This window comes from Pseudonocardia yuanmonensis (assembly GCF_039542425.1).
In the GTDB taxonomy this organism is placed as follows: Bacteria; Actinomycetota; Actinomycetes; order Mycobacteriales; family Pseudonocardiaceae; genus Pseudonocardia; species Pseudonocardia yuanmonensis.
Genome location: NZ_BAABIC010000021.1, coordinates 1 through 110,718 on the forward strand (window position 1 = coordinate 1; position 110,718 = coordinate 110,718).

111 protein-coding genes, 2 tRNA genes and 1 riboswitch (1 of these 114 only partly in view) are annotated in these 110,718 nt (G+C 74.2%); of the genes, 60 read left to right on the forward strand and 53 right to left on the reverse strand.

What is annotated here, in order from left to right; translation table 11 throughout:
• Positions 1 to 159 precede the first annotated feature (159 nt).
• Together pth and ABD990_RS25655 are read right to left on the reverse strand one after the other, a co-directional pair.
• A complete protein-coding gene (gene pth / locus ABD990_RS25650) occupies positions 160 to 756 on the reverse strand; it encodes an aminoacyl-tRNA hydrolase (protein ID WP_345383309.1) in 597 nt (198 codons plus the stop codon).
• A 3-nt stretch (positions 757 to 759) separates the two neighbouring features.
• Positions 760 to 1,440, reverse strand: coding sequence for a 50S ribosomal protein L25/general stress protein Ctc (locus ABD990_RS25655; protein WP_345383310.1), 681 nt, complete (start codon positions 1,438 to 1,440; stop codon positions 760 to 762).
• A gap of 288 nt (positions 1,441 to 1,728) precedes the next feature.
• Between ABD990_RS25655 and ABD990_RS25660 the strand changes: the two genes are divergently transcribed.
• A complete protein-coding gene (locus tag ABD990_RS25660) occupies positions 1,729 to 2,391 on the forward strand; it encodes an Rv1352/Rv1906c domain-containing protein (RefSeq protein ID WP_345383311.1) in 663 nt (220 codons plus the stop codon).
• Positions 2,392 to 2,447: 56 nt separating this feature from the next.
• Here ABD990_RS25660 and ABD990_RS25665 read toward each other — a convergent pair whose 3' ends face one another.
• Positions 2,448 to 3,419, reverse strand: coding sequence for a ribose-phosphate diphosphokinase (locus ABD990_RS25665; RefSeq protein WP_345383430.1), 972 nt, complete (start codon positions 3,417 to 3,419; stop codon positions 2,448 to 2,450).
• A gap of 5 nt (positions 3,420 to 3,424) precedes the next feature.
• Positions 3,425 to 4,921 (reverse strand): bifunctional UDP-N-acetylglucosamine diphosphorylase/glucosamine-1-phosphate N-acetyltransferase GlmU, encoded by a 1,497-nt coding sequence (gene glmU, locus ABD990_RS25670; RefSeq protein ID WP_345383312.1) that lies wholly within the window; start codon positions 4,919 to 4,921, stop codon positions 3,425 to 3,427.
• A gap of 180 nt (positions 4,922 to 5,101) precedes the next feature.
• Here glmU and ABD990_RS25675 point away from each other — a divergent pair, with 180 nt between their 5' ends.
• Both ABD990_RS25675 and ABD990_RS25680 read left to right on the forward strand, forming a co-directional pair.
• A complete protein-coding gene (locus ABD990_RS25675; RefSeq protein WP_345383313.1) occupies positions 5,102 to 5,542 on the forward strand; it encodes a L,D-transpeptidase in 441 nt (146 codons plus the stop codon).
• Between the two features lie 115 nt (positions 5,543 to 5,657).
• The gene (locus ABD990_RS25680; protein WP_345383314.1) at positions 5,658 to 6,095 is read left to right on the forward strand and encodes an OsmC family peroxiredoxin; all 438 of its coding nucleotides are present in this window, start codon (positions 5,658 to 5,660) and stop codon (positions 6,093 to 6,095) included.
• A gap of 229 nt (positions 6,096 to 6,324) precedes the next feature.
• Here the strand turns inward: ABD990_RS25680 and ABD990_RS25685 are convergent.
• Positions 6,325 to 6,395: transfer RNA gene (locus ABD990_RS25685), tRNA-Gln, on the reverse strand.
• 166 nt (positions 6,396 to 6,561) lie between these two features.
• On the opposite strand from ABD990_RS25685, the gene ABD990_RS25690 reads away from it, so the two are divergent.
• The 9 genes from ABD990_RS25690 (at position 6,562) to ABD990_RS25730 (ending at position 20,168) form a co-directional block, all read left to right on the forward strand.
• Positions 6,562 to 7,791: a methyltransferase domain-containing protein gene (locus tag ABD990_RS25690; RefSeq protein WP_345383315.1), complete on the forward strand. Its 1,230-nt coding sequence runs from the start codon at positions 6,562 to 6,564 to the stop codon at positions 7,789 to 7,791.
• Positions 7,792 to 7,918: 127 nt separating this feature from the next.
• Positions 7,919 to 8,590 carry a PIG-L deacetylase family protein gene (locus tag ABD990_RS25695; RefSeq protein ID WP_345383316.1) on the forward strand — a complete coding sequence of 224 codons (672 nt, stop codon included), beginning with the start codon at positions 7,919 to 7,921 and terminating at the stop codon, positions 8,588 to 8,590.
• 60 nt (positions 8,591 to 8,650) lie between these two features.
• Complete coding sequence (locus tag ABD990_RS25700) at positions 8,651 to 9,682, forward strand: NAD-dependent epimerase/dehydratase family protein (RefSeq protein ID WP_345383317.1); 1,032 nt, start codon at positions 8,651 to 8,653, stop codon at positions 9,680 to 9,682.
• Positions 9,683 to 9,727: 45 nt separating this feature from the next.
• The gene (locus ABD990_RS25705) at positions 9,728 to 9,997 is read left to right on the forward strand and encodes a DUF2277 domain-containing protein (RefSeq protein WP_345383318.1); all 270 of its coding nucleotides are present in this window, start codon (positions 9,728 to 9,730) and stop codon (positions 9,995 to 9,997) included.
• 114 nt (positions 9,998 to 10,111) lie between these two features.
• Complete coding sequence (locus tag ABD990_RS25710; protein ID WP_345383319.1) at positions 10,112 to 13,483, forward strand: S41 family peptidase; 3,372 nt, start codon at positions 10,112 to 10,114, stop codon at positions 13,481 to 13,483.
• A 177-nt stretch (positions 13,484 to 13,660) separates the two neighbouring features.
• The gene (gene mfd, locus ABD990_RS25715) at positions 13,661 to 17,257 is read left to right on the forward strand and encodes a transcription-repair coupling factor (RefSeq protein WP_345383320.1); all 3,597 of its coding nucleotides are present in this window, start codon (positions 13,661 to 13,663) and stop codon (positions 17,255 to 17,257) included.
• Positions 17,258 to 17,335: 78 nt separating this feature from the next.
• A complete protein-coding gene (locus ABD990_RS25720) occupies positions 17,336 to 18,445 on the forward strand; it encodes a sensor histidine kinase (RefSeq protein ID WP_345383321.1) in 1,110 nt (369 codons plus the stop codon).
• On the forward strand, positions 18,433 to 19,548 hold the full coding sequence (locus ABD990_RS25725) for a hypothetical protein (protein ID WP_345383322.1): 1,116 nt from the start codon (positions 18,433 to 18,435) through the stop codon (positions 19,546 to 19,548). The genes ABD990_RS25720 and ABD990_RS25725 overlap by 13 nt, the downstream gene beginning before the upstream one ends.
• Positions 19,530 to 20,168, forward strand: a complete 639-nt coding sequence (locus ABD990_RS25730; protein WP_345383323.1) for a response regulator — start codon at positions 19,530 to 19,532, stop codon at positions 20,166 to 20,168. The genes ABD990_RS25725 and ABD990_RS25730 overlap by 19 nt, the downstream gene beginning before the upstream one ends.
• A gap of 25 nt (positions 20,169 to 20,193) precedes the next feature.
• Here the strand turns inward: ABD990_RS25730 and ABD990_RS25735 are convergent, their stop codons facing one another.
• Entirely contained in the window at positions 20,194 to 20,934 is a 741-nt protein-coding gene (locus ABD990_RS25735) for a VOC family protein (RefSeq protein ID WP_345383324.1), read from the reverse strand.
• Positions 20,935 to 21,221: 287 nt separating this feature from the next.
• Between ABD990_RS25735 and ABD990_RS25740 the strand changes: the two genes are divergently transcribed.
• The 4 genes from ABD990_RS25740 (at position 21,222) to ABD990_RS25755 (ending at position 24,678) form a co-directional block, all read left to right on the forward strand.
• Positions 21,222 to 21,836: an RDD family protein gene (locus ABD990_RS25740; protein WP_345383325.1), complete on the forward strand. Its 615-nt coding sequence runs from the start codon at positions 21,222 to 21,224 to the stop codon at positions 21,834 to 21,836.
• 50 nt (positions 21,837 to 21,886) lie between these two features.
• Entirely contained in the window at positions 21,887 to 22,798 is a 912-nt protein-coding gene (locus tag ABD990_RS25745; RefSeq protein WP_345383326.1) for a SurA N-terminal domain-containing protein, read from the forward strand.
• A 34-nt stretch (positions 22,799 to 22,832) separates the two neighbouring features.
• Positions 22,833 to 23,744 (forward strand): nucleoside triphosphate pyrophosphohydrolase, encoded by a 912-nt coding sequence (locus ABD990_RS25750; RefSeq protein ID WP_345383327.1) that lies wholly within the window; start codon positions 22,833 to 22,835, stop codon positions 23,742 to 23,744.
• Between the two features lie 244 nt (positions 23,745 to 23,988).
• Positions 23,989 to 24,678 (forward strand): lysozyme family protein, encoded by a 690-nt coding sequence (locus ABD990_RS25755; RefSeq protein ID WP_345383328.1) that lies wholly within the window; start codon positions 23,989 to 23,991, stop codon positions 24,676 to 24,678.
• Between the two features lie 207 nt (positions 24,679 to 24,885).
• Here the strand turns inward: ABD990_RS25755 and efeB are convergent, their stop codons facing one another.
• The 4 genes from efeB to ABD990_RS25775 all read right to left on the reverse strand — a co-directional run bounded on the left by efeB (position 24,886) and on the right by ABD990_RS25775 (position 28,805).
• Positions 24,886 to 26,112 carry an iron uptake transporter deferrochelatase/peroxidase subunit gene (efeB, locus tag ABD990_RS25760; protein ID WP_345383431.1) on the reverse strand — a complete coding sequence of 409 codons (1,227 nt, stop codon included), beginning with the start codon at positions 26,110 to 26,112 and terminating at the stop codon, positions 24,886 to 24,888.
• 92 nt (positions 26,113 to 26,204) lie between these two features.
• On the reverse strand, positions 26,205 to 27,350 hold the full coding sequence (gene efeO, locus ABD990_RS25765) for an iron uptake system protein EfeO (protein WP_345383329.1): 1,146 nt from the start codon (positions 27,348 to 27,350) through the stop codon (positions 26,205 to 26,207).
• A gap of 20 nt (positions 27,351 to 27,370) precedes the next feature.
• Complete coding sequence (gene efeU / locus ABD990_RS25770; protein WP_345383330.1) at positions 27,371 to 28,195, reverse strand: iron uptake transporter permease EfeU; 825 nt, start codon at positions 28,193 to 28,195, stop codon at positions 27,371 to 27,373.
• Between the two features lie 199 nt (positions 28,196 to 28,394).
• Complete coding sequence (locus tag ABD990_RS25775) at positions 28,395 to 28,805, reverse strand: tetratricopeptide repeat protein (RefSeq protein ID WP_345383331.1); 411 nt, start codon at positions 28,803 to 28,805, stop codon at positions 28,395 to 28,397.
• A gap of 176 nt (positions 28,806 to 28,981) precedes the next feature.
• On the opposite strand from ABD990_RS25775, the gene eno reads away from it, so the two are divergent.
• The 4 genes from eno to ABD990_RS25795 are packed head-to-tail and all read left to right on the forward strand — an operon-like array spanning position 28,982 to position 32,384.
• Entirely contained in the window at positions 28,982 to 30,271 is a 1,290-nt protein-coding gene (gene eno / locus ABD990_RS25780; protein WP_345383332.1) for a phosphopyruvate hydratase, read from the forward strand.
• 4 nt (positions 30,272 to 30,275) lie between these two features.
• Complete coding sequence (locus tag ABD990_RS25785) at positions 30,276 to 30,803, forward strand: FtsB family cell division protein (RefSeq protein WP_345383333.1); 528 nt, start codon at positions 30,276 to 30,278, stop codon at positions 30,801 to 30,803.
• The gene (locus ABD990_RS25790) at positions 30,800 to 31,282 is read left to right on the forward strand and encodes a DUF501 domain-containing protein (protein WP_345383334.1); all 483 of its coding nucleotides are present in this window, start codon (positions 30,800 to 30,802) and stop codon (positions 31,280 to 31,282) included. The genes ABD990_RS25785 and ABD990_RS25790 overlap by 4 nt, the downstream gene beginning before the upstream one ends.
• Positions 31,283 to 31,301: 19 nt before the next feature.
• Positions 31,302 to 32,384 (forward strand): winged helix DNA-binding domain-containing protein, encoded by a 1,083-nt coding sequence (locus tag ABD990_RS25795; protein ID WP_345383335.1) that lies wholly within the window; start codon positions 31,302 to 31,304, stop codon positions 32,382 to 32,384.
• Positions 32,385 to 32,400: 16 nt separating this feature from the next.
• On the opposite strand, the gene ABD990_RS25800 is transcribed toward ABD990_RS25795, so the two are convergent.
• Positions 32,401 to 34,008 (reverse strand): acyl-CoA dehydrogenase family protein, encoded by a 1,608-nt coding sequence (locus tag ABD990_RS25800; protein ID WP_345383336.1) that lies wholly within the window; start codon positions 34,006 to 34,008, stop codon positions 32,401 to 32,403.
• 108 nt (positions 34,009 to 34,116) lie between these two features.
• Here ABD990_RS25800 and ABD990_RS25805 point away from each other — a divergent pair, with 108 nt between their 5' ends.
• The 4 genes from ABD990_RS25805 (at position 34,117) to ABD990_RS25820 (ending at position 37,432) form a co-directional block, all read left to right on the forward strand.
• Complete coding sequence (locus ABD990_RS25805; RefSeq protein WP_345383337.1) at positions 34,117 to 35,061, forward strand: Ppx/GppA phosphatase family protein; 945 nt, start codon at positions 34,117 to 34,119, stop codon at positions 35,059 to 35,061.
• A gap of 89 nt (positions 35,062 to 35,150) precedes the next feature.
• Positions 35,151 to 35,819 carry a uracil-DNA glycosylase gene (locus ABD990_RS25810; RefSeq protein ID WP_345383338.1) on the forward strand — a complete coding sequence of 223 codons (669 nt, stop codon included), beginning with the start codon at positions 35,151 to 35,153 and terminating at the stop codon, positions 35,817 to 35,819.
• Positions 35,820 to 35,898: 79 nt separating this feature from the next.
• Positions 35,899 to 37,260 (forward strand): NAD(P)/FAD-dependent oxidoreductase, encoded by a 1,362-nt coding sequence (locus tag ABD990_RS25815; protein ID WP_345383339.1) that lies wholly within the window; start codon positions 35,899 to 35,901, stop codon positions 37,258 to 37,260.
• A gap of 99 nt (positions 37,261 to 37,359) precedes the next feature.
• Positions 37,360 to 37,432, forward strand: a tRNA-Leu gene (locus ABD990_RS25820).
• Positions 37,433 to 37,512: 80 nt separating this feature from the next.
• On the opposite strand, the gene ABD990_RS25825 is transcribed toward ABD990_RS25820, so the two are convergent.
• A complete protein-coding gene (locus ABD990_RS25825) occupies positions 37,513 to 38,052 on the reverse strand; it encodes a dihydrofolate reductase family protein (protein ID WP_345383340.1) in 540 nt (179 codons plus the stop codon).
• 162 nt (positions 38,053 to 38,214) lie between these two features.
• Here ABD990_RS25825 and ABD990_RS25830 point away from each other — a divergent pair, with 162 nt between their 5' ends.
• Positions 38,215 to 38,793 carry a dihydrofolate reductase family protein gene (locus ABD990_RS25830; protein ID WP_345383341.1) on the forward strand — a complete coding sequence of 193 codons (579 nt, stop codon included), beginning with the start codon at positions 38,215 to 38,217 and terminating at the stop codon, positions 38,791 to 38,793.
• A gap of 250 nt (positions 38,794 to 39,043) precedes the next feature.
• Positions 39,044 to 39,403 (forward strand): MmcQ/YjbR family DNA-binding protein, encoded by a 360-nt coding sequence (locus ABD990_RS25835; protein ID WP_345383342.1) that lies wholly within the window; start codon positions 39,044 to 39,046, stop codon positions 39,401 to 39,403.
• Between the two features lie 68 nt (positions 39,404 to 39,471).
• On the opposite strand, the gene ABD990_RS25840 is transcribed toward ABD990_RS25835, so the two are convergent.
• The 5 genes from ABD990_RS25840 to ABD990_RS25860 form a co-directional block, all read right to left on the reverse strand.
• On the reverse strand, positions 39,472 to 40,179 hold the full coding sequence (locus ABD990_RS25840) for a cation efflux transmembrane domain-containing protein (protein WP_345383343.1): 708 nt from the start codon (positions 40,177 to 40,179) through the stop codon (positions 39,472 to 39,474).
• Complete coding sequence (locus ABD990_RS25845) at positions 40,176 to 40,523, reverse strand: ArsR/SmtB family transcription factor (protein WP_345383432.1); 348 nt, start codon at positions 40,521 to 40,523, stop codon at positions 40,176 to 40,178. Before ABD990_RS25845 ends, ABD990_RS25840 begins: the two co-directional genes overlap by 4 nt.
• A gap of 46 nt (positions 40,524 to 40,569) precedes the next feature.
• Entirely contained in the window at positions 40,570 to 40,995 is a 426-nt protein-coding gene (locus ABD990_RS25850) for an ester cyclase (protein WP_345383344.1), read from the reverse strand.
• A 77-nt stretch (positions 40,996 to 41,072) separates the two neighbouring features.
• On the reverse strand, positions 41,073 to 41,387 hold the full coding sequence (locus ABD990_RS25855; RefSeq protein WP_345383345.1) for a DMT family transporter: 315 nt from the start codon (positions 41,385 to 41,387) through the stop codon (positions 41,073 to 41,075).
• A 12-nt stretch (positions 41,388 to 41,399) separates the two neighbouring features.
• Positions 41,400 to 41,459, reverse strand: a riboswitch (guanidine-III (ykkC-III) riboswitch).
• A gap of 94 nt (positions 41,460 to 41,553) precedes the next feature.
• Positions 41,554 to 41,907 carry a VOC family protein gene (locus ABD990_RS25860; RefSeq protein ID WP_345383346.1) on the reverse strand — a complete coding sequence of 118 codons (354 nt, stop codon included), beginning with the start codon at positions 41,905 to 41,907 and terminating at the stop codon, positions 41,554 to 41,556.
• A 129-nt stretch (positions 41,908 to 42,036) separates the two neighbouring features.
• Between ABD990_RS25860 and ABD990_RS25865 the strand changes: the two genes are divergently transcribed.
• Together ABD990_RS25865 and ABD990_RS25870 are read left to right on the forward strand one after the other, a co-directional pair.
• Positions 42,037 to 42,756 (forward strand): TIGR00266 family protein, encoded by a 720-nt coding sequence (locus ABD990_RS25865; RefSeq protein WP_345383347.1) that lies wholly within the window; start codon positions 42,037 to 42,039, stop codon positions 42,754 to 42,756.
• A 124-nt stretch (positions 42,757 to 42,880) separates the two neighbouring features.
• On the forward strand, positions 42,881 to 43,717 hold the full coding sequence (locus tag ABD990_RS25870) for an alpha/beta fold hydrolase (RefSeq protein WP_345383348.1): 837 nt from the start codon (positions 42,881 to 42,883) through the stop codon (positions 43,715 to 43,717).
• Positions 43,718 to 43,887: 170 nt separating this feature from the next.
• Here ABD990_RS25870 and ABD990_RS25875 read toward each other — a convergent pair whose 3' ends face one another.
• Positions 43,888 to 44,382 carry a hypothetical protein gene (locus ABD990_RS25875; protein ID WP_345383349.1) on the reverse strand — a complete coding sequence of 165 codons (495 nt, stop codon included), beginning with the start codon at positions 44,380 to 44,382 and terminating at the stop codon, positions 43,888 to 43,890.
• Between the two features lie 85 nt (positions 44,383 to 44,467).
• Here ABD990_RS25875 and ABD990_RS25880 point away from each other — a divergent pair, with 85 nt between their 5' ends.
• Positions 44,468 to 45,247 (forward strand): TSUP family transporter, encoded by a 780-nt coding sequence (locus ABD990_RS25880; protein ID WP_345383350.1) that lies wholly within the window; start codon positions 44,468 to 44,470, stop codon positions 45,245 to 45,247.
• Between the two features lie 49 nt (positions 45,248 to 45,296).
• Here ABD990_RS25880 and ABD990_RS25885 read toward each other — a convergent pair whose 3' ends face one another.
• Both ABD990_RS25885 and ABD990_RS25890 read right to left on the reverse strand, forming a co-directional pair.
• Positions 45,297 to 46,346: a helix-turn-helix domain-containing protein gene (locus ABD990_RS25885; RefSeq protein ID WP_345383351.1), complete on the reverse strand. Its 1,050-nt coding sequence runs from the start codon at positions 46,344 to 46,346 to the stop codon at positions 45,297 to 45,299.
• A gap of 127 nt (positions 46,347 to 46,473) precedes the next feature.
• Positions 46,474 to 47,646 (reverse strand): serine hydrolase domain-containing protein, encoded by a 1,173-nt coding sequence (locus tag ABD990_RS25890; protein ID WP_345383352.1) that lies wholly within the window; start codon positions 47,644 to 47,646, stop codon positions 46,474 to 46,476.
• A gap of 176 nt (positions 47,647 to 47,822) precedes the next feature.
• Here ABD990_RS25890 and ABD990_RS25895 point away from each other — a divergent pair, with 176 nt between their 5' ends.
• The gene (locus tag ABD990_RS25895) at positions 47,823 to 48,347 is read left to right on the forward strand and encodes a GNAT family N-acetyltransferase (protein ID WP_345383353.1); all 525 of its coding nucleotides are present in this window, start codon (positions 47,823 to 47,825) and stop codon (positions 48,345 to 48,347) included.
• Between the two features lie 7 nt (positions 48,348 to 48,354).
• Here ABD990_RS25895 and ABD990_RS25900 read toward each other — a convergent pair whose 3' ends face one another.
• Positions 48,355 to 48,963 (reverse strand): GNAT family N-acetyltransferase, encoded by a 609-nt coding sequence (locus ABD990_RS25900; protein ID WP_345383354.1) that lies wholly within the window; start codon positions 48,961 to 48,963, stop codon positions 48,355 to 48,357.
• 135 nt (positions 48,964 to 49,098) lie between these two features.
• On the opposite strand from ABD990_RS25900, the gene ABD990_RS25905 reads away from it, so the two are divergent.
• Positions 49,099 to 49,524: an ATP-binding protein gene (locus tag ABD990_RS25905; protein WP_345383355.1), complete on the forward strand. Its 426-nt coding sequence runs from the start codon at positions 49,099 to 49,101 to the stop codon at positions 49,522 to 49,524.
• A gap of 244 nt (positions 49,525 to 49,768) precedes the next feature.
• Here ABD990_RS25905 and ABD990_RS25910 read toward each other — a convergent pair whose 3' ends face one another.
• On the reverse strand, positions 49,769 to 51,436 hold the full coding sequence (locus tag ABD990_RS25910) for an FAD-binding dehydrogenase (RefSeq protein ID WP_345383356.1): 1,668 nt from the start codon (positions 51,434 to 51,436) through the stop codon (positions 49,769 to 49,771).
• Positions 51,437 to 51,551: 115 nt separating this feature from the next.
• Between ABD990_RS25910 and ABD990_RS25915 the strand changes: the two genes are divergently transcribed.
• Entirely contained in the window at positions 51,552 to 52,298 is a 747-nt protein-coding gene (locus ABD990_RS25915; RefSeq protein WP_345383357.1) for a DUF899 domain-containing protein, read from the forward strand.
• Between the two features lie 205 nt (positions 52,299 to 52,503).
• Here ABD990_RS25915 and ABD990_RS25920 read toward each other — a convergent pair whose 3' ends face one another.
• A complete protein-coding gene (locus ABD990_RS25920) occupies positions 52,504 to 52,725 on the reverse strand; it encodes a hypothetical protein (protein ID WP_345383358.1) in 222 nt (73 codons plus the stop codon).
• Positions 52,726 to 53,019: 294 nt separating this feature from the next.
• Between ABD990_RS25920 and tatA the strand changes: the two genes are divergently transcribed.
• Positions 53,020 to 53,286 carry a Sec-independent protein translocase subunit TatA gene (gene tatA, locus ABD990_RS25925; protein ID WP_345383433.1) on the forward strand — a complete coding sequence of 89 codons (267 nt, stop codon included), beginning with the start codon at positions 53,020 to 53,022 and terminating at the stop codon, positions 53,284 to 53,286.
• Positions 53,287 to 53,291: 5 nt separating this feature from the next.
• Here the strand turns inward: tatA and ABD990_RS25930 are convergent, their stop codons facing one another.
• The gene (locus ABD990_RS25930) at positions 53,292 to 53,780 is read right to left on the reverse strand and encodes an NUDIX hydrolase (protein WP_345383359.1); all 489 of its coding nucleotides are present in this window, start codon (positions 53,778 to 53,780) and stop codon (positions 53,292 to 53,294) included.
• An 87-nt stretch (positions 53,781 to 53,867) separates the two neighbouring features.
• Between ABD990_RS25930 and ABD990_RS25935 the strand changes: the two genes are divergently transcribed.
• From ABD990_RS25935 to ABD990_RS25945, 3 genes are all read left to right on the forward strand, one after another.
• A complete protein-coding gene (locus ABD990_RS25935; protein WP_345383360.1) occupies positions 53,868 to 54,305 on the forward strand; it encodes a hypothetical protein in 438 nt (145 codons plus the stop codon).
• Positions 54,306 to 54,418: 113 nt separating this feature from the next.
• Positions 54,419 to 55,240 (forward strand): Bax inhibitor-1/YccA family protein, encoded by an 822-nt coding sequence (locus ABD990_RS25940; RefSeq protein ID WP_345383361.1) that lies wholly within the window; start codon positions 54,419 to 54,421, stop codon positions 55,238 to 55,240.
• 163 nt (positions 55,241 to 55,403) lie between these two features.
• Positions 55,404 to 55,859, forward strand: coding sequence for a pyridoxamine 5'-phosphate oxidase family protein (locus ABD990_RS25945; RefSeq protein WP_345383362.1), 456 nt, complete (start codon positions 55,404 to 55,406; stop codon positions 55,857 to 55,859).
• Between the two features lie 67 nt (positions 55,860 to 55,926).
• Here the strand turns inward: ABD990_RS25945 and shbA are convergent, their stop codons facing one another.
• Positions 55,927 to 56,481, reverse strand: a complete 555-nt coding sequence (gene shbA, locus ABD990_RS25950; RefSeq protein ID WP_425569663.1) for an RNA polymerase sigma factor ShbA — start codon at positions 56,479 to 56,481, stop codon at positions 55,927 to 55,929.
• Between the two features lie 469 nt (positions 56,482 to 56,950).
• Between shbA and ABD990_RS25955 the strand changes: the two genes are divergently transcribed.
• The 6 genes from ABD990_RS25955 (at position 56,951) to ABD990_RS25980 (ending at position 63,994) form a co-directional block, all read left to right on the forward strand.
• A complete protein-coding gene (locus ABD990_RS25955) occupies positions 56,951 to 58,612 on the forward strand; it encodes an nSTAND1 domain-containing NTPase (RefSeq protein WP_345383364.1) in 1,662 nt (553 codons plus the stop codon).
• A gap of 21 nt (positions 58,613 to 58,633) precedes the next feature.
• Positions 58,634 to 59,995 (forward strand): cystathionine beta-synthase, encoded by a 1,362-nt coding sequence (locus ABD990_RS25960; protein WP_345383365.1) that lies wholly within the window; start codon positions 58,634 to 58,636, stop codon positions 59,993 to 59,995.
• Between the two features lie 81 nt (positions 59,996 to 60,076).
• The gene (locus tag ABD990_RS25965; RefSeq protein ID WP_345383366.1) at positions 60,077 to 61,024 is read left to right on the forward strand and encodes an endonuclease/exonuclease/phosphatase family protein; all 948 of its coding nucleotides are present in this window, start codon (positions 60,077 to 60,079) and stop codon (positions 61,022 to 61,024) included.
• Positions 61,025 to 61,034: 10 nt separating this feature from the next.
• Positions 61,035 to 62,183: a cystathionine gamma-synthase gene (locus ABD990_RS25970; protein WP_345383367.1), complete on the forward strand. Its 1,149-nt coding sequence runs from the start codon at positions 61,035 to 61,037 to the stop codon at positions 62,181 to 62,183.
• A gap of 150 nt (positions 62,184 to 62,333) precedes the next feature.
• Positions 62,334 to 63,119, forward strand: a complete 786-nt coding sequence (locus tag ABD990_RS25975; protein ID WP_345383369.1) for an acetoacetate decarboxylase family protein — start codon at positions 62,334 to 62,336, stop codon at positions 63,117 to 63,119.
• A complete protein-coding gene (locus ABD990_RS25980; RefSeq protein WP_345383370.1) occupies positions 63,116 to 63,994 on the forward strand; it encodes an alpha/beta fold hydrolase in 879 nt (292 codons plus the stop codon). Before ABD990_RS25975 ends, ABD990_RS25980 begins: the two co-directional genes overlap by 4 nt.
• Positions 63,995 to 64,053: 59 nt before the next feature.
• Here ABD990_RS25980 and ABD990_RS25985 read toward each other — a convergent pair whose 3' ends face one another.
• Positions 64,054 to 64,320, reverse strand: coding sequence for a hypothetical protein (locus tag ABD990_RS25985; RefSeq protein WP_345383371.1), 267 nt, complete (start codon positions 64,318 to 64,320; stop codon positions 64,054 to 64,056).
• A 128-nt stretch (positions 64,321 to 64,448) separates the two neighbouring features.
• Between ABD990_RS25985 and ilvA the strand changes: the two genes are divergently transcribed.
• A complete protein-coding gene (gene ilvA, locus ABD990_RS25990; RefSeq protein ID WP_345383434.1) occupies positions 64,449 to 65,681 on the forward strand; it encodes a threonine ammonia-lyase in 1,233 nt (410 codons plus the stop codon).
• Positions 65,682 to 65,702: 21 nt separating this feature from the next.
• On the opposite strand, the gene greA is transcribed toward ilvA, so the two are convergent.
• The gene (greA, locus tag ABD990_RS25995) at positions 65,703 to 66,191 is read right to left on the reverse strand and encodes a transcription elongation factor GreA (protein WP_345383372.1); all 489 of its coding nucleotides are present in this window, start codon (positions 66,189 to 66,191) and stop codon (positions 65,703 to 65,705) included.
• Between the two features lie 394 nt (positions 66,192 to 66,585).
• On the opposite strand from greA, the gene mca reads away from it, so the two are divergent.
• From mca to ABD990_RS26015, 4 genes are all read left to right on the forward strand, one after another.
• Entirely contained in the window at positions 66,586 to 67,479 is an 894-nt protein-coding gene (mca, locus tag ABD990_RS26000) for a mycothiol conjugate amidase Mca (protein ID WP_345383373.1), read from the forward strand.
• Between the two features lie 88 nt (positions 67,480 to 67,567).
• Positions 67,568 to 67,864 (forward strand): hypothetical protein, encoded by a 297-nt coding sequence (locus ABD990_RS26005; RefSeq protein ID WP_345383374.1) that lies wholly within the window; start codon positions 67,568 to 67,570, stop codon positions 67,862 to 67,864.
• A gap of 88 nt (positions 67,865 to 67,952) precedes the next feature.
• A complete protein-coding gene (locus tag ABD990_RS26010) occupies positions 67,953 to 69,962 on the forward strand; it encodes a thioredoxin domain-containing protein (RefSeq protein WP_345383375.1) in 2,010 nt (669 codons plus the stop codon).
• A gap of 95 nt (positions 69,963 to 70,057) precedes the next feature.
• Complete coding sequence (locus tag ABD990_RS26015; RefSeq protein WP_425569661.1) at positions 70,058 to 70,660, forward strand: hypothetical protein; 603 nt, start codon at positions 70,058 to 70,060, stop codon at positions 70,658 to 70,660.
• 79 nt (positions 70,661 to 70,739) lie between these two features.
• Here the strand turns inward: ABD990_RS26015 and trhA are convergent, their stop codons facing one another.
• Positions 70,740 to 71,369, reverse strand: coding sequence for a PAQR family membrane homeostasis protein TrhA (gene trhA / locus ABD990_RS26020; protein WP_345383436.1), 630 nt, complete (start codon positions 71,367 to 71,369; stop codon positions 70,740 to 70,742).
• Between the two features lie 178 nt (positions 71,370 to 71,547).
• Here trhA and ABD990_RS26025 point away from each other — a divergent pair, with 178 nt between their 5' ends.
• On the forward strand, positions 71,548 to 72,315 hold the full coding sequence (locus tag ABD990_RS26025; RefSeq protein WP_345383376.1) for an isoprenyl transferase: 768 nt from the start codon (positions 71,548 to 71,550) through the stop codon (positions 72,313 to 72,315).
• Between the two features lie 100 nt (positions 72,316 to 72,415).
• Here ABD990_RS26025 and ABD990_RS26030 read toward each other — a convergent pair whose 3' ends face one another.
• From ABD990_RS26030 to ABD990_RS26040, 3 genes are all read right to left on the reverse strand, one after another.
• Positions 72,416 to 72,763: a hypothetical protein gene (locus ABD990_RS26030; protein WP_345383377.1), complete on the reverse strand. Its 348-nt coding sequence runs from the start codon at positions 72,761 to 72,763 to the stop codon at positions 72,416 to 72,418.
• A 267-nt stretch (positions 72,764 to 73,030) separates the two neighbouring features.
• Positions 73,031 to 73,378 (reverse strand): hypothetical protein, encoded by a 348-nt coding sequence (locus ABD990_RS26035; protein WP_345383378.1) that lies wholly within the window; start codon positions 73,376 to 73,378, stop codon positions 73,031 to 73,033.
• Positions 73,379 to 73,650: 272 nt separating this feature from the next.
• Positions 73,651 to 74,040: a hypothetical protein gene (locus tag ABD990_RS26040; RefSeq protein WP_345383379.1), complete on the reverse strand. Its 390-nt coding sequence runs from the start codon at positions 74,038 to 74,040 to the stop codon at positions 73,651 to 73,653.
• A 327-nt stretch (positions 74,041 to 74,367) separates the two neighbouring features.
• On the opposite strand from ABD990_RS26040, the gene ABD990_RS26045 reads away from it, so the two are divergent.
• The 3 genes from ABD990_RS26045 to ABD990_RS26055 all read left to right on the forward strand — a co-directional run bounded on the left by ABD990_RS26045 (position 74,368) and on the right by ABD990_RS26055 (position 78,356).
• Positions 74,368 to 75,627: a DUF885 domain-containing protein gene (locus ABD990_RS26045; protein WP_345383380.1), complete on the forward strand. Its 1,260-nt coding sequence runs from the start codon at positions 74,368 to 74,370 to the stop codon at positions 75,625 to 75,627.
• Between the two features lie 263 nt (positions 75,628 to 75,890).
• Positions 75,891 to 77,249, forward strand: a complete 1,359-nt coding sequence (phoH2, locus tag ABD990_RS26050) for an RNA 5'-3' helicase PhoH2 (protein WP_425569662.1) — start codon at positions 75,891 to 75,893, stop codon at positions 77,247 to 77,249.
• A gap of 144 nt (positions 77,250 to 77,393) precedes the next feature.
• The gene (locus ABD990_RS26055; RefSeq protein WP_345383381.1) at positions 77,394 to 78,356 is read left to right on the forward strand and encodes a hypothetical protein; all 963 of its coding nucleotides are present in this window, start codon (positions 77,394 to 77,396) and stop codon (positions 78,354 to 78,356) included.
• A 192-nt stretch (positions 78,357 to 78,548) separates the two neighbouring features.
• Here ABD990_RS26055 and ABD990_RS26060 read toward each other — a convergent pair whose 3' ends face one another.
• The 9 genes from ABD990_RS26060 to ABD990_RS26100 all read right to left on the reverse strand — a co-directional run bounded on the left by ABD990_RS26060 (position 78,549) and on the right by ABD990_RS26100 (position 88,890).
• Positions 78,549 to 79,988, reverse strand: coding sequence for a GuaB1 family IMP dehydrogenase-related protein (locus ABD990_RS26060; protein WP_345383382.1), 1,440 nt, complete (start codon positions 79,986 to 79,988; stop codon positions 78,549 to 78,551).
• Between the two features lie 112 nt (positions 79,989 to 80,100).
• Positions 80,101 to 81,630, reverse strand: coding sequence for an ATP-dependent DNA ligase (locus ABD990_RS26065; RefSeq protein WP_345383383.1), 1,530 nt, complete (start codon positions 81,628 to 81,630; stop codon positions 80,101 to 80,103).
• An 86-nt stretch (positions 81,631 to 81,716) separates the two neighbouring features.
• A complete protein-coding gene (locus ABD990_RS26070) occupies positions 81,717 to 82,259 on the reverse strand; it encodes a DinB family protein (protein WP_345383384.1) in 543 nt (180 codons plus the stop codon).
• Between the two features lie 123 nt (positions 82,260 to 82,382).
• On the reverse strand, positions 82,383 to 83,894 hold the full coding sequence (locus ABD990_RS26075) for a solute symporter family protein (RefSeq protein WP_345383385.1): 1,512 nt from the start codon (positions 83,892 to 83,894) through the stop codon (positions 82,383 to 82,385).
• A complete protein-coding gene (locus ABD990_RS26080; protein ID WP_345383386.1) occupies positions 83,891 to 84,271 on the reverse strand; it encodes a DUF485 domain-containing protein in 381 nt (126 codons plus the stop codon). Before ABD990_RS26080 ends, ABD990_RS26075 begins: the two co-directional genes overlap by 4 nt.
• A 137-nt stretch (positions 84,272 to 84,408) precedes the next feature.
• Positions 84,409 to 85,926 carry a class I adenylate-forming enzyme family protein gene (locus ABD990_RS26085; protein ID WP_345383387.1) on the reverse strand — a complete coding sequence of 506 codons (1,518 nt, stop codon included), beginning with the start codon at positions 85,924 to 85,926 and terminating at the stop codon, positions 84,409 to 84,411.
• 2 nt (positions 85,927 to 85,928) lie between these two features.
• Complete coding sequence (locus tag ABD990_RS26090) at positions 85,929 to 86,849, reverse strand: amidohydrolase family protein (RefSeq protein ID WP_345383388.1); 921 nt, start codon at positions 86,847 to 86,849, stop codon at positions 85,929 to 85,931.
• Positions 86,846 to 87,658 (reverse strand): enoyl-CoA hydratase/isomerase family protein, encoded by an 813-nt coding sequence (locus ABD990_RS26095; protein ID WP_345383389.1) that lies wholly within the window; start codon positions 87,656 to 87,658, stop codon positions 86,846 to 86,848. The genes ABD990_RS26090 and ABD990_RS26095 overlap by 4 nt, the downstream gene beginning before the upstream one ends.
• Positions 87,655 to 88,890: a CaiB/BaiF CoA transferase family protein gene (locus ABD990_RS26100; protein ID WP_345383390.1), complete on the reverse strand. Its 1,236-nt coding sequence runs from the start codon at positions 88,888 to 88,890 to the stop codon at positions 87,655 to 87,657. Before ABD990_RS26100 ends, ABD990_RS26095 begins: the two co-directional genes overlap by 4 nt.
• Before the next feature lie 128 nt (positions 88,891 to 89,018).
• Between ABD990_RS26100 and ABD990_RS26105 the strand changes: the two genes are divergently transcribed.
• The 4 genes from ABD990_RS26105 to ABD990_RS26120 are packed head-to-tail and all read left to right on the forward strand — an operon-like array spanning position 89,019 to position 93,098.
• The gene (locus ABD990_RS26105) at positions 89,019 to 89,687 is read left to right on the forward strand and encodes a TetR-type transcription factor C-terminal domain-containing protein (protein WP_345383391.1); all 669 of its coding nucleotides are present in this window, start codon (positions 89,019 to 89,021) and stop codon (positions 89,685 to 89,687) included.
• Positions 89,684 to 91,036, forward strand: a complete 1,353-nt coding sequence (locus ABD990_RS26110) for a phosphotransferase family protein (protein WP_345383392.1) — start codon at positions 89,684 to 89,686, stop codon at positions 91,034 to 91,036. Before ABD990_RS26105 ends, ABD990_RS26110 begins: the two co-directional genes overlap by 4 nt.
• A gap of 36 nt (positions 91,037 to 91,072) precedes the next feature.
• A complete protein-coding gene (locus ABD990_RS26115) occupies positions 91,073 to 92,038 on the forward strand; it encodes an NADPH:quinone oxidoreductase family protein (protein WP_345383393.1) in 966 nt (321 codons plus the stop codon).
• Positions 92,039 to 92,096: 58 nt separating this feature from the next.
• Positions 92,097 to 93,098 (forward strand): helix-turn-helix transcriptional regulator, encoded by a 1,002-nt coding sequence (locus ABD990_RS26120; RefSeq protein ID WP_345383394.1) that lies wholly within the window; start codon positions 92,097 to 92,099, stop codon positions 93,096 to 93,098.
• Between the two features lie 31 nt (positions 93,099 to 93,129).
• Here ABD990_RS26120 and ABD990_RS26125 read toward each other — a convergent pair whose 3' ends face one another.
• Genes ABD990_RS26125 through ABD990_RS26140 form a run of 4 tightly spaced genes read right to left on the reverse strand, consistent with a single transcriptional unit; the run spans position 93,130 to position 97,076 of the window.
• On the reverse strand, positions 93,130 to 94,221 hold the full coding sequence (locus ABD990_RS26125) for an ABC transporter ATP-binding protein (RefSeq protein ID WP_345383395.1): 1,092 nt from the start codon (positions 94,219 to 94,221) through the stop codon (positions 93,130 to 93,132).
• Positions 94,218 to 95,000 carry an ABC transporter permease gene (locus tag ABD990_RS26130; RefSeq protein WP_345383396.1) on the reverse strand — a complete coding sequence of 261 codons (783 nt, stop codon included), beginning with the start codon at positions 94,998 to 95,000 and terminating at the stop codon, positions 94,218 to 94,220. Before ABD990_RS26130 ends, ABD990_RS26125 begins: the two co-directional genes overlap by 4 nt.
• Positions 94,997 to 95,905: an ABC transporter permease gene (locus ABD990_RS26135; protein WP_345383397.1), complete on the reverse strand. Its 909-nt coding sequence runs from the start codon at positions 95,903 to 95,905 to the stop codon at positions 94,997 to 94,999. The genes ABD990_RS26130 and ABD990_RS26135 overlap by 4 nt, the downstream gene beginning before the upstream one ends.
• A 16-nt stretch (positions 95,906 to 95,921) precedes the next feature.
• Positions 95,922 to 97,076, reverse strand: coding sequence for an ABC transporter substrate-binding protein (locus ABD990_RS26140; protein ID WP_345383398.1), 1,155 nt, complete (start codon positions 97,074 to 97,076; stop codon positions 95,922 to 95,924).
• Between the two features lie 323 nt (positions 97,077 to 97,399).
• Between ABD990_RS26140 and ABD990_RS26145 the strand changes: the two genes are divergently transcribed.
• Positions 97,400 to 98,152, forward strand: coding sequence for a helix-turn-helix transcriptional regulator (locus ABD990_RS26145; RefSeq protein WP_345383399.1), 753 nt, complete (start codon positions 97,400 to 97,402; stop codon positions 98,150 to 98,152).
• Positions 98,153 to 98,159: 7 nt separating this feature from the next.
• Here the strand turns inward: ABD990_RS26145 and ABD990_RS26150 are convergent, their stop codons facing one another.
• Positions 98,160 to 99,578: a class II fumarate hydratase gene (locus ABD990_RS26150; protein ID WP_345383400.1), complete on the reverse strand. Its 1,419-nt coding sequence runs from the start codon at positions 99,576 to 99,578 to the stop codon at positions 98,160 to 98,162.
• A 206-nt stretch (positions 99,579 to 99,784) separates the two neighbouring features.
• On the opposite strand from ABD990_RS26150, the gene ABD990_RS26155 reads away from it, so the two are divergent.
• Positions 99,785 to 100,555, forward strand: a complete 771-nt coding sequence (locus ABD990_RS26155; protein WP_345383401.1) for a helix-turn-helix transcriptional regulator — start codon at positions 99,785 to 99,787, stop codon at positions 100,553 to 100,555.
• A 234-nt stretch (positions 100,556 to 100,789) separates the two neighbouring features.
• Here ABD990_RS26155 and glpX read toward each other — a convergent pair whose 3' ends face one another.
• Complete coding sequence (glpX, locus tag ABD990_RS26160) at positions 100,790 to 101,839, reverse strand: class II fructose-bisphosphatase (RefSeq protein ID WP_345383402.1); 1,050 nt, start codon at positions 101,837 to 101,839, stop codon at positions 100,790 to 100,792.
• 195 nt (positions 101,840 to 102,034) lie between these two features.
• Here glpX and ABD990_RS26165 point away from each other — a divergent pair, with 195 nt between their 5' ends.
• Positions 102,035 to 102,682, forward strand: a complete 648-nt coding sequence (locus tag ABD990_RS26165) for a DUF4245 domain-containing protein (protein ID WP_345383403.1) — start codon at positions 102,035 to 102,037, stop codon at positions 102,680 to 102,682.
• Positions 102,683 to 102,739: 57 nt separating this feature from the next.
• On the opposite strand, the gene ABD990_RS26170 is transcribed toward ABD990_RS26165, so the two are convergent.
• The 3 genes from ABD990_RS26170 to ABD990_RS26180 are packed head-to-tail and all read right to left on the reverse strand — an operon-like array spanning position 102,740 to position 104,869.
• Positions 102,740 to 102,958 carry an exodeoxyribonuclease VII small subunit gene (locus ABD990_RS26170; RefSeq protein ID WP_345383404.1) on the reverse strand — a complete coding sequence of 73 codons (219 nt, stop codon included), beginning with the start codon at positions 102,956 to 102,958 and terminating at the stop codon, positions 102,740 to 102,742.
• On the reverse strand, positions 102,951 to 104,186 hold the full coding sequence (gene xseA / locus ABD990_RS26175) for an exodeoxyribonuclease VII large subunit (protein ID WP_345383405.1): 1,236 nt from the start codon (positions 104,184 to 104,186) through the stop codon (positions 102,951 to 102,953). Before xseA ends, ABD990_RS26170 begins: the two co-directional genes overlap by 8 nt.
• Positions 104,183 to 104,869, reverse strand: a complete 687-nt coding sequence (locus ABD990_RS26180) for a lipid droplet-associated protein (RefSeq protein WP_345383406.1) — start codon at positions 104,867 to 104,869, stop codon at positions 104,183 to 104,185. Before ABD990_RS26180 ends, xseA begins: the two co-directional genes overlap by 4 nt.
• Positions 104,870 to 104,971: 102 nt before the next feature.
• Here ABD990_RS26180 and ABD990_RS26185 point away from each other — a divergent pair, with 102 nt between their 5' ends.
• Positions 104,972 to 105,940 carry a 4-hydroxy-3-methylbut-2-enyl diphosphate reductase gene (locus tag ABD990_RS26185; RefSeq protein ID WP_345383407.1) on the forward strand — a complete coding sequence of 323 codons (969 nt, stop codon included), beginning with the start codon at positions 104,972 to 104,974 and terminating at the stop codon, positions 105,938 to 105,940.
• Here the strand turns inward: ABD990_RS26185 and ABD990_RS26190 are convergent.
• The 4 genes from ABD990_RS26190 to ABD990_RS26205 all read right to left on the reverse strand — a co-directional run bounded on the left by ABD990_RS26190 (position 105,870) and on the right by ABD990_RS26205 (position 110,281).
• Positions 105,870 to 106,469 carry a DUF6542 domain-containing protein gene (locus ABD990_RS26190; RefSeq protein ID WP_345383408.1) on the reverse strand — a complete coding sequence of 200 codons (600 nt, stop codon included), beginning with the start codon at positions 106,467 to 106,469 and terminating at the stop codon, positions 105,870 to 105,872. The two genes, ABD990_RS26185 and ABD990_RS26190, sit on opposite strands and share 71 nt — an antisense overlap.
• A complete protein-coding gene (locus tag ABD990_RS26195) occupies positions 106,466 to 108,061 on the reverse strand; it encodes a DNA recombination protein RmuC (RefSeq protein ID WP_345383409.1) in 1,596 nt (531 codons plus the stop codon). Before ABD990_RS26195 ends, ABD990_RS26190 begins: the two co-directional genes overlap by 4 nt.
• A 250-nt stretch (positions 108,062 to 108,311) precedes the next feature.
• Positions 108,312 to 108,803 (reverse strand): methylated-DNA--[protein]-cysteine S-methyltransferase, encoded by a 492-nt coding sequence (locus ABD990_RS26200; protein WP_345383410.1) that lies wholly within the window; start codon positions 108,801 to 108,803, stop codon positions 108,312 to 108,314.
• Complete coding sequence (locus ABD990_RS26205; protein ID WP_345383411.1) at positions 108,800 to 110,281, reverse strand: AlkA N-terminal domain-containing protein; 1,482 nt, start codon at positions 110,279 to 110,281, stop codon at positions 108,800 to 108,802. The genes ABD990_RS26200 and ABD990_RS26205 overlap by 4 nt, the downstream gene beginning before the upstream one ends.
• 116 nt (positions 110,282 to 110,397) lie before the next feature.
• On the opposite strand from ABD990_RS26205, the gene ABD990_RS26210 reads away from it, so the two are divergent.
• A protein-coding gene (locus ABD990_RS26210; protein ID WP_345383412.1) for a hypothetical protein crosses the window boundary here: on the forward strand, positions 110,398 to 110,718 show its 5' portion. 3 nt of this gene lie beyond the right edge of the window; 321 of the gene's 324 nt are visible here — the first part of the coding sequence; it begins with the start codon at positions 110,398 to 110,400; its stop codon lies beyond the right edge, outside the window.

Genomic DNA, 110,718 nt, shown 5'->3' on the forward strand with positions numbered 1-110,718 from the left:
CCAGGTCAGCCTCTGCCCCTGGCGCCTGGGCGCGATCACCGCCGCAGCCCTCGTCCTGCTCCACCACGACCACGACCGCAGCACCTAACCCGGCAGCAATCCGAAGATCGCTACCGGGAAAGGCTCAGTGAGCGAGAGCGCCGTTCGTGCGGGACGGGGTCAGCCGGAGAGGGCGTGGAAGCGGTTCTGCGCCGGTTCGAGGCCCTGCTCCAGCAGCGCCTCGGCGGCGTCGGCGGCCAGGTCGACCGCGAACTCCAGCTCCTTGCGCTCGGACGCCGAGAACCGCTTGAGCACGAAGTCCGCCGCGTCCTGGCGGCCGGGCGGGCGGCCGATGCCGAACCGCACCCGCAGGTAGTCCTTGGTGCCGAGCGAGCGGCTGATCGAGCGCAGGCCGTTGTGCCCGCCCTCGCCACCACCCCGCTTCAGCCGGATGACGCCGAAGCCGAGATCGAGGTCGTCGTGCGCCACGACGAGCTCCTCGGGCGGGACCGAGAAGTACCGGACCAGCCCGGCGACGGGGCCACCGGACTCGTTCATGTACGTCCGCGGCTTGGCCAGCACGACCTTGCGGCCCGCGAGCCGGCCCTCGGCGATCTCGGAGTTCGACCGCTTGTGCAGCGAGAACCGCGCGCCGGCGCGCTCGGCCAGCAGCTCGACGACGCCGAACCCCACGTTGTGCCGGGTGTCGGCGTAGCCGGGACCGGGGTTCCCGAGCCCGACCACCAGAGCCGTGCCGGCGGACGGTGCCGGCGACATGCCTCAGCTCTCGGAGGAGCCGGACCCGCCCTCGGCGGACCCGCCCTCGGCCGGGGCCTCGGCCTCGTCGCTCGGGGTCTCCGGGGCCTCCTCGACGACGCCGGCGCCCTCGGTGTCCTGGGTGGCCTCGAGGTCCTCGGCCGTCGGCGCCGCGACCACGTTGACGACCAGGGCCTCGGCGTCCGTGCGCAGCTCCGAGCCCCGCGGCAGGGTGACCTGGCCCGCGGCGAACTGGGTGCCGACCTCGGCGCCCTCGACCGAGACCTCGACGTGGTCGGGGATGTTGAGGGCGTCGGCCTCGACCTCGATGGTGTTCAGCTCCTGGGTGACCAGGCTGTCGGGGCCGGCCTCGCCGGTGACGACCACCGGGATCTCGACGACGACCTTCTCGCCCCGCTTCACGACCAGCAGGTCGACGTGCTCGATGTACGGGCGAATCGGGTGGAAGGTGACGGTCTTGGTCAGCGCCAGCTGGCTGCTGCCGGAGATGTCGAGCTCGAGCACGGCGTTGCGGCCCTGCTCGCGGACGACGGCGGCGAACTCCAGCGACGGCAGCGCGAGGTGCTGCGGGTCGGTGCCGTGCCCGTACAGGACGGCCGGGATCTTCCCCGCCTTGCGGGTGCGCCGCGCGGCGCCCTTGCCGAACTCGGTCCGGGTCTCGGCGGCGATCTTGGACTGGGCCACGGTGGGTCTCTCTCCTCGTACAGCTGGTCTCGAGCGCGCGGCGAGGAGGCGGCGGACATGCCGACCCACGTCGATGACGGCGGGCTCGTCGAACGACCCGCCCTCGCCGCGGAACCGTCGACAAGGGTACGCCCGTACCCGAGGGGACTCGTCGCAGGGTCCGCCAACACCGATACGCCGGGTCCGCTCGTCAGAATCGATGAAACCCGGCGCAGACGGCTAAGAGCCCTCCGGCCTGCGGCGATGAGCCGGACGTCCGTACCCGCTCAGCGCATTCGGGGGAACGCCATGACCATCACGCCGGAGCAGCAGGCGCGCCACGACCGCACCGACCCGACCGCCGACCGCGTCACGGACGTGATCCCGGTGGTCCCCGCACCCCGGGCGCCGGGCGCCGCCCCGTGGCCGTCGGCGCTCCGCACCCGCGAGCAGGGCGGTGCGCACCGCGGTGCCGTGGCGGAGCGGCCGCGGCGTCGCTGGCCGTGGGCGACGGCCGGGCTGGCGGTCGGGCTGCTGATGGGCGTGGGGATCGGCGGGGCCGCGCTGGGGAACGCCGCGACCGCCGCCGCGCCGGCCCCGGCGCCGCGGACGGTCACGGTCACCGCGCCCGCCCCGGCACCCGAGACGGTGACGGTCACGGCCGCCGCGCCTGCGCCGGTGACGGTGACGCGGGAGGTACCGGTGCCCGCCGCGGGGTCGGGGTCGTCGGGGTCGTCGGACGGGTTGAAGGACGGCGTGTACCAGGCCGGTGCCGACATCGAGGCGGGCCGCTACAAGACGTCGGGCGGCGGGACGTACGGCATGTGCCTCTGGGCGACCTACCGCGACGCGGCGCAGAGCTACGACGCCTTCGTGGACGGCGGCTCGAGCAGCGGGCAGATGTACGCGTCGGTCGCGAAGGGGCAGTACCTGGAGCTGACGGGCGGCTGCACCTGGACCACGGTGAGCTGACCCCGAGAACGCCGAGGGGCGGGAGGCCGTGCCTCCCGCCCCTCCGCACGTCCTGCTCAGGCGTTGCCGTCGAACAGGCTCGTGACCGAGCCGTCGTCGAAGACCTGGTGGATCGCCTCGGCGAGCAGCGGGGCGATCGAGAGCACGGTCATGGTGGGGAACCGCTTCTCGTCCGGGATCGGCAGGGTGTCGGTGAAGATCACCTCGCGGGCCCCGCAGGAGGACAGCCGCTCCACGGCCGGCCCGGAGAGCACGCCGTGGGTGGCTGCGACGACGACGTCCCGCGCGCCCTCCTTGAGCAGCACCTCGACCGTCTTCGCCACCGTGCCACCGGTGTCGATCATGTCGTCGATGACCACACAGGTCCGGCCGTGGATCTCACCGACCACGCGGTTCGCGACGGCCTCGTTGGGCTTGAGCGGGTCGCGGGTCTTGTGGATGAACGCCAGCGGGGTGCCGCCGAGCGAGTCCGCCCACCGCTCGGCCAGTCGCACGCGGCCGGAGTCCGGCGACACGACGGCGAGATCGGCGCCCGAGTAGTGCTGCTTGATGTGCTCGGCGAGCACCGGCAGCGCGAACAGGTGGTCGACCGGGCCGTCGAAGAAGCCCTGGATCTGGGCGGTGTGCAGGTCGACCGTCATGATCCGGTCCGCGCCCGCGGTCTTGAACATGTCCGCGACCAGGCGGGCCGAGATCGGCTCGCGGCCGCGGTGCTTCTTGTCCTGCCGGGCGTAGCCCCAGAACGGCATGACCACGGTGATCCGCTTGGCCGAGGCGCGCTTGAGCGCGTCGACCATGATCAGCTGCTCCATGATCGCGTCGTTGATCGGCGCGCTGTGCGCCTGCAGGACGAACGCGTCGCACCCGCGGACGGACTCCTCGAACCGCACGAAGATCTCGCCGTTCGCGAAGGAGTACGCCGACTGCGGCGTGACGGTGACGTCGAGCTCCTTGGCGACCTGCTCGGCAAGCTCCGGGTGCGCCCTTCCCGAGAAGAACATCAGGTTCTTCTTGGGCTGACCCGACATCGCACTCACTGCGCTGTGCCTCCTCGGCCGCTCTCGGCCGCGTCCCGGGCGGCCGTGTCGCTGGCCCGCGCGGCGGCCTCCGCCGCCGGCGAACCGGGTCGCTTCCGTACGACCCATCCGTCGATGGTGCGCTGTGGCCCGGACGACACCGCGAGCGCCCCCGGGGGAACGTCCTCCCGGACGACCGTGCCGGCGCCCGTGTAGGCGCCGTCGCCGATGGTCACCGGCGCGATGAACATCGTGTCGGAGCCGGTCCGGACGTGTGACCCGATGGTGGTCCGGTGCTTGGCGACGCCGTCGTAGTTGACGAAGACGGACGACGCGCCGATGTTGCTCTGCTCGCCGATCGTGGCGTCGCCCACGTAGGTGAGGTGCGGCACCTTGGAGCCGCGGCCGATCTCGGCGTTCTTCACCTCGACGAAGGTGCCGATCTTGCCGTCGGCACCGAGCCGGGCGCCCGGCCGCAGGTAGGCGAAGGGGCCCACGGAGGCGCCGGGACCGATCCAGGACGACGAGCCGTGCGTGCGCACCACCGAGGCGCCCTCGCCGATCTCGACGTCCGTGAGCGTGGTGTCCGGGCCGACCACCGCCGCGTCGCCCACGGTGGTGTGTCCGCGCAGCTGCGTCCCCGGCTCGACGAGCACGTCCCGGCCGAGCCGGACCTGCACGTCGACCCAGGTCGTGGTCGGGTCGACGACCGTGACGCCGGCCAGCATCCAGCGCTCGAGGACCCGCCGGTTGAGCTCCGCGCGGACCGCGGCGAGCTGCACGCGGTCGTTGACCCCCGCGACCAGCCACGGGTCGTCCACGCGCACCGCCTCGACGCGCAGGCCGTCCGCGACCGCGAGCGCGACCAGGTCGGTGAGGTAGAGCTCGCCCTGGGCGTTCCCGGTGTCGAGCCGGCCGAGCCCGGCGGTGAGGAACGCGGCGTCGAAGGCGTACACCCCGGAGTTGATCTCCGTGAGCGCCCGCTGCTCCTCGGTCGCGTCCTTCTGCTCGACGATCCGCAGCACCGACCCCGTGGGGTCGCGGACGATCCGGCCGTACCCGGTGGGGTCGTCGAGGTCGGTGGTGAGCAGGGTGACGGCGGCGCCCGCGGTCTCGTGCATGCGCAGGACCTCGGCGAACGTGGTGGCGTCGAGCAACGGCACGTCCCCGTAGGTCACCAGGACGGTGCCGGTCAGCCCGCCGGGCAGGGCCGCGAGGCCGCAGCGCACCGCGTCCCCCGTGCCGTTCTGCTGCTCCTGAACGGCGGGCAGGACCCGGCGCGCCACCTCGTCGCCGATGCGCTCCAAGGCGGTGCCGACCTGCTCGCGGGCGTGCCCCACGACGACGGCGAGGTGCTCGGGCTCCAGCTCGGCGACGGCGTGCACGGCGTGCCCGAGCAGGCTGCGGCCGCCGATCTCGTGCAGCACCTTGGGGGTCGCGGACCGCATCCGGGTCCCCTCACCCGCGGCCAGCACCACGGCGGCGGCGGGGCGGGCGGAAGGGCGGTCGGGCATGGGCGCTCCTCGCGATGGTCGGGTCCCCGATGCGGGGCGAATCCTACGCGGGCCTGTCGGGCCGGAAGTTTCCCTCGTTACCTCCGTCCGTTCCGGTCGTTGTGCTGCTGGCCGGGTCGAACGGGATGAAAGGTGCCGAGCGGACACATGGGAAGGCACAGCAGGGCTCGTTCGCCGCGGGTGCGCAGCGCCGTCGCCGCCGGGCTGGTCGGGGTGGGGACGCTGGCCGCCGGTCAGGGGCAGGCCGCCGCCGGGCCCGGCCCCGTCGAGGGGACGCCGTGCACGGCCGAGGCGCGCGCGTGCGTGGACCTCGCCGGCAAGAAGGCCTGGCTGATCGACGACGGGCGCGTGGTCCGCGGCCCCGTCGCCACGAGCCCCGGCGGTCCCGGCCACGAGACGCCGCGGGGCGACTTCCGGGTGGAGTGGAAGAACGACAAGCACCGCAGCAAGGAGTTCAACGACGCGCCGATGCCGTTCGCGGTGTTCTTCGCCGAGGGCGGGATCGCGTTCCACGAGGGCAACCTGCAGACGCCGTCGGCCGGCTGCGTGCGCCTCGCGCCCGAGGACGCCCGCGCCTTCTACGACTTCCTGCAGGTCGGCGACGCCGTCCAGGTGCGCTGAACCCACCGCTCGTCGTGCCGACCCGACCGGTCGGCGACCCCGGGGCCGAGGTCCGTGTATCCGGCGCGGCTCCGTGGGTTCCTCCGGACGGACGAACGTCGACGGGGAGGTCCGGATGCCCACTCGCACCGCACGGACGGCCTGGAACGGAACCCTCGAGCAGGGTTCCGGCCAGGTCGAGCTGACCAGCTCGAAGGTCGGCACGTACGACGTCAGCTTCCCGAAGCGCGCGGCCGACGAGGCCGGGGGCACCACCAGCCCGGAGGAGCTCATCGCGGCGGCGCACTCGGCCTGCTACGCGATGCAGCTCTCGGCGCTGATCGGCCAGGAGGGCGCCACCCCCGAGTCGCTCGACGTGCGGGCCGACGTCTCGCTCGGTCCGGACCAGGGCGGCGGGTTCCGGATCACCGGCATCACGTTGACCGTCCGCGGCGAGGTCCCCGGCATGGACGCCGCCGCCTTCGAGAAGGCGGCGCAGGCCGCCAAGGACGGCTGCCCGGTCAGCAAGGCGCTGACGGGCACCACGATCACGCTCGACGCCGCGCTGGACTGAGCGCGTCCGGCGAGCGGGAGGGACGAGGCATGCGCACGACCACGAGCCCGGGGTGCACGGGGAACGGACGGCCCCAGCCGTCGCCCACGCCGAAGCCCGCCGGCGGCCGTTAGGGAGCTCCCTGGGCCGCGACCGACGCGAAGGGCGGTCCACCGCGATCCGGTGGACCGCCCTTCCGCGGGTCCGGGCCGTTCGCGGTGGACCGGTCACGGAGCGCACCGGGTGCCTGCTCCGCCGCCAGGATTCGAACCTGGACCATCGGAACCAAAATCCGAGGTGCTGCCGTTACACCACGGCGGACAGGCCTCCATCCTGTCACGGGGGTGTGGGCGGGTTGCGACGGCGCGTCCGACCGGGCCGCCGCCCCCGGATCGGCCGATCGGCGCACGCACCACGGGGTAACGGTCGTGCCGGGGCGGGCGACCACGGTCCTGTCGTGCAGCCGTCGCCCTGGGGGCATCAGAACATGACCGATCTCCGTTGCCGACTGTGCGGGTCGACGAACCTGCGCAGCTTCCTCGACCTCGGGGCGACGCCCCCGTGCGAGCTCTTCCTCACCGCCGAGGCCCTCGAGCTGCCGGAACCGACCTACCCGTTGCACGTCCGGGTCTGCGAGGACTGTCTGCTCGCCCAGCTCCCCCCGCTGATCACACCGGAGGAGACCTTCACCGAGTACGCCTACTTCTCGTCGTACTCCTCGTCCTGGGTGCAGCACGCGAAGCGGTACGTCGACGCGTCGGCCGAGCGGCTCGGGCTCGGACCGGACTCGTTCGTCGTCGAGGTGGCCAGCAACGACGGCTACCTGCTGCAGCACGTCGTCGATCGCGGGATCCGCTGCCTGGGAATCGAGCCGTCGCGCAACGTGGGCGAGGCCGCGCGGGAGCGGGGCGTGCCCACCCTGACCGCCTTCCTCACCCCCGACACCGGGGTGCAGGTGCGCGCCGAGCACGGGCCCGCCGATCTCGTCGCGCTGAACAACGTCTACGCGCACATCCCCGACGTCGTCGGGTTCACCGAGGGCCTGCGCGCCCTCGTCGCCGACGACGGCTGGGTGTCGATCGAGGTCCAGCACCTGCTCACGCTCGTGGAGCGGACCCAGTTCGACACCGTCTACCACGAGCACTTCCAGTACTACACGCTGCTCACCGCGCAGCGGGCCCTCGCCTCCGGCGGGCTGTCGGTGGTCGACGTCGAGCTCCTGGACACCCACGGCGGGTCGATCCGCGTGTGGGCCCGGCCGGCCGCGGTCGCGGGCGAGCCCTCGGAGCGGGTCCGCGAGGTGCTGGCCGCCGAGGAGAAGGCCGGCCTGCACACCGCCGACGGCCACGACGGCTTCGCCGAGGCCGTCTCGCGGGTGCGCGACGACCTGGTGGCCTTCCTGATCGAGGCCCGGCGCGCGGGCAGGACCGTCGTCGGCTACGGGGCACCGGGCAAGGGCAACACCCTGCTCAACTACTGCGGGATCCGGCCCGACCTGCTCCCGTACACCGTCGACCGCAACCCGTACAAGCACGGCCGGTTCACCCCGGGCACGAGGATCCCGGTCCTGCCCCCGGAGCGGATCGAGGCGGACCGGCCCGACTACGTGCTGGTCCTTCCCTGGAACCTGCGGGACGAGCTCGTCGAGCAGCTCGCGCCGGTCCGGGAGTGGGGCGGGCGGCTGGTCTTCCCCATCCCGTCCCTCGAGGTCGTCTGAGGCCGGAGGGAGTGATCGTTCGGCCCTGTCGGCGCCGGGCCCGGCGCGGGATGCTGGTGTGCGCCACCGTCCGCCTCACGGCGCCCGCCCGGTGCCGTCCCGTCCGCGAGGAGCGCTGAACCCGACGATGCTGAGCCTGTTGCCCGAGCGCCTGGACCGGATGGTCCTGCTCGGAGCCCACTGCGACGACATCGCGATCGGGGCGGGCGGAGCGTTGCTCGAGCTCTGCCGGGCCCATCCGGGCGTCTCCGTCACCGCGCTGGTGCTGACCGGAGGGGGGTCGCTGCGCGAGGAGGAGGAGCGGGAGGCCCTCACCGCCTTCTGCCCCGGGGCCAAGCTCGAGGTCATCGTCCACGACATGCCGGACGGCCGCGTCCCGGTGCGCTGGGAGCGGGCGAAGCAGGCGGTGGAGGAGGTCAGGGGGATGGGCGAGCCGGACCTGATCCTCGGGCCGGCGTCCCACGACGCGCACCAGGACCACCGGACCCTGTCCAAGATCATCCCCACGGTCTTCCGCGACCACCTCGCCCTCGGGTACGAGATCCTCAAGTGGGAGAGCGACCTCGCGCAGCCGTCGGTCTACCTGCCCCTCGCCGAGCCCGTCCTCCGGGAGAAGATCACCAAGCTCCTGGAGCACTACGGGAGCCAGCGGGACCGGACGTGGTTCGACGGCGAGACCTTCGCCGGGCTCGCGCGGGTCCGCGGGGTGCAGTGCCACGCGCGCTACGCCGAGGCCTTCCACGCCCAGAAGCTGGTCCTGGGCGTCGCACCGCTGACGGGTATCGACCCGGTCGACTAATGCTCGGCGCGCCGCGGACGAGTCATCCCGTGCACCGCGGAACGGCGACGAGGAGACACAGTGCGCGTACTGCTGACCGGCCACCAGGGCTACCTCGGCACGGTGATGGCCCCGATCCTCACGACTGCGGGCCACGACGTCACCGGGCTGGACAGCGGCCTGTTCGCCGACTGCGTCCTGGGCTCGCTCGACACCCCGGACGTGCCCGGCCTCGCGGTCGACCTCCGGGACGTCACCGCAGCCCGGCTCGCCGGGTTCGACGCCGTGGTGCACATGGCGGCGCTGTCCAACGATCCGCTCGGCTCGCTCGCGCCGGAGATCACCTACGACATCAACCACCACGCGTCGACGCGCCTCGCGCGGCTGGCCAAGGAGGCCGGCGTCGGCCGGTTCGTCTACGCGTCCACCTGCTCCGTCTACGGCGCCCAGTCCGGCGACGACCTCGTCGACGAGGACGCGCCGCTGAAGCCGGTGACCCCCTACGCCGAGTCGAAGGTGCGGGTGGAGGACGACCTCCTCGAGCTGGCCGACGCCGACTTCGTCCCCGTCTCGATGCGCAACGCGACCGCCTTCGGCTTCTCGCCCCGGTTGCGGGCCGACATCGTGCTGAACAACCTGACCGGGCACGCCGTCCTCACCGGTGTGGTCAAGGTCCTCTCGGACGGGACCCCGTGGCGGCCGCTCGCCCACGCCGAGGACATCGCCGGCGCCGTCGTCGCGGCCCTGGCGGCGCCCGCCGACGTCGTCCGGGGGCGCGCCTACAACGTCGGCACCGAGCAGAACAACCGGACGGTCGCCGAGATCGCCCAGGCCGTGGTCGAGGCGGTGCCCGGCGCGGAGCTCGCGATCACCGGCGAGGCGGGCAACGACCCGCGCTCGTACCGCGTCGACTTCACCCGCGCACGCAAGGAACTCGGCTTCGAGGCGTCCTGGACCATCCCCGCCGGGGCGCAGCAGCTGGCGACCGAGTACCGGGCACGGGGGCTGACCCAGGAGGCCTTCGACACCAGGTTCACCCGGCTCGCGGTGCTCAAGGCGCGCCAGGCCGAGGGCACGCTGGACGCCGGTATGCGCGTGATCCGCGGCCGCTGAGCTGCTACAACGGCGGGTGCCGACGTCGAGCCCGGGAGAGCGCGCATGTGCCGCAACATCCGCACCCTGCACAACTTCGAGCCGCCCGCCACCTCCGCGGAGGTGGAGGCGGCGGCGTTGCAGTACGTCCGCAAGATCAGCGGGTCGGCGAAGCCGTCGCAGGCGAACCAGGAGGCGTTCGACCGGGCCGTCGCGGAGATCGCGCACGTCACGCAGCACCTGCTCGACGACCTCGTGACCACGGCCCCGCCGAAGGACCGCGAGGTGGAGGCGGCGAAGGCCCGCGCGCGGGCGCAGGAGCGCTACGCGCGCTGAGGCGCGGCCACCCCGGACCCCGGTCCGCAAGCGCCGCACGCCACAGCTGACCTGCGCCTCCCGCTCCCACCGGCGTCGGACGGTCCTGTCGGACCCGGCGGATACGGTGGCGCCGTGTCCCGCAGTTACCTCCGCTTCCCCCATCTCGCCGGCGACGCGGTCGTGTTCGTCGCCGAGGACGACGTCTGGACCGCCCCGCTCGCCGGGGGCCGCGCCACCCGCCTGACCGCCGACGACGTCCCGGCCGCCCGGCCGCGGTTCTCGCCGGACGGCGCGCTGGTGGCCTGGACGTCGTGGAAGGACGGGGCGCCGGAGGTCCGGGTCGCCGACGCGGAGGGCGGCGCCGCCCGCCGGATCACCTTCTGGGGCGACATGCGGACCCGGCTGGCGGGCTGGACCGCCGACGGGCAGGTGCTCGCGGTGTCCGCGATCGGGGAGCACACCGGGGCGAACACGTGGGCGTACGCGGTCCCGGCGAAGGGCGGGCGGCCGCGGCGGCTGGACTACGGGCCGGTGTCGGCGGTCGCGCAGGGCGACCCGGGGGTGCTCGTCGGCCGCACGATGGCCCGGGACATGGCCTGGTGGAAGCGCTACCGCGGCGGCACCGCGGGCACGCTCTGGTGGGACCCCGAGGGCGGCGGCGAGTTCCGGCGCATCCTCGCCGAGCTCGACGGGCAGCTCGACGCCCCGATGCTGATCGGGGACCGCATCGCCTTCCTCTCCGACCACGAGGGGTGGGGCAACCTGTACTCGGTCGATCGCGGGACGCTCGCCGACCTGCGCCGGCACACCGACCACGGCGGCGAGGGCGCCCCGGCCTTCTACGCCCGGCACGCGGCCACGGACGGCACCCGCGTGGTCTACGAGTCCGCCGGCGAGCTGTTCCTGCTCGAGTCGCTGGAGAGCGAGCCGCAGCGCATCCCCGTCCGCCTCGGCGGCCCGCGGACCAACCGGGAACCGCACCGCATCACCACCGCCCGCTGGGTCGGCGGCGCGTACCCGGACCGGACGGGGCGGGCGAGCGTCGTCGGCGTCCGGGGCACGGTGCACCGCCTCACGCACCGGGACGGCCCGGCGCGCACGCTGCTCGCCGAGCCGGGCGTCCGTGCGCGGCTGGCCCAGCCGCTCGGCGAGGACCGCGCGATCTGGGTCGACGACTCCAGCGGCGAGGACGCGGTCGCGATCTCCCCGCTGGACCCGCACGCCGACGGTGCCGCGGAGCTCGTCCGGTACGGCTCCGGCGAGCTCGGCCGGGTGCTGGAGCTGGCGCCCTCGCCGGACGGCTCGCTGGCCGGGCTCGCCACGCACGACGGCCGGCTCCTCCTGCTCGACACCGCCACCGGTGCCCTGCGCGAACCGGCCCGGGGCGCGGCGGGGGAGATCGCCGGGCTGGCCTTCTCCCCGGACAGCCGGTGGCTGGCCTACGAGGACCCGGTGGAGCCCGAGCTGAGCCGGATCATGATGGTGCAGCTCGCGCACGAGGGTCACCCGGACACGCTGGTCGCCGTCACCGAGCCCCGGTTCGTCGACACCGACCCGGTCTTCACCGGCGACGGCAAGTACCTGGCCTTCCTCTCGCGCCGCAGCTTCGACCCGATCTACGACGAGCACTCCTTCGACCTCACCTTCCCGGCCTCCTGGCGCCCCTTCCTGGTGCCGCTGGCCGCGCGCACGCCGTCGCCCTTCGGGGCCGGGCCGGACGGCCGGCCGGTCTCGGCGGCCGACGAGGAGCCGGAGGACCTCCCGGCGCCCGAGAGCAGCGACGAGGCCGAGGCCGCCGAGAAGGCCGCCGAGAAGGCCGCCGAGAAGGCGGCGGAGAAGGTCGCGGAGAAGGTCGGGCAGGACGGGTCCACCGACGAGAAGGACGGCCCGCCGGAGACGGTGGTCGACGTCGAGGGCCTGACCGCGCGCGTCGTGCCGATCCCGGTCCCCGAGGGCCGCTACCGCGCGCTCGGGGCCGCCAAGGATTGCCTGCTCTGGCTGTGGGTGCCGGTCACCGGCGTGCTCGGCGAGGGGCGGCACGGCGGCGACGAGCCGCGCCCGGTCCTGGAGCGTTACGACCTGAAGCGGCGCAAGGTGGACACCATCGCCGACCCCGCCGACGGCTACGCGGTCAGCGGGGACGGCAACCGCCTCGTCGTCCGGGACGGCCGCACGCTGCGGGTGCTGCGCCCGGACCGGTCGGGGTCGTCGGCGCCGTCGGAGGGGGACGCGGACGAGTTCGAGATCGACGTCCGGCGCATCGCGGTGACGATCGACCCGGCCGCCGAGTGGCGCCAGATGTTCGACGAGGCCGGCCGGCTGATGCGGGACCACTTCTGGATCGAGGACATGGCCGGCGTCGACTGGGCGGCCGAGCTGGAGCGGTACCGGCCGCTGGTCGACGCGGTCGGCAGCGCGGACGACCTGGTCGACCTGCTCTACGAGGTGCAGGGCGAGCTGGGCTCGTCGCACGCCTACGTCGTCGGGCGCGGCGCGGGCGGGGACTGGACGGGCCGGCCCGGCCTGCTCGGCGCGGACCTGGAGCCGGACGGCGACGGCGGCTGGCGGGTCGCGCGCGTGCTCCCGCCCGAGACCTCGGCACCGAGCGCGCGCAGCCCGCTGTCCGACCCGGGCGTCGACGTCCGGGCCGGGGACGTGCTGCTGGAGGTGGGCGGCCGGCCGGTCGACCCGGAGCTCGGCCCGGCGCCGCTGCTCGTGGGCACCGCGGGCACGCTGACCGAGCTGACCGTCCGCACCGCCGCCGGCGAGCTCCGCCGGGTGGTCGTGACGCCGCTGAGCAGCGAGCTCGACCTCCGCTACCACGACTGGGTCGCCGGGCGCCGGGCCTTCGTGGCGGACCGCTCCGAGGGCCGGCTCGGCTATCTGCACGTGCCGGACATGGTCGCGTCGGGCTGGGCGCAGCTGCACCGGGACTTCGCCCGGGAGGCCCGCCGGGACGGGCTGGTGCTCGACGTCCGCGGCAACTCCGGCGGCCACACCTCGCAGCTGGTGATCGAGAAGCTGGCGCGCAAGGTGATCGGCTGGGACGTCGTGCGGCACGGCGCGCCCGTCACCTATCCCGAGGGTGCGCCCCGGGGGCCGATCGTGGCGGTCGTCGACGAGCACGCGGGCTCGGACGGCGACATCGTGACGGCCGCGTTCAAGCGGATGGGGCTGGGCCCGGTCGTGGGCGTCCGGACCTGGGGCGGCGTGATCGGCATCGACAGCCGGTACTCGCTGGTCGACGGCACCCGCGTCACGCAGCCGCGGTACTCGTTCTGGTTCGACGACCTGCACTGGTCCGTGGAGAACCACGGCGTGGACCCGGACGTCGAGGTGGTCGTGACGCCGCAGGACTGGGTGGCGGGCCGGGACCCGCAGCTGGACACGGCGGTCCGGATCGCCCTGGAGGCGTTGGAGGCCAGGCCGCCGGTGGGCCCGCCGGACCCGTCGACCCGCCCGAGCCGGGCCAAGCCGGCCCTGCCGCCGCGCCCCCGGACGTGAACGAGCGGCGCTCTCGCTCACTAGATATGAGCGAGAGCGCCGTTCGCTCCTTCGGGCGGGGGCGGGTCGCCGGGTCGGCGGGAAGAAATCGGGCGGGCGTATCGTCGGAACCCAACGACCCCCGACGGGCATCCGACCCGGGTAGGGGTCTGTCCGCATGCCTTCGTGAGGAGTCCCGTGGCCGCACCCCTGTCCGGTCTGCTCACCGCCGCCCTCTCCGATCCCGGTCTGCGCGCGGCGCTCGACGCCGCCCGCGTGGTCGACGCCCGCACGGCCGACACCCCCGCCGTGCGCGCGGAGGGGCCGGCCGCGCTGCGCCCGTTCCTGGCCGCCGGGCTGGCCGAGGAGGGCACGGTCCTGGCCGTGACCGCCACGGACCGCGAGGCCGAGGAGCTGGCCGCGGCCGCGACGGAGCTGATCGACCCGGCATCGGTGGCGGTGCTGCCGAGCTGGGAGACCCTGCCGCACGAGCGGCTCTCGCCGCGGCCGGACACCGTCGGCCGCCGGCTCACCCTGTTCCGTGCGCTGGGCTCCGGAGCCCCGCCGCGGCTCGTCGCCACCGCCGCGCGCAGCCTGATCCAGCCGGTCGCGCCCGGGCTGGGCACGCTCGACCCGATCACGCTGCGCGTCGGCACCGAGTACGAGTTCGAGCAGCTGCTGGAGCGGCTGGTCGAGCTGGCCTACACCCGCGTCGAGATGGTCACCGCGCGCGGCGAGTTCGCCGTCCGCGGCGGCATCCTCGACCTCTTCGTACCGACCGCCGACCACCCCGTCCGCATCGAGTTCTGGGGCGACGAGGTCTCGGAGCTGCGCGCCTTCTCGGTCGCCGACCAGCGCTCGATGGAGGAGCCGCAGGTCACCGAGGTCGTCGCGCCGGCCTGCCGCGAGCTGCTGCTCACCGCGCCGGTCCGCGAGAAGGCGGCCGCGCTGGCCCGCGAGCACGAGAACAACCCGCAGCTGCGCGAGCTCCTGGAGCACCTCGCCCAGGGCATCCCGGCCGAGGGCATGGAGTCGCTCATCCCCGCGCTGGTCGGAGGCGGAGCTCGGGGAGCCGACCCTCAGCAGGGCGGGGAGCTGCAGCTGCTCACCGACCTGCTGCCCGCCGGCTCGCGCGTGCTGCTCGCGGACCCCGAGCGGATCCGCACCCGCAGCCGCGACCTCGTCCGGACCGGCCAGGAGTTCCTCGAGGCCAGCTGGCTCGCCGCGGGCACCGGCGGCACCGCGCCGATCGACGTCGGCGCCTCGGCCTACCGGGACCTCACCGAGGTCCTCGAGCACGCCACGGCCACCGGCCGGCCCGTCGTCAGCCTGTCCCCGCTGCTGTCCGGGGCCGACGACGCCGTGGTCCCGGGCATGCACGAGATCGAGTCCTACCGGGGCGACACCGACCGCGCGCTCGTCGACCTGCGCGCGCACACCGCCGCCGGTGGCGCCGCGGTGCTCGTCGTGGCCGGACAGGGCACGGCGCAGCGCTCGCTGGAGCAGCTCGGCGAGGCCGAGGTCCCCGCGACGCTGCTCGAGGACCTGACGGACGCGCCGGAGAAGGGGCTGGTCACGGTCACCTGCGGGCGGATCTCGGACGGCTTCACGGCCCTCGAGATCGGCCTGGTGCTGCTGTCCGAGGCGGACCTGACCGGCACCCGGGCAGGCCTGGACACGACCACGCGGAAGATGCCCGCCCGTCGTCGCAACGCCGTGGACCTGGCCGCGCTGCAGCCCGGCGACCACGTGGTGCACAACCAGCACGGCATCGGGCGGTTCGTCGAGATGCGCGAACGCACCGTGCAGGGCGCCACCCGCGAGTACCTGGTGCTGGAGTACGCCTCCAGCAAGCGCGGCCAGCCCGCGGACCGGCTGTTCGTGCCGACGGACGCGCTCGACGAGATCAGCCGCTACGTCGGCGGCGAGCAGCCCTCGCTGAACAAGCTCGGCGGCGCGGACTGGGCCAAGACCAAGGGCCGCGCGCGCAAGGCCGTCCGGGACATCGCCGCCGGCCTCGTGCAGCTCTACGCCGCGCGGCAGTCGTCGCCGGGGCACGCGTTCGGGGCGGACACGCCGTGGCAGCGCGAGCTCGAGGACGCCTTCCCGTACACCGAGACGCCGGACCAGCTCGCGGCGATCGACGAGGTCAAGCGGGACATGGAGCGCCCGGTGCCGATGGACCGGGTGATCTCCGGGGACGTCGGGTTCGGCAAGACCGAGATCGCCGTCCGCGCGGCCTTCAAGGCGGTGCAGGACGGCAAGCAGGTCGCCGTGCTGGTGCCGACCACGCTTCTGGCGACCCAGCACCTGCAGACCTTCTCCGACCGCATGCGCGCCTTCCCGGTCACGGTGAAGGGCCTGTCCCGGTTCACCGACGCGGGTGAGGCCAAGGAGACGATCGAGGGGCTGGCCGCGGGGACCGTCGACGTCGTGGTCGGGACGCACCGGCTGCTGCAGACCGGGGTCCGCTGGAAGGACCTGGGGCTCGTGATCGTCGACGAGGAGCAGCGCTTCGGTGTGGAGCACAAGGAGCACATCACCGCCCTGCGCACCCACGTCGACGTGCTCACCCTGTCCGCGACGCCGATCCCGCGGACGCTGGAGATGAGCCTCGCCGGCATCCGCGAGATGTCCACGATCACCACTCCGCCGGAGGACCGGCACCCCACGCTGACCTACGTCGGCGCCTACGACGACAAGCAGGTCGCCGCCGCGATCCGGCGCGAGCTGCTGCGCGACGGCCAGGTCTTCTACGTGCACAACCGGGTCACCTCGATCGACCGGGCGGCCAAGCGGATCCAGGAGCTCGTGCCCGAGGCGCGGATCGGCGTCGCGCACGGGCAGATGAACGAGGACGTGCTGGAGCGGACCGTCAACGCGTTCTGGCACCGGGAGTTCGACGTCCTGGTCTGCACGACGATCGTCGAGAACGGCCTGGACATCTCCAACGCCAACACGCTGGTCGTCGAGCGGTCGGACACGCTGGGCCTCTCCCAGCTGCACCAGCTGCGCGGACGCGTCGGGCGCGGCCGCGAGCGCGGGTACGCGTACTTCCTGTTCCCGCCGGAGCACCCGCTGACCGAGACCGCGCACGACCGGCTGGCCACGATCGCGCAGCACTCCGAGCTGGGCTCGGGCGCGGCCGTCGCGATGAAGGACCTGGAGATCCGCGGCGCGGGCAACATCCTGGGCGCGGAGCAGTCCGGGCACATCGCCGGCGTCGGCTTCGACCTGTACATCCGCCTGGTCGGCGAGGCCGTCGCCGCCTTCCGCCAGCAGGCGGGCGGCGGGCCCGGCGGGGAGGAGCCGGAGCCGCTGGCCGAGGTGCGGGTGGACCTGCCGGTCGACGCGCACGTCCCGCACGACTACGTCGACGGCGAGCGGCTGCGCCTCGAGGCCTACCGCAAGATCGCCGAGGCGGCGGACGAGGCGGCCCTCGAGGCCATCGTCGAGGAGCTGCGGGACCGGTACGGCGAGCCGCCGACCCCGGTGCTCAACCTGCTCGCGGTCGCGCGGTTCCGGCAGCTGTGCCGCGCGCTGGGCATCGCCGAGGTCGCGGTGGCGGGCACGCAGATCCGGATCGGCCCTGTCGAGCTGCCCGAGTCGCGGCAGATGCGGTTCAAGCGGCTGCACCCCAAGGGCCAGTACAAGCCGGCGGCGCGGCTCGTCGCGGTGCCGAAGCCGGCCGCGGGCAACAGGATCGGCGGGGCGCCGCTGCGGGACACCGAGCTGCTCGACTGGCTGACGGCGCTGGTGACGGAACTGGCGGCCCCGGCCACGGTGAACGCCTGAGGGGACGCTGGACAGTCGTTCAGTCCCTGAGCAGCAGGTTGTAACGGGGTGGTCGCGCCGCGCGACCAGCCAGCCGACATGCCGACAGCGTCCCTCCTCGACCGGTTCGCCCTGCGCTTCGCCGCGGGCGCCCGGGCGCTCGTGGGGATGCTGATGGCCGTGGCCGCGCCGTTCACCGACCCGCCGGCCGGGCCGGTGGTCACCGGGGCGGTCGCCGCCGCGCTGTTCGGGTGGAGCCTCGCCTACCTGTACCTGATGCGCACCCGGCCGCGGACCGGCGTGTGGGTCGCCGACGTCGGCCTGATGTGCGCGCTGTGCCTGGCCCAGCCGCTGCTCGTGGACCCGGTGCTGCTCCTGCACATGCTGGGGTGGGTCTCGCCGGTCGCCTCCGTGGCGGTCGTCGCCCTGCAGTGGCACGTGCGGCCGCTGCCCGGCGCCGTCGCCGCGGCGGCGGTGTGCGTGGCGTTCGTCGTCGGGGCCGCGCTCGCGCCGGAGGTCACGGTGGCCCAGGGGCTGGCCGTCGGCGGCATCTGGACCGCCGTCGAGGCCGCGCTGTCCCGGCTGGTGTGGCGGCTCGTTCACCGCGGCGGCGACCTCGCCGACGAGCGGATGGCACGCCGGTTCGCCGCCGACCGGGAGGCCGAGCTGGCCCGGGCGCGGCGGGCGGAGCAGCGCGCACACTGGGCGACGGTGCACGACACCGCCGCGAGCACGCTGCTCATGGTCGGCCTGGGCGGCGTCGACGGCCGGGAGCCGTGGCTGCGCGAGCAGGTGGCCCGGGACGTCGCGGCGCTGACCGGCGCCCCCGCCCCCGGCGGCTGCCTGCAGGACGTGGTCCGCCGGGTCGTCGGGGCCGCGCGGATCCCCGCGGACCTCGAGGCCGACGGCGACCTGTGGCTGCCGGCGGAGGCCGCCGGCGCGCTCGGCGGGGCGCTGGCCGAGGGACTGGAGAACGTCGCGCGGCACGCCGGGACCGGACGTGCGCAGGTCGCCGCGGTCGTCGACGCGGGCAGGGCGAAAGTGACCGTCCGGGACGACGGGTGCGGGTTCGACCCGGAGCGGGTGCCCGCGGGTCGCTTCGGGCTGGCCCTGTCGGTGACGGAGCGGATGGCCGGGGCCCGTGGCCGGGCCGTCGTGACGTCCGCGCCGGGCAAGGGCACCGAGGTGCGGCTGGAGTGGCCCCGGTGAGCGGCGAGCTCGACGGCGAGCTGTCCGCCCGGCTGCTCCGCGGCCTGCGCATCGCCCAGACCGTGATCACGCTGGTGATCCTCTTCGGGCTCACCCTGCCGAACCTGCTCGCCGCCGTCGCCGCGTACCACCCGGCCTGGGCGGCGCCCGTCGGCTGGGCCCTGCTCGTGGCCGTCGCGGCTGTCGACGCCCTGCTGGTGGCCCGGCACTGCTTCTGGGGCCGCGCCCGAGCGCCGGTGGCGCTTGGCGTGCTCGCGCTCGCGGTCACCATGCCACTGGCCCTCGATCCCGCGGAGCTCGGCGGTCCGGCGCAGGGGACGCTCGGCGTCGTCGGATGGATCTGGGTGCTGCTGTTCGCCGGGGCCCCGCTGCGCGGCCTCGTCGCGCTGATCCTCGGGCACCTGCTGATCGTGCTCGGTCTGCTGGTCGCGACGGGTCGGACCGACCGCGTCACGCTCGTCGCGTTCGGCATCACGGCAGTGGCCGTCACCTCCTTCCAGCTGGCCGTCGCCCTCGCCGGGTCCGCGCTGCGGGCGGTCGCCCGGCAGGCCGTCGAGGCCGCGGAGTCGGAGGCACGGGCCCGCACGGCCGAGGAGGTCGCCCGCACGGTCCACGCGGACCGGGAGGCCCGGTACGCGGAGCTGCGGGCGGTGGCGCTGCCGCTGCTGCAGGGGATCGGCGAGGGCACGCTCGACCCGTCGGACGCCCAGGTCCAGCAGGCGGCGGCGCGGGCCGCCGCACGGCTGCGCCGGATGTTCGCCGAGGAGGGCGACGCCGACGACGCCCTGGCCGCCGAGCTGGCCGCGCTGATCGACATCGCGGAACGGCGCGGCGTGGTGGTGCGGTACTCCGAGCGCGGCCCGCGGCCCGTCCCGCCCCCCGACGCGGCCGGGGCGCTGCTCGCCTCGGCCGAGGCGGCCCTGCACGCCGCCCGGGCGGCGGCGCGGGTCACCCTCGCCGGCGTCGGCGGGGCGGTGGTGGTCGGGGTGGTGACGGACGGCGCTGCGCGGGTACCGCTGCCGGACGTCGCGGACGTGGGTACGAGCACCGTCGAGGCCGGGGGTGCGACATGGGTGGAGGCGAGATGGGCCCCTCGATCGTGATCGTCGACGATCATCCGGCGATCGTCGACGGCGTGCGGGCCTGGTGTGCCCGCGCCCGTCCGGAGATCCGGGTGCTGGCCGCGGGGCCGCGGGTGGAGGTGGCGCTCGAGGAACCCGACGCCGAGGCCGTCGTGTTCGACCTGCAGCTCGCCCCCGGCACGCCCGCGTTCGGGGACCTGACCCGGCTCGTCGACGCCGGCCGGCGCGTCGTCGTCTACTCGCAGCACGCCGACAGCGACACCGCCCTGCGCTGCCTGGAGCTCGGCGCGGCGACCTACCTGACCAAGGCCGAGGGGCCGGAGCACCTGATCCCGGCGCTGTACGCCGTGGTCCAGGACCGGCCGTACACGCCGCCGGTGCTGGGCGGGGCGATGGCCGCGGACCGCCGGCCGGACCGGCCGGTGCTGTCCGAGCGCGAGCGCGAGGTCCTGCTGGCCTGGTTCGAGAGCGACTCGAAGCAGCTGGTGGCCCAGCGCTTCCACCTGTCGGTCAAGACCGTGGACACCTACATCGGCCGGGTCCGGATCAAGTACGCCGACGCCGGCCGCCCGGCCACCACCAAGGCCGCGCTGGTCGCCCGCGCCCTGCAGGACGGGCTGATCGACCTCGCCGGGCTGTAGGAGACCCGCTGGGTGCCGGGGCGCCTCAGCGGTCTCCCGGGCCCGTCACCCCCGGGCGGAGCACGCAGAACTCCCCGCCCCAGGGATCGGCCAGGACGACCCAGGAGGCCTCCGGGCCCTGCCCGATGTCGGCCCGGACGGCACCGCGCCGCTCCAGCTCGGCGACCGCGGCCGCCTGGTCCCCGACGGGGTCGACGTCGAGATGCAGCCGGTCCTTGCCGGCCTTCGGCGCCGCCGCCGGCAGGAACTCCAGCCACGGCAGGCCGGGCGGCGGGCGCAGACCGGCCACGCCGCCGTCGTCGCGACCGACGGGCAGGCCCGCCGCCGTGGACCAGAACGCCGCGGCCGCCGAGGGCTCCGGCACGTCGACCACGACCGCGGCCACCGCGCCCGTCTCCGCGTACTCCGGGCGGGGCTCGAGCACGCAGAACTCGTTGCCCTCGGGATCGGCCAGCACCACCCAGGGCACGGCGTGCTGGCCGACGTCCGCGGGCCGGGCGCCCAGCCGCACCGCCCGTTCGACGAGCTCCAGCTGGTGCCCGGGCGACGAGCTCGCGAGGTCGAGGTGGATCCGGTTCTTCCCGTTCCGCGGCTCCGTCACCGGCACGAAGACCAGGTCGAAGGTCCAGGGCGCGTGCGGGGAGCGGACGTCCACCTCGTCCGCCGCCTCGTGCGCGACCGGCCAGCCCAGCAGCTCGGCCCAGAACCGCGCCAGGCGCCGCGGGTCCGCGCTGTCGACCACGACGTTGGCCAGCCGGTGCGTCATCGCCGCAGCGTACGGGGCGGATCGACGGATCGCAGGGATCTCGCGGGGCCCGGCACCTGCGGGGCGGTGGACCGCAGGCACCGGGCAGCCACGACGGTAGGCGAGGGGCGGGCGGGCAGGGGTCCGGCGATCGCCCGACACCCGTCCAGGTGCTGCTCACACCGCGCGCTAACGGGGGCGGGATGCCGGTCGAGTGCGCACCGACCAGCCGATGTCGGTGCCCCCGTGCCGACATCGAGCTCGTGCCGAGCCGATCGCCGCGCCGACCCCGCCCACCGGAGGACCCCGTGACCGTCACCCCGCCGCCCCACACGCCGCACCCGGGGCAGCCGTACCCGCCGCAGAACTCGCCGCAGTACCCGCAGCAGGCCGGAGGGCCGTACGGGCCGCAGTACGGGTCCCCGTACGGCGCCCGGTACGCCCCGCAGTACCCCGCGCCCTACGCCCCGCAGTACCCGGCGCCCTACCTGCCGCAGCCCGCCCTGCCCCGGCCGGACTACGCGTCGTGGGGCAGCAGGGTGGGGTCCGCGCTCGTCGACGGGCTGATCCCGGGCGTCGTCGCCTCGCTCGGGCTGGTCGGTCTCGCGTTCTCGAGCGACGCCGGCGTCGTCCTCGGGATCGCCGTCGTCTTCTACCTGGCCGCGTTCGTCCTCGCGCTGTGGAACAGCTGCTACCGGCAGGGCCGGACCGGGCAGAGCCTCGGCAAGCAGCTCATGGGCACCCGGCTCGTCCGCGCCCGCGACGGCGGCACGCTCGGTTTCTGGGCGACGCTGGCCCGCCAGCTCGCGCACGTCCTCGACTCGGCGCCGCTGTACCTCGGCTACCTCTGGCCGCTGTGGGACGAGCGGCGTCAGACGTTCGCGGACAAGGTTTGCGACACGGTGGTGGTCCGGGTGGGCTGAACCCGGGGAGGGTGATCTGCCGCACGTCCCGGCGTGAGAAGGTGACGGCCGTGCGGAGCATCGGGAGCCCGGGCCGGATCGGCCGAGTGATCGTCGCCGCGTGCGCGGTCGCCGCCGTCGCCGCCGGCTGCGGCAGCGGCCCCAGCCAGGTCGGGTCGGCGGTGATCGTCGACGACCGGTCGGTGGGCCTCGCCGAGGTCCAGAGCCGGATCGACACGGCGCTGGCGCACAAGGCGGAGCTCACGGCGCAGAGCACCGGCGAGATCGCCGACGCGGACGTCGCGCGGTACGTCGTGAGCGCGCAGGTCAGCCACGAGCTGCTCACCGCGGCGGCGGCGCGCGAGGGCATCGCGGTCGGCGAGGACCGGGTCGACGCCCTGCTCGCCGATCCGTCGGCCCTGCAGCTGGACCGCACCCTGTTCGAGGGTGCCGCCCTGCGCGAGCGGGCCCGGGACCGGCTGCTCGCGATCGCCCTGGCCGAGAAGTACGTCGACGGGCTCGCCGTGACCGCCGATCTCGTCGCCGCGACGTCACAGGCCGAGGCCGAGGAGAAGGCCCGCGCCCTCGCCGCCGGCGGCGAGCGGGCCCGCGAGGTGCTGGCCGACCCGCGTAACGCGCAGAGCGGGCAGACCTACCGCGCCGCGACCGACCCCGACAGCGCGACCACCGTGCTGTTCGGCACCCCCGCCGGGCAGACCGTCGCCTTCCAGCCGTCGCCGGGTCAGGGTGTCTGGCTGGTGCTGCACGTGACGGACCGCGTGACGAACGCGCCGGCCGAGGGCCCGCCGGCGGCGACCTCGATCGACCAGGACACGCTGGCGTCGATCGGGGAACGGCTGACCCAGCCCGACGCCGGCGAGGTCCAGGTCAACCCGCGGTTCGGCGTGTGGGACCCGGTGCGGATGCGGGTGGTCGCCGAGGGGCAGCAGGCCGGCAGCATCATCGGGCCGGCCGGGGGCTGAGCCCGGCCGGTCGGCACCGGGGGAGACTGGGGGCGTGGCTCCCACGGTGATCGTCCTGTCCCGGCGGCTCGGCGCCGTCCTGCCGGCCGCCGCGCTGCCCGCGTTGCGCGCCGCGTCCGCCGTGTACGCGGACCCCTCGGTGCCCGAGGAGCTCGTGCGGGCGGCAGGGGCGGAGCCCGCCGGCGACGAGCTGCCGGACGACGCCGTGCTGCTGACCTGCGAGCCGCGGGAGGGCGCCGTGCCGGTGCCCGAGCCCGACGGTGCCGCGCTGCTCGACGCCGTCGCCGTCATGGACCGGCTGCGCTCGCCGGGGGGCTGCCCGTGGGACGCCGAGCAGACCCACGGGTCGCTGCTGCAGTACCTCGTCGAGGAGTGCTACGAGCTGTACCAGGCGATCGAGGACGGCGACCGCGCCGACATGCGCGAGGAGCTTGGCGACGTCCTGCTCCAGGTGCTGTTCCACGCCCGGGTGGCGCAGGAGGCGGCCGAGGGCGCCTTCGACATCGACGCGGTCGCCGAGGGATTGGTGGCCAAGCTCGTCGGGCGGCACCCGCACGTGTTCGCCGGGTCCGAGCGCATCGAGACGGCGACCGCGCAGGAGGGGCGGTGGGAGGAGCTCAAGCGCGCCGAGAAGCAGCGCAGCTCGTCCGTCGACGGGGTGCCGCTGGGCCAGCCGGCGGTCGCCCTCGCCGCCAAGCTGGTCTCGCGCACCGCTAGGGCCGGACTCCCCGCGGACCTGCTGCCCGCCGGCGACGGCGTGGGTGAGGAGCTGTTCCGGCAGGTCGCGCAGGCGAAGCTGACCGGCGCCGACCCCGAGGCCGAACTGCGCACCGCCGCCCGCGCCTTCGCCGACCGGGTCCGCGCGGCGGAGTCGGCCGCCGCCGCGGAGGGGGAGGACCCGCACTCCCTCGACCCGGAGTCCTGGCGCCGAGCCTGGCCCGCCTGACCCGCCTCGGGCGGCCGCACCAGGCACCGTGAGCCGCGCTGAACTCACGCGAGTCGGGCTGTGAGCTTCCGCGAGTCGCGTTGTGAGCTTCCGCGAGTCGGGCTGTGAGCTTCCGCAAGTCGCGTCGTGAGCTTCCGTGAGTGGGTGTTCCCGTAGCGCGAGTCGGCAGTTTCGGGTGTCCGAGTCGCGTTCCCCAGCGCCCGGCCTCAGACCGCTCTCAGTTCCCGTCCGTAGCGTCGGAGTCGTGCGGCCCTTCGCGATCCTTCTCGGTGTTCTCGGCGTCGTGGGGCTGCTCGTGCTCGGCGTTGCGACCCTCGGGCAGTCCGGCCGGGAATCGGACGGGCCGGGCGTCGTCGCACGCGGAACTCCCGTGACGCCCGCACCGGCCGTGCCCTCCGACGCGGACCCGGCGGCGTGGGCCGCCGAACGCGCGCGGGCCACGGGTATCCCGGCCCGCGTGCTGCAGGCCTACGCCGCGGCGGAGCAGATCCAGCGCGTGCGGACTCCCGGCTGCGGCCTGACCTGGAACACGCTCGCGGGCATCGGGCGGATCGAGTCGAACCACGGACGGATCAACGGCTCGAGGATGGTCGACGGCATCGCCACGCCACCCATCGTCGGGATCCGGCTCGACGGGTCGAACGGCACCCGCGCCGTGCCGGACACGGACGGCGGCCGGCTGGACGGCGACGCCGTGCACGACCGGGCCGTCGGGCCGATGCAGTTCCTGCCCGGGACCTGGGCCCGCTTCGGCGAGGGCGACCCGCAGGACGTCGACGCCGCCGCGCGCGCCGCCGCCGCCTACCTGTGCTCCGCGAACCGGGACACGACCGACGGCGACGGCTGGTGGGACGGCGTGCTCGCCTACAACCGGTCCGTCGGCTACGCGCGGGACGTCTGGGCCGCGGCGGACCGGTATGCCACGGCGGGCTGAGGCCCCACGCCGAACATGTGCAACTCGGGCACCCGAGACGGCCGACTCGCGGGAGTTCACAGCGCGACTCGCGGGAGCCCACAACGCCCACAACGCGACTGGCGGAAGCTCACAGCGCGACTCGCGAGAGCTCACAGCGCGACTCGCGGAAGCTCGGAGCGCGACTCGCGGGAGCCCAGGGCGCGACTCGCGGAGCACTGGGGCCGGTCAGGCGAAGAGGCCTTGGCCCCAGTACTGCCCGTCCTTCACGCCGGGTGGGATCGCGAAGAGCGCGGAGCCGTTGTGCTCCAGGTACTCCATCATCCTGTCCTTGTTCGCGAGCGCCCGCTGGACCGGCACGAACTGCGTGTGCGGGTCGCGGACGAACGCGAGGAAGAATAGCCCGGCGTCGAGGTGACCGGAGCCGTCCGAGCCGTCGACGAAGTTGTAGCCGCGGCGCAGCATCTTCGCGCCGTTCTGCGTCTCCGCAGCGGCCAGCCGGATGTGCGCGTCGACCGGGATGGCGGGCTCGCCGTCGGCGCCCTTCGCCGAGAGGTCGGCGAGGTCGAACTCCTTCTGCCCGCTCAGCGGGTTGCCCTCGCCCTTGCTGCGCCCGACGATCTGTTCCTGCTCGTCGAGCGAGGTGCGGTCCCAGGTCTCGATGTGCATCCGGATCCGGCGGGCGACGAGGTACGACCCGCCGACCATCCAGTCCGGCCCGTCGCCCTGCTGGACCCACACGTGGGTGTCGAGCTCGGCGGGTTCCTCGGCCTTGAGGTTGTTGGTGCCGTCCTTGAAGCCGAACAGGTTGCGCGGGGTGTCCTGCGCCGTCGAGGTCGACGACGTGCGGCCGAACCCGAGCTGCGACCACCTGACCGACGCCGTGCCGAAGCCCATCCGCACGAGGTTTCGGATCGCGTGCACGGCGACCTGCGGGTCGTCGGCGCAGGCCTGCAGGCAGACGTCGCCGCCGGACCGCGCCGGGTCGAGGTCGTCGCCGGTGAAGGAGGGCAGCGGGGCCAGCGCGGCGGGCATCCGGTCCTGCAGGCCCAGCTTCTCGAAGAAGGACGCGCCGAACCCGATCGTCAGGGTCAGCGACGCGGCGGGCAGCCCGAGCGCCTCGCCGGTGTCCGTCGGCGGGGCGTACTTGTTGAGCCCGACGGCGCCGTTCTCGGTGACCTCCTGCCCGGCCGTCATCCGCTCGGCCGCGGTGGTCCACTTCTGCAGCACGCGCTGGACCTCGGCCCGGTCGGTGGTGGTCAGGTCGAGCGCGACGAAGTGCAGCCGGTCCTGCGCCGGCGTGACGATCCCGGCCTGGTGCACGTCCCGGAACGGGACGACGCCCGGGCGCTCCGGCCCGCCGCCGGAGGCCCCGGCGGCGTAGCCGATCGCGGCCCCGGCGCCGGCCAGGGCCACACCGGCCCCCGCGTAGCCGAAGAGCCTGCGTCGGGACAGCCCGCCCCCGCCGTCCCCGCCGGCGGGCGGGACGGTCGGCGGCGGCTCGACGGGCGGGCTGCTCGGGTCCGTGGACGGGGGCCGGCTCGCACTCACGACGTGACGACCCCCGCGACCTGCGAGATCGGCTCGGCCAGGGCGTCGACCGCGTCGCTCATCTTCTTGGTGTCCTCGGGCGTGAGCTGCGTATAGAGCACGAACCCGCCGTCCGGCGTGCGGTAGCCCTCGAGCAGCTGCTCGACGGCGGCGAAGCGCTGGTCCAGCGTCGGGCCCAGGTTCGGGTCCTTCTCGTCGATCACCGGGCGCAGCGCGGCGACGGAGGCCTGGCTGCCCTCGACGTTGGCCTTGAAGTCCCAGAGGTCCGTGTGCGAGTAGCGGTCCTCCTCACCGGTGATCTTGCCGGTGGCGACCTCGTCGAGCAGCTCCTTGGCGCCGTTGGCGAGCTGGACCGGCGTGAACTCGACGGTCTTCACGCGGTTCTGCAGGTCGAGGATGTCCGCGTCGAGCTGGTCGGCGATCTGCGCGGAGTCGGGCTGCAGGCCGTCGACCCACAGGTCCTTCTCCAGGCGGTGGTAGCCGGTGAACCCGACGCCCGGCTCGCGCTCGTCGTCCTCGCGGCCGTCCATCTTCGGGTCGAGGTCGCCGAAGGACTCGGCGACCGGCTCGATCCGCTCCCAGTAGGTCCGCGCGACCGGGAACAGGGCCTTGGCCTGGTCCACGTTCCCGGCCTTGACGGCGGCGGTGAACTCCTTGTTCTTGGCGACCAGCGCCTCGATCTGCGAGGTGACGTAGCGGGTGTAGCCGGCCGTGGCCTCGGCGAGCTTGGCGTCGGTGTCCGTGGAGCGCTGGGCCGTGCCGGTCACGGTGAAGGGGGCGCGGATGCCGTCGCCGACCATGCCGGGCTTGCAGGCCGTGGTGTAGCTGCCGCCATCGGGCACCTCGACGATCAGGTTCCGGGACAGGCCCGGGCCGATGTTCTCGACCTCGCCCATGATCCGGTCGCCCGTGTCGTAGAGGTAGAACTCGGTCACCTTCGTGCCCGTGTTCTTCACGGTGAAGGAGATGTTGCCGGCGGGGGCCTCGCGGGCGGAGACGTCGCAGGCGGTGTCGCTCGCGGTCACCGAGATCGGCCCGCCGCCTCCCTGGGCGGCCGGGGGTCGGGCCGTGCTGGTGCAGCCGGCGAGCAGCAGGGCGGTGCCGGCCGCGACCACGGCGACGGCAGAGGTCCTGCGGGACATGGGCGTTCTCCTCGGTGATGTCACGCGGTGGCTGCGGTGGTGGACCGCGTGCGCTGGGGCAACAGGAACAGCGTCAGGACGACGGCGACGTAGAGGCACCAGACGACCGCCTCGAGCACGGTGGTCTGCGGGGAGAAGTTGAGGACGCCCTTGAGCAGGGTGCCGTACCACGAGTCCGGCGGGATCGCGGCGCTCACGTCGAAGGCCAGGGTGGTGAGGCCGGGCAGGATCCCGGCCTCCTGCAGGTCGTGCACGCCGTAGGCGAGGATCCCGGCGGCGACGAAGATCAGGAAGAACCCGGTGACGGTGAAGAACTTCGCCAGGTTGATCCGCATGGCGCCGCGGTAGATGGCGTAGGCGATCAGGACGGCGAGCGCGATGCCGATCAGGAAGCCGATCAGCGGCCGGACGGTCTCGCCGGCGGCCTGCGCCGCGGCGAAGAAGAACACGGCCGTCTCGAGGCCCTCGCGGCCCACGGCCAGGGTGGCCATGACGACGACGGCGATCGGACCCATCCTGATGGCCGCCTCGAGCCTGCCCTCGAGGTCGGCCTTCATCGCCCGCGCGTTCGAGCGCATCCAGAAGATCATCCAGGTGACGAAGCCGACGGCGACGATGGAGAGCGCCCCGCCGAGCGCCTCGGAGGCCTCGAAGGTGAGTGCCTGCTCGGCGAGCGTGAGCCCGAGCGTGACGCCGACGCTGACCAGGACCGCGAACGCGACGCCCGCCCAGACCTTCGGCAGCTCGCGCCGGCGGTCGGTGCGGATCAGGAAGGCCACGAGGATGCTGACGACCAGTGAGGCCTCGAGTCCCTCGCGGAGCCCGATCAGGGCGTTGCCCAGCACCGTCCTGCTCTCCTCTGCTTCGGCGTGCCTCCCGTGAGGTGAGGCTCAGTGGACCGAGGTGAGGCTAGCTTCCCGAACGGGGGACGGGTAGGGCTTCGAGAGCCCTCTGACCAGGACTTATGTCCGATTTGCGATCGTTGTCCGGCCGCGAGGCGCAACCGTGATGGACGGAGCGCGCAGCCGGTGACGGGCCCCGGGCTTACTCGGTGATGCGGGCGATCCGCGCGCGCACCTCGCCCAGCGCCTCCTGGTACTCCGGGCGCGGGTCCATCACCGTGGCCATCTGCAGCTGCCCCTTCGCCTCGCCGAGGCGGCCCTGCCGCTGCAGCGCCTTGCCGAGCGCGAAGCGCGCGTAGTGGTCCGCCGGGTCGAGCTCGAGGACCCGGCAGAAGGCCTCCTCGGCCTTGGCGAGCTGGGCGGAGTCGAGGTAGGCGCGGCCCGCGAGCAGGTGGACCGAGGCGTCGTTGGGCTGGCTCTCGAGGGCGGGGAGCAGGGCCTGCAGCGCGTCGAGCGGGCGCCGGTCGGCCAGGAGCAGTTCCGCCCGGCGGAACCCCTCGAAGACGCGGTTGCGGGCGCGCGGACCGGGTCCCGGTGCAGGCTGACTCGTCATGGTCATTCCTACGGTAGGCCGCGCGCGGGCGATCCGCGAGGTCTTGACACGCGGCGACGGGCGCGCACCGGGGCGTGACGTGCGGGGCTCGGCGGCGGTTCGGCGCCCTGATCACGGGCCCGGTGGTTACCCTGACCCGCGAGTTCCGGCGAGCCGGGAAGAACAGGAGCTATTGGGTGGCTGTCATCGAGCAGGTCGGCGCGCGCGAGATCCTCGACTCGCGGGGCAACCCGACGGTCGAGGTCGAGGTCGCGCTGGACGACGGGACGCTGGAGCGTGCCGCGGTCCCCTCCGGGGCGTCGACGGGCGAGCACGAGGCCGTCGAGCTCCGCGACGGGGACCCGAAGCGGTACGGCGGCAAGGGCGTCGAGAAGGCCGTCACCGCGGTGCTGGACGAGATCGGCCCGGAGCTGACCGGCATGGACGCGGTGGACCAGCGCCTGGTCGACCAGCGCCTCGTCGACCTGGACGGCACCCCGGACAAGTCGCGCCTGGGCGCCAACGCGCTGCTCGGCGTGTCGCTGGCGGTGGCCAAGGCGGCGGCCGAGTCCGCCGGGCTGGAGCTGTACCGCTACGTCGGCGGGCCGAACGCGCACGTGCTCCCGGTGCCGATGATGAACATCCTCAACGGCGGCGCGCACGCGGACACCTCGGTCGACGTGCAGGAGTTCATGGTCGCGCCGATCGGCGCGGAGTCCTTCCGCGAGTCCCTGCGCTGGGGTGCCGAGGTCTACCACGCGCTCAAGTCGGTGCTGAAGCAGAAGGGCCTGTCCACCGGGCTCGGCGACGAGGGCGGCTTCGCGCCGGACGTCGCGGGCGGCACGAAGGGCGCGCTGGAGCTCATCTCCACCGCGATCGGCAAGGCCGGTTTCACCCTCGGCACGGACGTCGTGCTGGCGCTCGACGTCGCCGCCACCGAGTTCTTCTCCGACGGCGTGTACCGCTACGAGGGCAAGGAGCTGTCCTCGGCGGACCTGGCCGAGGTGTGGGCCGAGCTCGTCGGGACCTTCCCGCTGGTCTCGATCGAGGACCCGCTGGCCGAGGACGACTGGGACGGCTGGGTCTCGCTGACCGAGTCGCTCGGCGACAAGGTCCAGCTCGTGGGCGACGACCTGTTCGTCACCAACCCGGAGCGGCTCGAGGACGGCATCGACCGCGGCGCCGCCAACGCGCTGCTGGTCAAGGTCAACCAGATCGGCACGCTGTCCGAGACGCTCGACGCGGTCACGCTGGCGCACAACAACGGCTACCGCTGCATGATGAGCCACCGCTCCGGCGAGACCGAGGACGTGACCATCGCCGACCTCGCCGTCGCCACCGGCTGCGGCCAGATCAAGACGGGCGCGCCCGCCCGGTCCGAGCGGGTCGCCAAGTACAACCAGCTGCTCCGCATCGAGGAGGGCCTGGGCGACGCCGCGCGCTACGCCGGCGAGCTGGCCTTCCCGCGGTACACCCCGAGCGCCTGACCGCGTGGCGGGTGAGACGCGGGCCCGCGAACGGGCCGCCACCCGGGCGGACCGGGGCGGTGCCGGGCAGGCCCGTCCCGCGCCCGGCGGGCGGCGCGTGCGCGAGCCCCGGCTCACCCGCACCCGCAGCCGGGCGGGGACGGTCGTCGCCCGCACGAGCGGGCTGCTCGGGCTGTCCTCGACCCGGCGGGCGGCGATCCTCGCGATCGTCGTCTGCGTGCTGGCGCTGACCGTGGCCGTGCCGCTGCGCAACTACGTCGCGCAGCGGCAGGACCTGGCCGCGGTGCAGGAGCAGCAGCGGGCGCTGGCGGCCGAGGTCGCGCAGCTCGAGGAGCAGAAGGCGCGGCTGTCGAACCCGGACGAGGTCGCGGCCGAGGCGCGCTCGCGGCTGGGGTACGTCCGGCCCGGTGAGGTGCCCTACGTGGTGCAGCTGCCGGACACGCCGTCGGCGGCCGAGGCCGAGGCCGCGCGCAAGGGCACGCCCTGGTACCGGACCCTGTGGAGCGACGTGACCGAAGGAGCACCCCGATGAGCGACACGATCTCCGAGCAGGACCGGGAGACCGTCGCCGCCCAGCTGGGCAGGCCCCCGCGCGGGATGCGGGCGGTCGCCGCCCGCTGCCCGTCGGGCCACCCCAACGTCGTGCAGACCTCGCCGCGGCTGCCGGACGGCACCCCGTTCCCGACGCTCTACTACCTCACGTGCCCGCGGTTGGCCTCGCGCATCGGCACCCTCGAGGCCTCCGGGCTGATGAAGGAGATGACCGCACGGCTGGAGGAGGACCCGGAGCTGGCGGAGCGCTACCGTCGGGCGCACGAGTCCTACCTGGCCGAACGGGACGCGATCGAGCCGCTCGGCACGGAGGTCAGCGCCGGCGGGATGCCCGGCCGCGTGAAGTGCCTGCACGTCCACGTCGCGCACGCGCTGGCCAAGGGGCCGGGCGTGAACCCGTTCGGCGACGAGGCGCTCGAGCTGCTCGGCGACTGGTGGACCGGCACCGACTGCGCCTGACGTCGGCGACGGGACCGGCGTGAGCGTCAGACGGCTGGACCGGCGGACCCTGAACCGCGCGACCCTGCACCGGCAGTGGCTGGCCGTGCGGCGGGACGCGCCGGTGGCCGCGGCCCTGACCCATCTCGTCGGGCTGCAGGCCCAGGAGCCGCACGAGCCGTACACCGGGCTGTGGTCGCGGCTCGCCGGGTTCGCTCCGGCGGAGCTGGTCACGCAGCTCGAGGAGCGCCGGGCGGTCCGCGCGCTGATGATGCGCCGGACCCTGCACCTGCTCACCGCCGCCGACTGCGCCGGGATGCGGCCGCTGTTCCAGACGATGCTCGTGCAGAAGGTCCGGGGGACCCTGGGCCGGCGGCTCGTCGGTGTCGACCTCGACGAGCTGGCGGCGGCCGGGCGCCCCCTGTTCCACGAGGGGCCGCGCACGCCCGTGGACGTGGCCCGGGAGCTCGCGGGGCGCTGGCCCGGGGCGCCCGTGCGCGACCTGGGAGATGCGCTCAGCACCGTCGTCCCGCTCGTGCAGGTGCCGCCGCGCGGGCTGTGGGGCCGGACCGGGCCGGGCGCCACGACCACGCTCGAGGCCTGGCTGGGCGCCGCGTCCGCGCCGGAGCTCGACGTCGCCGAGGTGGTCCGCCGCTACCTGCGCGCCTACGGGCCTGCCGCCCGGGCCGACGTCCGGGTGTGGTCCGGCCTCACCGGCCTGCCCGCCGTCGTCGAACGGCTCCGGCCCGAGCTGGTCACCTACCGGGACGAGCGCGGCCGGGAGCTGCTGGACCTGGCCGGGGAGGAGATGCCGGACCCGGACCTGCCCGTGCCGCCGCGCTTCCTGCCCGCCTTCGACAACGCCGTCCTCGGCTACGACGACCGCTCACGGATCATCGACGACGAGCACCGCTTGCTGAGCGTGGCGGGCGCGCGGTACGTGCTGATCGACGGCCGGGTGGCGGCCACCTGGACGTCGTCCGCGGGTGACGGCGAGGTGACCGTCGCCGTCGCCCCGCTGCGGCCCTTCTCCCGCGCCGAGCGGGACGAGGTCGCAGCCGAGGGCGAGCGCCTCGCCGCCTTCCTCGGCGACGGCACGCCCGGCCGGGTCTCGTTCTCCTGAGCGCCGAGGGCACCGCTCACACGGTGGGGGTGACGCGCTCCAGCAGCGGCTTCGCGGGGACGCCCTCGGGCAGGGTGCCGGCGGTGCGCCAGGGGCCGTCGGGCTGCAGGCGGCCGGCGAGGAAGGCGTCGGACACCTCGGCCGGGGCGGTGCGCAGCAGCAGCGAGCCCTGCAGACACAGCGCGAGCAGCTCGGCCAGCCGCCGGGCCCGCCGCGGCTGCGGGTCCCGGAACTCCGCCCGCAGCTGCGTGACGGCCCGGTCGAGCCGCGCGTCCGCGCCCCGGGCGAGCGCGATCTCGTCCAGCACGGCGTCGACCGAACCCGGCTCCCGCGCGATCGCCCGGAGCACGTCGAGCGCGGTGACGTTGCCCGAGCCCTCCCAGATCGAGTTCAGCGGGCTCTCCCGGTAGAGCCGCGGCATCGGCGACTCCTCGACGTACCCGTTCCCGCCGAGGCACTCCAGCGCCTCCGCGACGACCGCCGGGGTGCGCTTGCAGACCAGGTACTTCGCGGCCGGCAGGGCCAGCCGCAGGAACGCCGTCTCGCCCCGCTCGACGGCACCGGCCAGCCGGATCGCGAGCGTGGTCGCGGCCTCGGACTCGACGGCCAGCTCGCCGACCACGGCCTGCATCAGCGGCTGGTCCGCGAGCAGCGCGCCGAAGGCCGAGCGGTGCGCCACGTGGTGCGCGGCCTCGGACAGGGCCGCCCGGACGGTGCCGGCGGCGCCGAGCACGCAGTCCAGCCGGGTCATCGAGACCATCTCGATGATGGTCGCGACCCCCCGGCCCTCCTCGCCCACCCGCCAGCCGACGGCGTTCTGGTACTCCAGCTCGGCCGAGGCGTTGGAGCGGTTGCCGAGCTTGTCCTTGAGCCGCTGGATGCGCAGCCCGTTGCGGGTGCCGTCGGGCAGTACGCGGGGGAGGACGAAGCAGGTCAGGCCGTCCGGCGCCTGCGCGAGCGTGAGGAACAGGTCGTTCATCGGCGCCGACGTGAACCACTTGTGCCCGACGAGCGAGTAGGTGCCGTGCACGTCGGGGGTCGCGCGGGTGGTGCCGGTGCGGACGTCCGAGCCGCCCTGCTTCTCGGTCATCGACATGCCGGCGAGCAGCCCGCGCTTGGTGTGCGGGGTCTCCAGGCCGGGCGAGTACACCCGCGCGGTGAGCCGCTCCTCGAACCGCAGCTCGCCGTGCCGCAGCGCCGGCACCGCGGCGTAGGTCATCGAGATCGGGCAGCAGTGCCCCTGCTCCAGGGCGCTGACCAGGTAGAACCCGGCGGCGCGGGCGAGGTGCGAGCCGTCGGCCCAGGGGGTCGCGTGCAGGCCGTTCTCCACCGAGAGCCGCATGAGGGCGTGCCAGGACGGGTGGAACTCCACCTCGTCGACCCGGTGGCCGTACCGGTCGTGGGTGCGCAGCACCGGCTCGTACTCGTTGGCCAGCCGCGCGTGCTCCCGGTACTCCGCCGATCCGACGGCCAGGGCGAGGGCCTTCAGGTCCGGGGCCGCCCCCTCGCGGCGCAGCGCGTCGCCCAGGGCGGGATCGCACTCGAGCGGGTCGAACCCCTCGAGCGGCGGGACCTGGTTCACGACGGTGTGAGTGCCCAGCTCGGTGCCCGGTGCCACGGTCATTACCGGAGGGTAACCCGGCGGCCGCGCCATCGGGGCCGTCGCGGCGCCCGGACCGCCCCGGCTGCCGATACGGTGACGGGGACCGACCCCGACCCCACAGGAGCGCGCATGTCCCGGGTGGCCGCCATCGACTGCGGGACCAACTCGATCCGCCTGCTGATCGCCGACGTCCACGAGACCTTCGACGGCTCCAAGGACCTGCGCGACCTGCACCGGGAGATGCGGATCGTGCGGCTCGGCAAGGGCGTCGACGCGACCCGCCGACTCGACCCGGAGGCCCTCGAGCGCACCCGCGCCGCGCTCGGCGACTACGCGGCCGCGATCCGCCGCAAGGGCGCCGAGCGCGTCCGCATGGTCGCCACCTCCGCCACCCGGGACGCCACGAACCGTGAGGACTTCTTCGGCATGGTCCGCGAGGTGCTCGGCGTCGACGCCGAGGTGATCAGCGGGGACGAGGAGGCCCGGCTGTCCTTCCAGGGCGCGGTCGGCGACCTCGACCCGGACGACGGCCCGTTCGTGGTCGCGGACGTGGGCGGCGGCTCCACCGAGCTCGTGGTCGGCACGCTCGCCGACGGCGTCGTCGCGGCCCGGTCCGTGAACGTCGGCAGCGTCCGGCTCACCGAGCGCTGCCTGCCCGGCGACCCGCCCGCCGAGGCGGACGTGGCCAACGCCCGCAAGGTCGCCCGGGAGATCCTCGACGAGGCCTTCGAGGCCGTGTCGGTCGAGGGGGTCAGGACCTGGGTGGGTGTCGCCGGCACCATCACCACGCTCTCCGGGATCGCCCAGGAGCTCCCGGAGTACGACCCGGAAGCCGTCCACCTGTCCACCCTGACCCGGGACGACGTGCACCGGGTCGCCCAGATGCTCGTCACCTCGCCGAAGGAGGAGCGCGCCAAGCTCGGCGCGCTGCACCCCGGCCGGATCGACGTCATCGGTGCGGGCGCCCTCGTCGTCGAGGCGCTGGCGGACGAGCTGCACGCGCGTGCCGGGATCGAGAAGCTCGTCGTCTCCGAGCACGACATCCTCGACGGGATCGCGCGATCGATCGCCTGAGCGAGCCGGCGGGCGGGCCGCCGGGGCCGGGCTGGCCCCGGCTCGCGGCGCCGGCCGCGCCGACCACGGCCGATCTCGACGCCCGGGTGATGGAGTGCCGGGCCTGCCCGCGGCTGGTCGAGTGGCGGGAGAAGGTGGCGCGGGAGAAGCGCGCGGCCTTCCGGGACTGGGAGTACTGGGGCCGGCCCGTGCCGGGGCTCGGCCCCGCCGACGCGCGGCTGCTGATCGTCGGGCTGGCCCCGGCGGCCCACGGCGGGAACCGGACCGGGCGGATCTTCACCGGGGACCGCTCCGGCGACGTCCTCTACGCGGCGATGCACGCCGTCGGCCTGACCAACCAGCCGACGGCCGTGCACCGGGACGACGGGCTGCGGCTGATCGGCACCCGGATCACGGCGCCGGTGAAGTGCGCCCCGCCGGAGAACAAGCCGACGCCGGCCGAGCGCGACGAGTGCCGGCCCTGGCTCGACGCCGAGATCGAGCTGCTCCGCCCGAGCCTGCGCGCCGTCGTCGTCCTCGGCGGGTTCGGCTGGCAGGCGCTGCTGCCGGTGCTCGCGGACCACGGCTGGACGATCCCGCGGCCGCGCCCGCGGTTCGGTCACGGCGCGCACGTCGAGCTGGCGTCGGTCCGGCCCGCGGGCTCGCTGCACCTGTTCGGCAGCTACCACGTGAGCCAGCAGAACACCTTCACCGGCAAGCTCACCCCGGCGATGCTGGAGGAGGTCCTCGCCGCCGCGGCGCGCGCCGCCGGCCTGTAGGTGAACTCACACCGGTTCGGACCCAGATCACGGCTCGCCCGTCGTATCAGGCTTACGTCTCCGGGGTACGAATATAGGTATGGCGCACGCTCAACGAATCGTCGTGGTCGGTGGCGGCTACGTCGGCATGTACACCGCTCTGCGGCTGCAGAAGAAGCTGCGCCGCGGCGAGGCCGACATCACGGTCATCGACCCCCAGTCCCACATGACCTACCAGCCGTTCCTCCCCGAGGCGTCGGCCGGCTCGATCGAGCCGCGGCACGTCGTGGTCCCGCTGCACAAGGTGCTGCGCGGCTGCCGCGTGCTGACCGGCCGCGTCACCGCGATCTCCGACGCGCGGAAGCAGGTCACGGTGCAGACCGCGGCCGGGCACACCACACAGCTGGAGTACGACGTCCTCGTCGTCGCCCCCGGCTCGGTCGCCCGGACCCTGCCGGTCCCCGGCCTGCCCGAGCAGGGCATCGCCTTCAAGACCGTCGGCGAGGCCATCTACCTGCGCAACCACGTGCTCTCGCGGCTCGACGCGGCGTCCACCACCGCCGACCCGGAGCTGCGCAGCCGGCTCCTGACCTTCGTCGTGGTCGGCGGCGGGTACGCGGGCGTCGAGGCGCTCGCCGAGCTCGCCGACATGGCCCGCTACGCGACCCGCTACTACGAGGGCATCGAGCCCGGCGACCTGCGCTGGGTCCTCGTCGAGGCGATGGACCGGATCATGCCCGAGGTCGGCCCGAAGATGGGTGCGTACACCGTGCGCCGCCTGCTCGACGCCGGCATCGAGGTGCTGCTCGAGACCCGCGTCGAGTCGATGGTCGACGGGCACGTCGTGCTGTCGGACGGCCAGGAGTTCGACGCCGACACCATCGTCTGGACCGCCGGCGTCAAGCCGAACCCGATGCTGGAGCAGACCGACCTGCCGCGCGGCCCCCGCGGGCACGTCGAGTGCGCGGCCGACCTCACGGTGAACGGCCTCAAGGGCGTGTTCAGCGCGGGCGACTGCGCGTCCATCCCCGACCTGACGAAGGACGACCCCGAGGCGCGTACCAGCCCGTCGGCGCAGCACGCCGTCCGGCAGGCGAAGGTCCTGGCGGACAACATCGTCGCGTACCTGCGCGGGTACGAGACGACGCAGTACAAGCACAGCTACGCCGGCTCGGTCGCGAGCCTCGGCCTGTACAAGGGCGTCGCCCAGGTCTACGGGATCAAGCTCAAGGGCTTCCCGGCGTGGTTCATGCACCGCACCTACCACGTGAGCCGCATGCCCACGTGGAACCGCCGCTTCCGGATCGTCATGGACTGGACCACCGCGCTGCTCATGGGCCGCGAGGTCGTGGCGCTGGGCCAGATCCACGAGCCGAAGGCGGAGTTCAGCCGGATCGCCGGCGGCACGGTGACCCCGCTGCCGCCGACGGTCGCGCAGGAGGCCGACGCCAAGGCCAGCTGACGCGGCTCCGGCCCGACAGGCGCTCGACGGCGCCCGCCCTTCACCGGGGGCGGGCGCCGTCGGCGTTCTCGCCGCGATCCGTCGTTAGGCTGCGGGCGGGCCCCCGTAGCCCAACGGCAGAGGCAGGCCCCTTAAAAGGGTCACAGTGTGGGTTCGAGTCCCACCGGGGGCACGGCTGAGGTCGCGCAGCCCCGCGGGCCCGCGCCGCGCAAAGATCACCACCCTGCCTGTGCGCGACCGCTGCGCACGGACCTACTTCCGCACACGGAAGCGGAGCATCGTCACGGGACCCGACTGCCTGTTGTCGAACGGTTCGAGGTCGATCCTGCCGAGCCCCGAGGTCGAGAAACGCACGCCGTCCCCGAGGAGCACGGGCAGGACGTACACCAGAACCTCGTCGACGAGACCGTGCCGCAGGCACTGACTGGCCAGGTCGGCTCCGAGGATCTCCAGGTTCTTCCCACCCGCTGCGGCCCGCGCCGTGGCGACGGCCTTCCCGAGATCGCAGGTGAGAAAGGTGACCCCTCGCTCCGGCTCGTCCGGCGGCCGGTGCGTCAGGACGAACACCGGCCCCCCGTCGTAGTCGATGTCCTCGACGGGCATCCGCTTGCTGACCTCGTGGGTGCCCCGACCGACCAGCATCGCGCCGGTGGCCGGCATGACCTCGGGGAACGCGTCGTTGTCCAGATACTCGAAGATCCAGTCCATCGCGTCGTCGGGGCCGGCGATGAAGCCGTCCAGCGACATCGCCCTGTTCACGACGACCTTGCCCAGGCCATCCGTATCGCTCATGCCCGTGATGACCCGGAGCAGGCCACGAACTCATCGGCGTCGGCGGATGGAATCCGTCCCACGGCGACGAGGGGCACGCTCCTCGATCCGCTGCGGCCCCAGCAACCGGCCTGGTCGAGAGCGATCGTGGTGCCCGTCCGGGCCGGCTGACGATGAGTTGGGGTGAGCCGGACGGTCTACTTCCCCATGGGCACTCTCAGCTACTCGATGAGCATCTCCCTCGACGGCTACATCGAGGACCCGACCGGCACCATCGCCTTCTCCGAGCCGGACGAGGAGGTGCACCGCTTCGCCAACCAGCAGACCCGTGAGACGGCGGCGTTCCTGTTCGGCCGCGGCCTCTACGAGGTCATGGAGGAGTTCTGGACGGCGCCGGAGCGGGCCGACGGGCACGAGGTGGAGGCGGAGTTCGCCCGCGAGTACGCCGCGACGCCGCGGATCGTGTTCTCCGACTCGCTGGAGTCGGTCGCGCCGGGCTGCCGGCTGGTGCGCCGCGCCGACGCGGTCGAGGAGGTGGTCCGGCTCAAGAAGGAGACCGACGGCGACCTGGCCGTCGGCGGCGCCGGTCTGGCTGCATCACTGCTGGACCTGATCGACGAGTTCCGCCCGAGGGTGGTGCCGGCCTTCCTCGGCGGCGGCAAGCCGTACTTCCCGCTCGGCGCCGACCTGCGGCTGCGGCTGGTCGAGCAGCGCGCCTTCCGCGGCGGCACCGTGTACCTGCGCTACGAGAGGATCGGCTGATCGACGGTGTCGGGGATGCCGCTCGTCGAGGACGGGTCCCGGCCCTCCTCGACGGCGGTGCCGGCTCCGCGGACCTGCGGGACCACGTGGCTCGCCGACGAACTCGACGACCGATGACTTCGGCCCGCCGTCGCGGTCCTGTGGACGCGAGGCGGATCCCGGTGGACGGGACCGAGCAGGTCGGTCGGGGGGACGAGACGGTGCGCGGAGAGGCGGATCCGCCCCGCGCCGGAACCGATGGGGGCCGAGCATGGTGGTGATCGAGGACGTTCGCCCACTGGGCGCCGAGCTGGAGCGCTCGTACCAGGTGTACGTACGCGGCAGGCTGAAGTTCCGCGTCAGACAGATCGTCTACGTGGCGTTCTCCCTCGACGAGCGCGTGATGGGCTTCGCGTTCCCCAAGGAGGAGCGGGCGGCGCTCGTCGGGGGCGAGCCGCACAAGTTCCACCTGCCGTCGGCGTCGGACATGCGCTTCAACTGGGTCCACGCCGACCTCGCGGCACTGGACCCGATCGAGGCCCGGGAGCTCGTCGTCGACGCCTGGCGCATGGTCGTACCCGCGAAGGTCTCCCGTGCCTACGACCTCGCCCATCCCACCGGCCCGGGCTGAAGCCCGGCCCCTGACACCTCCCGCACCGGCGACGACCTCGAGATCAGCAACATGCTCCGGTTCGGTGATCACCGACGAGGAGCGCGCTCGGTCGCCGCACAGCACGGAGCCGTGCAGCCGGGGTCGCAGCCGCAGCCGTCGGACGCGTCGTCGAGGCGGACCGGGGTGCAGCAGGTGTCGCCGTGGAGGGCGTTGCGGCCCTCCCGCACCGCGAGTACGGCGAGGGCCAGGGCCGCGGCCGGGTCGGCCCACCACCAGCCGAGGGCGGCGTTCAGGACCAGGCCGACGAGCACCGCGGCGGAGAGGTAGGTGCACAGCAGTGTCTGCCGCGAGTCGGCGACCGCGCTCGCCGAGCCCAGCTCGCGGCCGGCCCGGCGCTGGGCCAGGGACAGGAACGGCATCACGACGACGCTGAGCGCGACCAGCGCGATCCCGATCGTCGACCGCTCCGCCTCCCCGGCGCCCAGCAGCGCGCGCAGGGCCTCGACGGTCACGTACGCGGCCAGCGCGAAGAAGGACCCGGCGATGACCCGCAGCGCGGTCCGTTCCCGGCGTTGCGGGTCCGGACCGGCGAACTGCCACGCGACGGCGGCCGCGGAGCTGACCTCGATCACCGAGTCCAGGCCGAACCCGATCAGCGCGATCGAGCCCGCCAGCGTGCCGGAGGTGATCGCGACGACCGCCTCGACGACGTTGTACGAGATCGTCGCGGCCACGAGCAGCCTGATGCGCCGGCGCAGCACGGCCCGGCGCTCCGGGGACGCGGTGAGGCTCATGCCGGCTCCGCCTGCGCGGGCTCGCCGTGGACCGGGCACAGCGCGACCGCGTCGCCCGTCCCGGCCAGCAACCGTTCCGCGCTGCGCAGGAGGTCGATCAGCTCGGACCGGCTCAGCGAGTACCAGGACTGCCGCCCCTCGGTCCGCGAGTCGACGAGCCGGCAGTCCCGCAGGCAGGCCAGGTGCTTCGAGACGGTCGACTGCGCAAGGCCGAGGAGCCGGGTCAGGTCGACGACCCGGGCCTCGCCCTCGGCCAGCCGGGACACGATCGCGAGCCGGGCGGGGTCGCCGAGCGACCGGAACAGGGCGACGGCGGGCGTCACGTCGGGCGGGCAGCAATTCATCGCCACGCGGCGATGATAGTCGGGCGGGGCGATGAACGGGAGAGGCTCAGGACGGCGGCGGGACGGCTCCGAGCTGCACGAGGAGCCCGAGCATGTCGGTGCAGACCCAGCGCTCGACGCACCGGGCGTCGCGGAAGTGCAGGACGGTGATGCCCGGCAGCGCGATGTCGCGGCCCGTCGCGGGGATGCCCATGTAGTCGCCGTCGTGCCGGCCCGTCAGCGTGAAGCGGCTGACGAGCCGGTCGCCGTCGCCGAAGGTCTCGTGCAGCTCCAGGTGGTTCTCGGGGAAGGCCGCGAAGAGGCCCTCGTAGGCCGCGCGCACACCGACCTTGTCCAACGGCTCCGGCGACATGCCGTGCAGCCGGACGTCGTCGGCGTAGATCTCCAGGTAGCCGGCGAGGTCGCCGGCGTTCCAACGGTCGATGGCCCGGGCGAGCGCGGTCTCGTTGCGCGAACTCGTCGTCGTGGTCATCGAGGCCTCCTCGAGGGGAGCGACCGGTGGACGGGGCGCACACCGTACTGCGGCCGGACCGCCCCAGGCGAGGACGGTCAGTGCGCGAGCTTCAGCCCGACGACCCCGGCCACGATCGCGACCAGGCACAGCAGCCGGGCCACGCCGGCCGACTCGCCGAGCGCGAGGATGCCGTACAGGGCGGTCCCCACCGCCCCGATTCCGACCCAGATCGCGTAACCCGTGCCGACCGGGATCTCGCGGAGCGCGTACGCCAGCCCCGCCATGCTCGCCACCAGTGCCACGCCGAAGAGGACCGACGGGCCGATCCGGGTGAAGCCCCGCGACTGGGACAGGGCGGACGCCCACACGGTCTCCAGCACGCCCGACACGACCAGGACGATCCACGCCATCACACACCTCCGCGCGCGTCGTCTTGTCGTTCCGGGTACGACGCACTCGTCCGGGGGTGCCGCGGCAGCGGTTCCGTCCACGACGGTACCGGCGGTGCACGGGGCGAGGCAGCTCGTGGTGACGGACCTGACCGGAGGGCCCGCGCAGGCGTGACTCCGCGGCGCCCTACCCGTCGAGCTCCGAGTACATGCTCAGGACGTTCCCGTCCGGGTCGGTGAAGTCGAAGTAGTCCACCGCTCCGGGCACGTGTTCGAGCGGGCCGACGGCGACCCCGAGCTCCACCAGGCGCTCCCGCTCCCGCCGCGCGTCGTCCACGCCGAACCGCGTGACGACCTCGGCGCCGGATCGGGCGGTGGAGTCCGCGCCGAGCTGCAGCCACGCCGGACCGACCTTGAACTCCACGACGCCCTCCGCCGGCTCCAGATCCGGCTCGGCCAGCTGGAGGACGCGCCGGTACCAGGAGACGGCGCGGTCCAGGTCGCTGACGGGCAGCCCGACGGTCACGCTCGACACGTTCATTCCGGGCATTCTTCCCCGGCCGCGGAGGAGGGCGACAGGTCCTCACCGCCCCCACCTGCGACGACTGTTTAGGGAAGCCGGGGCCGCGTACCCTTCCGCTGCCCTGCGCCCGCTGTCTAGGTTCGTCCGATGCAGACCCGGATCATGGGCACGACGATGCCCGTCCTGGAGATCGCGATGGGTCCCGGCGAGCAGGTGATCGCCGAGGGCGGAGACGTGGCCTGGCTGTCCCCGGGGTTCGGCCTCGACACGTCGACCCGGTTCGGTTCGGGCGGCCGCGGCGGGTTCATGAGCGGCCTGAAACGGGCCCTCGGCGGCGGGCAGCTGTTCCTCACCGAGTACACCGCCCCGCGGGAAGGCGGGTTCGTCGCCTTCGCGACGGACCTGCCCGGCACGATCCGGGAACTCGAGGTGGACGCCGCCGACGAGTTCATGGTGCAGTCCGGCGCCTACATGGCCAGCACCCCGCAGGTCGAGGTGTCGGTCGGGCTGCAGAAGAAGCTCGGCGCCGGGATCTTCGGGGGCGCCGGCGTGGTGTTCCAGAAGCTGTCCGGCGCCGGTACCGCCTGGGTCCAGCTGGCGGGCGAGATCACCGAGTACGACCTCCCCGCCGGGCGGTCGATGCTGATCCACCCCGGCCACCTCGCCCTCTACCGGGCCGGCATGGAGCTCCAGTTCACCTCGGTGCGCGGGGTCAAGAACAAGCTGTTCGGGGACTCGCTGCTGCTGGCGGAGATCCACGGGCCCGGGCACGTCTGGCTCCAGTCGATGACCGCGGAGAAGCTCGCCTCGGCGATCGAGCCCTACCTGCCCGAGCGGCCCTCCTCGTCGTCCTCGGGCAACGGCTGATCCCCGGCCGGCTCGGACGGCCCACGTCCCGGGCCGTCCGGCACTGGCCTGCCCCGGCTGGCGCTCCGACCCTCGGACGTCGGTGCGCCGACGGGTGGCGCGCCCGTCGGCCAGGGAGGACGAGATGGGATCGATCGAGGTCAACGGCACGACGCTGTACTACGAGCTGCGCGGGGAGGGTCCCACGGTCCTGTTCATCTCGGGGGCGACCGGCGACGCCGGGCACTGGACCGAGGTGGCGGACGCGCTGGCCGACGAGTTCACCGTGCTGACCTATGACCGACGGGCCAACTCCCGGAGCCCGCGTCCGAAGGGCTGGACCGCGGCGCCGATGGACGAGCAGGGAGACGACGCCGCCGAGTTGCTCACGGCCCTCGACCTGGCTCCGGCCGTCGCGTACGGCAACAGCTCGGGAGCCATGATCCTCACCAGTCTCGCGCTGCGGCACCCCGAGGTTCTCCGCGGCGCCGTCCTCCACGAGCCGCCCTTCGCGGCCGTCGCGCCCGGTGGTCGGGCCGCGGGCGCGGAACTGCAGGTGCTCGTCGAGCAGGGAATGGCCGAGGGCGGCCCGCCTGCGGCGATGGAGAGGTTCCTCCGCTGGGTCCTCGGTGACGAGGCGTTCGAGTCGCTCGACGACGAACTCCGCGCCCGGATGCTGGGCAACGCCGAGGTCTTCTTCGGCCTCGAGCTCCCGGACGTGATGAGCTACCTGCCCACCGAGGAGGAGCTCGCCGAGGTGCGCGTGCCCTGCGTCGTCGCCGCAGGAAAGGACAACTCCGACCCGGCGGCGAAGCACCACTGGTTCAGCGAGGCCGGTCGTTGGTTGGCCGACCGGCTCGACGCCCCGTTCCTCGAGACGCCCGGTGCCCACGTTCCCCAGGTGACCCACCCCCGGGCTCTCGCGGAGGTGCTCCGACCCATCCTCCGCAAGCCGCCGGAGTCCACCCGCGCCGAGGCATAGCCATTCCACCTCGCGAGACGCGCGGAGCAGTCGTCCGACGTCGGTCAGCCCCGAGAGCCTCGGCGCCGAGGACGGGCGGACCGTCACGGGGCGCCGGGAACCGTCGCACGACGGCGGCGCGGCCTGGCACCTGATCCACCGCAGGATCGACCGATCGACCGCACACGTCGCTACCCGAGCTCCGAGGGCACCCGGTCCGTCGACGGCGGCGAGTCGAGGAGGGCGGCGCAGCGGGCGATCCCCTGCCTGATCATCCGGCCGTATCCGTCCACAGCCAGGGCGCCCACGGCCCGTTCGGCCCGCTCGAGGTGGCGGCGCGCCTGCTCGACGTCCCCGAGTCGGCGGTGGACGTCGGCCAGGTTGAGGTGCAGGGAGGGGTAGAAGCCGGCCACGGCGAGCGAGCGGTGGTGTTCCTGCGCCCGCTCGTCCGTGAGTTCGTCCACGGCCGCGAGCGCGCGGAGGTCCCAGCGCAGCTCCTCGGCGAGGTCCTCCTGCACGTCCGCCGCGTAGTGGGCGAGCGCGCAGCGGTGGAGTGGGTCGCCGGAGGGGCCGAGTCGCTCCCAGAGCTGCGCGAACCGCTCCCGCGCCTCCGCGAGCGCGCCGGCGTGCCCGCGCTCGACCACCTGCGCGATCTCCGCCATCACCGGGTCCGGCCGGTCCGTCATCCGGTCCTCCTCGTCCGCCTGCCCGGACCCTACGGAGGGGGCCCGACAGTTCCGGCGGATCGCGGCATCGGCGAGGATCATCGTCGTGACCCCGCTCCAGGCGCTGCTCGCCTTCGGTGCCGGGCTGGTCGTCGCCGTGGTCACCACCCCGGTCGGGGTGTCCGGGGCGGTGTTCCTGCTCCCCGTGCAGCTCGACCTGCTCCGCGTGCCGAGTCCGGCGGTCACCCCGACGAACCTGCTGTACAACGTCGTCGCGACCCCCGGCGCCCTGCTGCGTCACCACCGCACCGGTGCCCTCGGCGGCCCGCTCACCCGCCGGCTCGTCGCGGGCACGCTGCCCGGGGTCGTCGCCGGGACCCTGCTGCGGGTGTTCCTCGCCCCCGGTGACCGGGTGTTCCGCGTGCTCGCGGCCGCGCTGTTGCTCGCCGTGGGCATCTGGCTGTGCCTGCGCGGACGCGCCCGCCCGGCCCCTGCCCGCGAGCTGCGCGGGTGGGTCCTGACCGGGCTCGGGGCCGTCGTCGGGATCGTCGGCGGCGTCTACGGCATCGGAGGAGGGTCGCTCCTCGGGCCGATCCTCGTGGGCGCGGGCATGTCCGTGGCGGCCGTCGCCCCTGCGGCCCTGTCCGCCACGTTCGTCACCTCGGTGGCGGGCGTCACCACCTACGGCCTGGTCTCGCTGGTCGTCGAGGGTCCGGTGAGCCCCGACTGGGTCATCGGACTGTGCTGTGGCGCCGGCGGCCTGCTCGGCGGCTATCTCGGCGCCCGCCTCCAGCCCCACGTCCCGGAGGCGGCGCTGCGCGCACTGCTCGGCGTGCTCGCGATCGGGCTCGCGGTCACCTACCTCGTCCAGGCCGCCCGGGGCTGACCGGAAGCCGGCGCGGCGCCACGTCCCCGAGCGGCGGGGACAGGACGCGTCAGCCCGCGGTGGTGGCCGGGTATGTCGCCGGGAGGTCCAGGACCCGCGAGGTGCGGAGCCGCCAGATCAGGTAGGCGACGCCGAGCCGGGTGCGGCCGATGCCGTCGAACGGGTCGAACCCGACGACCTCCGTGAGCACGTCGAGCCGGGTCCGCAGCGTGCTGTGGTGCACCCCGGTCAGCCGGGCGGCCTGCCGGACCGATCCGGCGCGGACCAGCGCGTCGAGGGTGGCGGGACCCCAGGCGTGCCGCATGACCGCGTCGAGGGCGTCGACGTCCGGGAGGTCGAGATCGAGCGGGGCGTCGGCGAGCAGCTCGATCACCGCGCCGTACCGGTCGGCCGGCACACGGGGCACCTCCGGCGGCGTGCACAGCCGCAGCGCGACCACGGCGGTGCGGAACGAGCGGTGCAGCTGCTCCACCGTGCCGGGGACCCCGATGCCGGACGGGCTGGGGCCGCCCGACACCCGGTCCTCGGGCAGGACGAGCGCGTGGACCGGGCCGTACGGCGTGGCGACGACGTCCTCGGCGCCGGCCGGGTGCTCCTCCCACACCGCGAACAGCGGCGCGGCGAGCACGCGGTACCGGACGCCGGGGGACAGGTGCAGGCGCGCCGCCGCCGTCCGGCGCTCCTCGACGGGAAGGGAGCGGTCGAGCAGCAGGCCCAGCTCGCCGCGGTCCGCCTCCCGGCGGTCGCGTCCGTGCCGGACCCGCAGGGCGAAGGCCAGCCGCTCGAGGACGATCCCGTCGTTCGCCCCGGCCGGCCCCTCGCGCTCGAGCCACACCGTGAGCCCGTCGCCACGGACCGACGAGTCCGCCCGTGGGAGGGCACGGCCCTCGGCGATCTCGCCCGAGGGCGTGACCCGCACGCAGCGCGGCGGGAGGTCCTGGCAGAACCCGGCCGTGCAGCCCGCGAGCGAGGCGGCGGCGCCGAGCAGGCCGCGGGTGTCGACGTTGCCGACCACGAGCTCGTCGAAGCACGCGATCACCCGCAGGTCGACGCCGGCCGCGGGATCGAGGGTGGGGACGCGGCCCGGTAATCCCTGCACGACCACCTCTCCCCGTCGCTCCGACGGGACGAAGTGTAGTGGTGCGGATCACTCAGGAGGACCTGGTCGGTCGGCCGGGATCGCTCCGCCCGCCGCGGCCGGCGCACCGGCCGCGGCGGCGCCGGGGTCAGAGGGAGGCGTAGAGCGCGGTCTCGAAGTCGCCGTAGAGCTTCCAGGCCTCGTTCTCGGTGATGAACGGCAGCGAGTTGGTGTAGATCGAGGCACAGATCCCGGTGCTGCGGTCGACCCAGAAGTGCGTGTTGAACAACCCGGCCCAGGCGCCCGAGCCCGCCCGGCGGCGCCCCGGGACGTCCTCCGTGTTGAGCAGGAGCCCCAGGCCCCACTTCCAGCCCGGCCCCACGCGCAGGCTGTCGGTGATCGGCGGGTCGACGGTCGGGATCTCCGCGGGGAAGTCGAGGTCGCCGATCTGGTTGGTGAAGGCGGCGTCGACGGTCTGCTCGGTGAGGATGCGCGCGCCGTCGAGCTCGCCGCCGCGCAGCAGGGCGCGCTCGAAGCGGATGTAGTCGCGCGGGGTGGAGTAGAGGCCGTGGCCGCCGGCCCACCAGTCCGGCTCCTGCGGCAGCAGCTCACCGGCCGATGTCCAGTTCCCGTCCTCGCCCCGGACGTGCACCGTCACGCAGTTCTCGCGACGGTCGTCGTCGAGCAGGAACATCGTGTCGTCCATGCCCAGCGGGCCGGTGATGTTCTCCTTGATCACCACGTCCAGGCCCTGGCCGGCGACGGACTCCACGACCCTGCCCAGCCAGTCCGTGTTGATCCCGTAGACGTACTGCGTGCCCGGGTCGGCGACCAGCGGGGCCTTGAAGGCCTCGGCGCCGCCGAGGACGTTGGGCAGGCCGGTGACCTTCTGGTAGGTGTCCAGCGCCTCGTTCCAGAACCAGTACCCCAGCCCCGACGTGTGCGTGATCAGCTGCTTCACGGTGGCCCGGCTGCCGGCCGGGCGCAGCTTCGGGGTGTCGCCGTCGAAGCCCTCGAGGACCTGGATCTCGGCGAACTCGGGACGGTAGGTGTCCACGGGCGCGTCGAGCTCCAGCTCGCCCCGCTCGACCTGCTGCAACGCCGCGACCGTGGCGACCATCTTGGTCATCGACATGATCCGGAACTGGGTGGAGGTGCCCACCTCGTCGCCGCTCTCGCCGACGATCCGCGGCCCGGCCCCGCCCTCGTACAGGATCCCGTCGCGGTCCGCCGCGATCGCCGCGACGTGCGGCACCGCGCCGGCCTCGACCGCCTCCCGCAGGACCCGGTCGATGGCGCTTCCGTCGATGGCACTGAGCATGCTGACCTCCGGTGGTCGGCGGGGAGGGACCGCGCCCGTCGGGCGCGCGGTGTCTGCGGTGTCGATCGTGCCGAGCCGCCGGGGGACGCGGTACCGACGATCCTGCGCAGCTTCGGGTGCGACGCCCGCCATTCGGCGGGGTGTCGTGCCCGGCCCCGGAGCGGGACCATCGGGCTGTGGTCGAGGTCCGCGCCGCCGCGCCTGCAGACGCGGGTGCCATCGCGCGGGTGGTGGTCGACTCGTGGCGGCGGGCCTACGCGGGACTCCTGCCCGACGAGCTGCTCGCCGGGCTCTCGGTCGAGGACCGGCGGCGGATGTGGCGGGCGGTCCTGGACGCCGCTGCGCCCGGGGTCGCGGTCCTGGTGGCGGAGGACCGGGCCGGTCCGCTCGTCGTCGGGTTCGTGGCGGCCCGCTCCGACCCGGACGATCCGCGCCACGGGCAGCTCATGGCCCTCTACGTCGCGCCCGGGGCCTGGCGGCGCGGGATCGGCACGATGCTCCACGACGCGGCGCTGGACCACCTCGCCCGCCGTGGCGTCGAGCGGGCGACGCTGTGGGTGCTCGACGGCAACGAGCGCGCCGACGCCTTCTACCGCGCCCGCGGGTGGGTCCCGGACGGGCGGCGGCAGGTGGAGGAGTGGCTGGGCGGCGTCCTCCCCGAGCACGCGATGAGCATCGCGCTCCCGGACGGGCGAACCTGACGCCCGCTCAGACCGTCGCGCCGTTCCAGTGGATCTCCCCGTCCGGCCAGTCCTTCCGCCGGACGGGGAGGACGAGCGTGGTCGTGGAGATCTCGTCGACGAAGGGGTGGGGCTCGGTGGTGTCGTCGGGCGAGTGGACGGAGCGGCGCGGCGAGAGCCGGCACCAGCCGCCGCGCTCGTAGAAGGGGACGTGGTGCTCGGCGCACATCAGGATGCCGAAGGGCACGGCGAGGTCGTCGAGGAACTCCTGCACCCGCTCGAGCAGGGCCAGCCCGACGCCCTGCCGCTGCAGTCCCGGCCGCACCGCCACCAGGCCGACCACCGCGGCCAGCTGGTCCGCGCCGCCCACCTGCAGGAACCGGCGCAGGACGCCGGCGTGCGCGGCCGGGCCCTCGACGTCCCGCCCGACGACGCGCGCCTCGGGCCGGACGTAGGACCAGGTCCGCGACCCGGCGAAGAACTGCGGCAGGTGCGCGTAGGCCGCCCGGAGCAGGACCGCGAGCTCCGCGTGCTCGGGCATGCTGATCCGGCCCTCGCGACACGCACTCCACCGCACGCCCCGACCCTCGCAGACATCGCCGCCGGCGGCCGGATGGAGCGGACGTCGGCCGGTCACGAGCCGTGCTGATCACGGCGCGCGTTCGGGACCGGGCGGCCGCGGGGGACCACGCGGAGGCGCCTCCGTCTGCCGGATCGAGGGGTGTGCTCCACCGGACGCGTGAAGGACGGCCGAACGGGGTACAGCCGGATCATGACCATGGTCGAGGCGAACGAGAGGACGGACGTGGTCGGACGTCGCGCGGACGGCTCGCGGCCCGCCTCGCTCGTCGCCGCGTTCCGGGACGCCACCTGCCTGCCCGGTCTGCGCACGTGGCTGCGCGAGCAGCTCGCGCCGGCGGACGCCCTGCTCGACGCCGAGCTGGTCTGCACCGAGCTGGTGACCAACGCCGTCGAGCACGCGGGCGGGCCCCGGCGGGTGCGCGTGACCGTGCTCGACCGGGTCCGGATGCGCATCGAGGTCGACGACGCCGGGGCCGGTGCCCCGCTGACGGTCGGCGAGTCGAGGCTCGGCGCCCACCGCGGCCGCGGCCTGACGATCGTCAACGCGGTCGCCCACTGGGGCGTCCGCCGCACCCGGACCGGCAAGACCGTCTGGGCCACGCTCGAGCTGGCCTGACGACCGCGGGCCCGGTTCCGGACGATCTCGCCGATTTCCGGCACACCGTTTCCGTTCCGGCGCGGCGGGGTAGCCGAAACGTGATCGGGGTGGGCGAGACTCGGTGCCGGCACCGTGTAGCCGGGGGTCCGGTGCCCGCCACGACAGGGAGCTGCCTCGCGCGCGCAACTGGGGAGCTACGCGCGCACCCCCGGAGGTATCGCGGCCCGGCCGGCTCGACGGCGGCCGGGCCGCACCCCCGGGTTCAGGCGGTGTCCCGGGCGGCCGTGCGTCCCGCCCCGCGTCCGCTGAACAGGCAGCCGCCGAGGAAGGTGCCCTCCAGCGAGCGGTAGCCGTGCACGCCGCCCCCGCCGAAGCCCGCGACCTCGCCGGCGGCGAAGAGCCCCGGTACCGGTGTGCCCGCGGCGTCGAGCACCCGGCCGGACAGGTCCGTCTGCAGGCCCCCGAGCGTCTTGCGGGTCAGCACGTGCAGCTTGACGCCGATCAGCGGGCCCGCCTTCGGGTCCAGGATCCGGTGCGGGGTCGCCGTGCGACCGAGCCGGTCGCCCCGGTAGCGCCGCGCGTTGTGAATGGCGCTGACCTGCAGGTCCTTGGTGAACGGGTTGGACAGCTCGCGGTCGCGGGCCACGATCTGCCGCTCGATCTCGGCCGCGTCGAGCAGCGGCTCGGTCGTCAGCTTGTTCATCCCGTCGACGAGCTCGGCGAGCGTGCCGGCAACCACGAAGTCCTCGCCGCGCTCCTTGAACGCCTCGACGGGCGCGGGTGCGCCGGGGCGGATCCGGCCGAGCGTCGCCCGGACGTCCTTCTCGGTCAGATCGGGGTTCTGCTCGGAGCCCGAGAGCGCGAACTCCTTCTCGATGATCTTCTGCGTGAGCACGAACCACGAGTGGTCGTGACCGGTGGCGCGCAGGGTCTTCAGCGTGCCGAGCGTGTCGAAGCCGGGGAAGTTCGGGGCGGGCAGGCGCCGCCCGGTCGCGTCGAGCCAGATCGACGACGGGCCGGGCAGGATCCGGATGCCGTGCCCGGCCCAGACCGGGGTGTGGTTGCGGACGCCCTCCGTGTAGTGCCACATCCGGTCCCGGTTGACGATCCGCCCGCCCGCCGCCTCGGTGATCGCCAGCATCCGGCCGTCGACGTGCGCGGGCACGCCGGTGACCATGTGCTCCGGCGGTGTGCCGAGCCGGGCCGGCCAGTTCGCGCGGATCAGGTCGTGGTTCGCGCCGATCCCGCCGGAGGTCACGATCACCGCCTGGGCCCGCAGCTCGAACGTCCCGGTCTCCGTGCGCGTGCTCGCCACCCCGCGTGCCGCCGGGCTGGGCTCGAGCACGACGCCCGACACGCCGTCGACCACCCCGCCGGTGGTGGTCAGGGCGTCGACGCGGTGCCGGAACCGCAGCTCGACGAGGCCGGCGCGCTCGGCGTCCCGCACCGCCGTCGCGAACGGCTCGACCAGGCCCGGCCCGGTGCCCCAGGTGACGTGGAAGCGCGGGACGGAGTTGCCGTGCCCGTCGGCGAGGTAGCCGCCGCGCTCGGCCCAGCCGACCAGCGGGAACCAGCGCACGCCGAGCCCGTGCAGCCAGGCGCGCTTCTCCCCGGAGGCGAAGTCGACGTAGGCGGTGGCCCACTGCCGGGCCCAGAAGTCCTCGCCGGCGGGGTCGTCGACCGCGCGGTCGAAACCCGCGCTGCCCAGCCAGTCCTGCAGCGCCAGCTCGGCGGAGTCGCGGATCCCCATCCGGCGCTGCTCGGGGGAGTCGACGAGGAACAGCCCGCCGAAGGACCAGAACGCCTGACCGCCCAGGTTCGTCTCGGGTTCCTGGTCGACGAGGACGACCCGGCGGCCCGCGGCCGCGAGCTCCGCGGTCGCGACGAGACCCGCCAGCCCGGCCCCCACGACGATCACGTCGGCGTTCATGCGCTCACCCTGGCCCTGCGCGGGCCCGGCGGCAATACGGACAATCCGTACCCGCCGATGAGTTCGGCGCCCCGCCGGGGTCGGCCCTCGTGACACCGATCCGAGGAGGAGACCCATGACCCTGCCGGAGATCGTGACCCGCGAGGAGTGGCGGGCCGCCCGGGTGGCGCTGCTGGAGCGGGAGAAGGAGCTGACCCGGGCGCGGGACGCGCTCAGCGCCGACCGCCGGCGGCTGCCGATGGTGGAGGTCGAGAAGGACTACGTGTTCACGGGGCCGTCGGGCGAGGTGGGCCTGCCCGACCTGTTCGAGGGCCGCCTGCAGCTGCTCGTTGGGCACTTCATGTTCGCGCCCGAGTGGGAGGAGGGCTGCCCCAGCTGCACCGCGGGCGCCGACGAGGTCAACGACGGGCTGCGCGCCCACCTCGCCGCCCGGGACACCACGCTGGCCTACGTCTCGCGTGCGCCGATCGCGAAGATCCAGCGGTACAAGGAGAGCCGCGGCTGGAGCTTCCCCTGGTACTCGTCGTACGGCAGCGACTTCAACTACGACTTCCACGTCACGCTCGACCCGGCCGTCGCGCCCGTCGAGTACAACTTCCGCACACCGGAGGAGCACGCGGCGGCCGGCACGGGCTACTACGTCGAGGGCGAGTACCCGATCGAGGGGCCCGGCCTGTCCTGCTTCCTGCACGACGGCGGCCGCGTCTTCCACACCTATTCGCAGTACGCCCGGGGTGCCGAGTGGACCGGCGGCTCCTACGCCTACCTGGATCTCACCGCGCTGGGCCGGCAGGAGGAGTGGGAGGAGCCGAAGGGCCGGTCGGCCGCGGCCCGCCGGACGGGACCGAGCTTCGCGAGCTGAGCCGGCGCGGCGCACGGTCGTCGTTTCGACGTACGTCCGTCCGGGACGAGTAACGCCGATCCCTCACCACACGAGGTATGGGCACACCGCGTGTTGCTGGGGAGCGAACACGCGCTGCCGGGCGCCGCGATCCGAACCCTCGGGAGGATCGCGGCGCCCCCCTTCCGTGCCCGGGATTCCCCGGTGCGGAGTACCTCCCGCGTACCTACCGCGCCGGGCGGTCCTTCTCGGTGGTCCGCGCCGCGAGCGGGCCCTTCGAGCGGCGCTGCAGCCAGCCACCGGCCTGCCGCAGCGTGCGGCTCACGGTGTTGGGCCCGCGCCGGTTCTCGATCACGGTCGCGAGCTTGCCCGCCAGCCAGCCGCCGAGCGGTACGGCGATCGCGAGGATCAGCCACATCCGCAGCCGGCGGGAGAAGAAGGCCCACATCGGTCCGGTCGCTCCTGGAGGTCGTGCCCGCGCGTTCCGCGGGCGGGACCGTGAGGGTAGGGCGCCGGGGGACCGGCCGCGACCGCGGAGATCCACCCCGCGGTCCCGGCGCGGAGGCAGCGCGCGCCGTGGTCGAGGCCGGGCTGCGACGTCCCGCGACCGAGGGGTGACCGAGCGGCGTCCGGGTCGTTGCACGGGGAAGGAGAGCGGCCCGTGACGGCCGCGGTCGACGGCGACCGCGACCGGGCCGCACGGCGCGGGTCGGCCGGCCCGCGCGAACGGAAGGACCACGTCGTGCCGAACCTCGGTGGCTGGGAGATCGTCATCCTCGTCGGTGTGCTGCTGCTCCTCTTCGGGGCGAAGCGGCTGCCGACCATGGCCCGCTCCGTCGGGCAGAGCGCCCGCATCTTCAAGGGCGAGATGCGCGGTCTGCGCGAGGAGGGGCCCGCGCCCACGGTGGACGCCCAGCCGCCGGCCCCGACGGCCGCCCTGCCCGTCGTCGCGGGGGAGGCCGGCACGACGGCCGGTGCGGCGGCCCCGGCCAAGGACCAGGTCGCCTGACGGGGTCAGGAGCCGAGCACCGCGCTGCGGGCCGGGTCCTCCGAGCGCCAGGCCGCCAGCCCGGTCTCGACGAGGGGGACCCGGACCAGCCCCGCCACCTCGTCCAGCGGGACCCACGCCGCCATGTCGGTGGTGCCGCCGACCTCGTGGCGCAGCTCACCGCCGACCACGTGGGCGGCGTAGACCACCCGGATCCCGAACAGGTCCAGCGGCTCGCCCGAGAGGCTCACCGCCTCGGGGAAGTGCACCGAGTCGACGGTGAGCAGCCGGTCGAGCGCGACCGTGAAGCCGGTCTCCTCCTCGACCTCCCGCACCGCCCCGGCGCGCGGGTCCTCGCCGTGGTGCAGCCCGCCGCCGGGCAGCGTCCACTCGGGGCCCCGCGGCCCGGTCCAGCGCGCCAGCAGCACCTGCCCGTCCTCGACGCAGACCGCGTAGGCGGCGGGCCGGACGAGCCGGCGGGGCGCGGGATCGCGGGCGGGTTCGGGGTGCGGCACAGGCCGAACCTAGCGCGCGGCACCGGGTGACCTTCCCGACGCCTTCAAGATCCCTCTGACCTGCGGATCCTCGGTACCGTGTACCGGGTGTCGGCAGACCGTCCGATCGTCCTCGGCGTGCTGATGTACGTCGTGGTCGCCGCCGCGCCGACGCTCCTCATCTGGGCCGTGGCGCGCGGCCTCCCCGTGCTGCTCGGCCTGCCCGGCCTGCTGCGCAGGCTGTGCCGCCGCGACGGCCCGCCCGTGGCCACCGGGCAGTCCTTCGAGTCGCTGGTCGCCGACCTGCACCGGCTGCGCCGCGAGGTGCGCGGCCGGGAGCCGACGACCCGGGTCCGTCGGGTCGCCCTGCTGGCCGCCTACGACGACGTCCTCCACGACCTCTGCCGGGCCGTCGGCGTCGCGCGCCCGCCGCTGTCCGAGGTCCCGGAGCGCGAGCGGCCCTTCGCCCGCCTGCAGACCGAGGCGGCGATCGAGGAGGCCGGCGTGGTGCTCGACCCGCCGGATCGGGGTACCGCGGCCGCGTGACCGCCGCCCCGTCGGGCGAGCTGGGTAAAGTCGTCTTTACCGAGCGGGAACCGATCGGGGCCCGCCGGCGTTGGACCATGTAGCGCGGCGAGACACGCGACGAGGAGGAACCGGTGCGCACCACCAGCAACCCGGCGTTCCGCAACCTGCCATCGGGGCAGGGCGGCGGCTACGCCACCTTCGACCGCCAGGGCGGCGGCATGTTGGGCGGCGGGGCCGCCTACGCCGACTCCCAGGCCGCGCGCGCCGGATACGGTCGGGCGGGCGCGGGCGAGCGGCCGCTGACCGTCGACGACGTGGTGATCAAGACCGCGATCAGCGGCGGTGTCGCCCTGGTCGCGGGCATCCTGACGGCGTGGTCCGGCCTCTTCGGCCTGGCCCTTCCCGCGATCATCGTCGGCTTCGTCGTGTCGCTGATCGTGATCTTCAAGCAGAGCACCAACCCGTTCCTGGTGCTGCTGTACTCGGCGTCCATGGGTGTCGCGCTCGGCGCGATCACCGGGGCGCTCGAGTTCTCCGGCACGAACTTCCAGGGGATCGGCTTCCAGGCGGTCGTCGGCACCGCCGGCGTGTTCGTCGGCATGCTGATCGTCTACAAGACCGGCGCGGTGAAGGTCACCCCGAAGTTCACCAAGTGGCTGACCGGCGCCCTGTTCGGCGTCGTGATCCTCATGCTGGCGAACCTGGTGGTGAGCTTCTTCACCACCGGCGGGCTGGGCCTGCGGGACGGGTCGCCGTTGGCCTACCTGTTCAGCATCGTCTGCATCGGCGTGGCCGCGTTCAGCCTGATGCTGGACTTCGACATGGCCGACCGGGCCGTGAAGGAGGGCGCGCCGGCGAAGTTCGCCTGGTACATCGCCTTCGGCCTGATGACCACCCTGGTCTGGCTGTACATCGAGATCCTGCGGCTGCTGAGCTACCTGCGGCAGGAATGAGTCGGGCGATCCGGGGCACACCCGGATGACGGCCGGGGTCCCCCTCCTCCCGGTCGGGTGGGCGCCGCGGGCCTTCGGGCCGGCCCGCGGCGCTCCGTCGTTCTCAGCACCGCCGCGGTCTTCCTGACGGCTGCTGTCAGGGATCCGCGGGACCCTTGCGGCCATGGCCTCCTGGAAGGACGTCGAGGAGCAGGCTCCCGAGCTGGCCGCACGGGCCCGCCGGCTCTTCGACGCACACGTGCACAAGACCATCGCCACGCTGCGGGCGGACGGCGCGCCGCGGATCTCCGGCATCGAGGCGCAGTTCGAGGCGGGCGAGCTGGTCTTCGGCTCGATGCCGGACTCGCGCAAGGGCGCGGACCTGCGCCGCGACCCGCGGTTCGCCCTGCACAGCACCTCCGTGGACCCGCCGGAGGGCGCGCCGGCGGCGTGGGAGGGCGACGCGAAGATCGCGGGCCGGGCGGTGCCGACCGGACCGTTGTCCGGCGAGGCCTCCGGCGACGCCTTCCGCGCCGACGTCACCGAGGTCGTGGTGACGAGGCTGAACGAGGCCGCGGACCGGCTCGTCGTCGAGTTCTGGCGGGAGGGCGCGGGGGTGCGGCGCGTAGAGCGCGAGTGAGGCCCCGGGATCCGGGCCGGTCATCCGAGCGCGGTGCCGTGCGGCCGGCTGCCGCACGGCACCGCGCTCACCCCTCGTTCAGCCAGGTCCTGAGCTTGGCGAGCGCGCGGTGCTGCGCCACCCGCACCGCGCCGGGTGTCGAGCGGACGGCGGCGGCCGTCTCCTCCGCGGACAGCTCCCCGAGCACGCGGAGCACCACGATCTCCCGCTGCTGGGCGGGCAGTCGGTCGATCAGCGCCATCAGCTCCGTCATCTGGGAGGAGCCCACCGCGGTGGCCTCGGGCCCGGCCCGCACGTCCGGGGCCTCCGGCAGGTCGTCCGACGGGGCGGAGCGGTCCCGGGCCGCCGAGCGGTAGGCGTCGGCCACCTTGTTGCGCGCGATCCCGTACGCGAAGGCCATGAACGGCGTGTCCAGGTCCCGGTAGCGCGGCAGGGCCGTGCAGAGCGCCACCACCACCTCCTGGGCGACGTCCTCGGGGGTCGCGAGTCCCGGCGCGCGGTGGCCGAGCCGGCCGCGGCAGTAGCGCACGAGCAGCGGGTTCGCGGTGCGGAGCAGGGCGTCCAGCGCGCGTCGGTCCCCGTCGGCGGCGAACCGGGCGAGCTCGGTGAGGTGGGCGTCCAGGTCGGCCGGGGACTCGGCGACGCGGCGCCCGCGGTGCCGGCCCGCGGTCCACGGCCCCTCCTCCCCTCGGGACCCGTCCGCCTCGCCCGCGTGCACGCGCCGTCCGCCTCCTCGCCTGCGCTGCGGGGGCACGGGACGGGGCGGGGCCCGCGGCGCCCGGCGGTGGTGGGCGCCGCGGGTGCTCGTGACCGGGCCCTCGGGCCCGGACGGGGAGCGCGCGACCGGCGGGCGACGACGGCGTGCCCCTCCGGCCGCCGCCCGTGTCGGAACCCCGGAATCTAGTCCGATCGGGCGGCCTGCGTGCTCCGGAAAGGGGTCCTGCCGGGTACTCGTACAACTTCGTACACCTGAGCGGAGCCCCGGTCAGGTCATCCCGCACGGATGCCGGACGACGCACGGGACCGCGGCGCCGCCCTAAGCTCCCGGCACCCGGGGACGGCCCCCGGGCGCACGTCGGGGGGAGCCGGGGATGCCGCTGCCGTCCGGTGACCCGGACGCCGTCGTCGACCGGGCCGGGCTCGCCGAGCAGCTGGGCCGGATGAAGGACGCCAGCGAGCTGAGCTTCCGGGCGCTGGCGAAGCGGACCCAGGAGTCGGGTGTGCCGCTGCTGCCCTTCACCACCGTCCGCGACTACGTCCAGGGCCGCTCGCTGCCCTCCGCGGTGCGCCTCGACGCCCTTCTCACCGCGTTCGGCGTGCCGTCCGGTGATCCCGTGCGCGAGCGCTGGCGGGCCGCCCTGCGGCGGGCGGCCGCGGCGCCGGTGAAGCCGCCGCCCGGGCTCCGCCCGTATCCCGGGACCGGGCCGGTCGACGGGGTGCTGCCCGGCCGGGCGGACCTGGTGGAGGAGGTCGTCGCGCGGGTCCACGCGGTGCGGCCGACGGGCGAGGTCGTCGTCGTGACCGGGCCGTCCGGGGCGGGGACGAGCTCGCTGCTGCGGGCAGGGGTGCGGCCGGCGCTGGAGGGCGTCGTCGCGACGCCGGAACCCGGCCCCGACCGCGTCGGGCGGCTCCGCGCCCTGCTCGGCGACGCGACGACCCTGCTGGTCGACGACGTGCACCGCGAGGCCGAGGCCGCCGCACTACGGGACCTGCTCGCGGCGGTGCCGCCCGGTCGCCTCGTGCTGCTCGGCGTCCGGGAGGAGGCCCTCGCCGCCCTGGGCGATCTCGCGCTGGATCCCGTGCGGGTGTGCGGGATGTCCGCGGCGCGGCTGCGCGAGGTCGTCACCGCACCCGCCCGCGCCGCCGGTTTCCCGGCCGCCGACGGGCTGGCCGAGCTCGTGCTCGGTGAGCTCGAGCTCGCGCCGGACGCCCCGTCGTCGCCCTCCGGGGCCCTGCCCCTGCTCGGCGTGGCCCTGGCCGCGGCGTGGGAGCGCACCGCCACGGCGGGTGGCCCGGAGATCACGATCGCGCACTACCGCGCGGCCGGCGGCGTGTACGGCGCGGTGGCCCGCACGGCGGAGGCGGCGTACGAGGCGCTCCCGCCGGAGCGGCGCACGCTGGTCCGCCCGCTGCTGCTGCGGCTGGTGCGGGTGCCGGGGACGGCCGGCGTCGCCGACGCGGTACGGCGGCGCATCCGCCGGTTCGGACTCACCCACGGGCTCGACGCCGGGGCGGCCGCGGAGATCGACGCGACCGTCGAGGCGCTGGTCGCCGCGCGGATCCTGGTGGCGGGGGAGGGCACGTTGGAGCTCGCCCACGACGTCGTGCTGCGGGCCTGGCCGCGACTGGCCGGCTGGGTGCGCGAGGACCGCGAGCGGCCCGCGCGCGGCATCGTGACGGACGGGGCGCGGATCTGGCACGACAGCGGCCGGGACGAGGGGACGCTCCTCGGTGGGCGTGTGCTGGCGGAGGCGGAGGCGTTCGCCGCGGCGGAGCCCGGCGGGCTCTATCCGCTCGAGCGGGAGTACCTGGCCGCGAGCCGGGCGCGGGAGACCGCCCGCACGGGTCCGACCCGGCGGTTGCGGGTGGCCGTCGCGGTGCTCGCCGTGCTGCTCGTGGTCGCGGTGGCGGCCACGGTCTACGCGCTCACCCGCGCTCCCGCCGACCGGACCGGGCACGGCGGCCCGTCGTCGCGCGGGGCCGGGACGGTGGCCGCCGCGGCCGGGCCGGAACCGCGCGTCCCGTCGCCCTGAGCGATCGGGCACGATGGCGGCATGCGCTATGCCGAGCACATCTCCGACCTGGTCGGCAACACCCCGCTGGTGAAGCTGGGCGGGATCGCGGAGGGGCTGTCGCCGCTGGTGCTGGCGAAGGTCGAGTACATGAACCCCGGCGGCAGCGTGAAGGACCGCATCGCGCTGAAGATGGTCGACGCGGCCGAGGCCTCCGGGGAGCTGCGGCCCGGCGGCACGATCGTGGAGCCCACCTCCGGCAACACCGGCATCGGCCTGGCCATGATCGCCCAGCGGCGCGGCTACAGGTGCGTGTTCGTGTGCCCGGACAAGGTCGGCGAGGACAAGCGCAACGTGCTCAAGGCGTACGGCGCCGAGGTCGTCGTGTGCCCTACCGCGGTCGACCCCGACCACCCCGACTCGTACTACCGGACGTCGGACCGGCTGGTCCGGGAGATCGAGGGCGCCTGGAAGCCGAACCAGTACGCCAACCGGAACAACCCGGCGTCGCACTACGAGGCCACCGGCCCGGAGATCTGGGAGCAGACCGAGGGGCGGATCACGCACTTCGTGGCCGGCATCGGCACCGGCGGCACGATCTCCGGCACCGGGCGGTACCTCAAGGAGGTCTCCGGCGGGCGTGTGCGGGTGATCGGCGCCGACCCGGAGGGCTCGGTGTACTCGGGCGGCACGGGCCGGCCGTACCTGGTCGAGGGCGTCGGCGAGGACTTCTGGCCGACGACCTACGACAAGGAGGTGTGCGACGAGATCATCGCGGTCTCCGACGCCGACTCCTTCCACATGACCCGCCGGCTCGCCCGTGAGGAGGCGCTGCTGGTCGGCGGCTCGTGCGGGATGGCCGTGGTCGCGGCGCTGCGGGTGGCCGGGAACGCGCCCCCGGATTCGGTGATCGTCGTCCTGCTGCCGGACGGCGGCCGCGGTTATCTCGGCAAGGTCTTCAACGACGTGTGGATGGCGAGCTACGGCTTCCTCCCGCCCAGCGCGGGCGCCACGGTCGGCGACGTGCTGCGCCGCAAGGACGGCACGCTGCCCGACCTCGTCCACGCGCACCCGAACGAGACCGTCGCCGACGCCGTGCACTACCTGCGGGAGTTCCACGTCTCGCAGATGCCGGTGGTCCGCGCGGAGCCGCCGGTGATGGCGGCCGAGGTCGTCGGGTCGGTGGTCGAGCGGGACATCCTCGACCTGCTGTTCACCCACCGCGCCAAGCTCTCCGACCGCCTCGACCAGCACATGTCCCCGCCGCTGCCGACCATCGGCGCGGGCGAGCCGCTGGAGACGGCGATGGGGGCCTTCGCCGCCGCCGACGCCGCCCTGGTGCTGGTCGACGGCAAGCCCGCGGGCGTCGTGACCCGCTCGGACGTCCTGGCCTTCCTCGGCTGACGTCTCGTGGGTGCGCTGGGCGCGATGGCGTCCAGCCGCACTCACAGGGGTCCCTCAGCCGGCGCCGCTACCGTCGGGCCCATGCGGAGATCCCTGCTCGCGACCGTGCTCGGCGCGGGCGCCGCCGCCGTCGTCCTGCCCGACCGGCTCGGGCTCGACCGGCGGTTCCCCTTCACCCCCCTCGGTGCGCTGCGCCCGCACGGCACGGCCGCGGCGGCCCTCGCCGCCGGTCTGCTCGCGGTGGCCCGGCCCACCCGGCCCGCGGCGCTCGCCGTCGGGGCGGTCGCGTCCACGGGTGTGGCGGGCCTGGTCGGCCGGGTCGTGCCGCGCTGCCGGCCCGCCGGGACCGCGGACCTGACCGTCCTGGCCGCCAACGTCTGGGACGGGAAGGCCGACGCGGGAGCGCTCGCCGCCCTGATCGCCCGCGAGCAGCCCGACCTGGTGTCGCTGCCGGAGTCCGGGCGCGAGTACCGCGACAAGCTCATGCCGCTGCTCGACGGCCTCGGGTACCGCTCGTGGGTCTCCACCGAGCCCGGCAAGCCGGACGGCTGGTCCGTCACCCTGCTCGTCGCCGACCGGATGGGCGACGTCGAGGTCGGCTCCGGGCCGGAGCTGCGCCGCCAGCACCTCTGGGCCCGCGGCGGCCTGCTCGGCGCCCGCCGGTTCCACGCCGTCCACCCGCAGGCGCCCATGCGGCGTTGGCAGACGCGGGTGTGGTCCCGGGACATGGACAGCCTCGCCCGGTGGTGTGCCGCGCTGCCCGCCCCGATCGTCGCCGGGGACTTCAACGCCACCCTCGACCACGCCCCGCTGCGCAGCGCGCTGACCGGGGTGCGGGACGCCGCGGAGGGCACCGGCCGGGGCCTCACCGGCACGTGGCCCACGGGCCTGCCGCGGTGGGCCGGCATCCGGATCGACCACGTCCTCGTGCCGCGCGGGGCCCGCACCACCCGCTACGAGGTGGTCGATCTCCCCGGCTCGGACCATCGCGCGGTCCTGGTCGCCCTGCAGTTGCCGGGGGCCGCGTAGCCTCGCCGCCATGCGCGGCTTCTCCACCCGGGCCATCCACGCCGGCCAGGAACCCGACCCGACCACGGGCGCGGTCATCGTGCCGATCCACGCCAGCTCGACCTTCGCCCAGGACGGCGTCGGCGGGCTGCGGGACGGCTACGAGTACTCGCGCTCCGCGAACCCCACCCGCACGGCGCTGCAGGAGTGTCTGGCCGCGCTGGAGGGCGGGCGCCACGGCTTCGCGTTCGGCTCCGGCATGGGGGCCTCGGACGTGCTGCTGCGGGTCCTCGTGAAGCCGGGTGACCACCTCGTCATCCCGCACGACGCCTACGGCGGCACGTTCCGGCTGGTCGACAAGGTCCTCGCACAGTGGGGCGTCGAGTACTCCACGGTCGACCTCTCGGACGTCGACGCGCTGCGCGCCGCCCTGCGCCCGACCACCAGGGTCGTCTGGTGCGAGACCCCGACGAACCCGCTGCTCGGGATCGCCGACATCGCGGCGCTGGCCGAGGTCACCCGCGGGACCGGGATCCGGCTGGTCGTCGACAACACCTTCGCCTCGCCCTACCTGCAGCAACCGCTCGCCCTCGGGGCGGACGTGGTGCTGCACTCCACGACCAAGTACGTCGGCGGGCACTCGGACGTCGTCGGCGGGGCGCTGGTCCTCGACGACGACGAGCTCGCCGAGCAGCTCCGGTTCACCCAGAACTCCGTCGGCTCCGTCCCCGGCCCCTTCGACGCCTGGCTGACCCTGCGCGGCGCCAAGACGCTGGCGGTGCGGATGGAGCGGCACAGCGACAACGCCGAGCGGATCGCGGACGCCCTGGCCGCGCACCCCGCCGTGGCGCAGGTGCTCTACCCGGGCCTGCCCGGGCACCCCGGCCACGAGACCGCCGCGAAGCAGATGCGCCGCTTCGGGGGGATGGTGTCCTTCCTGGTGGCGGGCGGGAAGGAGGCGGCGCTGAAGGTCTGCGCCTCCACCGAGCTGTTCACCCTCGCGGAGTCCCTCGGCGGCGTCGAGTCGCTGATCGAGCACCCGCACCAGATGACGCACGCCTCGGTGGCCGGCTCGGCGCTGGAGGTGCCGGACTCGCTGGTCCGCCTGTCGGTCGGCATCGAGGACGCCGAGGACCTGATCGAGGACCTGCGCACGGCGCTGGACGCGGCCGCGTCCTGATCCGGCCTCCCCACAGCCGGGAGTGGTACCGCCCGGTGGCGATCGCCCGTCGATCGACAGGGCGCGGGTACTGGACTCCGAGGGCCCGACCCCGCTCTCATGGGACGGGTCCGCCGTAGCCCGGCGGCGCGTGCTCGACGAGGAGGACGAGTGACGACGACGGATCCGATCGCCTACCGCGGGATGCCGGCCGGACTGTGGGCCCCACCGACACCGCAGCTCATCCGCGACGCGCGGATGCTGATCGTCGGCTACGAGGCGGACCGGGCAGCCCTGGAGGCGGCGCTGCCACCAGGGCTGACGCCGCACGAGAACAACCTGGTCCAGATGAACATGTACGAGGTGGAGGCGAGCCAGACCAGCGGGTTCGGCGCGTTCTCGCTGACCTACCTCACGATCGAGCTGGACGGCCACGACAGCCTCGCCGCCGACGGCACGCTCCCCATCCCGGGAAGGTTCTTCGCCTACTACTGGAACTCGTCGCCGCGAGTGATCTCGTACGCACGGGAGGCTGCGGGCATCCCCGCCCTGCACGGCGTCCGGCGCGGCACGGTCGAGGAGGGCACGCTGACCTCGGTCCTCGCCGTCGACGGGCGGGACGTCATCACGGCGCGAGCCGCGGTCACCGACACCCCCGCAGGCACCCTGGGCGGTCACCTCAACTACTACGCCCACCGCCAGATCCCCCGTGTGGAGGGCGGGAGGTCGGCGCTCAGCGAGCTGGTCGAGCTGCCGCTCCCCTTCGTCGTCGACCTCTACGAGGCCTCCGTCACCGACATCACCTTCGACTTCCCCGAGGGGCACCCGGCCGCCGCCCTCGCCCCCGTCACACCGCTGGCGACGCCCTCGGTCCTCTACGGCGACGTCACCTTCACCTACTCGGCCGGACGCCTCGTCCACGACTACCTCGCCGCCCCTGGGAAGGACTTGCCATGAGCACCGCGACCGTCTCGCACCTCGGCGGCTCGACCATCGGCTACTCGTTCGCCCGGCCCTACGACCCGGCCCTCCCGACGCTGGTCCTGGTCAACTCGTTCACCACCTCCGCAGAGCTGTACCGCCCCCAGTTCGCCGATCCCGCCCTGACCTCGACGGCGAACCTGCTCGCGATCGAGCTGTACGGACACGGTCGGACCCGATCCACGTACGCGCACTTCACCTACTGGGACAGTGCGATCGCGAACCTCCAGGTCCTCGAGCAGCTCGGGATCCGCGAGGCCTTCGTCCTGGGCACGTCGCAGGGCGGGTGGGTCGCCGTCCGCATGGCGCTGCTCGCCCCCGACGTCGTGCGGGGCGTCGTCCCGCTCGGCACCTCGATGGACTACGAGAGCGCACGCAGCCGCGACCTGGGCTGCTGGGACGGGATCGCGTTCTGCACGCCCTCCGTCGACGGCCTCGCCGAGCCCGTCGGCGACGACTGGGTCGTCCCGGACGAGTTCGTCGACGGCGTCCTCGAGGCGGGGCTGGGCACGAACGTGTCCGCCGACGAGCGTGACTTCTGGCTGAACGAGTACCGCCGCAACTACCGCGGCGACGACGGGCGGCACCGGCTGCGGGTCAGCACGATCAACCTGCGGGACCGGGACGGGCTGCACGGCAGGCTCGACGAGGTCCGCTGCCCTGTCCTCTGGCTGCACGGCACCGCTGACGAGGTGTACTCCGTCCCCAACGCCGAGGAGGAGATCCGGATGTTCGTCCGCTCCCGGGACGCACGGCTGCAGGTCGTCGACGGCGGCCAGCACTTCCTGAGCGCCTCCGACGCCCCGGCCGTCAACACCGCGACGGCCGACTTCATCAAGCGCTGGACCTGAGCGGCTCACCCCGTGCGGCCGTCGGGGCCCTCTGCCTCCTCCCGGTCCACCGGGCGTCCCTAGGAACGTGGGGGCACCGGGGCCGCGGGAAGGACCGACGCCGGGGCCGCGGGCGCGGCGGGGATGACGAGGTCGTCGGGGGAGAGGCAGCCGCCGACGAGCTCGTACCCGCCGGGGACCGGGACGTAGTGCCCCGGATCGGTGCAGCCCGCCTGCTCCACGGTCACGATCGCGAGGGTGCCGAGCACCGCGGCGGCGAGCAGCGGGACGGCGGCGCGGGCGCCCCTCGGCCCGCCACCGGTCCGGTGACCCACCCCGCCCCGCATCGTGCCTCCCCCGAGAAACCGCCCGTTCGCGAGGTTACCGGGCCCGGTGGCACGATGCGGGGGTGAACGCCGACTCCGGGACGGCCGGCCTGCGAACGGTCGACCCAGGTCCCTCGACGGCGCCGCCGGTGGGGATCGCGGAGATCGAAGCGGCCCGGGAGCTGCTCGCCGGCGTCACCCGGGCCACGCCCGTCGCGCGGTCCCGCGCGCTCGGCGAGGCGGCGGGCGGGCCGGTCTGGTTCAAGTGCGAGAACCTGCAGCGGACCGGGTCGTTCAAGATCCGCGGCGCGTTCACCCGGCTGGCCCGGCTGTCCGACGCGGAGCGGGCACGCGGCGTCGTCGCCGCCAGCGCGGGCAACCACGCGCAGGGGGTCGCCCTCGCCGCGCAGCTGCTCGGGATCGACGCGACCGTGTTCATGCCGGCGGGCGCCGCGCTGCCCAAGGTCGAGGCCACGCGCGGCTACGGCGCGCACGTCCGGCTCGGCGGCGGCTCGGTCGACGAGGCCCTGGTCGGCGCGCTCGAGCACGCCGAGCGCACCGGGGCCGTGCTCATCCACCCGTTCGACCACCCGGACGTCATCGCGGGGCAGGGCACCGTCGGGCTGGAGATCCTCGAGCAGGTGCCGGACGTCGCCACCGTCCTGGTCGCGACCGGCGGGGGCGGTCTGCTCGGCGGCGTCGCCGGGGCCGTCAAGGCGTACCGACCCGAGGTGCGGGTCGTCGGGGTGCAGGCCGCGGGCGCGGCGGCCTGGCCCGGTTCGCTCGCCGCGGGCGAGCCGATCGCGCTGGGCGGCATGCGGACCATCGCCGACGGCATCGCGGTCGGCCGGCCCGGGGACGTCACCTACCGGCAGGTCGAGGCCCTCGTCGACGAGTTCACCGTGGTCGGCGAGGACGCCCTGTCCCGCGCCCTGCTGTTCAGCCTGGAGCGGGCGAAGATGCTGGTCGAGCCCGCGGGAGCGGCGCCCGTCGCGGCCCTGCTCGACGCCCCCGCCCGCTTCCGACCGCCCGTGGTCGCGGTGCTGTCCGGCGGCAACGTGGACCCGCTCGTCCTGCTGCACGTGATCCAGAACGGCATGGCCGCCACCGCGCGGTACCTGTCCCTGGTCGTGCGGATCGGGGACCGTCCGGGAGCGTTGGCCGCGCTGCTGACCCGGGTGGGCGAGCTCGGCGCCAACGTGATCGACGTCGAGCACACCCGGGTCAGCGCGACCGTCCCGATGGGGGAGGTCGACGTGGCCGTGAGCCTGGAGATGCGCGGCCCGGAGCACTGCCGGGAGCTGGTCACCGCACTGCGGGGCGCCGGGCACCGCGTGACGGTGACCGGCGTGCCGGAGGGGGATCCGCGGCTCGGGGCGTGACCCCGCGGCGCGGGACGCGACTCAGCCGGTGAACGGCTGGATGTCGACGAGCGTGACCCGCATGCTGCCGCCGTCCGGCAGCGCGTACACGCGGTCCTCGCCCTTCTTCGCGCCGAGCAGCGCGGCGCCGAGCGGGGAGTTCGGCGAGATGACCTGCAGGTCGCCGTGGCTGCCCTCCTCGCGGGAGCCGAGCAGCACCTTCTCGGTGTCGTCGTCGTCCTCGTACTTGATGGTGAGGACGGTGCCGGGCGCGGCCTCCTCGGCGCTGGTCGGCGAGGTGCCGACCTGGGCGGTCCGCAGCAGCTCCTGGAGCTGGCGGATGCGGGCCTCCTGCTGGCCCTGCTCCTCGCGCGCGGCGTGGTAGCCGCCGTTCTCCTTGAGGTCGCCCTCCTCGCGGCGGGCGTTGATCTCGGCGGCGATGACGGGACGGTTCGCGATCAGCTCGTCGAGCTCCGTCTTGAGCCGGTCGAAGGCATCCTGGGTGAGCCAGGTCACCTGAGTCTCCGTCACGGTCATCACTCCTCCAGCGAACCGGGCACCGCACCGCGCGGGCCGGGCGCCCGGCAGGTCGCACGGGCACGATCGGGGCCGTCCGTCTACAGGCCCCGAGTAAGGAAAAACACGACCCGCCTGCGGGCCGTGTGGGAGTCACCCTAGCACGGGACCGACCGCTCGGCGCGGTCCTTCGACGAACGGTCGGGTGTCCGAGGAAGTTCCCGGAGCACCTGTTTTCGCTGGTCGGCGAGTTCCGGGAAGAGGCGCGGGGGGTTCCGCGTTGACCTCCGGCGGAGAGAACGTCGGTGGCGCGTGCCAGGATCGGCCTCGATCGGCCGAGGCGGTGCCCCGGCCCTGCGAGAGCCGCCCGTCACCGCGGGCGCGAGGACACGGAAGGACCCGGTCACCCATGACGTCCGAACGCGAGCCGTTGCGGCTGATGACCGTCCACGCCCACCCGGACGACGAGTCGAGCAAGGGTGCGGCGACCACCGCCCGGTACGTCGACGAGGGCCATGAGGTCATGGTGGTCACGTGCACCGGCGGCGAGGCGGGCAGCATCCTCAACCCCGCGATGGACCGGCCGGACGTGTTGGAGAACATGACCGCCATCCGGAAGCAGGAGATGGCCCGGGCGGCGGAGATCCTCGGCGTGCACCACCACTGGCTCGGCTTCGTCGACTCCGGCCTGCCCGAGGGCGATCCCAAGCCGCCGTTGCCGGAGGGCTGCTTCGCGCTCGTCCCGCTCGAGGAGTCCACCGAGGCGCTCGTACGGGTGATCCGCGAGTTCCGCCCGCACGTGCTCGTCACCTACGACGAGAACGGTGGCTACCCGCACCCGGACCACATCCGCACCCACGAGGTGTCGATGGCGGCGTTCGAGGCGGCCGCGGACCCGGACCGCTTCCCCGGGGCCGGCGCGCCCTGGCAGGTGCTCAAGCTCTACTACTCGCACGGGTTCTCCAAGAAGCGCCTGGTGGCCTTCGACGAGGCGCTCAAGGCCCGCGGCCTGGAGTCCCCGTACGGCGAGTGGCTCGCCAACTGGAAGGACCGGCGCGACCCGGGCGAGCGCGTCACCACCCGGGTGGAGTGCGCCGACTGGTTCGACCGCCGCGACGACGCACTGCGCGCCCACGCCACCCAGATCGACCCGACCAGCCGCTGGTTCTTCACCCCGCTCGAGGTGCAGAAGGAGATCTGGCCCTGGGAGGAGTACGAGCTGGTCCGCTCGCTGGTGCCCAGCCCGACCCCGGAGGACGACCTGTTCGCCGGCCTCCGGGAGCCCGCGCTGCGCGCCGGCTGAGGTTCGTCCCACCTGCGCCGTACGGGGTTCGGCGGCCCCGCGTAGCCTGGACGTCCGAGGACGTGACCCGCGACAGGAGTGACGAGACGTGCTGGTCGAGCTGGGCGCCGTGCCCGCTGTGTCGGCAGCGGAGACGGTCGCGACCGTCCTGGCGCAGAACCCGGAGCCGCCGGCCGACAGGGGCGAGGAGTTCGGGAAGGCCTCGCCGGTCGCGCTCGTGGTCATCCTCTGCCTGGCCGTGGCCACGATCGCGCTGATCGTGTCGATGAGCCGGCGGATCCGGCGGCTGCCGCAGACGTTCGACAAGGACACCGACGGGGAGTCCGACGAGGCGACCCGCGAGGAGAGCGGCGCGCCCGCCGGGGAGCGCCCCGAGCAGCGCTGACCCGGGCACCGCCGGCCACGCGGTGATCCACGCGGCCGCGCCGTCCGCCCACGCGGCGGGTCGCGGCCCCCGGTGACAGGGTGGGCGCATGCCCAACCGGCTCGCCGAGGCCACCAGCCCGTACCTGCTCCAGCACGCGGACAACCCCATCGACTGGTGGGAGTGGTCCGACGAGGCGTTCGCGGAGGCGCAGCGCCGGGACGTCCCGGTGCTGCTCTCCGTCGGCTACGCCGCCTGCCACTGGTGCCACGTCATGGCACACGAGTCCTTCTCCGACCCGGAGACCGCCGCGCAGGTCAACCGGGACTTCGTGGCGATCAAGGTCGACCGCGAGGAGCGCCCCGACATCGACGCGGTCTACATGGCCGCGACCCAGGCGATGACCGGCCAGGGCGGCTGGCCGATGACCTGCTTCCTCACCCCGGTCGGCGAGCCGTTCCACTGCGGCACCTACTACCCGCCCACGCCCCGGCACGGCATGCCGGCCTTCCGGCAGCTGCTCGACGCCGTCACCACGGCCTGGGCCGAGGACGGCGCGCGGATCCGCGGCGCCGCCGGGGAGATCGCCGCCCGGTTGGCCGACGCCGCCCACGCCGCACCGCCGCCGGTGGCGGTGAACCCGGACGTGCTCGACGCCGCGGTGGCCGGCCTCGCCGCGGACTTCGACGCCGAGCGCGGCGGGTTCGGCGGCGCGCCGAAGTTCCCGCCGTCGATGACGCTGGAGTTCCTGCTGCGCCACCACGAGCGCACCGGCTCGGCCGACGCCCTGCGGATGGTGGAGCGGACCTGCGACGCCATGGCTCGCGGCGGCATGTACGACCAGCTCGCCGGCGGGTTCGCCCGGTACAGCGTCGACGCCGGCTGGGTGGTGCCGCACTTCGAGAAGATGCTGTACGACAACGCCCTGCTGCTGCGCGTCTACGCGCACTGGGCCCGTCGCGCCGGCTCACCCCTGGCCACCCGGATCGCCACCGAGACCGCCGGGTTCCTGCTGCGCGACCTGCGCACGCCGGAGGGCGGGTTCGCCTCGGCGCTCGACGCCGACACGGACGGCGTCGAGGGGCTGACCTACTCGTGGACGCCCGGCCAGCTCGCCGAGGTGCTCCCGCCCGAGGACGCGACCTGGGCGGCGCAGCTGTTCGAGGTCACCGAGGCGGGCACGTTCGAGCACGGGGCGTCGACCCTGCAGCTCCTGCGCGACCCGGACGACCCGGAGCGCTGGGAGCGCGTGCGCACCGTGCTGTTCGCCGCCCGGTCCACCCGCCCGCAGCCCGCCCGGGACGACAAGGTCGTCACGGCGTGGAACGGCATGGCCGTGCAGGCGCTCGCCGAGGCCGGCGCGGCGCTCGGGCGGCTGGACTGGGTCGCCGCCGCGGGCGAGGCGGCCGATCTGCTGCTTCGTCTGCACGTCGTGGACGGCCGGGTCCGCCGGTCGTCGCGCGACGGCGTCGTGGGCTCGGCCACGGGCGTCCTCGACGACCACGCCTACCTCGTCGACGGGCTGCTCGCCCTGCACCAGGCCACCGGCGACCCGGCCCGGCTCGCGGCGGCCGTCGAGCTCCTGGACCTGGCCGTCGCCCACTTCCGTGGCGAGGGCCCGGGCACCTGGTACGACACCGCCGACGACGCCGAGGAGCTCTTGCACCGCCCGCGCGAGCTCACCGACAACGCCACCCCGTCCGGGGGCTCCGCGCTGGCGAACGCGCTGCTCACCGCGTCGGTGCTGGTCGACGAGGAGCGCTCCGGCCGGTACCGCGAGCTGGCCGAGGAGTCCGTGCACGCCGTCGGCGGGTTGTTCGCCCGGCACGCCCGCTTCGCCGGGCACTGGCTCACCGCCGCCGAGGCGCTGACCTCCGGTCCGCCGCAGGTCGCGCTGGTCGGGCCCGTCGGCGATCCGGACCGCGAGGCGCTGCTCGCCCGGGCCCGGGCGCTGGTGCCCGGCGGTGGCGTCGTCGTCCCGGGGGACCCGGACGCGCCGGGTGTTCCGCTGCTGGCGGCCCGTCCGCTCGTCGCGGACCGGCCCGCCGCGTACGTGTGCCGCGGGTTCGTGTGCGACCGGCCGGTGACCACGCCGGAGGAGCTGGCCGCCCTGCTCTGAGCCCCGACTTACGTCCTCCGTCCGCCGTCGGAGAACGCTCCGCCGCGCCTTGTGTATCGGTGTAATCTCGTAAGCATCGCAGCGGGAGGTGCGGGATGACGGGACGGATGCACAAGGGCTGGCACGGCGGCGGACGGGCACAGGGCCGCGGGCCGCGGGGCGGGTGGCAGCAGGCGGACCTGCCGGACACCGGCGACGCCGCGGCGTGGCTGCGGGGTCGGCTGCCCGACGGCTGGTTCGTCGGCGCGCCGGACGTGACGATCGACCGGGAGGAGATCGTGATCGTCGGCGAGCTGCCGCCGGTCGAGGGCGACTTCCCCGACACGGACGCCGGGCGGGCCGAGAAGGCGGCCGCGGCGGCGGGGCGCATCTCGCGCTTCCGCGAGGAGACGCGCGACGAGCGGATCGACATCGCCCGCCAGGCCGAGCACCGCTACCAGCGCAAGGTGGCGTGGGGCGCCCGGATCGGCGAGGTCGAGGAGCTGTTCACCACCGCGTCCGTCCCGGTCATGACGCGGCTGCGCCAGCCGGAGCGGATGGTGCTGGACACCCTGGTCGACTCCGGGGTGGCGCGCTCCCGGTCGGACGCGCTGGCCTGGGCCGTGCGCCTGGTGGGCCGCAACGCCGACACCTGGCTCGCCGACCTGCGCGAGGCGATGGCCAAGGTCGACGAGCTGCGGACCCGCGGCCCCGAGTGACCCGCTCCCATGAGCGAACGGCGCTCTCGCTCATACCTTGTGAGCGAGAGCGCCGTTCGTTCAGGCCGGGGTCAGCGGATCAGGAGGGGAAGAGCGCGAACCAGATCGCGATCTGGTGGCAGATCGCGGCCAGCACCGTGGCCGCGTGGAAGAACTCGTGGTAGCCGAAGGTCTTCGGCCACGGGTTGGGCCAGTGCACGGCGTAGAAGACCGCTCCGGCGGTGTAGAGCGCGCCGCCGACCAGCAGCAGGACCAGGGCGGCCACCCCGGCGTTGTGCAGCAGGTCCGGTAGCACGAACACCGCGACCCAGCCCAGTGCGAGGTAGATCGGCACGGCGAGCCACTTCGGCGCGTGCGGCCAGCAGGTCTTGAGGATCACCCCCGCCAGCGCCCCGCCCCACACCACGGCCAGCACGATGCGGCCGGTGCTGGGGGCCATCGCCAGCATCGCGACGGGTGTGTAGGTGCCCGCGATGAAGACGAAGATCATCGAGTGGTCGAGCCGGCGCATGATCAGCCGGCTGCGCGATGTCGACCACGTCCGGCGGTGGTAGAGCGCGCTCACCCCGAACAGGCCGAGGATCGTCAGGCTGTAGACCGAGGTCGCCAGCGCGGCGGCCCCGCCGACGAGCGTCGCGGCGACGGTGATGAGAGTGGCGCACGCCGCGACCGAGCTGACGAACGACCAGAAGTGCAGCCAGCCGCGCATCCGCGGCTTGACGAAGGGGAGATCCGACGGCGGCTGGAGGGTCCCGGCGGTCACTCGCCCGAGGGTACGGGATCTCCGTCCGCGATCGGGTTTCCGGCCGGTGGCCGCCCGGTGAAGCACGCGCGGGCACGGGCCTTCGGACACGGGTGTCCCGGGCGCGCGGCGTAGGCTCCGCCCCGTGGGTGTCCGTGACCTCCTCTATTCGACCTACGAGGCGAGGCTCGCCCGGCAGCTGGTCGGTGCGGAGCGCCCCCGGCACGTCGCGCTGATCCTCGACGGCAACCGGCGCTGGGCGCGCGACGCCGGGCTCGAGGACGTCAACGACGGCCACCGGGTCGGCGCGGCGAAGATCTCCGACCTGCTGGGCTGGTGCGGCGACGCCGGGGTCGAGGTCGTGACGCTGTTCCTGCTGTCCACGGACAACCTGTCCCGGCCGGCCGACGAGCTCGAGCCGTTGCTGGAGATCATCGCCGACGTCGTCGACGAGCTGAGCGGCCCGTCCGCCCCGTGGCGGCTCCGGGTCGTCGGGGCGCTGGAGCTGCTGCCGCAGGCGATCGCGCAGCGGCTCGCCGCGGCCGCCGCCCGCACCACGGACCGCCCCGGGCTGCAGCTCAACGTCGCGGTCGGGTACGGGGGCCGCCAGGAGATCGCCGACGCCGTGCGCAAGCTGCTGCTGCAGCACGCCGAGTCCGGCTCGTCGATCGAGGAACTGGCCGAGGTGCTCGACGTCGACCACATCGCCGCGCACCTCTACACGTCCGGCCAGCCCGATCCGGACCTCGTGATCCGCACGTCGGGGGAGCAGCGGCTCTCCGGTTTCCTGCTCTGGCAGAGCGCGCACTCGGAATTTCATTTCTGCGAGGCCTACTGGCCCGAGTTCCGTCGCGTCGATTTCCTCCGGGCGTTGCGCGACTACGCCGCCCGGCACCGCCGCTTCGGTTCCTGAACACGCTGGACCGAGCCGGCGCCGGCTCGCCGGAACAACCCGAGAACGCGAAAGCGGCGCCGGTCCCGAAGGACCGACGCCGCCTGCGTCAGGACGGGTCTCAGTCCTCGACCGAGTCGCCCGCGCTGGACTCGAGGCCGCAGACGCGGTCGTTGTCGGTCTTGACCTTGCTGTCGGCGTCGGCCTTGCCCAGGATGCCGAGGGCGCCGGTGGCGACACCGGTGATGTCCTTCAGGTTGGCCTGGCCGGCGATGAGGCCGACGTTCACCGGGACGTCGTTGTTGCAGGCCTGGATCGGCACGTTGGCGTTGTTGCCGGAGACGTTGATCAGGCCCTTGCCCGACTTGTCGATGCCGGTCTCGTGCGACTCGTGGGCGAACGCGAGCGGGCTGACGGCGACGACGGACGCGGCCGAGGCGGCGGCGACCAGGGCGACCTTCTTCAGCATTCTTCTCTCCTGTGTGTGTTCGGGCCCGGGGAGGGCCCGGACTGGCGAGTCGGTGTCCGACCGGGGAGCCCGCACCGACTGCGGACGAAGTTATCGGACCGATCCAGGAATTGCGCAATCCGTTCCACGATCGTGTCGGTTCGCGTTTCTCGGCGAAGTTACTCCCACGATCGGATGACTTTTCCGGATGCCGTCACCGGTCCCGGAAAATGCAGGACGCCGGCCCGGAGGAAACGGGCCGGCGTCCTGTGGAGCACGGTGCGGAGGTCAGCTGACCGAGTCGCCCGCGGCCGCCTCGAGGCCGCACACGCGGTCGTTGTCGGTCTTCACCGTGCTGTCGGCGTCGGCCTTGCCGAACAGGCCGAGGGCGCCGGTGGCGGAACCGACGATGTCCTTGGCGTTGCCCTGCACGCCGGCCAGCAGGCCGACGTTCACCGGGACGTCGTTGTTGCAGGCCTGGATCGGCACGTTGACGTTGTTGCCCGACACGTTCAGCAGGCCCTTGCCGGACTTGTCGATGCCGGTCTCGTGGGAGTCGCTGGCGAACGCGAGCGGGCTGACGGCGACGACGGACGCGGCCGAGGCGGCGGCCACGAGGGCGACCTTCTTCAGCATTGTTCTTCTCCTGTGTTCGTTCGGGCCCGGGGAAGGCCCGGACTGACAAGTCGGTGACCGACCGGGGAGCCCGCACCGACTGCGCAGAACGTTATCCGGATGACGCTCGGATAACGAATTCCGTACCACGATCGTGTCGATTCTCGATTCCTGAGGAAGTTACTCGCACGATCGGATGAGTTGCGGAACACGTGACCGACCCGGGGCCGGCCACACGGCAGGACGCCGGCCCGGGAACCGGGCCGGCGTCCTGCCGAGACGCTGACGGGAGGTCAGCTCACCGAGTCGCCGGAGGCGGCCTTGAGGCCGCACACGTCGTCGTTGTCGGTCTTCACCTTCGTGTCGGCGTCGGCCTTGCCGAACAGGCCGAGGGCGCCGGTCAGCGCGCCGGTGATGTCCTTGGCGTTGCCCTGCAGGGCGAGCGCACCGACGTTCACCGGGACGTCGTTGTTGCAGGCCTGGATCGGGACGTTGACGTTGTTGCCCGAGACGTTCAGCAGGCCCTTGCCCGACTTGTCGATGCCGGTGACCGACGAGCCGTGGTGGCCCTTGTCGCCCTTGTCGTGGTGGTCGTGGCCCTTGTCGCCGGCGAAGGCGAGCGGGCTGACCGCGACGAGGGAGGCGGCGACGCCGGTCGCGACGATTCCAGCCTTCTTCAGCACAGTTTCTCTCCTGTAAGTCCGCGGAACCGGCGAGCCGGCACCTTTCGAGTCAGCGTCCGACCGGGGAGCCCGCGCCGACTGCCCCGAAAGCTATCCGCCGTCGCGCGAATACAACAAATCTCGTTCCACCATCGTGTGAAGTGCGGACGCTGCGTTTGGTTACTCCCCGGATAGGAGGAATTCGGAGTCGTCGCGGGCGCGCTTTCCGTCCGTTTCCGGGAACGGTCGGTGACCGATCCACCCGATCGGAACCCGGCCCGTCACGATCGTGGACGGGGCGCCGGACGGGCGTCCGGCGGGTAGCGTCCCGGTGATGCGGGGATCTCCGTGAAGGCGAGCGCGATCGCGCGTGACGTGGCGCTGCTCGCGCTGGGGCTGGACCGCCTCGCCCCCGGCACCGTGGAGGCCTTCGACGGCGATCCGGCGCTCCGCCGGCACGTCCGCTCGGGGCGGCCCCCGGCACCGTCCGACCTGGTGCGCGAGGCCGCGCGGCTGCGGCGGGCGGTCCCGTACCTGGGTCTCCCGCCGGTGCGGGAGGCCTTCCTCGACGGCGAGCTGCGGGCCCTCGAGCGGACCGCCCGGACCTCCGCGGGCGAGCGGGTGCCGCTGCGGACCGAGATCCGCGAGACGTACGGCGTCGACGTCGCCCCCGGCGACCCGGACCGCTACCGGGAGGCACACCGGGTGCTCGACGCCCTCCTGTCCGGGCCCGGCCCGCTGGGCGAGCGGCTGGCCGCGCACCGCACGCGGGACGAGCTGCCCGCCGGACGGCGACCCGCCGCGATCCGGGCGCTCGTCGCGGCGCTGCGGGCGCGGACCACCGGGGTGCTCGGGCTGCCGCCGGGCGAGCAGGTCGAGATCGAGCTCGTCGAGGGGCGGCCGTGGAGCGGGTTCACCCGCCATCTCGGCGGGAGCCGCTCGCTCGCCCGGTTCAGCGCGGACGCCCCGCAGCGCGCGGGGCAGCTCGCCCGGCTCGTCGCGCACGAGACCTACCCGGGCCACCACGTCGAGCACCTGCGGCGGGCGGCCGCGGCCCGGAGCGCACCCGAGCGGGCACTGAGCCTGACCCGCAGCCCGCGCGCGCTCGTCGTCGAGGGAGTGGCGGACCTCGGGCTGGACGCCGTCGTCGGGCCCGGGTGGGGCGGTTGGGCGGCCGGGGTGCTCGCCGAGGTCGGCGTGGTCACGGACGGTGAGCTGGCGGAGGCGCTGGACGAGGCGATGCTGCCGCTGCAGCAGGTCCGGCTCGACGCCGCGCTCCTCCTCGACCGGGCGGGGGAGACGGCGGCCCGTGACCACCTGCGACGGTGGCTGCTGCTCGACGGGGCCCGCGCCGACCGGGTCCTGCGCTTCCTCACGGACCCGCACTGGCGTGCGTACACGGCCACCTACGTCGTCGGATATCCGTTGCTGCGCACCTGGTGGGCGGGCGACGCCGCGCGCTTCCGCCGCGCCCTCGACGAGCCCGTCACGCCCGCCGTGGTGATCTCACCGGCCGCCGGGCGCTGGACCGGACGGCGGGCGGCCGGCCGGGGAACGGTCGCGACGGACGGTGTCGATCATGCGATGAGCGGTCGGCCGTTCTGTTAATTCTCGGGATCGGTGGCGCTCGCGACGCGATGTCACCCTTGACCGCATCAGGGTGACCGCTAGTAGCGTCAGCGGTGGCGGTGCGTCCCGATCGCACCGCTCGGGGAGGCCCTGGACGTGGTGTTGCAAAGCACCCGAGAGGGCCGGCACCCGGCCCTTGCGGGCGTGCGGGCGGCGTCGCAGACGTGGTTCGTGCAACCGCACCGGGGTCGGCCGGCCCACCGGAACTGTGGGCGTGGTGCCGCGCCCGCGAGGGAGCACCCGTGACCGAACGTCGTACGGCCCCGGTTCAGGAGAGCGGCTCCGACGTCCCCGCGGACGTCACGCCCCGCTGCTACGTGCTCGACACCTCGGTCCTCCTCTCCGACCCGTGGTCGCTGACCCGGTTTGACGAGCACCAGGTCGTCCTCCCGCTCGTGGTCATCTCCGAACTCGAGGGCAAGCGGCACCACCCGGAACTCGGGTGGTTCGCGCGGGCCGCCTTGCGGCAGCTCGACGACATGCGGATCAAGCACGGCCGGCTCGACGCGCCCGTCCCGATCGGGGACGCCGGCGGCACCCTCCACGTCGAGCTCAACCACAGCGACCAGTCGGTGCTGCCGAGCGGCTTCCGCACGGACAGCAACGACAGCCGGATCCTCGCCTGCGCGCTCAACCTGCAGGCGGAGTACGGACCCCGGCGGCGGGTCGTGCTGGTCACGAAGGACATGCCGCTGCGGGTCAAGGCCGCGGCCGTCGGGCTTCCCGCCGACGAGTACCACGGGCAGGACGTCGTCCCCTCCGGCTGGACCGGGATGGCGGACATCGAGGTCGCCCCGGACGAGGTCGACACGCTCTTCCGCGAGGGCCTGCTGGACCACCCCGAGGCGGCCGAACTGCCGTGCCACACGGGCATCCGGCTGCTCGGCGGCACGTCGTCGGCGCTGGGCCGGGTCACTCCGGACAAGCAGATCAAGCTGGTCCGTGGTGACCGCGAGGCCTTCGGGCTGCACGGGCGCTCCGCGGAGCAGCGGGTCGCGCTCGATCTCCTGCTCGACCCCGAGGTCGGGATCGTCTCCCTCGGCGGCCGCGCCGGCACGGGCAAGTCGGCGCTGGCGCTGCTCGCCGGCCTCGAGGCCGTCATGGAGCGCCAGCAGCACCGCAAGATCGTGGTGTTCCGGCCGCTCTACGCCGTCGGCGGGCAGGAGCTCGGGTACCTGCCCGGCAGCGAGGCGGAGAAGATGGGCCCCTGGGCCCAGGCCGTCTTCGACACCCTCGGTGCGCTGGTCAGCCAGAACGTGCTCGACGAGGTGATCGCCCGCGGGATGCTGGAGGTCCTGCCGCTCACCCACATCCGCGGCCGGTCCCTGCACGACACCTTCGTGATCGTCGACGAGGCGCAGTCGCTGGAGCGCAACGTGCTCCTCACCGTGCTCTCCCGGCTCGGCACCGCCTCACGCGTGGTCCTCACGCACGACGTCGCCCAGCGCGACAACCTCCGGGTCGGCCGGCACGACGGCATCGCGGCGGTGATCGAGAAGCTGAAGGGTCACCCCCTCTTCGCCCACGTCACCCTCACCCGCTCCGAGCGCAGCCCCATCGCCGCCCTCGTGACGGAGATGCTGGAGGGCCCGGGCAACTGACCACAGTGAGCGAACGGCGCTCTCGTTCATACCTAGTGAGTGAGAGCGCCGTTCGCTCATGGGCGATGCTGCAGTTGTCCACAGCAGACGGCACCTGTGGACGGACGTGTGCACGACGTCTGCGTTCTGGCCAGCATGGACGGCGTGCCCCTCCGCGTCTGCCCGTTGACCCTCGACGAGATCGCGTTCCGCGTCGACTCGTACGTCGTCCATGTCCGGGAGCTCGAGGCCCTCGGGGTGCCGCGCCGGACGATCCACCAGCGCTGTCGTCCGGGTGGACCCTGGCGTGCCCTGCTGCCCGGTGTCGTCTCCCTCAGGAACGGCCCGCCGACGCGCGAGGACCTACGCCGGGCCGCCCTCGCCTACGCGGGCCCTGAAGCCGTGCTCACCGGGCTCGATGCGCTCGAGATCGCCGGGCTGCGGCGGGCGCCGGACCCGTCCGGTCCCGTGCACGTGCTGGTGCCGTCAGATCGGCGCCGCCTCGGGGCCGGGACGGTTCTGGCCGAGCGCACCGAGCGGGTACCGCTGCCGGTCCCCGGGCCCTGGCGGGCCGCGCCCGTCGTGCGCTCGGCCCTCGACTTCAGCCGCCGCTGCCGGGAGCGGGACCAGGTCCGGGCGGTCCTCGCCGAGGTCGTGCAGACCGGGCGGGCGACGGTCGCCGAACTCGCCGCGGAGCTCCGCGCAGGCACCAGCCGTGGATCGGCCCTGCCCCGTGCCGTGCTGCAGGAACTGGCCGACGGCGTGCGGTCGGTCGCCGAGGCGAAGGCCCGTGAGCTGGTCGCGCGAACCCGGCTGCCAGCACCGCTCTGGAACCCGCGGATCCTCGACGCCGCCGGCCGCGAGATCGCCAGACCCGACGCCTGGTTCGACGACGTCGGCCTCGCCTGGGAGATCGACTCGGTCGAGTTCCACTTCTCCGCCGCGGACTACGAACGCACTGTGGAGCGACACGGTCGCCTCAGCGCGCACGGCATCCTGATCGTCCACTCGCTGCCGCAGACCCTGCGCCGGCGGGGCGCGGAGGTCGTCGAGGAACTCCGACGGGCACACGCCCACGCCGCGCTCCGCCCGCGACCGCCGGTGAGGGCCGTCCCCGTGGACTCGTAGCTCCGAGGACCGCCCCGCGCGCCTGAGCTTGGTGAGCTGCGTTGGTCGCGCAAGCCGGTGAGCGAGCGGCACTTTCGCTCACTAGGTATGAGCGAGAGCGCCGCTCACTGCCAGGGTTCCCGCGCGACCCTGCTGATGAGCGAGCGGCGCTCTCGTTCCCTAGGTGTGAGCGAAAGTGCCGCTCGTGCGGGATCAGAGGCCGTGGGGAGTGCCTTCCGTGAAGCCTGCGCTGGTCTGGATGCCCACGATCGCGCGCTCGTGCAGTTCGGCGAGGGAGCGGGCGCCCGCGTAGGTGCAGGCGGAGCGGACGCCCGAGCAGATGCCGTCGAGCACGTCCTCGACGCCGGGGCGGGCCGGGTCGAGCAGCTGCTTGGAGCTGGAGATGCCCTCCTCGAACAGGCCCTTGCGCGCCCGGTCGAAGTCGCCGTCGCCGCGGGTCCGGGCGCTCACCGCCCGCTTGGACGCCATGCCGAAGGACTCCTTGTACGCGCGGCCGGACTCGTCGCGCAGCAGGTCGCCGGGGGACTCGTAGGTGCCGGCGAGCCAGGAGCCGATCATCACCGACGCAGCGCCGGCCGCCAGCGCGAGCGCGACGTCCCGCGGGAAGCGCGCGCCGCCGTCCGCCCAGATCGCGACGTCGTGTTCCCGCCCGGCCGTGGCGCACTCCAGCACCGAGGAGAACTGCGGGCGGCCGACGCCGGTCATCATCCGGGTGGTGCACATGGCACCCGGACCCACGCCGACCTTGATCACGTCTGCACCGGCCTCGGCCAGGTCGTGCACGCCCTCGGCGGTGACGACGTTGCCCGCCGCGATCGGCACCGACAGCCCGGAGTCGCGGACCACCGCCCGGACCGCCTTCAGCGCGTCGATCATCTTGTCCTGGTGCCCGTGCGCGGTGTCCACGACGAGGACGTCCACCCCGGCCTCGAGCAGCGCCTTGGCCTTGGTCGGGACGTCGCCGTTGATGCCGATCGCCGCGGCGGTGCGCAACCGGCCGTGGCTGTCGAGGGCGGGCGTGTAGATCCCGGCCCGGATCGCGCCGAGCGCGGTGAGCAGGCCGGCGAGGCGACCCTCGTCGTCGAGGCCGAGGGCGACGCCGCGGCCGCCGAGCGCGTCGAAGATCTCCCGCGGCGGGGTGCCGAGCGGGAGCATGACCGGGGAGCCGTCGAGGACGTCGGCGAGTCGGGTGAAGCGGTCGACGCCGGTGCACGCGGCCTCGTCGACCGTCCCGACCGGCCGCCCGCCGTCGTCGACCACGACGACCGTGCCGTGCGCGCGCTTCGGGAGCAGGTTCAGCGCGTCGGCCACCGCGTCGCCGGTCCGCAGCACGAGCGGGGTGTCCCACACGGGGTGGCGCGACTTGATCCACGCGACGATCTCGGCGACCGCCTCGGGCGCGACGTCCTGCGGCAGCACGGTCAGCGCGCCGCGCCGCGCCAGCGTCTCGGCCATCCGGCGGCCCGCGACCGCGGTCATGTTGGCCGCGACGACCGGCACCGTGGCGCCCGTGCCGTCGGCGGTGGTCAGGTCGACGTCGAAGCGGGAGGCGACGGAGGACCGCCCCGGGACGAGGAAGACGTCGTCGTAGGTGAGGTCCGAGGTGGGCCGGTGCCCGTCGAGGAAGCGCACGGAGAACCAAGGATAGCGGCGAGATGGGCCGCGCGCCGCAGGATCGGGCGAGAGATGTGCGGCATCTTCTCCCGGGATCTGCGACTCGGTGTCCCGGGAGTGTCGACTCGCGCTACAGGAGGGCGCGGACCGCGTCGATCGTGTCCGCCTCCGCGGGGGTCTTGTCGGGGCGGTAGCGGAGGACCCGGGCGAAGCGGAGGGCGACCCCGCCGGGGTAGCGGACGCTGCGCTGGGCGCCGTCGAGGGCGATCTCGACGACGAGCTCGGGGCGCATCTCGACCACGTGCCCGTCGTCGTGCACCGCGTGCCCCGGGAACTCCTTCGTCTGCCAGGCGAGCAGCTCGTCCGTCATGCCCTTGAAGGTCTTGCCGACCATGATCGGCGGGCCGCCGTCCGGGTCGCGCGCACCGAGGTGGATGTTCGACAGGGTGCCGGTGCGGCGGCCGTAGCCCCACTCCGCGCCGAGCACGACGAGGTCGAGCGTGTGCACCGGCTTGACCTTCTGCCAGCTCTTGCCGCGCCGCCCGGCCGCGTAGGGGGCGTCGAGCGCCTTGACGACGACGCCCTCGTGCCCGGCCGACAACGCGCCGTCGAGCACGTCCGCGGCCTGGTCCGGGGTCGGCCGGCGGATCCCGGGCATCCGCAGCGGCTCCTGCGCCGGATCGGCGAGGAGGTCGGCCAGCGCGTCGAGCCGGGTGGCGAGCGGCTCGTCGAGCAGGTCGCGCCCGTCGAGGTGCAGGAGGTCGAAGAAGAACGGGCTCAGGAGCACGTCCTCGGACCCTTCGGAGCCGAAGCGGGACATGGTGTCCTGGAACTTGCGGGGCCGGCCGTCGTCGTCGAGCGCGAGGGTCTCGCCGTCGAGCACCGCGGTGGTGCACGCCAGCTCCCGCACGCGCGTGACCAGCTCCGGGACGCTGTCGGTGACCTCGCGCAGCGTCCGCGTCCACACCCGGACCTCCGTGCCGGAGCGGTGCACCTGGATGCGCGCGCCGTCGAGCTTGTACTCGACCGTGACCTCCTCGCCGAGCGACTCCAACGCCGCGTCGAGCGACGAGCCGGGGCTGGCGAGCATCGGCCGCACCGGCCGCCCGACCTCCAGCCGCACCGCTTCCAGCCCGGGGGCGCCCTCGGACAGGGCCAGCGCGGCGGTCTCGGGGAGCCTGCCGGACAACATGAACGCCCGCCGCACGACCGCCGCGGGCACCTCGGCGGCCGCGGCGATCGCGTCGAGCATCACGCCCTCCAGCGCCCCCTGCCGCAGCTCGCCGGTCAGCAGCCGGACGAGGAAGGCCTGCTCCTCCTCGGTCGCGGCGCCGAAGAGCGACTCGAGCAGCTCGCGACGCCGGCGGGTCGAGCCCGCCCCGGCCGTACCGGCCAGCTCGGTGAGCAGCTCGTCGACCTGTGCGACGGCGAGCGTGGGCTCCGCCGCGGGGGCGCCGGCCAGGCCCGAGAGGGTGCGCCAGCCGGTGCCGATCCGCCCCTGCCGCGGCTCGCCCGCGAGCCAGGCCGTGGCCGGCGCGACCTCGGCCGGCCCGGCCAGGTTCAGCAGCGCGGCGAGCGCCACCGTCTTCTCCTTGCGGGAGCGGGTGGCGCCGACCGCGGCGGAGGTCCGGACCACGTCGTGGAGCAGCACGGTCCGCATTAGAGCAGCGGGCACCGACATCTCGCGCGCCGCCGGACCGACCCCCCGACCCGGCCCGGCGGCCCGCACCGCCGCCAAGGGCCGGGTCAGCCCATCGACTTCTGGCCGTCGATCGTCTCGCGCAGGATGTCCGCGTGCCCGGCGTGCTGGGCGGTCTCCGCGATGATGTGGGTGAGGACGCGCCGCGCCGACCAGGCGTCCTCGGTGAACCAGGGCGCCTCCGGCAGCGGGTGCGAGAGGTCCAGCGAGGTCAGCGCCGATACCACCTCCTCCGTGCGCGCGGCGATCTGCTCGTACTCCGCCAGCAGCCCCTCGAGCGTCTCGCCCGGGAGCATCCGGAAGCTGTTCGCGTGCTCGACGAAGCTCTCCTCGGTGAACTCCATGGCCGAGGGCCCCTCCAGCACGAAGGTGATCCAGTTCCGCTCCCCGTACATGACGTGCTTGATCAGCCCGCCGAGGCACAGCTCGCTCGCCGTCGGGGTCGCCGCGGCCTGCTCGTCCGTCAGACCCTGCACGGTGTAGCGGAACAGGAACCGGTGCTTGGCCAGCGCTCCCAGCAGGTCCGCCTTCTCGCCGGTCGGGGTCGGGGTGGAGGGGGTGGTCGCGGGGATGGTCCCGGTGGTGGTCACTGCGTCCGCCTCTCGTCGTGTCCTGCTGACGGGTACGACGCTACGGACCACTCCGGCCAGATCCTGTCCTCAATTCACGGCCCGCCCGGAATTCTTCCTCCCGGGCGGGCCGGAGATCCGGGGTCAGACGACGGCGCGGCCGGTCATCGCCTGCACGTGCATCTCGTCGTACGGGACCTCCTGCTCCCGCCGCGGCCGGCCGAGCACGGTGCCCAGCCAGCAGCCCAGGAAACCGATCGGCACCGAGACGAGCGTGGGGTAGGAGAGCGGGTAGAGCGCCGACGTGCCCATCACGCCCGGCCCCACCAGCACCAGGGCGACCGAGGTGACCAGGCCGGCCACCACGCCGACGATCACGCCGGTGGTGGTGAGCCGCCGCCAGAACAGCAGCAGCACGAGCACCGGCACGTTCGCGCTCGCCGCGACCACGACCGCCATCAGCGCCAGGAGCGCGATGTTGGTGTTCTGCGCGCCGAGGGCGAGCACGATCGACACCGCGGCGATGGCGACGGCGGCGATCCGGCCGGCCTTGACCTGCTCGGCGTCGGACGCCTTCCCCTTACGGATCAGCGAGCTGTAGATGTCGTGCGCGACCGCGCCCGAGCCCGCGATCACCAGGCCGGCGACGACCGCGAGGATCGTCGCGAACGCCACTGCCGAGATCACGGCGAAGAGCACCGGACCGCCGAGGGTCTCGGCAAGCTGCGGCGCCGCCAGGTTGCCGGCCTTGTTCGCCGCCGCGACCTGCGCCTGACCGACGATCGCCGCCGCGCCGTAACCGATGAACGGCATCGCGAGGAACGCCAGGCCGAGGATCCACAGCGCGACGCTCATGGACTTCCGGGCGACCTTGGCGTCGGGCACGGTGAAGAACCGGATCAGGATGTGCGGCAGGGCCGCGGTGCCGAGCACCTGCGCGACCGCGACGGACAGCAGGTCCAGCCCGGGAACGACGCCGCTGGCGCGGGCGAACAGGTCGGTCGGCGAGGCCTCGGAGACCGCCTGGAACAGCGCCATCGGGTTCCAGCCGAACCGGGCGAGCACCAGCACGACCAGCATCGCCAGGGCCGCGAGCAGCATGACGGCCTTGACGATCTGGATCCAGGTCGTGGCGAGCATCCCGCCGACCGTGATGTAGACGGCCATCAGCACGCCGACGACGATCACCGCGACCCAGTACGGCACGTCGACCAGCAGGCTGATCAGCACGCCGGCACCGACCAGTTGGGCGATCATGTAGAAGACCGTGACCACGAGGGTGTTGACCGCCATCACCGCGCGCACACCCTTCGACCGGAACCGGCTCGAGAGCACGTCGGCGATCGTGTACCGACCCAGGTTGCGCAGCGGTTCGGCCACCAGCAGCAGCACCAGCAGGAACGCGACGAGTCCGCCCGCGACCAGGTAGAAGCCGTAGATTCCCTGCAACGCGAGGATGCCCGCGACACCGAGGAAGGTGGAGGCGGAGAGCAGGTCGCCGCAGATCGCGAGGCCGTTCTGCCAGCCGGTGATCTGCCCGCCCGCGACGTAGTGGGAGCCCGCGTCGCGGTTGCGCTTGCCCGCCCAGGCCGTGATGGCCAGGGTCAGCGCGATGACCGCGACGAAGATCCCGATCGTGATCGGGTCGGCGCTCATCGGTGGAGTCCCTTCTCGGCGGTGGGGGCGGTCGCCCGGGTCTCGATACCCGACTCGGCCACCGCCCGGTCGGCCAGCTCGTCCCACCGTGCGGCCCGGCGGGTGTAGAGCCCGCACAGCAGCCAGACGAGCGGGAAGATCAGCGCGGTGAGGACGAAGGTCCAGCTCAGCTGGCCGAGGGCCTTGCCGTTCAGCACGGGCGTGAAGCCGGACAGCACGATGACGAGCAGGTAGGCCCCGAATCCGAGCGCCGCCGCGGGGATCGCGAAGCGGTTGCGGCTGCGGACGAGCTCGGTGAAGGCCGGGGTGGCCGTGACGGCGGCGGCGCGCCGCCGTGCGTCGGGAGCCGGCGCGGCCGGCTCGGCGGGATCGGTCATGGTGCCTCTCCTACTTCCTCGTAGGTGTCCAACGGAGACGTCGAGCGGTGCCGGCAGCACGGGTGGCGGCCGGTGGCCGGGAGGCCGGTGCCGGAACTCGCGACCCGCGCTGCCGGAACTCCCGACTCGCGGATGGGTCAGGTCCGGAACCGCTCCCGGAGCACGTGCTTCTGGATCTTGCCCACCGCGGTGCGGGGGAACTCGTCGACGAAGTGGACCTGCCTGGGCGTGTTGTAGCCCGCCAGGTTCGCCTTGACGAACGCGGTGAGCTCCTCGGCCAGGCCGTCGGACGGTTCGCCGGCGGGCACGACGACCGCCACCACCTGCTCCTCGTAGACCGGGTCGGGCAGGCCGATCACCGCCGCGTCGGCGACGCCCGGGTGCTTGGCCAGGCAGTCCTCGACCTCCTTGGACCAGACGTTCTGGCCGCCGGAGCGGATCATGTCCTTCTTGCGGTCGACGATGGTGAGGAAGCCGTCGGCGTCGGCCACGGCGATGTCGCCGGTGTGCAGCCGGTCGCCCGCCAGCGCCGCCTTCGAGGCCTCCTCGTTGCGCCAGTACCCGCTCATCCGCGGGCCCCGGACGCAGATCTCGCCGGGCTCGCCGGGGGCGACCTCGTTGCCGTCGTCGTCCAGGAGGGCGACGTCGACGCCGGGCATCGCGCGTCCGATCGAGCCCCAGCGGTCGAAGACGTCCTCCGGGGGGCACCAGGTGACGAACGGGCCGCCCTCGGTCAGGCCGTAGGTGTGGGCGAACTGCACCTTGCCCTCGCGGGCGCCGAACGCGTCCGCGGTGCGGTCCATGATGCCGCTGGGGTCGTAGGCGCCGTAGTAGAGCAGCCGCACGGACGAGGTGTCGGTGTCCGGGAAGGACGGGTGCGTGATCAGCGCGTGCAGCATCGTCGGGACGCCGAGGACCACCGAGACCCGGTGCCGAGGCAGCAGGTCGAGCACCACGTCGGGATCGAACTCCCGCAGCAGGATCACCGTGGCCCCCATCAGCAGGAAGGGCTTCATGTGGTCCCAGTTGCCCACGTGGAAGGGCGGGAAGTAGTTCATGAAGACGTCGCGATCGTTCGCCCGCAGCGTCGCCGCCATGGCCAGGCCGTCGTCCACCGTGCGGCGGTGGGAGAGCATGGCGCCCTTGGGCTTCCCGGTGGTCCCCGAGGTGTAGAGGATCATGTGCGGGTCGCGCTCGTCGACCGTCAGCGGCGGCACGTCGACGGCGGCGGCGCTGAAGGCCTCCCAGTCGGCGCGGTCGCCCTCCGGGCCGGGGATCCGCAGCACCGGCAGGTCCGGGTGCGCGGCGCGGGCCTCCTGCGACACCTCGTCGTACTGCGCCTCGACGAACCACAGTGCCGGCTCGGAGTCGCCGATGGTGTACGCGTGCTCCGCACCGCGGTGCCAGAAGTTGAGCGGCACGAGGATCGCGCCGATCGAGGCGGTCGCGAAGTAGAGCTGGACGTACTCCAGGCTGTTCTTCGCCAGTACGGCGACCCGGTCGCCGTAGCCGATCCCGCGGGCGGTGAGCGCCCCGGCGGTCTCCTCGACGAGCTCCTGCAGGGCCGCGTAGGTGATCTCGCGACCGTCGACGACGAGGGCGACCGAGGCGCCGCGGGCGCGGGCGTTGTTCCGGATGATGTCCGAGACGAGCACGGTCAGGCCCTCCCCAGCAGCCGCAGGGCGTTGCCGCCCAGCCACTTGTCCATGACCTCGTCCTTCAGCGGCAGCGCGCGGACCTCGGCGACGAGGTCCGCCGGCGGGACGCCGAGCAGTGTCCAGGTGGAGGCGAACAGCACCTTGTCGGCGAGCTGGCGGTTGCCGAACTGCAGCAGCGGCTCCCAGCCGGAGTTCGGCCGGGTGAAGGTGCGCGGGCGGTGCGCGGAGAGGTCGACGTAGACGTTCTCGTGCCGCCAGGTCACCATCATCATGTCCTCGACCCACGGCCACGCCGCGTGCAGCGCGACGACCTTGAGGTCGGGGAACGCAGTGGCGAGGGCGTCGATGTACCGGGGGTGGCCGACGTCGTAGGCGGCGTCGAGCGACCAGTTGATCCCGGTGTGCAGCAGGACCGGCACCCCGAGCGCCTCGCACCGGCCGTACACCCGGGCCATCCGCGGGTCGTCCGGCAGCAGCTGCTGCTTGAACGGGGACAGCACCACCCCGGAGAGCCCGAGCTCGACGGCCTCGTCGACCGTGCGGGCCGCGTCGAGCTCCCAGGGGTCCACCCCGCCGAACCCGATCACCCGGTCCGAGTGCCGCTTCACGAAGTCCGCGACCAGCCCGTTGTCGGCGGTCGGCACGCCCAGCCGGGACCCGAAGGACTCGGTGTAGACCCCGGCGAGGCCGATCCCGCCGTCGTCGAGCATGCGGAGGAAGTCCTCCTCGGAGGGCACGCGCTCGCGCGCGGCCTCCCGCGCGGCGGACCACCGCTCGGTGACCTCGGCGTGGGTGCGGGCGGGCTTGAGCGTGCCGCCGAAGTGCTCGGCGTAGCCGCGCAGCCGGCCGTGGGTGACGGCCTCGGAGAGGGTGAACGCGTCCTCGTCGGGCACGGCGCCCGCCAGGAAGTCGACGATCATCGGGTGCCCTTCAGGATCTCGTCGGTGGACGCGGGTCGCTGCGCGGTGAACCGGGGCCGGCGGCCGTCGAGCGCCGCCGCCGCACCCTCGGCGTAGTCCGGCCCGCGGAAGGTCGCGAACGCCGCGGCCTGCTCGTCGGCGTCGTAGGCACGGCTGGGCCCGTCGCCGGCGAGGCCGTAGCAGCGGTGGATGCCCAGCTTGGTCAGCGGCAGCGCGTAGGCGGAGTACGCGGCGTAGCGCTGCGTCGCCCTCTCGACCTCGGCAGCGAGGTCGTCGGCCACCGCGGTGACCAGGCCCAGCTCGAGGGCCTCGGCGGCGGGCACCAGCCGGCCGCCGTAGATCAGCTCCTTGGCCTTGCCGATGCCGACGTAGGCCGTCAGCCGCTGCGCGGGGGACACGAAGCCGACCTTCATCTCCGGCAGCCCGATCCGGGCGTCGCTCGCGCAGATCCGGAAGTCGCAGGCCAGGGCGAGTTCCGTCGCGTTGCCGACACAGGGCCCGGAGATCGCCGCGACCGTGATCAGCGGCAGGTCCTCCACCTCGGCGAACAGCGCGTACTCGGTGGCGATGTAGTGCTTGTACTCCTCGTCGTCGAGCGACCCGAGGTAGCCCAGGTCCGCGCCGCCGGAGAAGACGGTGTCCTTGCCGGTGAGCACCAGGACGCGGACGGCGCGGTCCGCGGCGACCTCGGCCACCTTCTCCCGCAGCGCCTCGAGGGTGTCGACCGTGAAGACGTTCATCGGGTGGTCGCTCGCGAACCTGAGGGTCGCGATCGTGCCGTCGGCGTTCCGGTCGAGCGTGACGGTCATCGGGCTCCTTTCCCTGTCTCCCGGGGACCGTGGACGGCCCCGTCGTCGAAGAGGGCCGCGACCGCCGCGTCGTCGAGGCCGAGCACGTCGGCGAGGACCTCGGCGGTGTCGGCGGCGATCGGTCCGGTGGGTCGTCCCGGGCGCACCTCGGCGCCCGAGAAGCGGTAGGGGGCGGTCTGCAGGAGGACCTCGCCGTGGCCGGGCTGCCGGACGGGGCTGAGCGTGCCGCGCGCGACGAGGTGCGGGTCGGCGAGGTTCTCCCGGACCCCGCGGACCCGGGCGGCGGACAGGCCGTGCGCCACGAGGTGCTCGACCAGGGCGTCGGCCGTCGGCCAGGTGGCGGCCCAGGCCTCGATCCGGTCGTAGAGCGGCCCGGGGTCCGCGACGCGCGCCTGGACCGTGCCGTAGGAGTCGAGCAGCTCGGGCGCGTCCATGGCCTTCACCAGGCGCGCGAAGAAGACGTCGCCGCTCATGCCGTAGGCGAGGTGCGTGCCGTCCGCGCAGGTCGCGACGCCGGACGGGACGCTGGTGGTGTGCCGGTTGCCGTACTTGCCGCGCACCGCCTCGCCGTTCGTGAACGCGCCCGCCGCCGGCTGCTGGTCGATCATCGCGAACAGCGCGTCGAACGCCGAGATGTCGACGTGCGTGCCTTCGCCGGTGGTCGCGCGGTGGTGCAGTGCGGCGCCGATGCCGGCGAGCGCGTGCACCGCGGAGTTGACGTCGGCGAGCGCGGTGCCGAAGTGCATCGGCGGCCCGCCCTCCTCGCCGGTCAGCGACATCAGTCCGGAGTAGGCCTCGGCGACCAGCCCGAAGCCGGACAGGTGCGAGTACGGGCCGGTCGCCCCGAAGGTCGAGAGCGAGCAGAGGATCGTGGTGGCGTCCCGGCCGTGCAGCACGTCCCAGCCGAGGCCGAGCCGGCCCAGGACCCCGGGCGCGAAGTTCTCGACGACGACGTCGGCCCAGTCCGCCAGGCGCAGCGCCAGGTCGAGCCCGCGCGGGTCCTTGAGGTTCAGCCCGACGGACCGCTTGCCGGTGTTGTACTGCGCGTACGCGCTGGACACGTGGTCCTCCGGGTCGCCGACGGCGACCGGCAGCGCGCGCATGAGGTCGCCGGTCGGCTGCTCGACGCGGATCACGTCGGCACCCAGGTCGGCGAGCATGCGGGTGCAGAACGGCCCTGCGATCACGTGGCTCAGGTCGAAGACCTTCAGCCCGGCGTAGGGACCGGCCATGGGGGATGCACCTCCGTCGGTGCCGCGCCCGGCCCGACGCCGAACGCTCGTTCAGCGCACCGTAGGACGACTCACCTGCTTCGTCAACAGTGCTTTGAACGCTCGTTCAGAGCGGTTAGGGTGGCGGCATGGTCAGCGCCGAGAAGCCGGCCGCGCCCGTCGGGGCGCGTCGTGGAAGCCCCGGGGAGGGGCTGCCGCCCACCACGCTCGTGCTGCCGGGCGACGAGCCCACGGCGGCCGCTCTCATCGCGGCCGCCGTCGAGGTGATGGCGGTGCACGGTTACCACGGCACCTCGGTACGCGACATCGCCGCGGCCGCCGGGACCAGCCCGGCCGTGCTCTATCACCACTTCACCTCCAAGCACGGCCTGCTCGCGACGATGCTCGACCGCGGGATGGACGTGCTGATCGCGGCCACCGAGGAGGAGCTCGACCTGGCGGGCGAGGACCCGGCCGACCGGCTGCGGGCCGTCGTCCGGGCGCACGTGCGGGTGCACCTGGAGTCGCAGCGGGAGAGCCTGCTGGGCAACAGCGAGCTGCGCTCCCTCGAACCCGGCGCCCGGCGGCTGGTGGTGGCGAAGCGCGACGTCCAGCAGCGGATCTTCGACCGCGTGGTGCGGGACGGCGTGCGGCGCGGGGTGTTCGGCGCCGAGCACCCCGACGACGCGGCGCGGTTCGTCAGCGCCGCCTGCACGAGCACCGCCGCCTGGTACCGGCCCGGGGGACGCCTCGCCCCCGACGAGATCGTGGCCCGCTACCAGGAGATCGCGCTCGACACGGTGCGGTACCGGGGATGACGGCCGTCGTCCCGGACTCGCTGGCCGCCGCCCTCGAACGCGTGGTGGGTGGCCCGGTCACGGACCTGCGCCGGCTGTCGGCCGGTGCGAGCCGCGAGACCTGGTCCTTCGACGCGGGCGGGCGCGCCCTGATCCTGCGTCGCGACCCGCCGGAGGCCCCGGAGCCCGAGGGCATGGCGCGCGAGGCCGAGTGCTTCCGCGCGGCCGCCCGGGCCGGCGTCCCGATCCCCGAGCTGCTGGTCGCGGGCGACGGGACGGACGGGGTCGGCAGCCCGTACCTGCTGATGGAGCGGCTGGAGGGGGAGACCCTGCCGCCCCGCCTGCTGCGCGCGGAGCGGTTCGCCCCGGTCCGGCCCGGGCTGGCGCGGCAGTTCGGCGAGATCCTCGGCCGCATCCATGTCATCGACCCGGCGGAGGCGCCGCGGCTGGAGCACCACGCCGATCCGCTCGCTCAGCTGCGGGAGAGCCACGCCGCGTTCGGCGAGCCGCGGCCCGCGATGGAGCTGGTGTTCCGTCGGCTCGCCGAGACGCGGCCCGACCCGCTGCCGCCCGCGCTGGTGCACGGCGACTTCCGCAACGGCAACCTGCTGATCGACGACTCCGGCGTCCGCGCCGTGCTCGACTGGGAGCTCGCGCACGTCGGCGACCCCCGCGAGGACCTCGGCTGGGTGTGCGCGCGGGCCTGGCGGTTCGGGGCGGGCCCCGAGGTCGGCGGGTTCGGCCCGCGCGAGGAGCTGTTCGCGGGGTACGAGGCCGTCACCGGGGTCCGGCCCGATCCGGAGGTGGCCCGGTGGTGGGAGGCGTTCGCCTGCGCCCGGTGGGCGGTCATCTGCCGCATGCAGGCCGAGCGGCACCTCGGCGGCACCGAGCGGTCCGTGGAGATGGCGGTGCTGGGCCGGCGGATCGCCGAGGCCGAGCACGACGCGCTGCTCGCACTCGGCCTCACCGAGCCCGTCACCGTCGCGGACCCGATCGGCGGCCCGGCCCTCGTCGAGGAGCCGGTCGTGCACGACCGTCCCACGATCGACGAGCTGCTCGACGCGGTCACCGGCTTCCTGCGGGAGGAGCTGGCGCCGCCCGACCCGCGCACGGCCTACCTCGCCAAGGTCGCGGCCAACGCCCTCACGATCGCCCGCCGCGAGCTGCGGCTCGGGCCGGGGCAGCGCGCGGAGCACCGCGCCCGGCTGCTCGCCCTGGGCTGTGCCGACGACGGCGAGCTGGCCGCGCGCATCCGGGACGGCGCGCTGCCCGCCGACGGCCCGGACGTCGTCGCCGCGGTGCGCGCGTCCGTCACGGCGCAGGTCGTCGTGGCCAACCCGCGGTACCTGGCGCCCCCGCACCGGACCTGACATGTTCTACGACGAACGAGACGACAGGAGACATGCATGCGCGCAGCACGGGTGACCCGCACGGACGGGCCGCAGGCGCTGGAGATCGCCGAGGTCCCGGAGCCGGTGGCCGGGCCGGGCGAGGTGCTGATCGAGGTCAAGGCGGCCGGGGTCAACTTCCCGGACCTGCTGCTCACGCAGGACATGTACCAGTACAAGCCGGAGCTGCCCTTCACCCTCGGCGGCGAGCTGGCGGGCGTGGTCCGCGAGGCGCCGGAGGGCTCGGAGTTCTCGCCGGGCGACCGGGTCGCCGCGAGCACGTCGACCGGCGCCTTCGCGGAGCTGGCGAAGGCCCAGGTGCTCAGCGTGTTCCCGCTGCCGGACAACGTGAGCTTCGCCGCGGGCGCCTGCCTGCCGATGAACTACCTGACCATGACCTTCGCCCTGATCACCCGCGGCCAGCTGCAGAAGGGCGAGACCGTGCTGGTGCACGGCGCGGCCGGCGGCATCGGCACGGCCACGATCCAGCTCGCCAAGGCCCTGGGCGCCCGGGTGATCTCGGTGGTCTCCACCGAGGAGAAGGCGGACTTCGTGAAGTCCGTCGGCTCGGACGAGGCGGTGCTGGCGGACGGGTTCAAGGACGCCGTCAAGGAGCTGACCGGCGGCACGGGCGTCGACATGGTCGTCGACCCGGTCGGCGGGGACCGGTTCACCGACTCGCTGCGCTCGCTCGCCCCGCTCGGCCGGCTGCTGGTCATCGGGTTCACCGCCGGCGAGATCCCCACCGTCAAGGTGAACCGGCTGCTGCTCAACAACATCGACGTCCGCGGCGTCGGCTGGGGCGCCTACGCCATGCCGCGCGAGGGCTACACCCGCGCGGAGTGGGACAAGCTGATCCCGTACCTCGAGTCCGGGATCGTCGACCCGCCGATCGCCGGGACCTACCCGCTGGAGAAGGCGGGCGAGGCCGTCGCGCTGCTGGGCGAGCGGGGCGTGCTGGGCAAGGCGGTCGTCGAGCCCTAGTCGTCGCGGTCCCGGTCAGCGGTCAGGATCCGGCCGCAATGGGCCGGATACTGAGCGCGTGACCTCACCGAGCTCGCGGACGCTGCGGCTGCTCTCGCTCCTGCAGACCCACCGGTACTGGCCGGGGCCGGAGCTGGCGTCCCGGCTGGAGGTGTCCGTGCGGACCCTGCGCCGGGACGTCGACCGGCTCCGCGAGCTCGGCTACCCGGTCACGGCGACCCGGGGCGTCGACGGCGGGTACCAGCTCGCGGCCGGGGCGGCGCTGCCGCCGCTCGTCGTCGACGACGAGGAGGCGGTCGCGCTCGCCGTCGGCATGCAGGCGGCGACGCAGGGCGCAGTGGCCGGGATCGAGGAGCCGGCCCTGCGTGCGCTGACCAAGGTCGTGCAGGTCATGCCGCCGCGGCTGCGCCGCCGGGTCGACGCGTTGCGCGGGGTCACCGTGCCGAGCACCTGGGGTGCACCGCGGGCGGACGCGCTGGATCCCGAGGCGCTGATCGTCGTCGCGCAGGCCTGCCGGGACTCGGAGCGGATCGAGTTCACCTACACCGCCCGCCGGCCCGAGCCGACGAACGGTGCCGACGCCCGGGACCGCCCGCTCCGCGTCCGGCACGTCGAGCCGCACCGGCTCGTCCCGCTCGGCCGGCGCTGGTACCTGGTCGCCTACGACCTCGACCGGCACGACTGGCGCAGCTTCCGGCTGGACCGGCTCGCCGATCCGCGCCGCACCGGGGCCCGGTTCCGGCCCCGCGAGCTGCCGACCGCCGACGCCGCCGACTTCGTCCAGTCCGGCATCCGCAACCGCCCGGGCGCCTGGACGGTGGAGGCGGTGGTCGAGGCACCCGCCGAGCGCCTGGCCCACCTGGAGCGCTGGGCCACGATCGAGCCGGTCGGTCCCGACCGGTGCCTGCTCCGGATGGCGACCGACGACCTCGACTGGCCCCTGCTCGCCCTCGGCGGCTGCGGCGCGGAGTTCGAGGTGCGCTCGCCGCCGGAGCTCACCGACCGGGTGCGGGAGTGGGCGGAGCGGTTCCTCCGCGCCTCCGGCGCCCGTGCGCGGTGAGTGGTGCTCCGGCACCATCACACGGGCGGCGTCAGCCGCTGATCTGGACCGTGGTGTCGTCGCCGATGCCGGGCAGGCCGGGGCGGGTGACGGCGTCCGCGGTCAGCTCGCCGACCTCGGTGCGGATCACCAGACGGGTCACGGGGCCGAGGAAGGTGCTGGTCAGGACGGTGCCGGGCAGGCCGTCGGGGGCGCCGACGAGCAGCGCCTCCGGGCGGACCCGGGTGGTCCCGTCCGCGCCCGGGGCGATCCGGCCCCCGGAGACCGGCACCGTGTTCATCACGCCGACGAACTCGGCGACGAACGGGGTCGCGGGCCGCGCGTAGACCTCCTGCGGCACGTCGACCTGCTCCATCCGCCCCGCGTTGAGCACCGCCACCCGGTCCGCGACGGCGAGCGCCTCGGACTGGTCGTGCGTGACGAACAGGGTGGTGATCCCCTCGGCGAGCTGCAGCCGGCGGATCTCGTCCCGCAGTTGCACGCGCACCCGGGCGTCGAGCGCGGACAGCGGTTCGTCGAGCAGCAGCACGGACGGCCGGACGGCCAGCGCGCGGGCGAGCGCGACCCGCTGCTGCTGGCCGCCGGAGAGCTGGTGCGGGTAGGAGCCGCCGCGGTCGCCGAGCCCGACGAGCTCCAGCAGCTCCGCCGCGCGGCGGGCACGCTCGGCCCCGCCGACCTTGCGCATCCGCAGCCCGAAGGCGACGTTCTCGGCGGCCGTCATCGTCGGGAACAGGCTGTAGGCCTGGAACACCATTCCGGTGTCACGCCTGCTGGCCGGGACGTCGGTGACGTCCTTGCCGTCGATCCGGATCTCCCCGCTCGTCGGCCGGTCGAACCCGGCGAGCAGGCGCAGCGCCGTCGTCTTGCCGCAACCGGACGGGCCGAGCAGCGCGAGCAGCTCCCCGCGGCGCAGCGCCAGGTCCAGCCCGTCGAGGGCGCGGGTCTCCCCGAACACCCGGCTGACCCCGCGGAACTCGACCGCGGCGTCCGTCGCCGTCCCCGCGGGGGACTTCTGCACAGCGGTCACGATCTCCTCCGGGCCGATGGTCGGCTTCACGAGTTCCGCCTCGGTGTCGATGGTCGGCTTCACGAGTTCCGCCTCGGTGTCGATGGTCGGCTTCACGAGTTCCGCCTCCGGCGCGAGCCGACGAACGACACGGCCAGCAGCAGCACCCAGGTGAGCAGCAGGCTGGCCAGGGACAGGGCCACCGACACCCCCGCTGCGCTGCGGCCGACCTCCACGACGGCGATCGGGAAGGTGTCGGTGTAGAGCAGGATCCGCGCGATCACGATCTCGCCCAGCACGAGGGCGAGGGTCAGGAAGGCGGCGCCGAGCACCGCGCTGCGGATGGCGGGCAGGACCACCCGGACCAGCGCCGTCGTCATCCCGGCGCCGAGGTTGCGGGCGGCCTCCACGAGGGTCCGCAGCGGGATCGCGGCCAGCCCGTTGTCCACCGCGCGGTAGGCGAACGGCAGCGCGAGGATCACGTAGAAGGGTGTGAGCGCGCTGGTCGAGGAGTCGAACAGTGCCCGGAACACCGGCCCGCCCAGGTTGGCCTGCACGAACGCGATACCCGCCGCCATGACCACCGGCGGGATGACGATCGGCAGGATCGTCGCGCTCTCCAGCACGGCGGCCAGCGAGGGGAACCGCAGCCGCACCCACACCGCCGTCGGGACGACCAGGAGCAGCACGACCACCGCCGTCAGCGCCGCGATCCGCAACGAGGTGAGCAGCGAGGAGAGCAGCACCGGGTCCTCGGCGATCCGGGTGTAGTTGGCCACGCCGTAGCCACCGCCGGGGGACCGCAGGCTGAACTCCGCCGACGCGACCAGCGGGATCAGGAAGTAGAGCGCGGCCAGGGCGAGCACGACGACCCGCCAGCGGCGCCCCCGCCTCACCGCCGGCTCCAGCGCGCGGCACGCCGCTGCAACCACAGGTAGGCGACCATCACGATCCCGATCACCACCACCATGTCGAGGCCGAGCGCGAGCCCGACGTTGGCCTGCCCGACGAGCACGTTGCCGGACAGCGCGGACGCGATCGCCGTCGGCACGAGCGGGATGGAGCCGCTGGTCAGGGCCAGCGCGGTGGCGTAGGCGGCGAAGGCGTTGCCGAACAGGACGAGCGTCGCGCCGGCGAAGGCGGGCGCGAGCACCGGCAGCGCCACCAGCCGCCAGTAGGACCAGGCCGACGCGCCGAGGTTCTCCGCCGCCTCCCGCCACTGCGGCAGCAGCCCCTCCAGCGCCGGCGTGATCAGGATGACCATGAGCGGGATCTGGAAGTAGACGTAGGTCAGCGCGAGGCCGGTCAGCGAGTCGATCCGGAAGCCCGACCCGTACAGGTCGAACCCCGCCGACCGCAGCCACGCCGTCGCCAGCCCGGTCTGCCCCAGCGCCGCGATGAACGCGAACGCCAGGGGTACGCCGCCGAAGTAGGCGAGCACGCCCGAGGCGGTCGAGACGACGCGGCGCAACGGCGAGCGCGGCCGCGCCGTCAGGACGGCCTGGGCGAGGAAGGTGCCGAACACCGCCCCGATCACGGCGGTGACCGCGGACAGCAGCAGGCTCTGCCGGAACGCCGCGAGGTACTGCGGCGAGGTCAGCGAGGCGACGAGGTTGCCCAGGGTCGGGCGGCCGTCGGCGTCCGTGAACGCGCCGCTGATCACGAAGTACAGCGGCCCGCCGAGGAAGACCAGGAAGTAGAGCGCGAAGGGCAGCAGCCCCAGCGCGGCGCGCCACCGCCGCTCCGGACGCGCGGCGGGCGCGTCCGGAGCGGCGGTGGGCGTGTCCAGGAGCGACGTCACCGTGCGACGACCGGGATCAGGCCGTGGCGGTGGCCCACTGCTGGGCGACCACCTGCTTGGCCTTGTCGGTCTGCGCCTGCGTCGGGTACTGCGCGGTGCCCTGGACCGGCGGCAGCGCGGCGACCAGCTCCGGGGTGGCCGTGCCGGCCTGCTGCATCTGCGGCAGCCGGACCGGGCGGGCCTTGCCGGCCAGCCACAGGTTCTGGCCCTCGTCGGAGTAGAGGAACTCCTGCCAGAGCCGGGCCGCGGCCGGGTGCGGCGCGTTCTTGTTGATCGCCTGGGAGTAGAACTCGGCGAACAGCCCGTCGGACGGGACGTTCACCTTCCACTCGAAGCTCGCCTTCACCTTCTCGGCCTGCGCGACGTTGGTGTAGTCCCAGTCGAGCACGATCGGGGTCTGCCCGCTCTCGATCGTCGCCGCGTTCGGGTCGACCTTCAGCAGGTTGCCGCTCTTCGCGAGCTGCCCGAAGAAGGTCACCCCCGGCGTGATGTCGTCGAGCGAGCCGCCGTTGGCCAGCGCGCCTGCCCACACGGACGCGAACCCGGCCGCCGCCTGCGTCGGGTCGCCGTTGATCGCGACCTGGCCCTTGTACTCGGGCTTGGCGAGGTCCGCGATCGTGGTCGGGCAGTTCGCGACCAGCTTCGCGTTGCAGCCGATCGAGATGTAGCCGCCGTAGTCGTTCACCCAGGCACCGTTCGCGTCCTTGTTCGCCGCGGGGATGTCGTTCCACGTGGCGACCTGGTAGGGGGCGAAGAGCTGGGTGTTGCCGGTGGCGAAGGCCTGGCCGAGGTCCAGCACGTCCGGCGCGCGGTCCTGCGTGCCGAGCTGGTTGACGGCGTTGATCTCGTCCTGGCTGGAGCCCTCCGGGTTCGCCGAGTTCACGGTGATCCCGTACTTGTCGCCGAACGCCTTGATGATCGCGCCGTAGTTCGCCCAGTCCGGCGGCAGCGCGATGACGTTGAGCTGGCCCTCCTGCTTGGCCGCCTGCACCAGCGCGTCCATGCCGCCGCCCGCCTGGGCGGAGGTGGCCGTGGCCCAGCCGCCGGACTCGGAGGAGCCGCCGCCCCCGCCACCGCCGCCCGAGCTCACGCACGCCGTGGCCGCCAGGGCCACCGCGGCCACACCCGCCGCCAGGGCGCCGACCCGGCCCCACCTCTTCCGCACGTCCATCGTTCTCCTCACCGAACACTCCCGGCGGCGCGCGCCGCCGCGGCGAAGCCTCACCCCCACGGGCGGCCGGAAGGTGACCGGCAGCCGGCGGACGGGTGGCGCGCCGTCGTCCGGCCGGGGGAAGGCCGATCCGAAGGGGCGCAGGAAGTACCTATACCGCCGGGCGTCCCGCCGGGAGGGCCGTTACCGAGGTGTGACGGGAGATCGGCGGCTCCGACGTGCGGTGACCGCGTAACCCCGGGGCGTGCCCGGCCGAACACTCCGGGGGTGCATCACGGGGCGGGCTCGGCTGCTCCTTGCCGGGGGGGTGGACGGGAGGAGCGATGGGCACGCGGGCGGAGCGCGAGTGGATGGAGCTCGTCGCGGCGCTGATGGCCGAGCCGCTGGTGGACATGCCGGTGAACCGGCTGGCGGAGGCGCTGGCTCGCACCTTCGAGACCGCCGGGGTGACCTACAGCGAGGTCGCACCCGGCGAGCCGCTGCGGCACGTGTGGCTCGACGGCGGGCTCGGCGAGCACTTCGGCGAGCTGGCGGTGTGGAGCGCGTACCGGGCGCCCGTCGAGCACCCGCTGCTGCGCTTCCACCTCGCCACCGGGCTGTGGGTGCCGCGGCAGACCCTCGCCGTCCCGGCCGAGTACGACGACCGCTGGATCGCCGACGGCGGCCGGGACCTGGCCGAGCAGTGCTCGGCCCCGAACCAGCTGTCGCTGCCGCTGCGCGCGACGCCGCGGCTCGCGCGCTCGTTCGTGCTCGGGCGTCCCGAGCCGTGGTCGCCGGCGGAGGAGGCCCTCGTCGAGCGGCTGTGGCGGCTGCTCACCGGGCTCGAGCGGCAGGTCACCGCGCTGGCCACGGTCACCTCCGGCAAGGGGCGGGGGCCGGCGGAGATCCCGCTGACCCCGCGCGAGCAGGCCGTGCTCGGGCTGCTCGCGCAGGGCCTCACCGCGGGCACGATCGCGCGGCGGCTCGCCATCTCCCCGCGCACCGTGCAGAAGCACCTGGAGCGCTGCTACGTGAAGCTCGGGGTGACCGATCGGCTCTCCGCGGTGCTTCGCGCCCAGGCACTGCACCTGGTCTGAGGGACGGTCAGCGGCCGCCCCGGGCCATCCGCAGCACGTCCAGGGCGCTGTCCAGCTGCTCCTCGGTCAGCTTGCCGTTCTCCACGTGCCCGCGCTCCAGGACGACCTCGCGGATGGTGCGCCGCTCCTTGAGGGCCTGCTTGGCGATCGACGCCGCCTCCTCGTAGCCGATGTACTTGTTCAGCGGCGTGACGATCGAGGGGGAGGACTCGGCGTACTCGCGGGTGCGGTCGAGGTCGGCCTCGGCACCCGCAACCACCTTGTCCGCGAGCAGCCGCGCGACGTTGGACAGCAGCCGCGCGGACTCCAGGACGTTGCGCGCCATGACCGGCATCATCACGTTGAGCTCGAGGTTGCCCTGGCTGCCGGAGAAGGCGACGGTCGCGTCGTTGCCGATGACCTGCGCCGCGACCATCATCGTGGCCTCGCAGATCACCGGGTTCACCTTGCCCGGCATGATCGACGAGCCGGGCTGCAGGTCGGGCAGGTGCACCTCGGCGAGCCCGGTCCGCGGGCCGGAGGAGAGCCACCGCAGGTCGTTGGCGATCTTGTAGAGCGACACGGCGACGGTGCGCAGCGCGCCGGAGGCCTCCACCAGCCCGTCCCGCGAGCCCTGGGCCTCGATGTGGTCGGGCGCCTCGGCCAGCGCGTCGAGCCCGGTGGCCGCACGCAGCTCCTCGACGACGGCGGTGCCGAAGCCCTCCGGCGCGTTCAGCCCGGTCCCGACCGCGGTGCCGCCGATCGGCAGCTGGCCGAGCCGGGGGAGGACGTCGCGGACCCGCGCGGCGCCGTACTCGGCCTGGGTGGCCCAGCCGCCGGCCTCCTGCCCGAGGGTGATCGGCACGGCGTCCATCAGGTGGGTGCGGCCGGCCTTGACGACCTCGGCCCAGTCCTCGGCGCGGGTGCGCAGGGTCGCGGCGAGGTGCTCCAGGGCCGGCACGACGTCCGTCGCGAGGGCCTCGGTGGCGGCCAGGTGGATCGTGGTCGGGAAGACGTCGTTCGACGACTGCGAGGCGTTGACGTGGTCGTTCGGGTGCACGTCCTGTTCGGACGCCCGGGTGGCCAGCGTCGCGATGACCTCGTTCGCGTTCATGTTCGACGAGGTGCCCGAGCCGGTCTGGAAGACGTCGACCGGGAAGTGCGCGTCGTGCTCGCCCGCGGCCACCTCGTCGGCGGCGTCGGCGATGGCCCCGGCCAGCTTCTCGTCGAGCACGCCGATCCGCCCGTTCACCCGCGCGGCGGCCCCCTTGACCAGGCCCAGGGCGCGGATCTGCGCGCGTTCGAGACCGCGCCCGGAGATCGGGAAGTTCTCGACGGCACGCTGGGTCTGCGCACGGTAGAGGGCGGAGGCCGGGACCCGGACCTCGCCCATGGTGTCGTGCTCGATGCGGAAGTCGCCGGTGCCGCCGGCCGCGTCGTCGCTCATGGCCTCATCCTCCGCCGGAGGGTGTCCTTACCGCTCGGTCCGATGACCCGGATTACATCCTCCGTGGTACCGGGAACGCGCGCTCGGTCGAGGGTCCTGCGCCGGCCGGGCGGATTCGCCGAGCCCGGGTATGTGCAGCGGTAACGATCAGCTCTCCGTATCGGAGCCACTACGCAGGCGGTGTCGACGGAGGGGGTCGAGACGCCATGAGGGAACGCGACGACGGGGATTGGCTGGAGTTCACCGCCGAGTTGTTGCGGGAGCCGCTGACGGAGCTGCCGCTGGATCGCGTCACGTTGATGTTGCGGGAGACGTTCGGCTGCGGCGGTGTCGCCGTCAACGACATCCGGAGGGACGGCACGATCGACGGTAGAGTACTGCCGCTGGAGGCGACGCTCGAGGGGCACCGGGCGGACCTCGAAAGGTGGGCGTCGGGCAATGCGCACAACCACCCGATCGCGCAGTACTACCGGACGACCGGCGACGTCCGGCTGATGCAGGTGGCCGAGGTGCCGAGCACGCTCGTGGACCTACGGGCGTACGGCGAGGGCGAGGCACTGCTCCGGGACTGCGGGGTCGGCCAGCAGTTGGCCTTCCCGATCGGGACCCCCGGCGCGCCGCCGCGCGTGCTGGTCGTCGGCAAGCCCGAGGTGTACGGCGCCGAGGAGATGAGGCTGGCGCACCGTGTCTGGCGGGTGCTCAGCGGTCTCGACCGCCAGGCCCGCGCCTACGCGGCGGCCCTGCGCAACGCCTCGCCCTCCGGCCGTGAGGTCGCGAGTGCCATCCGGCTCACCCCCCGCGAACGCGCGGTGCTCGGACTGCTCGCCGAGGGCCTGACGGCCGGGGCGATCGCGCGGCGGCTCGACATCGCCGAGCGCACCGTGCACAAGCACCTCGAGCGCTGCTACTCGAAGCTCGGGGTCGCCGACCGGCTCACGGCGGTGCTGGCGGCACAGCGGCTCGGGCTGGTGGCCTGAGTCGGGCGGCCGACGCCGCCCCCGGGCCCTGAGAGGCGATCAGCTTCCCTCGTTCGGCCGAACGGGTGGATACGCAAAGTTGTCGATGCCCCCGTCCGGGTCCATGGAGCAGGATGTGATCCGAGCCACCGGAGGGGCGGTGGCCCAGGGGTGGCACCCGTCGGGTGTCCGATCCGGCGCGGGGCAGGGCACGGCCCCGCGCCGGGCACCCCGTTCCCCGCAGGTGCGCCCGGGTCAGGGCAGCGGCGGGGCCTCGACGTCCTCGTGGCTCGGGCTGTCGAAGTCGATCGACGCGTACTCGCGCAGCTTCGTGAGCCGGTGGTAGCCGTCGATCAGGCGCACCGTGCCGGACCTGGACCGCATGACGATGGACTGCGTGGTGCAGCCGCCGGCGCGGTAGTGCACGCCGCGCAGCAGGTCCCCGTCCGTGACGCCGGTGGCGCAGAAGAACACGTTCTCCCCGGTCACGAGCTCGTTCGTGGTGAGCACGCGGTCGAGGTCGTGCCCGGCGGCGACCGCCTTCGAACGCTCCTCGTCGTCCTTCGGCCACAGCCGGCCCTGGATCTCGCCGCCCATGCACTTGAGCGCGGCGGCGGCGATGATCCCCTCGGGGGTGCCGCCGATGCCCACCAGCATGTCCACGCCGGTGCTCGGGCGGGCGGCGGCGATCGCGCCGGCCACGTCGCCGTCGGAGATGAAGCGGATCCGCGCGCCGGTGGCCCGCACGTCCTTGACCAGCTGCTCGTGGCGGGGGCGGTCGAGGATGGTGACCGTGACGTCCCGGACGTCGATCTCCTTGGCCTTGGCCACCGCGCGGATGTTGTCGCCGACCGGCTTGGTGATGTCGATGGCGCCCGCGGCGTCCGGCCCGACCGCCAGCTTCTCCATGTAGAACACCGCCGAGGGGTCGAACATCGCGTCCCGCTCCGCGACGGCGAGCACCGCCAGGGCGTTGGGCATGCCCTTGGCCATCAGGGTGGTGCCGTCGATGGGGTCGACGGCGACGTCGCACCACGGGCCCTCGCCGTTGCCGACCTGCTCGCCGTTGTAGAGCATGGGCGCCTCGTCCTTCTCGCCCTCGCCGATCACGACGATGCCGCGCATCGACACGGTCCCGATCAGGTGGCGCATCGCGTCGACCGCCGCCCCGTCGCCGCCGTTCTTGTCGCCGCGGCCGACCCAGCGCCCCGCCGCCATCGCGGCGGCCTCGGTGACGCGCACCAGCTCCATGGCCAGGTTGCGGTCCGGGGCCTCGCGGCGTCGCTCGGGCTTGGGTCCAGTCATCGGGCCTCCTTGGCTCGGGGTTCACCGGTCGCATCGCGGAGGTCGGCGGCGCGGCCGGCCTCCGGCCCCGCCGCGCGCGGCGGGCTCGGCGGCGGCGGGGGATCCGGTCCGATCCTCGCAGAACCGGACCTCGTACGGGGTGCAGAGCGACGGACGCCATGCACATCACGGGACACGGTGGGGGACCATGGACGGGTGAGCGCCGACCCGACCCCCGCCCCGCAGGGCCCGTCGCAGGGTCCCTCGCAGGGGCCACCGGCCAAGCCGCCGCGCGGCTCGCTGCGCGTGCGGGACATGCTGATGGCCCTCGCGGTGCTGCTGGTGGTCGTCGCGGTCGGCGGCGGGGTGCGCTCCTGCTCCTTCGCGCCGGCCGGCCCGACGATCGACCCCGGCTCCGCGCCGACGGTCGACGCGCCGGCCCGCCTCACCGAGTTCGCGCGGGCCTCCGAGTTCCCGCTGCGGGTCCCCGCCGTCCCGCGGGGCTGGCGGAGCAACTCCACCGACCGCAGCCCGGTCGACGGCGGCGGCACCGCGGTCCGGGTCGGGTACCTCACCCCGGAGGGCAACTACCTGCGGCTCGTGCAGAGCGACGGCGCCGAGGAGGCCCTGGTGGCCACGGAGGCCGGTGGTCCGCTGGCCGGCACCGGGGTGACGGACGCCGCGGGCCTGCGGTGGGTGGTCTACCAGGCGGAGGGCGGCGAGCCCTTCCGCGTCGCGACCGCGCCGGACGACCCGCAGGTCCGCTGGCTGGTGACCGGCAGCGGGACGGACGCCGACTTCGCGGCCCTCGCGCAGGCCACCGTCGCCGGGCAGGTCCTCCCCGCGGGCGCCGAGCAGAACTGAGCCCTCCGCCGCACCGGCAGGTGGGCCTGCGGCCGACGGCCCGGGCCCGTGCCCGGGTCAGTCCTCGGCCTCGGCGTCCGCGAGGGCCTTCTCGACCCGCTCCCGCGCGCCGGCCAGGCACTCCTCGCACCGCTTCGCCAGCGCCTCGCCGCGCTCCCAGAGCGCGACGGTCTCGTCGAGGCCCAGCCCGCCCGCCTCCAGGGCGCGCACGACCTCGACCAGCTCGTCGCGGGCCTGTTCGTAGCCGAGGGTGCCGACCGCGGGACGCTCACTCATCGCGACCATCCTCCACGGCCGCCGCGACCGTCCCGTCGCCGACCCTGATCCGCAGTCGGTCGCCGGGTGCGACCTCGGCGGTCGACCGCAGCACCGGCAGGATCTCGCCCCCGGTCATCCGCTGCACGATCGCGTAGCCGCGCGCCAGCGTCGCCGCCGGGCCCAGCGCGGTCAGCCGCGCACGGAGGTGCGCGACCTCGGTGCCGTCCCGCTCGACCCGTCGCTCCACGGCCGCGCGGGTCGCGGCCCGCAGCCGCTCCAGCTCCTCGTGCCGGCGGGCCATGTCGTGCAGCGGGTCGGCGAGCACGGGCCGGACCCGCAGCGCGTCGAGCATCCGCTGTTCGCGGTCGACCCAGCCGTGCAGGGCACGCCGCCCGCGATCGCGCAGGCCGGTGATCCGGGCGATCTCCTCGGCCAGGTCCGGCACGAGCCGGCGGCCGGCTTCCGTGGGGGTGGAACAGCGTAGATCGGCGACGTGGTCGACGAGCGGGGTGTCCGGCTCGTGCCCGATCGCCGACACGACCGGCGTGCGGCAGGCGGCGACGGCCCGGCACAGCGTCTCGTCCGAGAACGGCAGCAGGTCCTCGACGCTGCCGCCGCCGCGGGCGAGCACGATCACGTCGACCGCCGGGTCGCGGTCCAGGATCTCCAGGGCCTCGACGATCTGCGCGACCGCCAGCCCGCCCTGCGTCGCGGTGTTCTCGATCCGGAACTCCACCGCGGGCCAGCGGGCCTGCGCGTTGCTGACGACGTCGTGCTCCGCCGCCGACGCCCGGCCGGTGATCAGGCCGATCCGCTGGGGCAGGAACGGCAGCCGGCGCTTCCGGGCGGGATCGAACAGCCCCTCCGCGGCCAGCAGCCGCCGCAGCCGCTCGATCCGGGCCAGCAGTTCACCGAGCCCGACGGCGCGGATCCGGTCCACGCGCAGGCTCAGCGTCCCGCGGCCGGGGAAGAAGGAGGGCTTGCCGTGGACGATCACCCGGTTGCCCTCGGCGACCACCTCGCGCTGCTCGGCCACCAGCGCCATCGGCGCCGTGAGCTGCAGCGACACGTTCGCCACGGGATCGCGCAGGGTCAGGAACGCGGTCCCGGTGCCGGCCCGTGCGGTGACCTGCGCGAGCTGGCCCTCGACCCAGACCGCGCCCAGCCGGTCGATCCACTCGGCGATCTTGCGGGTGACCGTGCGGACCGGCCAGGGCGCCTCCTCGGTCGACGGGCCGGCGCTCATCCCTCCTGGACCGTGCTGATCCGGTTGGACAGCATCGTCACGAACGGCGGCCGGTTCTCGTGCGAGGTCTCCCAGATCAGCAGCGCCTGCAGGCCGGCCAGGTCGAGCTTGCGCAGCTTGCCGCGCAGCTGGTGCAGGTTCAGGCCCGGGTACTCGGGCAGCACGGCCGGCGGGGTGTCGGCCTCGTCGCCCAGGGTGCGGTCGGCGATCTGCTCGATCGCCGCGCTCGCGGCGGTGTCGCCCGGCTGGGCCAGGTGGTCACCTTCGACGGTGTCCTCGAGCCGGCCCTCGACGAGGTACCCGGCCGCGTCCCCGACATCGCCCTCGACGACCGGCGCGGACTCGCCGGCGGACTCGACCTCCGCGCCCGGCGCGGGCACGAGGTCCGTGCTGGGGGAGATCGGCGACGCGGGGGTGTGGCCGTTCGTCGCGGTGTCGTCCGCCTCGTCGTCGAAGGTCGCCCACGAGGGCGTCTCCGGGGCCTGGCCGAACGCGCCGAGGGCCTTGTCCCCCTTGATCGCGAGCTCGGTGACCTTCTGCTGCACGCGCATGGACGCCTGCAGGGCCTGGCTGACCGCGGTCACGGGGAACTCGACGACCAGTCGCGGCAGCTCGCGGACCTGCTCGACGGCGGTGGCGGCCAGGCCGGCGGCGATCCGCACCGGCATCGGTAGCGGGCTCATGACCGCATTGTCCCCCGTGATCGGCGCCGCCCGCAGCACGGGGCGGGTCACCTCACCCACATCCGACGGCGGCCGGGATCGGGCGCCCGTACCCTGGGCGTCATGAGTGGTACCGCCGGAACGGACGGCAAGCGCGTCCTCGTCGCGAAGCCCCGCGGGTACTGCGCGGGGGTGGACCGCGCGGTGGAGGCGGTCGAGCAGGCGCTCGAGCAGCACGGGGCGCCCGTGTACGTGCGCAAACAGATCGTGCACAACAAGCACGTGGTGGAGACGCTGAGCGAGCGCGGCGCGGTCTTCGTCGACGAGACGACCGACGTGCCGGAGGGCGCGATCGTCGTCTTCTCCGCGCACGGCGTGTCCCCCGAGGTGCGGGACGAGGCCAAGGCGCGCTCGCTGCAGACGATCGACGCGACCTGCCCGCTCGTCACCAAGGTGCACCAGGAGGCCAAGCGGTACGCCCGCGAGGACTACGACATCCTGCTGGTCGGGCACGCGGGCCACGAGGAGGTCGAGGGCACCTCCGGCGAGGCCCCCACCCACATCCAGCTGGTGGAGAGCGCCTCCGACGCCGACAAGGTCACCGTGCGGGACCCCGAGAAGGTCGTGTGGCTCTCCCAGACCACGCTGTCGGTCGACGAGACCATGGACACCGTCCGCGCGCTGCGGGACCGCTTCCCGACGCTGCAGAACCCGCCGAGCGACGACATCTGCTACGCCACCCAGAACCGCCAGGTCGCGGTCAAGGCGATGGCCCCGCACTGCGACCTCGTCCTGGTCGTCGGGTCGCCGAACTCGTCGAACTCGGTGCGGCTGGTCGAGGTGGCCCTCGGCGCGGGGGCGGGGGCCGCGCATCTGATCGACTACGCCCGCGAGATCGACGAGTCGTGGCTCGAGGGTGTGCGCACGGTCGGCGTGACGAGCGGGGCCTCCGTGCCGGAGGTGCTGGTCCGCGGCGTGCTGGACTACCTGGCCGAGCGCGGCTGGGAGTCGGTCGAGGAGGTCACGACCGCCGAGGAGACCCTGACCTTCGCCCTGCCCCGCGAGCTGCGCCCGAGCCGCGCCGCCCGCTGACCGGCGGCTCGTCCTCCCCGTCCTCGGGGAGGTCGCGGTCCGGGCCGCGCACGCCGAGGCGGCCGAGCCGGCTCACGGCGTCGTGCGGCCCGGTGCGCTGTACGGTCAGCCGCAGCAGGCCGATCAGCAGCGTCAGGCCGGTGGCGACCGCCATGATGGGGAAGCCGTTCACCAGCGGCGCCCCGACCATGAGCACGGTCTCGGTCAGCCCGGGTCCGGTGTCGCCGACCAGCAGCACGATCGCCGGCACCAGCACGACGACCAGCAGTGGCGGCTGCACCGTCGGGCCGAAGAGGTTGCGGCGGCGGACCCAGCCCACCGCGAGCACGCAGCCCACCACGTAGGTGATCCCGAAGACCACGCCGAGCGTGCCGATCCGCAGCACGTCGACGAACACGCCCAGCGCGGTCAGCACCACCGCGAGCGCGATCGCGGCCAGCGGCGGGATGCCCAGCACGGTGGCGAGCGCCGACCGTTCGGTGACCGGCCAACCGCCGGAGGACCGCGGGGAGGGGTCGCGGGACGTCACCCGGTCACGGTAGCCCGTGGCCCGTCCGGCCCTGCGTCGCGCATCGGCCGGGCGCCGCCGGCGTCGCCCTCCCGGGTCATCTCCCGGTGCGACTCGCGCGCCCCGGCCTCGGGCACCAGTTCGTGCAGGGCGATCAGCGACTCGCCGGCGGAGGCGACGAGCTCCGGCGCGGACACCGCCCGCGGCACGCGCTCGACCGGGCTCAGCGCCTCGAGGTCGCCCTCGGACACCTTGAGCTCGGTGAGCCGGCGCGCGGTGACCAGCACCCGCGCCTCCAGCGAGGAGACGGTGCGGTTGTAGCTCTCGACCGCGCCGTCGAGGCTGCGCCCCAGCTTGGCGACGTGCGTGCCCATCGTGGCGAGCCGGCCGTGCAGCTCCCGGCCCAGCTGGTGCACCTGCGCGGCGTTGCGCGCCAACGCCTCCTGCCGCCAGCCGTAGGCGACCGTCCGCAGCAGCGCGATCAGCGTGGTGGGGGTGGCGATCACGACGTTGCGCGCGAAGGCGTGCTCCAGCAGCGCCGGGTCCGCGCGCAGCGCCGCCTCCAGGAACGGGTCGCCCGGCACGAAGAGCACCACGAACTCCGGCGTCGGTTCGAACGCGGCCCAGTAGGCCTTGCCGGACAGCTGGTCCACGTGCGCCCGCAGCTGCCGGGCGTGGGACTGCAGCTTGTCGCGGTGCACGGCCGGGTCCTCGGTCTCGACGGCCTCGAGGTACGCCGCGAACGGCACCTTGGCGTCGACCACGACCTGCTTGCCGCCGGCGAGGTGCACGACCATGTCCGGCCGCACCCCGCCCTGGCCCTCGGCCGCCCCCTCGCCGCTGACCTGGGTGGAGAAGTCGCAGTGCTCCACCATGCCCGCGAGCTGCACGATCCGCTCCAGCTGCAGCTCGCCCCAGCGGCCGCGGACCTGCGGCGCGCGCAGGGCGGTGACCAGCTGCCGGGTCTCCCCGCGCAGCTTCTCCGAGTTCTGCGCCATGGCCTTGACCTGCTCGACCAGGCCCGCGTACGCCGCCTCGCGCTCGCGCTCGACGGTGCGCAGCTGGCCCTCCACGCGCTGCAGCGCCGCCGCCATCGGGTCGAGCAGCCTGCCGATCGCGGTGGCCCGCGCCGCCTCGTCCTGCTCCGCCTTGGCGTGCAGGGCGGCGGCGGCCTCGCGGATCCGGCCCTCCGCCAGGCTGACGAACTGCTCGTTGTTGCGGGACAGCGCCTCCGCCGACAGCGCCTGGAAGGTCTCGCGCAGCTCCGCGTCCCGTGCGGTGAGCAGCCGCTCGCGCTCCAGCGCCGCCTCCCGCTCGCCGGCCAGCGCGGCGCGGGTGGCCGACACGTCCGACTCCGCGCGGCGCAGCCGCTCGGTGGCGGTGCGCACCTCCTCGTGCAGCTCCTCGATGCGCTCCAGCAGGCCCGTGCGCTCGGCCTTGAAGGCGGCGGCCTCGGCCCGGGCGCCGGCCGACGCGGTGGCGGTGGCCCGCGCGGCCTCGGCCGCGGCCACCCGGTGCCGCGCCCCGGCCAGCAGCCACGCCAGCCCGCCCCCGAGCGCCAGCCCCAGCAGGAGCCCGGCGAGCAGGAGCGGCAACGCGTTCGAGAGATCCACGATCAGCAGGGTGCACCCGACCCCCGACAATTCCGCGCACCGGCGCGCGTCCCCTCCGGAACCGCTCGCCGCGCGGGTCACACCACCTCCGACCATGAGCGAACGGCGCTCTCGCTCACTAGCTGTGAGCGAGAGCGCCGTTCGTTCAGAAGGGGCGGCGGTGTTGAGCGAGCGGCACCCTCGCTCACTAGATGTGAGCGAGAGCGCCGTTCGCTCAACGGGTCGGCGGGGTCGGCGGGTTTCGGCGGGTTCAGCGGGTCTCGCGGTCGAGCAGGGACCGCTTCACCGGGAGGCCCCAGCGGAAGCCGCCGAGCGTGCCTCCCGTGCGCAGCACGCGGTGGCAGGGCACGAAGAGCGCGGCGGCGTTGCGGGCGCAGGCGGAGGCCGCGGCGCGCACGGCGGGCGGGCGGCCGGCCTTCGCGGCGAACTCCGTGTAGGTCACCGGTCCGCCCGCGGGGACCTGGCGGAGCACCTGCCAGGCGTGCTCCAGGAACGCGCCGGACCGCTGCCGGACCGGGACACCGTCCACGGCGGACAGGTCGCCGGAGTAGTAGGCGCGCACCGCCTCCGCGGCGGCGCCGCCGTCGCCGGCCTCCACGGTGGACGGCCGGATCGCGGTGTGCACGAGGGGGACGAGGTCGCCGAGGTCGGCGGTCCAGCCCGAGGCGAGGACGGCCCCGTCGTCGGCGACGACCAGGGTGAAGGGGCCGTCCGGGGTGTCGAGGGTCGTGTGGGTGGTCATGAGGTCCTCCCGAGGGTCGGGGTGGCGGTGGCGCGCCAGAGATGGGTGGCGGCGTACGACCTCCAGGGCCGCCAGCGGGCGGCGTGCCGGGCCAGGCCGTCCATGTCGGACGGCAGGCCCAGCGCCGCGGCCCCGCGGCGGACGGCGAGATCGGACACCAGGGGTTCGTCGGGGTCGCCGAGCAGCCGCATCGCGACGTAGCCGGCGGTCCAGGGGCCCACGCCCGGCAGTGCCGCCAGGTCGGCACGCAGCGCGGCCGGGTCGCGTCCGGCGTCGAGCACGAGGGTGCCCGAGGCCACGGCGGCCGCGAGCCCGGCGAGGGCCGCGGCGCGGCGGGCGGGGCCGCCGACCGTCTCGGCGACGTGCTCCGCGAGCCGGTCCGCGGACGGGAAGAGCCGGTCCGGACCGCCGCCGGCCAGCTCCGGGGGCAGCGGCTCGCCCAGGGCCGCGACGAGCCGGGCGCCGGTCGTGCGGGCTGCGGGGACCGAGACCTGCTGGCCCAGCAGGGCCTTGACCGCGATCTCGAGCCCGTCGGCGGCACCGGGCAGCCGGATCCCGGGCGTCGTCGCCACCGAGGGCGCGAGCGCGGGGTCCCGGGCCAGCAGCTCGTCGACGGCGACCGGGTCGGCGTCGAGGTCGAGCAGCCGGCGCAGCCGCGCCACCGCGGGGCCGAGATCGCGGGGCTCGGTGAGCCGCAGCTCGGCCCGCACGTGGCCCGGGGTGCGGTCGCCCAGCCGCAGCGCGACGGCGGCCGGGCCGTGCGGCAGCCGGAGCGTCCGCCGGTAGACCCCGTCCTCGACGGACTCCGACCCGGCCAGCGCGCGGCCTGCGAAGTGGGCCAGGAGCCCCTCGGCGTCGAACGGCTCGCGCTGCGGCAGCCGCAGACTCAGCGTGCCGGCGACCGGCGTCGGCCCGCGTCCGGCGGACTCCCGGCGCAGCACGCTCGGCGTGACCGCGTAGACCTCGCGGACGGTGTCGTTGAACTGGCGGACGCTCGCGAAGCCCGCGGCGAACGCGATGTCCGCCATGAACATCGGCGTCGTCTCGATGAGCAGGCGGGCCGTGTGGGCGCGGTGCGCCCGCGCCAGGGCGAGGGGGCCTGCGCCCAGCTCGGCGGTGACGATCCGGGTGAGGTGGCGTTCCGAGTAGCCCAGCGCGGTGGCGAGGCCGGCGACCCCGGAGCGCTCGACGACGCCGTCGGAGATGAGCCGCATGGCCCGGGCGGCCAGGTCGGACCGGCTGTTCCAGTCCGGCGAGCCGGGCACGGCGTCGGGCAGGCAGCGCCGGCAGGCCCGGTAGCCCTGCTGCTGCGCGGCCGCCGCGGTCGGGAAGAACTCGACGTTGCGGCGCTTGGGTGTGGTCGCGGGGCACGAGGGCCGGCAGTAGATGCCGGTGGTGCGCACCGCCGTGATGAAGACGCCGTCGAACCGCGCGTCGCGCGCGGCGACGGCCCGGTAGCAGCGTTCGGTGTCCAGCACGGGGACGACTCTGCCACCCCGGGGAAGCCGGTTCTCGCGGGAATCGGACACGTGCGTGAGAGGGCTCTCCTCCGGCTCTCATCCGCCGGTCACCCGTCCCGACCGGCATGGTCGCCGTGCGCCGTCTCCCGCTCCTCGTCGCCGGATCCGTGCTCGCCGCCCTCGTGCTGGTGTTCGCGGGGGTGCTGCTGCTCGGCGGCCGCGGGGGCGCGCCGACCGGTGTCGAGCTGGCGCCGATCAGCGTGCCGCCGGCCGGGCCAGCGGGCTCGCCGGCGCCGACGGCGACCCCGGACCCGGGCGGCACCGTGCCTCCGCCACCCGCGGGCGACCGGGACGACGACACCGACGACGACACCGATGACGACATCGACGGGGCCGACGACGGGGCCGACGACGCAGGGGAGGACCGGGACGACGGCCCCGGCGACGATGACGAC

Bases quoted from the DNA above. Each gene is read 5' to 3' on its own strand.
- pth (WP_345383309.1), bottom strand. From the start codon at position 756: ATGTCGCCGGCACCGTCCGCCGGCACGGCTCTGGTGGTCGGGCTCGGG.
- ABD990_RS25660 (WP_345383311.1), top strand. From the start codon at position 1,729: ATGACCATCACGCCGGAGCAGCAGGCGCGCCACGACCGCACCGACCCG.
- ABD990_RS25665 (WP_345383430.1), bottom strand. From the start codon at position 3,419: ATGTCGGGTCAGCCCAAGAAGAACCTGATGTTCTTCTCGGGAAGGGCG.
- glmU (WP_345383312.1), bottom strand. From the start codon at position 4,921: ATGCCCGACCGCCCTTCCGCCCGCCCCGCCGCCGCCGTGGTGCTGGCC.
- ABD990_RS25680 (WP_345383314.1), top strand. From the start codon at position 5,658: ATGCCCACTCGCACCGCACGGACGGCCTGGAACGGAACCCTCGAGCAG.
- ABD990_RS25690 (WP_345383315.1), top strand. From the start codon at position 6,562: ATGACCGATCTCCGTTGCCGACTGTGCGGGTCGACGAACCTGCGCAGC.
- ABD990_RS25695 (WP_345383316.1), top strand. From the start codon at position 7,919: ATGCTGAGCCTGTTGCCCGAGCGCCTGGACCGGATGGTCCTGCTCGGA.
- ABD990_RS25705 (WP_345383318.1), top strand. From the start codon at position 9,728: ATGTGCCGCAACATCCGCACCCTGCACAACTTCGAGCCGCCCGCCACC.
- ABD990_RS25720 (WP_345383321.1), top strand. From the start codon at position 17,336: ATGCCGACAGCGTCCCTCCTCGACCGGTTCGCCCTGCGCTTCGCCGCG.
- ABD990_RS25730 (WP_345383323.1), top strand. From the start codon at position 19,530: ATGGGCCCCTCGATCGTGATCGTCGACGATCATCCGGCGATCGTCGAC.
- ABD990_RS25735 (WP_345383324.1), bottom strand. From the start codon at position 20,934: ATGACGCACCGGCTGGCCAACGTCGTGGTCGACAGCGCGGACCCGCGG.
- efeO (WP_345383329.1), bottom strand. From the start codon at position 27,350: ATGTCCCGCAGGACCTCTGCCGTCGCCGTGGTCGCGGCCGGCACCGCC.
- ABD990_RS25775 (WP_345383331.1), bottom strand. From the start codon at position 28,805: ATGACGAGTCAGCCTGCACCGGGACCCGGTCCGCGCGCCCGCAACCGC.
- ABD990_RS25790 (WP_345383334.1), top strand. From the start codon at position 30,800: ATGAGCGACACGATCTCCGAGCAGGACCGGGAGACCGTCGCCGCCCAG.
- ABD990_RS25800 (WP_345383336.1), bottom strand. From the start codon at position 34,008: ATGACCGTGGCACCGGGCACCGAGCTGGGCACTCACACCGTCGTGAAC.
- ABD990_RS25805 (WP_345383337.1), top strand. From the start codon at position 34,117: ATGTCCCGGGTGGCCGCCATCGACTGCGGGACCAACTCGATCCGCCTG.
- ABD990_RS25810 (WP_345383338.1), top strand. From the start codon at position 35,151: ATGGAGTGCCGGGCCTGCCCGCGGCTGGTCGAGTGGCGGGAGAAGGTG.
- ABD990_RS25815 (WP_345383339.1), top strand. From the start codon at position 35,899: ATGGCGCACGCTCAACGAATCGTCGTGGTCGGTGGCGGCTACGTCGGC.
- ABD990_RS25825 (WP_345383340.1), bottom strand. From the start codon at position 38,052: ATGAGCGATACGGATGGCCTGGGCAAGGTCGTCGTGAACAGGGCGATG.
- ABD990_RS25835 (WP_345383342.1), top strand. From the start codon at position 39,044: ATGGTGGTGATCGAGGACGTTCGCCCACTGGGCGCCGAGCTGGAGCGC.
- ABD990_RS25840 (WP_345383343.1), bottom strand. From the start codon at position 40,179: ATGAGCCTCACCGCGTCCCCGGAGCGCCGGGCCGTGCTGCGCCGGCGC.
- ABD990_RS25845 (WP_345383432.1), bottom strand. From the start codon at position 40,523: ATGAATTGCTGCCCGCCCGACGTGACGCCCGCCGTCGCCCTGTTCCGG.
- ABD990_RS25850 (WP_345383344.1), bottom strand. From the start codon at position 40,995: ATGACCACGACGACGAGTTCGCGCAACGAGACCGCGCTCGCCCGGGCC.
- ABD990_RS25855 (WP_345383345.1), bottom strand. From the start codon at position 41,387: ATGGCGTGGATCGTCCTGGTCGTGTCGGGCGTGCTGGAGACCGTGTGG.
- ABD990_RS25860 (WP_345383346.1), bottom strand. From the start codon at position 41,907: ATGAACGTGTCGAGCGTGACCGTCGGGCTGCCCGTCAGCGACCTGGAC.
- ABD990_RS25865 (WP_345383347.1), top strand. From the start codon at position 42,037: ATGCAGACCCGGATCATGGGCACGACGATGCCCGTCCTGGAGATCGCG.
- ABD990_RS25870 (WP_345383348.1), top strand. From the start codon at position 42,881: ATGGGATCGATCGAGGTCAACGGCACGACGCTGTACTACGAGCTGCGC.
- ABD990_RS25875 (WP_345383349.1), bottom strand. From the start codon at position 44,382: ATGACGGACCGGCCGGACCCGGTGATGGCGGAGATCGCGCAGGTGGTC.
- ABD990_RS25890 (WP_345383352.1), bottom strand. From the start codon at position 47,646: ATGCTCAGTGCCATCGACGGAAGCGCCATCGACCGGGTCCTGCGGGAG.
- ABD990_RS25905 (WP_345383355.1), top strand. From the start codon at position 49,099: ATGACCATGGTCGAGGCGAACGAGAGGACGGACGTGGTCGGACGTCGC.
- ABD990_RS25910 (WP_345383356.1), bottom strand. From the start codon at position 51,436: ATGAACGCCGACGTGATCGTCGTGGGGGCCGGGCTGGCGGGTCTCGTC.
- ABD990_RS25915 (WP_345383357.1), top strand. From the start codon at position 51,552: ATGACCCTGCCGGAGATCGTGACCCGCGAGGAGTGGCGGGCCGCCCGG.
- ABD990_RS25920 (WP_345383358.1), bottom strand. From the start codon at position 52,725: ATGTGGGCCTTCTTCTCCCGCCGGCTGCGGATGTGGCTGATCCTCGCG.
- ABD990_RS25945 (WP_345383362.1), top strand. From the start codon at position 55,404: ATGGCCTCCTGGAAGGACGTCGAGGAGCAGGCTCCCGAGCTGGCCGCA.
- ABD990_RS25955 (WP_345383364.1), top strand. From the start codon at position 56,951: ATGCCGCTGCCGTCCGGTGACCCGGACGCCGTCGTCGACCGGGCCGGG.
- ABD990_RS25960 (WP_345383365.1), top strand. From the start codon at position 58,634: ATGCGCTATGCCGAGCACATCTCCGACCTGGTCGGCAACACCCCGCTG.
- ABD990_RS25965 (WP_345383366.1), top strand. From the start codon at position 60,077: ATGCGGAGATCCCTGCTCGCGACCGTGCTCGGCGCGGGCGCCGCCGCC.
- ABD990_RS25970 (WP_345383367.1), top strand. From the start codon at position 61,035: ATGCGCGGCTTCTCCACCCGGGCCATCCACGCCGGCCAGGAACCCGAC.
- ABD990_RS25980 (WP_345383370.1), top strand. From the start codon at position 63,116: ATGAGCACCGCGACCGTCTCGCACCTCGGCGGCTCGACCATCGGCTAC.
- ABD990_RS25985 (WP_345383371.1), bottom strand. From the start codon at position 64,320: ATGCGGGGCGGGGTGGGTCACCGGACCGGTGGCGGGCCGAGGGGCGCC.
- mca (WP_345383373.1), top strand. From the start codon at position 66,586: ATGACGTCCGAACGCGAGCCGTTGCGGCTGATGACCGTCCACGCCCAC.
- ABD990_RS26010 (WP_345383375.1), top strand. From the start codon at position 67,953: ATGCCCAACCGGCTCGCCGAGGCCACCAGCCCGTACCTGCTCCAGCAC.
- ABD990_RS26015 (WP_425569661.1), top strand. From the start codon at position 70,058: ATGACGGGACGGATGCACAAGGGCTGGCACGGCGGCGGACGGGCACAG.
- trhA (WP_345383436.1), bottom strand. From the start codon at position 71,369: ATGCGCGGCTGGCTGCACTTCTGGTCGTTCGTCAGCTCGGTCGCGGCG.
- ABD990_RS26030 (WP_345383377.1), bottom strand. From the start codon at position 72,763: ATGCTGAAGAAGGTCGCCCTGGTCGCCGCCGCCTCGGCCGCGTCCGTC.
- ABD990_RS26035 (WP_345383378.1), bottom strand. From the start codon at position 73,378: ATGCTGAAGAAGGTCGCCCTCGTGGCCGCCGCCTCGGCCGCGTCCGTC.
- ABD990_RS26065 (WP_345383383.1), bottom strand. From the start codon at position 81,630: ATGCGGACCGTGCTGCTCCACGACGTGGTCCGGACCTCCGCCGCGGTC.
- ABD990_RS26075 (WP_345383385.1), bottom strand. From the start codon at position 83,894: ATGAGCGCCGACCCGATCACGATCGGGATCTTCGTCGCGGTCATCGCG.
- ABD990_RS26080 (WP_345383386.1), bottom strand. From the start codon at position 84,271: ATGACCGATCCCGCCGAGCCGGCCGCGCCGGCTCCCGACGCACGGCGG.
- ABD990_RS26090 (WP_345383388.1), bottom strand. From the start codon at position 86,849: ATGATCGTCGACTTCCTGGCGGGCGCCGTGCCCGACGAGGACGCGTTC.
- ABD990_RS26095 (WP_345383389.1), bottom strand. From the start codon at position 87,658: ATGACCGTCACGCTCGACCGGAACGCCGACGGCACGATCGCGACCCTC.
- ABD990_RS26100 (WP_345383390.1), bottom strand. From the start codon at position 88,890: ATGGCCGGTCCCTACGCCGGGCTGAAGGTCTTCGACCTGAGCCACGTG.
- ABD990_RS26105 (WP_345383391.1), top strand. From the start codon at position 89,019: ATGGTCAGCGCCGAGAAGCCGGCCGCGCCCGTCGGGGCGCGTCGTGGA.
- ABD990_RS26110 (WP_345383392.1), top strand. From the start codon at position 89,684: ATGACGGCCGTCGTCCCGGACTCGCTGGCCGCCGCCCTCGAACGCGTG.
- ABD990_RS26115 (WP_345383393.1), top strand. From the start codon at position 91,073: ATGCGCGCAGCACGGGTGACCCGCACGGACGGGCCGCAGGCGCTGGAG.
- ABD990_RS26140 (WP_345383398.1), bottom strand. From the start codon at position 97,076: ATGGACGTGCGGAAGAGGTGGGGCCGGGTCGGCGCCCTGGCGGCGGGT.
- ABD990_RS26145 (WP_345383399.1), top strand. From the start codon at position 97,400: ATGGGCACGCGGGCGGAGCGCGAGTGGATGGAGCTCGTCGCGGCGCTG.
- ABD990_RS26150 (WP_345383400.1), bottom strand. From the start codon at position 99,578: ATGAGCGACGACGCGGCCGGCGGCACCGGCGACTTCCGCATCGAGCAC.
- ABD990_RS26155 (WP_345383401.1), top strand. From the start codon at position 99,785: ATGAGGGAACGCGACGACGGGGATTGGCTGGAGTTCACCGCCGAGTTG.
- glpX (WP_345383402.1), bottom strand. From the start codon at position 101,839: ATGACTGGACCCAAGCCCGAGCGACGCCGCGAGGCCCCGGACCGCAAC.
- ABD990_RS26170 (WP_345383404.1), bottom strand. From the start codon at position 102,958: ATGAGTGAGCGTCCCGCGGTCGGCACCCTCGGCTACGAACAGGCCCGC.
- xseA (WP_345383405.1), bottom strand. From the start codon at position 104,186: ATGAGCGCCGGCCCGTCGACCGAGGAGGCGCCCTGGCCGGTCCGCACG.
- ABD990_RS26180 (WP_345383406.1), bottom strand. From the start codon at position 104,869: ATGAGCCCGCTACCGATGCCGGTGCGGATCGCCGCCGGCCTGGCCGCC.
- ABD990_RS26185 (WP_345383407.1), top strand. From the start codon at position 104,972: ATGAGTGGTACCGCCGGAACGGACGGCAAGCGCGTCCTCGTCGCGAAG.
- ABD990_RS26200 (WP_345383410.1), bottom strand. From the start codon at position 108,803: ATGACCACCCACACGACCCTCGACACCCCGGACGGCCCCTTCACCCTG.